We start from the raw sequence: 115,343 nt of genomic DNA, 5'->3' as shown, positions 1-115,343 counted from the left end.
CCGAATATGAGAACCTACAGAGGTATAATAAGGTCCAACTGAAGCGTTTGAGTAATTTTCATTGGTAAGATTCGTTAAAACAACCTCAACATTTTCTAAGGTTTTTATTACCGATTTCATGATTATATTCATGATCACTAATTTAGATAAATTATACTGATTATCCGTAATGTGACATAATTGTTATCGTCAACCTGAACTTGTTTCAGGTTCTCATCACAATATATTAATTATCAGCTTTATGAGATTCCGAAATAAATTCGGAATGACGTAAATACAATGTTTAGGTTACAAAACGGATATACAAATAAATTATTATTTGAACAAACAAAACCTTGTTCCTCTCTTTAACTTTCAAGACTTCTTAATTTTTGACTAAATCCAACTCCTCCAACACCAAGCGCAATTCGAAATAAGAAAACTTATCTTCCAATTGTTGTTTTAAATCCGATAGATTTTCAAAAGTTTTCTTTGGAATGATTTTCTTGAGCTCATTATAGTTTTCTTCGGAAATAATATCAAATAATTGCACCTCTCCTGTTGGTAAAAAAGTAGCTAAATGCCCAAGAATGGTGTTTTCATTTAGTTCTCTAAGATCTGCAATTTCTTTAATTGATTTACCTGATTTATAAAGCTGAAGCGATTCCTTTTTAGTGTCTCCTTTTTTCCTTTTTGGTGCTTCTTTAAAAATTTCAACATCATGTGCTGTTTCAATATCGTTTTCTTCGCAATACTCGTTGATAATTTTTAAAATAGCCGTTCCGTATTTCTCAACACGTGTTTTTCCCATACCATTCACTTGAAGTAATTCCGCTTTATTTGTAGGGAGTGTTTCACACATTTCGTAAAGTGCTTTTTGGGTAAATACCTGAAAGTGAACTAAGCCTTTATCTTCGGCTATTTCATTCCTAAGCACACGCAGCAATTCAAACAACTCCACGTGACTGGTTCCATCAACAACAGTCTTTCTAGATTTTTTGGGCTTTTCTTTTCCTTGGAACACAGCTTTAGCTCGTAATTCTAAGAAGTTTTGCGTATTAAATCCACTTTGTAAATTATTAAAATACAACTGCTTCACAGCAAGTAATTCTTCAAAAGCATCTAAATTTTTAGTAATATCACTTCCAACCGCTTGATTATCGGTAGTAAATCCAAAAGTTTTTAATGGTGTAGTAATAACAGTTTCTGTTTCTGCTTTAAAATAGGTAATCGCCTTTTTAAAGCGTTCTTGAATGACAGCACTAGATTCTGGTAACCCTTCCTCTTCCGCTATTTGCCTAAGCTGAATATTAAAACCATTGGCTACTTTTAAAAAGTTCGCAATTTTATCTTTTATTGGACGAAAGGTATCTTCTAACTTACCTTCTATAATGGTTCTATTTTTATAATAAATATCTAAAATTCGATTTACAGGATATAAAAACGCATAGAAATCAAAAATTTCATGAATTAAATCGAGTTGAAACCTTTTTTTAGAGGCTTCTAACACCAAATCATCGGGAGCATTTTGTTCGGCGTTTTCATTAAAAGTAATCACGTTACTATCGCTAATAATTTGATTAGAATGAATTTTGCTTTTTAAAACTAAGCCCTCCAAAGATTTACAACGACTTAATGCCACATAGGTTTGTCCGTGTGCAAAAGCACCTTGAGCATCAATAATGGCCTTTTCAAAGGTTAAACCCTGACTTTTATGAATGGTTATCGACCAAGCTAAACGCAACGGCATCTGGGTATATGACCCTATTTTTTCTTCGGAAATGGCTTTGGTTTCTTTATCTACGGTATAATTGATGTTTTCCCAAATTTCGGGTTTCACCTCAATATTAAAATCGTCATCAGGACAATGTACTACGACTTCATCCTTTTCTAAAAAAATCACTTTTCCAATTTTCCCATTAAAATAACGCTTTGCAGGATCGCTATCATTCTTAACAAACATCACTTGTGCCCCAACTTTCAAATCTAAAGATTCATTGTTAGGATAAGCGTACTCTGGAAACTTCCCTTCTACATCTGCTCTATAGGTAAATGTTTTTGTAGTTAATTTATCGAGTTCTGCTTTATTGGTAGCTTCAGCTTTGTTATTATGTGTGGTGAGTGAAATATACCCCGCATCTGGCTTAGGCGTGAAATCGGCAATAAATCGTTTGTTTAATTCATTAGCCGATGCTTCAGTCAAGGCATTGTTCCTAATTTCATTCAATATCTGAATAAACTTAGGGTTCTCTTGACGATAAATGTGTTTTAATTCAACAGAAATCGCATCGCATTGCTGGTAGGCGTGACTGCTAAAAAAGAAAGCATTTCTGTAATGTGCTTTTAGTAACGACCACTCTTGCTCTTTTACAACTGGCGATAATTGTTGTAAATCTCCAATCATTAAAACTTGAACGCCTCCAAAAACCTTTTCTCTATTTCTAAAGCGGCGTAGTGTTTTATCAATTCCGTCTAGTAAATCGGCTCGAACCATACTAATTTCATCAATAACCAATAAGTCCATAGACTTAATAATATTGATTTTCGTTTTACTAAACTTTCTATTAAAACCCTGGGAGGCATTTAAATCGGTGTCTGGTAAAATAGGCCCGAAAGGCATTTGAAAAAAAGAATGAATGGTAACCCCTTTTGCATTTATAGCTGCAACTCCTGTTGGCGCTACCACCACCATACGCTTTAAACTATCCTTTTTTAAACGATGTAAAAATGTGGTTTTTCCGGTTCCTGCTTTTCCTGTTAAAAATATAGATCGGTTTGTATTATTAACAAACGACCAAGCTAATTCCAACTCCTTATTTATTGCCATTAAGTGTTTTAAAAAAATTTAGATTTTGAAGATAATAAAATATCAGGTTTAAAATAAATCAATTAAGTCATAATAATTTATTAATTTCAATCTACGAATAACCCCAAAACACTTTATATCAAAGCTATGCCTATGTAAATTTTAATACTATTGAAATTAGTAATCCCTAAAACTAAAATCTCTTACTACATCGCAGTATGTGTTATGCTGTGTGCTGTTGATGGTTTATGTCAAAAAAAGGTTGATCAAAATTCACTTCAAAAGCAATTTGCGTTCAAGGCACTCACCATTGAAGACGGTTTATCTCAAAATTGTGTTATAAGTATCACTCAAGATAGTATCGGTTATCTATGGATGGCTACTCAAGACGGGTTAAACAAATATGACGGCAGAAAGTTTACGCACTATAAAAAGCAGTTTGAAAACATCACAAGATCTACATTTAGCAAATTAGGTGAGATTTATATAGACAAGCAAAATAGACTTTGGATTATAACACATGGCGGACAGTTAGAGCTTTATAACCAAGATACAGATACCTTTACTCCTATTAAATTAGCATATAAAATCTGCTCCATTTATCAAGACCAAAAGCTCAATATATACCTTGGTACGTATAACCAGGGTTTACTAAAGTTAGACTTACATACAAAACAAGCCTCTCAAATACCTGAAACACAAATTCAAAAACAGACTGTTTACAATTTTTTGGAAACAGAATCAAGTTTATATATGGCCACTTCAGGAGGTGTTTTTAGCTATTCAAACAATTCGGAGTTAATAAAAGTAGCCATAAACAATAGTAGCACACCGCATTACAGTACCTTAGAAGAGTCTAAAGATGGTACTATCTGGCTAGGTTCCTATGGTGATGGATTGTTTTATAAAACACCAAATTCAAATGAATTTCAACAATTTCAGCATAGTAAGCTACCTATTGACATAAATATTGAAGACCTACTAGTTGACAATAAAAACCTTTTATGGTTAGCTACTTATGGTGATGGCGTCTTTCTAATTAATAAAGAAGAGCAAGAGGTTAAAAATTTTAAGGCAAATAAGAGTAATCCATTTGCCATTCAGTATAACGACATATTATGTTTGTTTGAGGACAATACAGGGGTTGTTTGGTGTGGTTCAGATGGCACTGGGGCCAATTATTATGATGAACATCTTATCAAGTTTAACATTTTAACTAATAATCAAGTACCTCAAAATACAAGTGTTGACATGGTAAGGTCCCTTTGTACGGATTCTAAAAATAACATTTGGATAGGAACATATGGCAGAGGACTTACACGTTTCAACTTGAAACAGAAAACATACCAAACTTTTACCACCAAGAACTCATCACTTTCAACTAGCAGGATTATTAGCCTCAATTATTTTGACGGTGAACTTTGGGTTGGCCATCAAGTAAAAGGTCTTAACACGCTAAGCTCCTCAGGGAAATTTATCGACTACCCCGCTCTATCAAACCTTACGATTTGGAATATTATAGCAGAAACCCGCGATAAACGCTGGCTTAGCACAGAACAACATGGCCTTTTACTGTTTGATACGAATAAAGGTATCATTAAAACATTTAATCAAAGTAATTCCAGTTTACCTACAAATAACATACGCGCCTTAACGAAGCAAAATGATAGTATCCTGTGGTTAGGTGCAGATAACGCCGGAGTTTATAGATTAAACGTTAAAACAAATCACACTGAAAAGATTGAAAAACTTGATTACAAAATAAAGTCATTATTAATTCAAGATGATATACTTTGGGTAGGTACTAATGGTGCTGGTCTTATAAAATATAACACGGTAAGTAATGACACTATTATTTATACTCAAAGCGATGGTTTACCTAATCAAGTTATTTATGGTGTTTTACCAGATGCCAACCAAAATTTATGGTTAAGTACAAATAATGGTATTAGTAAATTTTCTCCTTCAAAAAACAGCAATGCATTTGAAAATTTCAGTACCGATGATGGGTTACAAGGTACGGAGTTTAATACTGGCGCTTATTGTAAAGCTGAAGATGGCACCTTGTTTTTTGGAGGTTTAGAAGGTATTAATTGGTTTAAGCCAGATCAAATTACTTACAATTCAGTAAAGCCCAAAACCATTATTTCTTCATTTGAAGTCTTTTCTGAAAACCGAGAAATGATAGAAAATGATCAATTAAAACATAATGAAAATACAATTACATTTGCTTTTTCAAGCCTTCATTTCTCACTACCAGAAAAAAGCGCTTTTAAATATAAGCTAGATAATCACGATGAAGATTGGATTAATTCGAAGCATAACAACTTAGCGCACTACACCAACTTACCCCCTAATACATACACTTTTCAAGTTATTTCTAGCAATTATGATGGTGTTTGGAATGACGAACCTGCTCGATATACTTTTGAAATAAAAAAGCCTTGGTATTTAGATAGCTTCGCTATACTCTTATATAATTTATTATTTATTCTACTTTGCTACATTGTTTACTATTACGCCAAGCTACGTTGGCATATGAGAATGCAATTGAGTCTTGAAAACGCCGAGACCAATCGTTTGAAAAAATTGGATGAATATAAAACACAACTCTACACCAATATATCTCATGAAATACGCACGCCCTTAACCTTAATTTTAGGTCCAGTAGATAACCAACTTAGCAAAGAAAACTTGTCTAGCAAGGATAAAAAAGAACTCACTTTAGTTAAACAAAATGCCAATAGGCTATTAAACCTTGTAGACCAAATGCTTAACCTTTCCGTGATTGATTCTAGTCAAATGAAACTTAAGGTCTCAGAAGGTAACTTAAGCCTTTTGCTAAAACAGATTATGAATGCTTTTCAGTACAGTGCAAATAAGAAGGATTTAAATATAAGCGCTAAAATTGAAAATTTAAACAACGTATGGTTTGACCGTGATATTATCGAAAAAATATGTGCTAACTTATTCTCTAATGCTATTAAATACACCACAGGTAAAAACGACATTATTTTTGAAGCTCATAGACAAGAAGATTTTTTGGTATTATCTATTATAAATACAAGTACTCATGTTGAAGGAAAAGATTTAAGCAAGCTTTTTCAACGATTTTATCAAGACAATGAAATGTCCGATGGTGTTGGTGTAGGTTTAGCATTAGTACGCGATCTTGTGGCCTTATCAAAAGGTACAATTGTCGCTAATAATCTAGGGAATAGTCATATTCAATTTACAGTTTCACTTCCAATTACAAAAAATGCTTTTAATCAAGATGAAATTATAAATTGTACGATTTCAGAAAAACCAAAAGCTTTAATGCTTCAAAATGAAAATAGCCCCAAACCATTAAAAGATAAACCACAATTACTTATTGTTGAAGATGAAGAAGATATTCTTGCTTTCATAGAATCTATATTTAATGATAATTATCAAATTTCTCAAGCTTGTAACGGTGAAGAAGGTCTTAAGAAAGCGCTCCAAATTATTCCAGATGTGGTTATCAGTGATGTCATGATGCCCATAAGCAATGGAATAAAGCTATGTGACTCCATTAAAACCAATAGTATAACGAGTCATATCCCTGTGATTTTACTAACAGCTAAAGCGGGAGATCACAATGAAATTGAAGGTTTAAAAACTGGAGCTGATGCTTATGTTACAAAACCTTTCAATTCTGATAAGCTCAAAATCATTGTTGAAAATTTAATTAAAAACAGAAAAAAAATCCATGAACAATTTAATAACACACTAAACCTTAACCCTAAGTTGGCCATTACTTCAACAGAGGCTGTTTTTTTAAAACGACTCCAATCGATTATTGATGCACATATTACAGATCCTAAATTTAATAGCGAACTTTTTGCTGAATACATGATTATGAGCCGCACGCAACTTCATAGAAAACTGAAAGCCATATCAAATTGTACAACAAGTGAATTTATCCGTTTACAGCGTTTAAAATTGGCCAAAGAATTACTTGTAAAATCTGATGCCACTGTTGCAGAAATTGGTTACCAAGTAGGTTTTAATACCCCTTCTTACTTTATAAAATGCTTCAAAGCGCTTTATAAGTGTACTCCAACCGAATTTACCTCCAAATAAAAACACATGAATAATTTCTTCCTTTTGTAACATATCTTCTATCGATTGGAACATATCTAGCATCCCTTAATTTGAATTCCTTATAATTTTACAATTAAGAAATTCGTAAATGACTATGGATAACAAAGCCAACGAAGCTGAAAAGGAGGTCGTGATATTCATGAGCATTGACCATTTAAAAAAAGGTAACTATGAACTCAAAATCTTATTAAATAATGAAGTGGTGAAATCGGTTAAAATAACCAAATAGTATACAGTACATTTGTCTTATCCCTAAATAGATTTAATTGAAAACATCAAAATATTAAACACTCCCAATACATGCTATTATCTAGATTGAAGCCCAAGTTTATCATAAGTACATACTTTTTCAGTATCATGCTCATAACCATTTGATTCTTGTCTCTCGCACTAAAAGATTTCAAAACCTACAGTAAGTTATGTCACGCAACAAAAAATCCAGCATAAAGCTGGATTTTTTTATAGAATAATAATAAGATTATTTGTATATCCGTTTTGTAATCTAAATATTGCATTTACGTCATTCCGAATTTATTTAGGAATCTAACAAAGCTGATAATTAATATATTGTGATGAGAACCTGAAACAAGTTCAGGTTGACGATAACAATTATGTCACATTAAGGATAATCAGTAAGATTATATTTTTAGCTATTTACCACCAATCTAAAACCTTCACCGTGGATATTAAGTATTTCTACTTTTTCATCTAATTTTAAATACTTACGTAGCTTAGCAATGTATACATCCATACTACGTGAAGTAAAATAATTATCGTCGCGCCAGATTTTAGTTAAGGCCAACTCACGAGGCATTAAATCATTTTCATGTAAGGCTAATAAACGTAATAATTCGTTTTCTTTAGGTGATAATTTTACTGGATCACCGCCTTTAAACTTTAAAAAACGTAGTTTCGAATTTAGATCAAAATCACCAATTTTAAACTCAAATTGCTTACTATCCGAAATCGTCTCAGTTGCCTTACGTTGAATAATGGCCTTAATTTTCATTAGCAACACTTCACTATCAAAAGGTTTGTTAAGATAATCGTCTGCTCCTACTTTATAACCTTTTAAAACGTCTTCTTTCATCGTTTTAGCGGTTAAGAAAATAATAGGCACATCGGTGTTCTTTTCTCTTATCTCTTTGGCCAATGTAAAGCCATCCTTATAAGGCATCATAACATCCAGAATACATAGATCAAAATCATCTTTTTTGAATTTTTCGAAACCTTCCATACCGTTTTTGGCATGAGTAACTTCGTAATCATTCATCATTAAATAATCTTTAAGAACGGTTCCAAAATTTGGATCGTCTTCAACTAATAGTATTCTCTTTTTTTGCTCTTCCATGATATTACGATATTAACGGAAGCTTTATGGTAAATGTGCTCCCTTTGTCTTTTTCACTTTCTACTGATACATGACCTTGATGGTCTTCTACAATTCTTTTAACATAAGCCAAACCTAAACCATGGCCTTTTACGTTATGAATATTTCCGGTGTGTTCTCTATAAAATTTTTCAAACACTTTTTTTGCGGCTGTTTTACTCATTCCGCTACCGTGATCTTTTACTTTTAATAATACATTAGTGCCTACATTTTCTGTATACACTTCTATTTTTGGTGCTTCTGGAGAATACTTAATCGCATTGTCCAGCATATTAACTATGACGTTTGTAAAATGTGTTTCATTGGCTAAAACCGATGTTTTTTCAGCATTTAAAAACGTTTTTATATAACCTTGTCTATCTTCAACAATTAACTCTACGTGCGTAATCGCATCTTCAACTAGCTCGTGTAAATCAACTCTATCTTTATTTATATTAAGTTCATTTTTTTCTAATTTAGAAATCCTTAATACATTTTCAACTTGAGCATGCATGCGCTTGTTTTCTTCCTTTATCATAGAAAGATATCTAACTACCTTTTCTTGATCATCAATAACCTTTGGATTCTTTATCGCATCTAACGCTAAATTTATAGTCGCAATTGGGGTTTTAAACTCATGCGTCATATTATTGATGAAATCGGTTTTAATTTCTGAAATTTTACGTTGTTTTACCAATTGATAAAGCGCTAAACCTGAAGCTAGAATAATAATTAGCGTAAACATGATGGATAATAGAATCATCCCAATAACGCCTGATAAAATAAATTTTCTATCATCAGGAAAATTTACAAGTAATCTATATAGACTACGATTATTTTCATCATAAAAAATAGGCACGCCAAAAGTAGAATCTTTGTGATATTCAAAATTATCACTATGTACTTTTGTTGCTAGATCGTTACCGTAAATTGCAAATTCAAAATCAATTCCTATACCATATTTTTGAAGTTTTTCGGATAAGAGCGCTTTAATCTCCTCTTCTGAAACCCGCTTATGAACTGGTTTTCTTTTTAAAACCTCCTTAAAGTTCTTCTCAAAACTTAATTTTTGAGCTTCATCTATAGTACCACTCCTTATAATTTTTGAAATCGGACTCTTTAAATCTCGGTCTGCCGATTCCATATTACTATAAATTTCGGTACTTGAATTTCCAATAATATTGGTAATATCTAGGCTGTCTAAGCCAATATCAAAGAGCGATGAAGACAGTTTAAAATCTTCTTGCAATACATTACTTTTATAAATAAGTGTTTCTTTTGTGCTGTTGTTTTTCCTGTAAATTAACAGTTGAGAGACAGCATCTGCATCCACTTTCTTTTCTTTATCTAAACTTAAATATTCTGTAAAATACTTTTCAAATTCGTTTTCTTCTATCGTGTTTGAAACGTTATTTAAAACGGTAACCACATTAGACTTAAAACGATTCCTTTCATTATTCACAGAATCATTAATATAATAAGCTTGAATCGAAATTATACCTATTAAGGACAAGCTCATTAGTATAATTAGTAAGATAAAAATCCGTTTACTCATTGCCCAAAATTAACATTTTAACATTAAAAATCTTATCATTTAACCTTACATTAACAAAAATGTTAAAATTTAAGATTTCTTAAAATTTCTTCATGAATATTTAGGACTTGTCTTTTAGTTTCCTCTAAAACAGTGTTAAAAACCACAAAATCTGAAAGTGTCACTTTCTTTGCATCAGTCCATTGATTATTCATAATGGCTTCAATTTTTTCTTTCGTAGTTCCATCACGTTTTAATACCCGTTCCATTCTTATGCTTTTAGGAGCAGTTACACTAATCACATAATCACAAGCCTTATCTCCACCGTTTTCAAATAAAATCGCCACTTCTTTTATCACATAGGCTGAACGTTGTTCTAAGACCCATGCCTCAAAATGTTCGGCAACCCTAGGATGTACAATAGCGTTCATTTTCTGTAAATACGATTTATCATTGAAAATAATATTTGCAATGAATGGTTTATTTAAACCCTCCTTAAGATACGCATTTTCTCCAAACAACTCAATTAATTCTTGTTTTACAACAGAAGATGCATTCATAAGTTTTTTAGCCTCAACATCAGCAATGTAGACAGGGATGCCCACTTCATTAAACATTTTAGCAACTGTCGTTTTGCCGCTACCTATACCTCCTGTAAGTCCAACTATGGTCATTTTGAAATAATAAATTCTACACGTTGCTGATTAATTTTAGAATACTTGGCAAGCTCTGGTGCCTTTACCAATTCTGGAATTAAAAAAGTCTGATCTTCACTAGTATCGCTAAAATCGCAAATCACTTCAAAGTCCTTTTTTGAGATCTGTTCAAAATCAGATAAACTCACATAGTATGAAACACTAACTTCTTTTGGAAAAAATTTAATAACACTCTTTTTAGGCGCATTTATAATACGCACAGGAATTTTTAGGGTACCCTCAGTGAATTTTTCTACCGTAGCTTTTAATCGAACGGTTGTAGTTGAAAAATCTAAATCTGATTTATTTTCAGGAAGCTTTAATAGTAACGGCTCATCCAAGTTTGCTCTAACCCCATTAATTTGTTTTGCTTCAGTTTCCAAGAACTTAATTTTCGACACTAATATATCGGCTCCAACCACCACCACAGAGTCTGGTTCTACTACTAAATCTGTAGAAGCATTATAACCCAGACTATAATTAACATCAGCTTTTATTCTAACCGGTACTTTTTTCACCAAATTCACACCATACCTAAAGGTTATCCTTTCAGGAGCTAAATTTAAAAGCTCAACCTCTTTATCAAACTGCGTGTTTTTTAAGAAAGCCTTGGTTTTATTATAAACAAAAACATCCTTTTCCTTATGCACATCGTTTGTAAAATCTACTGTTACTTTAGGATCTGTAAAGTAATATTTTAACCATCTAAAACCATGAGTTTTTAAAGTGATGTCCATATTTACAGAATCATCTAAAATCACATATTCTTGCGGAATATTAACCTTTTGTATTTTAAACGGAATAGTATCTGTATAGCTTTTAGAAAGCTTTGATATAATTAAAATAACAAACGCCGACAGCAGAAACACAAGAAATACGTTGATTCTTTTGTTTTTAATAGAACTTAGTATTTTGGATCTTAACTTGTTAAGCATATTATTTGAAAAATAGTTTTGGGAAATACGATTCTGGGTTTTTACCTAATACGGAAACTACCCAAGTAGATTTAATAAAACCATAACCGTAACCGAAAAATTGAATTAAAATAGCTGGTATAGCCAATAAAGCAACGATTAAACTTTTTGAGTTTACAAGTGCTAATGTAAACGCCATAACAAAGTACAACATATACGATACAATGAAGAATTTTATATTAAAAAACCATAATCCTATAGCAAGCACTAAACCTAAACTAAAAACTAAAGGAAACCAATACGTTAGTTTTTTTGTTGAGGGATGCCACACGTTCAGAATCGGTCGTACAAGTCCGAATTTATTCACTTGCACATAAAAATTTTTCCATGAAATCCTACGCTTGTGATACACGAAAGCTTCAGATATAAGTTTCGTTTGATATCCTAAATTCCATAAACGAATGGACAAATCTGGATCTTCACCTGGATGAATCTTACCAAAACCTTTGGAAGCCTCAAACGCTGCCTTTGAAAGCCCCATATTGAAACTTCGGGGTTGAAATTTATCAACACTTCCTTTTTTTCCTCTTATTCCTCCTGTGGTTATGAAAGAAGTCATAGCGAAATTTATCGCTTTTTGAAGATTTGAAAAGGACTCATGAGCTGCATCTGGCCCACCAAAACAATCCACATATTCCGTTTTCAAGCTTTTTTCAACTTCAATTAAATAGTGTTTAGGTAAAATACAATCTGAATCTAGGATAATAAAGTAATTCCCTTCCGCCTTTTGCATACCATAATTTCTAGAATCTCCAGGTCCAGAATTTTGCTTAAAATAGTAAGCAATATTCAGCTTGTTTTGAAAGGTTTTCACAACGGCCTCTGAAGATAATGTTGAGCCGTCTTCGACAATAACAACTTCAAAAGGCATATTTCCTTCTAAAGCTTCAAAACTCTCTAAAAGTTCTTGAATCTCATCTGGACGATTATATACCGGAATGATAAATGAATATTGCACAGTCATTTTACAAAAATAAAGAAAGCAGCGTCAATTATATATTATAATAGATTAAGTTATTTCAAATTAAAAAAGCTGCACAATCAGAGTAAGTTTTAAAAACAAAAAAGCCACCAATAAAGGTGGCTTTCATTAAAAAGTATATTTTTTATTTCGTTTCATTCTCTACAAAAGCGCTCATAACAGCTGTACTAACACCCATGTTACTGAATCCTCCATCATTATAAAGGTTTTGCAAAGTCACACGTTTTGTTAAATCACTGAACAGAGACACGGTATAGTTTGCACAATCTAAAGCTGTTGCATTTCCTAGTGGCGACATTTTATCAGCATAAGAAATAAAACCATCAAAACCTTTAACACCGCTACCAGCAGTTGTTGGAGTTGGCGATTGAGAAATTGTATTTACTCTAACGTTTTTTTCTTTTCCGAAGAAATAACCAAAACTACGCGCGATACTTTCTAGATAAGCTTTATTATCAGCCATATCGTTATAATCTGGAAAAACACGTTGTGCAGCCATATAGCTTAAAGCAACGATACTACCCCACTCATTCATAGCATCAGACTTATAAAGTGTCTGCATAACTTTATGGAATGACATAGCTGAAACATCTGTTCCTTTTTGAGTGAAATCGTAATTTTGATTGGTATAATGATTTCCTTTTCTAACATTTATAGACATTCCGATAGAATGTAACACAAAATCAATTTTACCACCTAAAATTTCCATAGACTTATCTACAAGATTTTGTAGGTCTTCAAGAGATGTAGCATCTGCAGGAATAATTTGAGAACCAGTTTTTTCAGCTAATTCATTAATTTGCCCCATTCGCATAGCAACAGGCGCATTGGTTAATACAAACTCACCACCTTCTTCATGAACGCGTTCTGCAGTTTTCCAAGCAATTGAATTTGAGTCTAATGCTCCAAAAATGATCCCTTTCTTTCCTTTTAATAAGTTGTACATATATCTCGTTTCTTGTTTTTATAAAATTATTTTGGCGACAAAGATAGTAATTAATTGAGTAATTCTTTAGCATGTGCAATAGCTGATGACGACATTTCTTTACCGCCTAACATTTGCGCTATTTCTACAATACGCTCGTCATGGTTTAACTTGATCAAATTCGTTTGTGTTTGGTTATCCACATCCTCTTTATATACCTTGAAATGTGAATGGCCTTTTGCTGCAATTTGAGGTAAATGTGTAATAGAAAACACTTGCATCGTTTTACTCATTTCTAGCATGATATCCCCCATTTTATTCGAAATCTCACCAGAAACTCCAGTATCGATCTCATCAAACATCATGGTTGGCAATTGAATGTACTTCGCTAAAACTGATTTAATAGCCAGCATAATTCTTGACAATTCCCCGCCTGAGGCTGCTTTTTTTAATTCATTAAAACTACCGCCTTTGTTTGCTGAAAACAAAAAGTCCAGTTTATCCTTACCGTTTGCAAAAAATTCTTTGCTAAAATTAGCCTCTATTTTAAATTGAGCATTAGGCATCCCTAAGCTCGTTAAAATAATTTCTAATTGCGATTTTAACTCAGGAATGACATCAGTTCGTTTAACATGAATACTTTTAGCTATTTTATTTAGAACAGCTTCTTGGGTAGCTATTTCTTTTTCTTTTTTCTGAATGGTTTCATCTAAATTCTCTGTTACTGAAACCTTTTCGTCGAGTTGATCTCTAATTTCAATTAATTCTGAAACGGTTGTTGACACATGTTTTTGCATCAAACTATGAAGGGTTTTCAATTTAGCATCAACGACTTCCAGTCTATTTGGATCGGCTTCCAAACCTTCTTGAAAGTCGTTTACTTCACCAAATAAATCATCCATTTCAATTAAACTGCTATTCGCGCGTTCAAATAAAGTATTGTATTTTGAAGAATAACCTGCTAATTTTTGAAATACATTTTTTAAAGCTGTTAGCGATGAAATCACCCCTATTTGCTCATCTTCTAATAATTGATAAGCTTCAGCTAGATTTTCCTTTACCCCTTCTATATTGTTTAAAGTTTCGTATTCTTCCTCTAAAGTTCCTAACTCGCCTTCAACCAATTTAGCTTCAACCAATTCATTTAATAAAAATGAATTATAATCATGTTCTTTAATGGCTTCAGCTTTAAAAACTAATAATTCATCTAATTGCTTTTGAAGTTTTTTATAAGCCTTCAACTCTAACCTATACCCTTGTAAATCCTCGTCATTATTAGCTAAGGCATCAATAACCTGAAACTGAAAATCGTTACTCGTTAGTTGCATGGTTTGGTGCTGCGAATGAATATCGATTAAACGTTCTCCTAAAACTTGCAAACTCGCTAAGTTTACAGGCGAATCATTAACAAAGGCCCTAGATTTTCCGGAAGGTAAAATTTCTCTTCGGATAATTGTATTGGCATCATAATCGAAATCTTCAGCCTCAAAAAGGGCTTTTAATTTGTAATTAGACACATCGAAAACGGCTTCAATAATACATTTTTCTGAAGCATCTTTTAGACTGCTCAAATCGGCACGTTTTCCTAAAATAAGAGATAAACCACCTAACAAAATAGATTTTCCCGCTCCAGTTTCACCGGTTATGATTGAGAATCCGTTGTTAAAATCGACTTGCATCGCGTCGATTAAAGCGTAATTTTTTATTGAAAGAGATGTAAGCAAGGCTATTAGTAGTATTAAAAATCAAAAAATAAATATAGTGAAATGGACGTGATAAAACCGAAGAATTAAAACTTAATACTTTGCCATTTACTGGTGTACATTGGGGCAACTTTTTGGAGCGTTTCTTTTACTTCAGAAATATTAACGTTTGGTCCCTCAGTAAAGATATCTTCAATTTCATCCGATTTCGCATCAAAAAACACACGTAATAAAAATGAATTTGGACGACGGTTATTCATCGCTTTAAATTCTAGTAAACTTGCAGCGATAGCTTCCTTGCCTGCTTTTACATTCGTGTGCATTTCATCCAATCCTTTTCTGTGATAATCGTACAAAACAGATCGAAATTCCTTAAAGGTTGGCGATAAAATATTATCAATTAAAGCAAACCTACTTTGTAGACCATCTTCTAATTTCCAGCCCTTATAATTACCTTGTTGCGAGTAATTAGTAATCACTTGTGCTTGTTTATAAAATTCTTGTCCGCCATTTTCTGAAAACGTATCCGCATCCAAAGCTAAAACCATATAAACATGGAATGCCAAAACTGAAATTAAATTGGATTCAAACTGCGTAGGATTGTAAATGATATTTTGAAATTCTAAATAATTAAAATTAAAATCTTTATCATTAAAGTTATAAACTGGCGTGCTGTATGAAGATCCGTAAATTGGTCGTGACGATTGTACTTGAATGGTGCCTTGAAACGACTCACCGCTATAATTGCTCAGGTTAATTACCATACTACAATTAATACGCTCTTGAGGTTTGTAGATTTTACTAGTCCACTTTGTATTATTTATAAACTCTGTAATTTGTTTTTCCAGGGTTTTAAAAATAGGAAAGTTTTCATTGCCTGTTTGCTGTGCGTTAACCACAACGTTGCAGTTTAGTTCTTGTGAAAAACCTTGAAATCCTAAAAAAAGTAATACTAAAATGAGTAGGTTACGCATTAAATATGTGATATTATTTTATTTAATAAGTCTGAAGCAACTTCTGCTTTTGATTTCAATTCAAATGCAGTAATTTTATTTTCATCATCAATAAAAGTTACTTTATTCGTATCGCCTTTAAATCCAGCACCTTTATCGTTTAACGAATTTAAAACAATTAAATTTAAATTCTTTCTTTTTAATTTTCCTTTTGCATTTTCAAGCTCATCTTGAGTTTCTAAAGCAAAACCAACTAAATACTGTTGTTTTTTAATAGATCCTATAGATGCTAAAATATCTTTAGTTTTCTCCAGCTCTAATGTTAACGACGTACTGTTCTTTTTTATTTTCTCAACAGCGACTTCTTTTGGCTTATAATCGGCCACTGCAGCAGAAAGGATGGCCACATCTGCCGATTGAAAATGATCATGAACAGCGTTGTACATGTCTTGGCCACTTACTACTGGGATAACTTTTATTAAACTATGAGAAACTGTTTGAGAGGTTGGTCCCGTAACTAAAATGACTTCTGCACCTAAATTAGCGGCTTCTTTAGCAATTTCAAAGCCCATTTTCCCGCTTGAATGGTTTCCTATAAAACGTACAGGATCGATAGCTTCGTAGGTTGGGCCGGCGGTAATTAGTATTTTTTTTCCGCGTAAGGGTAATTTGCCTAAAATATCATTTTCAATAAAACTGATAATATCTTCTGGCTCTGCCATGCGACCTTCTCCAACTAAACCACTGGCTAACTCACCGCTAGTGGCAGGAATCATAATATTATTAAAGTCGTTTAATTTCTCAAAGGATTGTGCTGTAGTTGGGTGTTTATACATATCCAAATCCATGGCAGGCGCATAATAAACAGGGCATTTAGCCGACAAATAGGTTGCTAATAATAAATTATCGCAAACCCCATTGGCCATTTTTGAAAGTGTATTAGCTGTAGCAGGAGCCACTACTAAGAAGTCAGCCCAAAGTCCTAAATCCACATGACTATTCCAAACAGCAGTATCTTCATCTTCATTTGTAAAAGATGAATAGACAGGATTTTTAGAAAGTGTAGATAATGTTAAAGGTGTTACAAACTCTTTAGAAGCAGGGGTCATAACCACCTTCACGTTTGCACCAGATTTTACAAACAACCTTACAAGTGAGGCTGTTTTATAAGCGGCAATACCACCCGTAATGCCTAACAGTATGTTTTTGCCGCTTAATATACTCATATAAAGAAATTATTCCTGAGAATCTTCCTCAGTATTTCTAAAATAAATTTTATCAGTTAACCATTCTTGAACAGCTAACGCATGAGGTTTAGGTAACTTTTCGTAAAATTTAGACACCTCAATTTGCTCTTTGTTTTCAAAGATTTCTTCAAGACTATCATTGTAAGTAGCAAATTCTTCTAACTTATCAATAAGTTCCTTTTTAATCTCTGTATTAATTTGCTCTGCACGTCTTGCGATAATAGAAATTGACTCATAGATGTTCTCTGTTGGCTCATCTATTTGATTTCTATCGTAAGTAATTGTATTAACCGGAGCGTTGGTTTTTTTTAAATCCATTTGTAATTGTATTTAACTTTGTGAGCTGTAATTTTCTAATTCTTCTTTTAATTCTTCTGCCATATCTTCAACATCTTCCTGATATTTAGAATCGGCATAATCTTTCTTGAACTCAATATAATATTCTTCCGCAGTTTCTAAACGCGTCTTTTTCTTTCTTTCGATACTATTGATAGCCAATTTATAAGCTGAATCGAACTTGTAAAAATAGGCATCTTCTAGAAACGTAGATCCTGGATTTTCAAATATAAAATTATCAAACGACTTCATAGCCGCTTCAAAATCTGAAATTGTATTGTACTGCTTAGCTATTTCAAAAGCTTTCTTTTCTAATTTAATAGATAATTCCTTTGTTAGTGCGTTAGCCTCTGAAACATACTCAGATTCTGGAAACAAGTTGATAAACTCCTGAAGCTTTTCAATCGCTTCGGTAGTTTGACTTTGATCTTTACTATACACTGGTGATAGTAAATAATAACTTTTTGCACTTAAAAAAGAAGCTTCCTCTAATTTTTCACTTTTAGGATAACTTGATGCAAACTTTTCTAATTGATAACCTGCAACATAATAATCCTTTATATAATAATATGACTTTGCATACAGATACATTAATTTTTCGGCTTGAGGTTTCCCCCTATAATTCGGTACTATTTGAGCAAAAAGCGTGTTAGCTTTATTATACTCGCCCTCATTATATAACGTTTCTCCCATTTTGAATTTTTCGGAAATATCTTCCGCCTTCAAAGTCTTGTGATATTCGCTACAACTTGTTAAAACTGTGAATACTACTAATAAATAAAAAAGCTTGTTCATAAATTTTTAAACAGAATGCAAAATTAAGTGATTAATATGGATTTTAAAAATATAATTTCAAAGCTAAAGTAATTGCTTAACCTCACCAAATTCAAGGTTTAAGTTATATTTAACACTACTAATAGTTATTTACAAATGCTGCAATCTTCGTTTTTAAAGCATCTGATGCTGGAACAAGTGGCAACCTAACGCTATCTCTACATAAATCTAAAGCTTCAAAAACACCTTTTATACCCGCTGGATTATTCTCTTCAAAGATAAGACCAATAACATCAATCAATTTAAAATGAAGTTTAAAAGCTTCTTTAGACTCCCCTTTTAACCCTAAACGAATCATTTCAGAAAACTCCTTTGGAAAACCTTGTCCGATTACAGAAATAACTCCTGCTCCTCCTGCTAAAACAACGCCTAAAGCTAAATCGTCATCTCCAGAAATAATTAAAAAGTCTTCCGGTTTGTTTTTGATTAAGTCATAGTATTGAGACATGCTATTTCCAGCCTCCTTAACACCAACAACATTTTTAAAATCGTTTGCTAACCTTATCGTTGTTTCTGCTTCGATGTTTTTTGAAGTTCTTCCTGGTACATTGTATAAAATAATATCGATAGGACAAGCTTCTGAAATCGCTTTGAAATGCTGATAAATCCCTTCTTGAGTAGGTTTACTATAATAAGGTGTTACAGATAAAATCGCATCTATAGCGCTTAAATCTGTATTTTTTATTTCTTCTATAACGACAGCAGTATTGTTTCCACCAATACCTAAAACCAATGGTAAACGACCATTATTAGCTTTTGATATCGTTGCTATAACGTCCTTTTTTTCGTCCTTTGTTAAAGTTGCACTTTCGGCGGTTGTTCCACAAATTACGAGATAATCTGTACCGTTATCAATATTATAATTAACGATTTTGGTTAACGCATCATGATCTATACTTAAATCGGCATTAAACGGGGTAACCAATGCCACTCCAGTTCCTAGAAACTTACTATTCATTCTTTACTTAATTTTATTTAATATCCTTAGGTATTTAAAAACTTCGGTTTTAAATACACTAAATTCTTTTAACTTGGTTTTAATTATTAAATCGTTTAACCGTTCATCTGTTTGCAAAACTCCTATTTTAAATTTTGCCTTAGAGCGCACTGTTAAAAATTTCAACTCTAATAGATCTTCGGTGTAATAACTCATTAATACATCAAACTGAGTGTCTAAAAAAGTTTGTAATTCTATATTCTTTATATCGCCGTTTCTTTTAAAATCTTCTAGATAATAACAATTAACAAACGACTGAGATTCATCTTTTTTATTGGCTGAAAAACCAATAATTTTTAAATTATTAGACTGAATATCAATTTCATTTGCTAATTTTTCAAACAACGTCACATCATCAAATTCATCTACATTTATAAGAACTCCTAACGTTTTTGCGACCATGTTATCAGACTGAACTACTCTTTCTGATAACAATTTATTAATGCGCTTTTTTATAGATTTTTCCTTAAAAACCTTTAAAATCATTTATCTTTATAATTTGCGCAAAGGTAGCAAAAGTACGTTCAATATTTAAGATTTTAGAATGAGGTTTACACATTTAATTTATTTGTTATATTTTTTCATTTTTCTAAATTGTAAAAACAGTAAAGTTGAACTTTCAAAAATTGAAGCAAGCCAGATTCAAGTTACTGATTCTCTAAATATTGACGCTTCTCTCGAGGCTTTTATTGCACCATACCGTAATCATATCCAAAAGGATTTAGACAGCGTGATATCGTACGCTACAGACACTTATTCTAAAACAGACGGCGAATTAAACACTGCAATTGGCAATTTAATGGCCGATATTGCCTATAAGCAAGCCAACCCCGTCTTTTTAAAAAGAACAGGTAAGAATATCGATATGGTACTACTAAATTATGGTGGCATTCGTTCCATTTTACCTAAAGGAAATATTACCAAAGGTACCGCATTTAAAATGATGCCTTTTGAAAACAGTATTGTTATAGCTGCAATTAAAGGTAACCAAGTAAATGATTTGGTTAATTATTTGATTAAAGCAAAAAAATCCCACCCCATTTCTAAACTAAAGATCGTTATTGATAAAAATAATGTATTAACAGAAGCCAAAATAAAAGACCAAAACATCATTGCCGATAAAACATACTATGTGGCTACCAACGATTATTTATACCAAGGCGGAGATGGTATGACGTTTTTTAAACCCAATGACAGTCTTTACACTTTAGATTATAAAATAAGAAATACACTTATCGATTATTTCATGAAAACCGACACGATAAACCCAATTCGAGACGACCGATTCATTCAAACAAAATAAACCATGAAACGCAGAGATTTTATACAACAAGCATCAGTAGGAACCGCTTTAATTTCATTAGGCGGTTTGGGTTTACAATCGTTTTCTACAATAAACAACTCTAAAAAAATCACCATTTTACATACTAACGATGTACACAGCCACATTGACGCTTTTTCACCGGACGACCCGAGAAATCCAAACCAAGGTGGTGTAGCTAGACGTGCGACATTAATTGAGTCGATTAGAAAAGAAAACCCGAATACCTTACTCTTAGATGCTGGTGATATTTTTCAAGGTACACCATACTTTAATTATTATGGTGGTGAATTGGAATTTAAACTGATGAGTAAGTTAAAATACGACGCTGCCACCATTGGAAATCACGATTATGATAATGGCATCGAAGGGCTTTATGCTCAATTACCTCATGCCGAATTTGACTTTATTTCCTCAAATTACGATTTTTCGAACACCATAATGGACACGCATACCAAACCCTATAAAATTTTCAAAAAAGATGGTATTTCCATAGGTGTATTTGGCTTAGGCATAGAATTAAACGGTTTAGTAACACCTGCTAATTTTAAGGAAACAAAATACTTGGACCCTATCGAAGTTTCACAAGACATGACCAGACTATTAAAAGAAGAAAAGGGTTGTGATCTTATTATATGTTTATCACATTTAGGATACGATTACGGGGATCACAGCAGTAAAGTTTCAGATATAAAATTAGCGAAAGCTACAGAAAACATAGATTTAATTATTGGAGGACATACCCACACCTTTTTATCTAAGCCTACAATAGTTAAAAATAAAGCAGACAAAAACACGCTTGTAAATCAAGTGGGATGCTATGGTATTAATGTTGGACGCATTGATTTTTATTTTGACACTAACAAAAACAAGTCGGCAAATGGCGTTTCAATTACAGTATAATTGAACGTCTAAATAGATTGATATTTAGTTATTATCTAATTTCACTCGCGTTTCTTTCCCCTCTTCATTTAAATATTGTACTTGCATGTAAAAACAGAAAAAGGCAGCTAAAGCAAATGATTTCGAGATTATACCAAGAAAATCTTTTTCTACAACATATGTATTAGCTAACCAAATCACTTCTGAAAACACAATTAATACCGATCCAAGAAATAAGTACATAGCCTTATTATTTTCTTTATGAATATAATTTAACAATCCAATAGACAATAGCGTTACCATGATCACATTATATAATATTTCTATATAATATTTATATGTAAAACCAATAAATGGATGCACAATCGATTGAAGCACATAAACAAGATATATATTCAGCACTAACAAAACGATAAGATGAACCTTAAAACGTTTTAATAGATAGCTAAAGTCAGTTGATTTAAAAATTTCTAATAACAGAAAAGTATAGGCAATAATATACATGATATTACCCAATAAATAATACAATTCATAATTAAAATAACCGACAAATAAATCGAGTAAATCTGATAATGCGAATAACAATATAAAACCTGTAAAGTAAAAGGTCTTTTTTTTCTCAAAAGCAAAATAACCTAAAGCAACCAAAGGTACAAGAAGCACTTCAGTAAGAGTCATTAACATATTATCCTCCCCTTCAATTTGAAAATACACAAACAAAAAGTAGACAATACAAATTAGAACCGCTAACAACCTTGTCTTCCACATACAGAATAGTAATATTGTTAAAAACAAATATAACTTATTCAATATGGAAAACCCGTAAAAACAACTAATTAACTGATAATATTTTATGCAAAATTAACTTTACGTAAGAATTCGTCTTCACTCATTAACAAAACACCTAATTTTTCTGCCTTATCCTTTTTACTTGGCCCCATGTTTGATCCAGCCACGATATAACTCGTTTTAGAGGAAATTGAGCTACTTACCTTTCCGCCGTTATCTTCAATAAGTTTTTTTAACTCGTTTCTCGAAACTTTTTCAAACACACCTGTAACTACAATAACATCGCCTTTTAGTAGTTCTGTCTGACCTTCCAATTGAGCTTCAGACATTTGTAATTGCACTCCAAAAGACTTCAATCGATTTATCGTTTCTATATTTTCTTCGGAAGCAAAAAACAAACTCACACTTTTAGCTATTTTTATTCCTATTTCATCTACTGCAACCAAATCTTCCTGAGAAGCACCGATAATAGCATCAATATTCTTATAATGTTTTGCTAATTTTTTAGCTACGGTTTCACCCACATAACGAATGCCTAATGCAAACAAAACGCGCTCAAAAGGAATGTTTTTAGACTGTTCAATACCCTGCACCAAATTATCAGCACTCTTTTCTGCCATACGCTCTAGCGGAATAACTTGCTCTTTAGTTAATTCATATAAATCTGAATAATTCGAAATTAACCCTTCATTGACTAAAAGCGCAACGGTTTCTCCTCCTAAACCATCAATATCCATGGCTTTTCTGGAAATAAAATGTTGAATACGCCCTATAACCTGAGGCTTACATCCGTTGTAATTCGGACAATAATGTTGCGCCTCCCCTTCCTGACGCACCAATTCGGTGTTACACTCCGGACAATGCGTAATATATGTAGTAGGTTCTGAATCTAATGGTCGTTTGGTTAAATCAACACCTAATATTTTAGGAATAATCTCCCCGCCTTTTTCAACATAAACTTCATCGCCAACTCTAATATCTAATTTTTCAATTTGATCGGCATTATGCAAAGAAGCTCTTTTAACGGTTGTTCCTGCTAACTCCACAGGCTCTAAATTCGCCACTGGCGTTATCGCACCAGTTCTACCTACTTGATAAGTAATACTATTTAATTTTGTAGAAACTTGTTCCGCTTTAAACTTGTAGGCCATCGCCCATCGTGGTGCTTTGGCAGTATACCCTAACTCTTCTTGATGTTGTAAATTATTAACCTTAACAACCACGCCATCGGTTTCGTAAGGCAATGCATGGCGATGCTCATCCCAGTAATTTACAAACTCCAAAACTTCATCTATAGAATGCGCCAATTTAGCAGCATCGGGCACTTTAAACCCCCACGCTCTAGCCTTTTCTAAACTTTCAATTTGAGATTTTATATTAAGTTTTGTTCCTGTGATGTTATAGAGTAAACATTCTAACGGACGCTTTGCAACTTCAGCACTATCTTGAAGTTTTAAACTTCCTGACGCCGTATTTCTAGGGTTTCTATAAGGCTCTTCCCCTATTTCAACGCGCTCTTCATTCATTTTAATAAAACCTTCAAAAGGCAATACAATTTCGCCACGAATATCAAATTTAGGCGGAAAATCACCTTTTAGTTTTAATGGAACCGATTTAATGGTTTTCACGTTAGCCGTAACATCATCACCTTGAAATCCGTCGCCACGAGTTACCGCTCTTACTAACATACCATCTTCATAAGTTAAACTTATTGAAGCGCCATCGTATTTTAATTCACAGGTGTATTGAATATCACCATCTACCATCTTTTTTACACGTGTTTCCCAGTCTTGTAAATCTTCTTTAGAATATGAATTATCCAAGGAATACATTCGGTGCTCATGAACAATGGTATCAAAATTCTTGGTCACAGCACCGCCCACACGTTGTGTTGGAGAATTGGGATCAAAAAATTCTGGATGTTTTAATTCTAATTCTTGAAGTGTTTTGAGTTTTAAATCAAAATCGTAATCTGAAATTTCTTTTTGATCTAATACGTAATAACTATAGTTATATGCGTTTAATTCGTCACGCAACTTTTGCAATTCTTGTTCCACTGTATTCATTAATTCTTTACACCTTTTATCATTCTATCCTTTCTAAAAATATCTTGTTTCAACTCAATATTAGAAAACTCATATTTTTGTAATAATCGAATCATTTCATTACCTAAAAACTCATTGATTTCAAATAGTAATTTACCCTGATCTACTAAATTTTCAACCGAAAACACGGTGATCGCTTTGTAAAACTGAAGCGCATTGTCATCTTTCACAAATAACGCCAAATGCGGTTCATTTTCAAGCACATTGGGTTTCATGAGTATTTGTTCCTGCTCTCTCACATAAGGCGGATTAGAAACAATAATATCAAATTTTATATCGTGAACGGTTTTTGAAGTTAGGATATCCGCTTCAATAAAGGTCACATTTACAGCGTTTAATTCAGCATTTGTTTTAGCAACTTCTAAAGCGGCTTTACTCACATCTAAAGCATAAACAGAAGCGTTTTTTAAGTATTTCGCTAAGGATATCGCTATACAGCCGCTACCTGTGCCAATATCGAGAATATTAATTTTATCGTTTTCATTATTGTGTTTCAAAATCCATTCTACTAACTCTTCAGTTTCTGGTCTTGGAATTAAAACATTTTTATTCACCTTAAAAGGCAAACCATAAAATTCGGTTTCACCAATAATATATTGAATGGGTTTATATTTTTTAAGCTGCTTTAATGCTTTGTGAATAGCCTCATCATCTTCAATCGACATCTCAGTTTCCATAGCCAGGTCAATACGAGACACCTTATAAAAAGCATCAATTAAGGTATAAAAGAAACTATTGACTTCTTCGGTTGCGTATAAGGCATCCAGTTCTTGATGAAACTTCTTTTGTATATCTTTTAGTCGCATAATTCTTTTATCATCCAGATACCACAAGCATGGTGTCCAGTGTTTCCTAAAGCTGAATCTAAATGCTTAAACCCGTTATCTTCGTAAATACGAATGGCAGCTTTTAATTGCGGTGCCGATTCTAAATAACATTTTTTATAACCGAAATCTCGGGCTTTCCTAATACAGTTTTGTATTAATATACGCCCTAAACCTTTCCCTCTAACTTTTGGTGAAAAATACATTTTCTGAATTTCGCATATTTCGGTTTCGTGATTTTTTAATGGTTTTATTCCACAGCCACCTAATACTTTTCCATCAAGTTCTACGACAAAATAAACCTCCTTTTCATGCTGATAAGCCTCAAACATATTTTGTGTTTCAGGATCTGTATAAACTGTTCCTTCTAAAGGAATTTCAAACTCATAAAAACAAGAACGAATAACTTGCTCAATTTGAGCGTTATCCTGAGCTTCAATTTCTCGAATAACTATAGTATCTTTACTCACTTTAATACGGGATTTTGAATTAGTGAAGATACGCCAAATCGCAAAAAATTGAAATGAAAAAGCTTATAATCTTATCAACAATATTTCTAACCTTACTCAGCTGCGCTGTTAGAGAGCAACCAGAATTTCTTGGGGTTGAAAACATCAAAATTTCAGAACGCACATCACAATACATCACTTTAAACGCTGATGCGCTATTTAAAAACCCCAATGATATTGGCGGAAAACTTATTACCAAAGGCTTAGATATCTATGTTAACGATAATAATGTGGCTACAGTTAATGCTGCAACCTTTAAAGTGCCTGCTAAAAAAGAATTTGCGATTCCTTTAACTTCTACAATCCCTGTAGACAGTTTGCTTAGCGATAGAAACTTAACCAGTTTATTAGGGAGTTTTCTAAACAAAAGCATAAAAGTGCAATATAAAGGCGATATAAAATATAAAGTTTTTGGATTTTCAAAAACATATAATATTGATAAAACTGAAAACATCAAAATTAAATTATAGCATTGAATACGCACGAGATCTACATAAAACGCTGCATTGAAATTGCTAAAAACGGCTTAGGAAGTACTAGACCCAATCCTATGGTAGGCGCAGTAATTGTACACAATAACAAAATTATTGGTGAAGGATTCACAAGCACGTACGGCGGAAATCACGCTGAAGTAAACGCCATAAATTCAGTAGCTAACAAAGCACTTTTAAAAGAGTCTACTATTTATGTGACTTTAGAACCCTGTTCACATTATGGAAAAACACCACCTTGCAGCGATTTAATTATTAAAAACAAAATCCCGAATGTGGTTATTGGCTGTATTGACGATAACGAACAAGTTGCAGGCAAGGGCATTGCTAAATTAAAAGCTTCGGGGTGTCAAGTAATTGTTGGAATTCTAGAAGATGCTTGCAAAAAACACCACAAACGTTTTTTTACTTTTCATAATAAAAAACGTCCGTATATCATTTTAAAATGGGCTGAAACTGAAAACGGTTATTTATCACCCGAACAAAAGGACGAACAAAAACCCGTTTGGATAACATCCCCATACTCTAGGCAATTAGTACACCAATGGCGCACCGAAGAACAAGCTATTTTAATCGGAACCAACACCGCGTTAGATGACAACCCGAGTTTAACGGTGAGAGATTGGACAGGTAATAATCCAACGCGAATTGTTATAGATCGCCAAGAAAAATTACCAAAAACGCTTTCTGTTTTTAATAATCAAGCCGAAACCATCACCATTACCAACAAAACCGTTGACTTCTCTAAACCTTTAGCAAAACAAATTTGTGATTTGCTTTTTGAAAACCAAATAAACTCTGTGATTATTGAAGGCGGCGCAAAAACATTACAAACCTTTATTGATGAAAACCTCTGGGATGAAGCTAGAGTTTTCAAAGGAGCCATCAGTTTCAGAAACGGCACTAAGGCACCAAAATTTACGGGATCATTAACTTCCGCAGAAAAAATAATGACCGACACACTTAAAATTTACACCAATGATTAAAACCATTATATTCGATTTTGGCAACGTATTTATCAATTTAGATATTCCAGGAGCACAAAAACACGCCTTTGAAACTCTTGAAATCGATTCCTTTTCAGAAGAAATTCAAGCATTCAATAGTTTCTATGAACAAGGACTTATTTCCACAGATGAATTTTTAGATTTTTATGCTGAAAATTTTCCGAAACTTTCAAGAGAAGAACTTAAGGATGTATGGAATTACATGCTGAAACATTTTCCGCCAAAGCGTTTAGAGTTTATAAAAACGCTCAAAGCTTCCGGTAAATACAAACTCATCCTATTGAGTAATACTAACGAACTTCACATTGACCATATCAAGGAACAGGTTAACTTTTTTGATGAATTTAAAAACTGTTTTGATAAATTTTATCTTTCACATGAAATCAATTTAGCCAAACCAAATTATGACATATTCGAATATGTTTTAGAAGAAAATAATCTTAAAGCTGAAGAATGTCTTTTTATAGACGACAATAAGGATAATATTATAAGTGCGGATGCATTAAATTTTAAAACCTGGCATATAAACCCAGAAACCGAAGACGTTTGCACACTTTTTGAAACAAAAAGCAACCTATTTTAAAGCTATTTTTTGATAGAAAAAGACACATACAAAACCATTACCAAGTCCCCTGAACCCACATTATTCAAGGAAAAAAACAGTAAGTTTTTCGGATACGCTTTCCCTGTAAAAACTGAAGACGATGTAAAAGACTGTTTAACTGAGGTTAAAAAAGAGCACCATTCGGCAAGACATTGGTGTTACGCTTACCAAATGGGCACAGAAACCATTTCTTATCGTGCCAATGATGATGGCGAACCGAGTAATTCTGCAGGAATGCCCATTTACGGACAAATACAATCTTTTGATGTTACCAACATTCTTATTGTTGTAGTTCGTTATTTTGGAGGTGTGAAATTGGGGGTTGGCGGATTAATAAGCGCGTACAGAACTTCTGCGCAACTCACCCTTGAAGCTTCGAAAATCATTAAAAAAACCATTAATATAGATTACCGCATCACTTTCGATTACAAAAACATGAATACGGTGATGCGTATTATCAAGGAGAAAAAATTAAATATTATCAATCAGAAATTAGAACTGGATTGCCAAATAACCATCTCGATAAGAAAAAAGGAAGCCGATGCTATTTTTGATATTTTCAACAATCTCTACGAAATAGAAATCAAAGAAATTTAAGACATAGCATCAATAGCGTCTAAAATATATTTTGGGGGTCTCGTCGGTTTATTCGTTTTCTTATCGATAAAAACTAAAATCGTACTTGCTGTAGTTAAAATTTCACCTTTTTCATTGGTAATTTCATAGTCAAATTCAATCTTAACAGAAGGTGTTTTTTTTAGTTGAGTTTTAACATTAATTACATCATCATAACCCGCTGATTTTTTATAGTTTAGAGACATCGAAACTACAGGAAGCATCACCCCTTCCTCCTCCATTTTTTTATAAGACACTCCAATCTTACGAAGCCACTCAATACGCCCCATTTCAAGGTATAACGCGTAATTTCCGTGATAAACCACCCCCATTTGGTCGGTCTCACCATATCGTACTCTTATTTGTATTTCATCGAATTTCATAAACATAATTGGATATTTTTTTGTAGCTTCGGCTAGAGGTTAAACATGAGGAAAAAAATCTAAATATTCAATAGCATTTCATTTTTTTTTTAAGATTTTTGTTCACATATTTGCTGCACTATTAAAGAGGGCACGAAGAGTTCGTTCTTCGCTTATTTCTAACTAACAATAAAACCTATAATTAACAACAATGAGTGTAACTGCGCAATCGGTATGGAATAACTGTCTTGAATTTATAAAGGATAACATCCAACCGCAAGCATACAAAACATGGTTTGAACCTATTGTCGCAGTTAAGTTAACAGGCACTGCATTAAGTATTCAAGTACCAAGTAAATTTTTCTACGAATGGCTTGAAGAACATTATGTAAAAATCCTTAAAGTTTCACTCACAAAGGAGTTAGGAGAAACAGCCAAATTGGTTTACATTATTAGAATGGAAAACACCTATGGCAATAAGCAACCTTTTACAGAAAAAATTCCGAGTTCAAACCGTTCTGCTGTAAAATCGCAAAATGTTGATATTCCACTTAACAATAAAAGTCCAGAATTACGCAATCCATTTGTGATTCCAGGTATTAGAAATGTTAAGATTGAATCACAACTTAACCCGAATTACAGTTTCGAAAACTTCCTAGAAGGAGATTCTAATCGACTGGCTCGTAGTGCAGGGTTAGCTGTCGCTGCTAAACCAGGAGGAACCTCTTTCAATCCCCTATTAATTTTTGGAGGTGTTGGTTTAGGAAAAACACACTTAGCACATGCTATTGGTGTAGATATTAAAGATAAATACCCAGAAAAAACCGTTTTATATATTTCAGCTGAAAAATTCACACAACAATATATAGACGCTGTAAAGAAGAACAACAGAAATGATTTTATTCACTTTTATCAAATCATTGATGTTTTAATTATTGACGACGTGCAATTCCTTTCAGGAAAAACAGGAACTCAAGATGTGTTCTTCCATATATTTAACCATTTACATCAAAACGGTAAACAGGTTATTTTAACAAGTGATAAAGCACCTGTTGATATGCAAGACATTGAACAACGTTTATTGTCGCGTTTCAAATGGGGATTATCAGCCGAATTACAAAATCCAGACTTTGAAACTCGTGTTTCTATCCTAAAAAACAAACTTTATCGTGACGGTGTTGAAATGCCTGAAGATATCATTGATTACGTTGCTAAAAACATCAAATCTAATGTTCGTGAGTTAGAAGGTGCTATTATTTCATTAATTGCCCAATCCTCTTTCAACAAGAAAGAAATCACTATAGATTTAGCTCGTGTTATTGTAGAGAAGTTTGTGAAAAATACCAAACGCGAAGTTTCTATAGATTATATCCAAAAAGTGGTGTCAGATTATTTCCAAATGGATATAGACACTTTACAATCTAAAACTAGAAAACGTCATATCGTTCAAGCTAGACAATTAGCCATGTTTTTCGCTAAGAAATACACCAAAGCTTCTCTAGCCAGTATTGGATCACAAATAGGAAAAAGAGATCACGCTACGGTTTTACACGCTTGTAAAACGGTTGACAATCTATCTTCAACAGATAAACAGTTTAAAAAATATGTTGAAGACATTACTAAAAAACTTTCTGTATAAAACTTTTTCGTCATGACTCATATATTGATGGTTTGCTTGGGAAACATTTGCCGTTCTCCCCTAGCTGAAGGTATCATGAAATCTAAATTGCCTTCTGAAGGTTTTAATGTAGATTCTGCAGGAACTGCTAGTTATCACATTGGATCAGCTCCCGATAGACGCTCTATTGCAGTGGCAAAAAAACACGGTTTAAATATTTCGAATCTTAAAGGCAGACAATTTGTTGTTTCAGATTTTGATCGGTTTGATTACATTTATGTGATGGATGCTTCGAACTACCAAAACGTATTAGACTTAGCAAGAACTGATGCGGATCGTAGCAAAGTAAAATTTATACTTAATGAAGTATATCCGAATGAAAACTTTGATGTTCCAGATCCTTATTATGGTGGAGACGATGGTTTTCAAAATGTTTATAATATGCTAGATGAAGCTTGCACAAAAATCGCAAACGATTTAATTTCTTAACCAGATAACTCCTTGAAATAATGACAATAGCTAGCGGTAAACTCTATTTAATCCCAACAACTTTAGGTGAAAACGACCCTATGGAAGTACTCCCGATAACGGTGAAAAAAATTATAGAGCAAACCGATACGTTTATTGTTGAAAATGAAAAAACCGCAAGACGTTTTATTAAAAGAATTTGTCCCGAGAAATCACAGCCTTCATTAAAACTCTTCCTCCTTAATAAACATACAGATATAGCAGATTTGCCAAGTTTTCTGGAACCTTGTGCTACAGGTATTAACGTTGGTTTACTTTCGGAAGCCGGTTGTCCTGGCGTTGCCGATCCTGGTGCCGATGTGGTTAAAATAGCTCATGATAAAAACATCAAGGTGATTCCACTAGTTGGACCATCTTCTATATTAATGGCTATGATGAGTTCTGGAATGAACGGACAAAGTTTTGCTTTTAACGGCTATCTTCCTATCGATAAAGGCGCACGTAAAAACGAAATTAAACGTTTAGAACGTCTATCTTTTGAGCACAACCAATCACAGTTATTTATTGAAACACCTTACCGTAACAACAAAATGATTGAAGATTTAGCTGCCATTCTAGAGAACAACACGCATGTATGTGTCGCTTGTGACATTACACTACCTACAGAATTTATAAAAACACAAACTGCAAATGAGTGGAAAAAAAATAAGGTAGACCTTCATAAAAGACCCACCATATTTATAATTCATAAAAACTAAGCGCTTTTTAGATCGCTTTTGCTTTTTTATCCGGTTTAATAAAAGAGGTATCGTAACCTGAAAAACGTTTCATGTAATAACCAACAGTTGTACCGTAGCCATCTGAAAAGTTATCAATACCATAACTTCTTAAATATTTTTTCACACTTCCAGGACCTGCTAAATGCGCAGCGGCTAAAATACCAGACTCCGTAACCACGATACCATTTACACGTTTTCCAACAAAGTTCTTGATATCACGTCTTAAAATCCACTTGTTACGTGCTGTATTCGCAATAAAAGCATTTTCCTGTAATCTCGGACTGTTTAAAAATTGATCAGGATTATGAACTCCTAATAATTTTAATGTCCCTTTACCAAATTGATACTTACCTAAATAACCGTAAGTATTCACTACTGAATATTTTCCTCGGGATTCCTTAAATGCCAAAGCTTCTTTGAAACCAACAAAAGATTTCCCTAAATAAGGTGTGAAAATTTCCTCATTGTACTTTTCAGGTGCTGTACTTTCATCTATAACCTCCAAACTAACGGTATAATCTAAATCTAACCCCTCAGTCGAATATTTACTAGAATCAAAACTTTCGTTTGTTCGAAACGAAAAATACAATAGTGTTGATATTGTAAGTGCGAGAATTCCAAAACTTGCAATATTTTTTACCATAATTTTAAATTTTTTCGGTGTGTTTTTAATATAAAATCACCCTTGAAATTTGAGCCTGCAAAATTAAGCTTTTTATTAATAACTTCAAAATTAATCGTTTAACTGTTTCCTTTTATTGAACAATAGACGAAATACACTCATTTTCATTAGGGTTTCACTGTTAAAACTTGCTAAATTCATGCATTAAATTCAAACTAAAATTATGACTTAACGCTATACTCAACTCGTTTATTATGTCGAAAAACTCATTTATTTAAACTATAACCTTCTATTAAACAGAAATTTACAGAAACCATTTTATGGCTAACAAATAAACTTGACCCTATTAAGTCTTAGGAGATTATCTTTTTAATAACCTACTAAGTACTTCCTGTTCAAAAATCAACACATACTAACAAATGCTATACCAATAGCATGATTTCATACGCCCTTCAGTGCTTTATCGCGTTCAAAAAGATCTTCTAAACGCATTTTAAAGCATATTAGGCTTCAAATATTAATTAAATTTACGACGATACCCTTATAATTCTTACGACATATCATGTCGTTACAAGACCACTTATTAAACGGTATCAACTTATCAATCCGTATTTAAAAGTCTTATACGTAAAACTGGATTAAATAGATGTATTAACCCTTGAAAAAAAATAATTGTATAATTCCGGCTATTTTCTGATGCCTTGGGAAGATAAATAACGCCAATATTCAGTAGCATATCTATTATGTTGCGCTAGCGTTTTTGAAAATTTATGAAACCCCAAACGTTGTGCATCAGCTACAAAAAATAAGTAATCATGATCTTCGTAGTTTAAAACAGCATCTATAGCCGTAATATCAGGCATGGCAATTAACCCTGGAGGTAAACCTCGGTGTATGTAAGTATTGTATGGAGAATCAATATCTTTATGCACATTTAACACACGCTTAATTACGGTATCTTTATACTCAGGTAGCTGATATGCAGCGTATTTTAGCGTTGGATCTGCCTGCAAAGGCATCCCTATTTTAAGCCTATTTATATAAACTCCAGCTACTCTTGGAAGTTCTGGTGCCTGCTTTGACTCTTCATGAACAATAGATGCTAAAGCAATGACTTGATTCACGGTTAACTTCATAGACTCAGCCTTTTTAATCCTTGTAGGATTCCAAAATGCTTTAAATTCCTTTAGCATGCGATCTCTAAAACCTTCAGCTGAAGTATTCCAAAAGAACTCATAACTATTAGGAACGTACATTCCTAAGGCTGTAGCCGAAGTAAATGAGTTTGTATCTAAAAATGTAGGATCTGTCATTACTTTTAATAAAGACAAGCTATCGGCCTCGATTTGTTCTGAAACCCGTCCTGCTAATTTTTCTAGACTTTCTTGGTTGTTAAAAGATAAGCGTATAGGCAAATTTTTACTTCTAATAGAATTAATAATATCGTTATTATTCATGCCCTTTCTAATCTCATAACGTCCAGCTTTGATATTACTAACATATTTCTTTTGCTTTGCTAAGGCATCAAAACACTCAATGTCAACTAATAAAGGTTCTAATTGAGAACGCACATCTTGATAAGTAGCATCCGAAGGAATAAAAATAAAAGCCGAAGCATTATTAAAGGCCGTATTTGGTTTCAACATCGCTTTGTAAACAAAATTTGCAAAAAAAACGGCGGCAACAAGTCCTAAACCAACAATGACAAGAAGTATTTTTTTTATGTACATTTAATTATTAATAAGTTGAAATAAATATTCGTTTCTAAATGAGCCACCAACAAAAGTCCAATCTTTTTTAATTCCGATTTTTTCAAAACCATGATTGGAAAACAATTTGATACTAGCTTCGTTTTCTTCTGAAATATTACAATATAATTGATGTAAATCTAAATGTGTAAAACAATAATCAATTAGTAATTCTAGTGCTATGTTACCATAACCCTTTAATCTATCACTAGGTGTTTTGATTAAAATGCCAACACCAGCACGTTTATTTTTAAAATCGAAATCAAACAAATCAATCAGTCCTATAGCTTCATCGCTATAATTTGAAATAACAAGTCGCAATTGCTTGACCTCGTAAATATCTTTATGTGCGTTTTCTAAATACTGTTTAATAAGAAACTTAGAATAAGGTGTTTGCGTACAGCTAATTTCCCAAATAGATTCGTCATTTTCCACTTGATGGATAAAATCTAAATCTTCAGGTTCTAAAGCCCTTAAATAAATGGTATCACCTTTTAAAGTAATCATATCTTACCTTCAAAAACATAAGTAGCAGGCCCAATTAACCAAACATCATTATAAGCTCCGTTTTCTACATTAAAACGTACTTGAAGCTTACCTCCTTCTACATTTAAAGTAACTTTATTACTTTGAGTTTCTCCAGTGGCATGCATGGCAATAGCGACTGCTGTAACACCAGTTCCGCAAGATAAGGTTTCATCTTCAACACCACGCTCGTAAGTTCTTACTCTAAAAAGATCATCAGACACTTTTTGAACAAAATTTACATTCGTTCCAGCCTCATTATAAGGTGCGCCATAACGAATTCCAGCCCCCTTTGTTTTTATATCAAAATCTTGAATCTTTTCTTCAAACTGTACATGATGTGGCGATCCTGTATTTAAAAAAACATGATTATCATGCTTTTCAACAACATCAACATCAAGCATCTGTAAGTTTACAATACCATTTTCAATAGTGGCATGATGCAAGCCATCAATAGCTTCAAACACTGCTTTATTAGTAATCACACCTAATTGCTGAGCAAAGGCCACTAAACAGCGTCCGCCATTTCCACACATCGAACTTTCGTTCCCATCAGCGTTGTAATACACCATTTTAAAGTCATAATCGGGATGATTTTCTAATAAAATAAGCCCGTCTGCCCCTATGCCAAAACGTCTGTCACATAAAAAAGCAACTTGTTTGGTATTATTTTTGTCGAATGTTTGCTGACGATTATCAATCATCACAAAATCGTTTCCTGTTCCTTGGTATTTATAAAAAGTCTGTTGCATAATAGGGCGCAAAGATATGATTTTATACTGTTTTTTTGATTGTTAAATCGCAGTTAAAGTTGAATTCACGATTCAATAAATAATTAATTTTAATCATTATTAGAAAGATTCGCTTTCTGAAAAAGAATAAAAAACACTGAAAAACAGAGGGTTTACCTCTACAAATAAATTTAAAATAATACTTAAACGAAATTATGAAGAAGATTTTATCAATGGTACTCGTTTCAGCTTTAGGTGGTATTTTTACCTTAAGCGCTTACAAAGTTTTTATTGAAGATAACCATCCAGATTTAGTGACAACCACCGAATCACAACCCGCATTACTACCAACTACAAACGTAAATAACACCTACAAGCCATACGAAACTCCAGATTTTTCGCTTGCCGCGGAAAACACAGTGAACGCTGTAGTTCACGTTAAAAATGTGACTTTAAGTTCTGGACAAATGACTTTTCAGGATTTTTTCTACGGAAGAAGTCCTCAACGTGCCCAAGTAGGTACCGGTTCTGGAGTTATTATTAATGCTGATGGTTATATTATTACCAACAACCACGTGATTAAAAACGCGCAGGAACTTTCGGTAACCATGAATAATAACAAAACTTATACTGCTGAATTAATAGGAGCTGATTCTAAAAATGACATCGCACTATTAAAAATTGATGCAGTTGAAGCATTACCTTTCGTGACTTTCGCCGATTCAGACAATGTCAAAATTGGTGAATGGGTTTTAGCTGTTGGTAACCCTTTCAACTTGACCTCTACAGTTACAGCGGGTATTATTAGTGCCAAGTCTAGAGATTTATCTGGAACAAGTTCTCAATCCTTTATTCAAACAGATGCTGCGGTAAATCCAGGAAATTCTGGTGGTGCACTCGTTAACACTAACGGTGAACTGGTTGGCATTAATACCGCCATTTCATCTCAAACAGGATCTTATATCGGTTATTCCTTTGCTGTTCCTAGTAATATTGCTAGAAAGGTGATTGAAGATATTTTAGAATACGGAAATGTTCAAAATGGTATTTTAGGCATTCAAGGTGGTGCCTTAAATAGTGCTGTCGCTGAAAAAATTGGCGTTAACGAAACAGAAGGCGTTTATATTGATAGCGTTGTTGAAGGTTCTGGAGCTGATAAAGCTGGACTTAAAGAAGGTGATATTATTAAGGAAATTGACAATATAAAGGTTTCTAAATTCTCAGACCTTACAGGTCATTTAAGTGCTAAACGTCCTGATGATGTTGTAAACTTAAAACTTTTAAGAGATGGCTCAACCGAAATGGTAGCAGTAACATTGGCGAAAAATGACACTTTCAACATGCCATTAGTTGGGCGCATTAAAAACGCAACGCGATCAGAATTAAAACCATTTAACTTGAAAAATGGCGTTAAAATTATTCAGTTAAATGGTGAATATGCACAATACTGGAAAAACAATGGTATTTCCGAAGGCAGCATTATCACGACAATAAATGACACAAAAGTGACTACTGTAGACGATGTGCAAAACATCTTAAAACAACGATCTCCGCATGAGTCACTTCGTTTGGAACTCATTAACACAAATGGTGAGCGTGAACGTTTCAATTTCAGATAATCGTTATATATAAACCAACTAATAACCCTTCAAAATAATCTAAATTTTGAAGGGTTATTTTTTTGTTATACCTTTTTAGGAAAACATTTGGAATTGCTGTTTACATTAAAACCAACTAAACACAACCATTTTACATATGACTTCTAATAAAAATTACGAAAAGGAATTAGCTTTTCAAGCAGACCGCAGAAAAGCAACTGTTGAATTTATTAAAATAGTAAGTGATCTTTGGTACGACAAATCAATTGAATTGGTTCTTTTTAGAAATCAGTTAATTGATAGAAATGTGAGTCAGATTTTAAGTCTACATGAATACGCTGGGAAGTTTGTTCAAAAACCGATTTCTATTTTTAATACCGTTGAAATCGCAAAAGCTATTGAAGCTCTCGATATTCCTCCAGCAAAATTAGATATTGGTAAACTCACTTACGAATTTCACTTCGAAGGTTCTAATTCTAGCGATGCCAAGGCTTTTATTTCAGATAAATTGAAAGATGCTCATAAAAACGGAAACATTGCACCTAAAGATGTTGTATTGTATGGGTTTGGCCGAATTGGTAGGTTGGTTGCTCGGGAACTCATGCTACGTACAGGAAAAGGCAGTCAGCTACGATTAAGAGCCATTGTTACTCGTGGTACTATAGACGCTAAAATTTTAGAAAAACGAGCGGCCTTATTACGAAATGATTCTGTTCATGGTGATTTTCCTGGAACCGTTTCCATTGATATAGAAAATGAAGCACTCATTATAAATGGTACAACCGTACATATTATATCTGCAAATAATCCAGAAGATATCGATTATACCACATACGATATAAAAAATGCTTTAGTTATAGACAACACAGGGGCGTTTAGAGATAAAAATAGCCTAAGTAACCACTTAAAAGCTAAAGGTGTACATAAGGTATTACTAACAGCGCCAGGAAAAGAAGTACCAAATATAGTGCATGGTGTAAACCACAAAGCATATAACCCAGACAACCTTGACATTTTTTCAGCAGCATCTTGCACAACAAACGCTATTACCCCTATTCTAAAAGCGATTGAAGATTCGTATATCGTTAAGAGCGGTCATTTAGAAACGATCCACGCCTATACAAACGATCAAAATCTAGTAGATAATTTTCATAAAAAGTACCGTCGTGGCCGTGCGGCTGCTTTAAATATGGTGATTACCGAAACAGGCGCAGGAAGTGCAGTTGCTAAAGCTTTACCTAGCTTAGAAGGAAAATTAACATCGAATGCTATTCGTGTTCCGGTGCCAAACGGATCGTTAGCTATTTTAAACTTAGAAGTTGAAACCCATACTACAGTAGATGACGTAAATAGTACTTTAAAAAGATATGCATTGGAAGGGGATTTAGTCGAGCAAATAAAATATGAACTTAGTGACGAATTAGTTTCTAGTGATATTGTAGGTTGTTCTGCACCTGCGATTTTCGACAGTAAAGCGACTATTGTAAGAAAAGATGGAAAAAACATTATTCTCTATATTTGGTACGATAATGAATATGGATATAGTCATCAAGTTGTAAGGCTAGCAAAATATATTGCTAAAGTTCGACGTTATACATATTATTAAAAAAATATAATCTAAATCGTGTTTTAACTCGTATTTAAAACGGCCTCACATGTTGAGGCTTTTTAAGTATTCACTATTTATAGTAAACATTATTTTATACATTGCAAAAATTAGAAAAATCACAAAACATCATGCCAAAAATGAAACGCATCAAATCATCACTTTTAATAGTATTTACCTGCCTTTTATCATTCCAAACATTTTCTCAAACAGAAACTGACGATGATGGTTTATCTTTAAACAGTGGTACTATTGACAGCCAATTTGAGTTTGTAATTCAAAAATCAAATAAATATCAAGATTATAAAGTTGTTAAAAAAACTTGGTTATACACTTTAAAAGCACACACTTTAGATTCGTTAAACGCGGTTAGAAAAGATTTAGTGGCTACTCAAAATGTAGTGAGTACCCAAGAAGGAGAAATTTCAAGTTTAAAAGAAAAATTAAACAGCACACAAACTGACTTAGATCAAACAAATATTGAAAAAGATAATATGTCTTTGTTTGGATTACAACTGGGGAAAGCAAATTACAACATACTTATGTGGTCTATTATTGGTGCGCTTTTAGCATTTTTACTTTTCTTCATTTATAAATTCAATAATAGTAACGCAGTTACTAAGGAAGCCAATAAAAATTTAGCTGATATTGAAGAAGAATTTGAAGAGCACCGCCGTTCGGCTTTAGAACGTGAGCAGAAAGTACGTCGCCAGCTTCAAGATGAATTAAACAAACATAAATAATCGCTATAAAACGCTATAGCAATTAAATAAAAAAAGCTAAAACCTGAGTGACGCCATTCAAGTTTTAGCTTTTTTATTTTTTAATATTTATTTAATTGAATTAAAATTTTACTAAAACTTAAAAACTTGTAGAACAACATTTAAAACTTCTGTATATTTGCCCACTAAATTAAGCGCACGTGGCGGAATTGGTAGACGCGCTGGCTTGAGGGGCCAGTATCCGTTTTAGGATGTGGAAGTTCGAATCTTCTCGTGCGCACTTTAATTTAAACAACAAAATCAGTTATTCTAAAGGTCTACTGCCAACAATTCATCTATAGTTTTCCTTACCTCCTTACTATCCCAATTCGCAGCACCTGTTTTATCTATAATCACATGGCCCGATTTATCAATTAAAAAAGTTCTAGGAATACTGGTGACATTAAAAATTTTAGGGTGAGCCGTTCTTGGTACAAAGGTTTCAAAAGTATATCCTTTTTCTTCTAAAAAAGTATTGGTTAGCGAATGATCTTCATCAGAGATAAATACAAATTCAACCTTGTCCTTATAATCTTCGTAAAGGGCTTGCATGCTTGGCATTTCGGCAATACAAGGCGGACACCAAGTACCCCAAAAGTTAATTAAAATAACCTTGCCTTTACTAGCCTCCAGGTTAATAAGTTCTCCAGATTTAGTTTTTAATAACCAATTGTAATCTGTTAAAACATGTTGATTTTCTTTTGCTGTTGTTGACGGACTAAAAAGCGCTAAACCTTTGTTTATCCAAATCTGAATGGGCTGACGTGTTTGAGGTATAATTAGTAAAATTATAACCACAACGAAGAACATATTTTTTAAACTCAAATTTGATTTCATTCCTTTTAATATAAACTTAAGAAGTTAAAACAACAACTTAAAGTAGTGATTGTGTATAAAAAAACCTCCCAAATAGGAGGTTTTTTATCAATTATATAAATAATCGTATTATTCTTCTTCAGCGGTTTTAGCTTCTTCAGCATTAACCAAATCATCTAATAGGTTATGTTTTTGAAGTAAGTTATACCATTGTATGACTTTCTTAATATCACTTGCGTACACACGATCTTCATCGTAGTCAGGCAAAATTCCGAAGAAATATTCCTCTAACTTATCTTTACTATCTTTAGCTTTTACTGAAGTTTGTTCTCCGTTTTCTTTAACTTTTATATTTTCAAAAACCTGTGCTAATGGCACTTCTTCCGTCAAAGTATAAATAGCAATTTCACTTAATACACTAACATTATTCTGTACACTTACAGAAATACGTTTGTTATCGATTAAAGACTCCGCAACAAAACCACCACGTGTTTGTGTTACTAATTTATACAATCCTGGTTTTCCCGAAATTGATATAACTTTTTCTAAACTCATATATTACTTTTTAATAGTGGCAAATATCAAATGTTTATTGATGCTTTGCAACAAAAATTATCGTTTCTTTTTTTGATCAGGAAAACGCATTCTATAATCTACATTTATCTTCCCTTTAGAGATATTTGTAAGCTTTCCTTTTATTAACTTTTTCTTTAAACTAGATAGTTTGTCTGTGAATAACACACCATCTATATGGTCGTATTCATGTTGAATGACACGAGCTATCAAACCATCAAAAGCTTCTTTTTGAGGTTCAAAATTCTCATCTAGATACTCCATAACAATGTTTGGTTTTCTAAAAACATCTTCCCTAACATCTGGAATACTTAAACACCCTTCATTAAAAGCCCATTCATCGCCAGTTTCTTCAATAATTTTAGCATTAATAAACACACGCCTAAAGCCGTTTAAAGCTTCTTGATCTGCTTCAGATAAATCTTCATCTTCTGAAAAAGGCGTTGTATCAATTATAAATAAACGAATAGGTAAACCTACTTGAGGTGCCGCTAAACCAACACCGTAAGCATTGTACATGGTTTCAAACATGTTAACTAATAAATCATCGAATTTCGGATAATCTTTAGTGATATCGGTTGCTATCTTTTTTAAAACAGGGTCGCCAAAGGCTACAATGGGTAAAATCATACTGTGTTTTTATTAAGGTTTGCAAAAATACAACTCTTATTAAAAATGTTTCGCATATAACAGAAATTATTCAAAAAGAATTCTCTAAATAAGGACCTAAATATCCTTAAATTTTATTGAAATTATTTAGAATGCAGATAATCTTGTAGAATAATAGTGGCGCTAATTTCATCAATTAAAGCTTTATTTTTCCTTTGTTTCTTTTTTAAACCGCTATCTATCATGGTTTGGAAAGCCATTTTGGAAGTAAAACGCTCGTCAACACGCTTTATAGGGATCTTGGGAAATGCCTTTTCTAGTTTGGCAATAAAGGGTATAATATAGGCCTCACTTTCTGAAGCTGTGTTATCCATTTGTTTCGGCTCACCTACTAAAAACAGTTCTACATCCTCTTTTTGGGTATAGTCTTTAAGAAATGACAACAATTCCTTTGTACTTACTGTTGTTAACCCCGAGGCAATAATTTGTAACACATCGGTCACTGCAATACCTGTTCTTTTTGTTCCAAAATCTAATGCTAGAATACGCCCCATAATTTTCTTTTTGCAAAAATAAGATATAAAAAGAAAGGCTACTCTATTGAGCAGCCTTTTCTTCAGTTTATAATATTATATTTTTAATCTAATGTATTTATGCTAATGCTTCTAAATTCATTTTAGGAAATACAAGACTAATGTTACTAATCTTCTTTTGACGTTTATAATAAAGTTTAATATCACTTTCTAAACGTGCTAAGCTCATTTTAATATCTAATTCATCTAACATGACTATTTTATTTTCTGTAAGCTCATTCACCATGATTAAGGTATTTGCTCTTTCAGAATAATTTTCTGTGGTTTCTCCTTTTAAAGGAGCATCGGTGTCTTGGGCATTAACTACGGAACCAAAAAATAAAAATATTAAAATGAAGTAAAAATTAATTTTCATCTGTTTCTAATTAAATGATTAGTTAGTATTAAGCTACTTATTAGCCCTAAATGTAAAAAATAAGTAAATAACTGTATTACGAGAGCTAGAAAGTTTGCTATTATTCAATTTAAAAATCGACAAAATGCAACTTATATCGATTAATGAAGTAAATATACTAAATTTTTCTTAAAAACATAATTTTATACCACTGAAGCGCCAAATAGCCTCAATAAATATATAATTCAAAAAAAACATGTTCTCAGCAATGGGATAGTTATTAATTTGCTAAAATCCTTCCTTATTTTTAAATGATAGCTAGTATATTTGCTCAAAATAATTATAGCAATGACAGAATTACAACAAATCATAGAAAACGCTTGGAATGACAGAGCGCTTTTAAGTGACGAGAAAACAATCGCGGCAATAAGAAAAGTTGTCGATCTATTAGACGCAGGAGAATTACGAGTAGCAGAACCTGTAGAAGGCGGATGGCAAGTTAACGAATGGGTTAAAAAAGGTGTTGTTTTATATTTCCCTATTCAAAAAATGGAAACTATTGAATGTGGTCCATTAGAATTTCATGATAAAATTCCATTAAAAACAGGTTATGCTGAAAAAGGTATTCGTGTGGTACCACACGCTGTTGCCAGACATGGTGCTTACATTTCTGCTGGAACTATTTTAATGCCTAGTTATGTAAACATTGGTGCTTATGTTGATGAAGGTACTATGGTTGATACTTGGGCGACTGTTGGAAGTTGTGCTCAAATAGGTAAAAATGTGCATTTATCTGGAGGTGTTGGTATTGGTGGTGTTTTAGAGCCTTTACAAGCAGCACCTGTAATCATTGAAGATAATGCATTTATAGGAAGTAGATGTATCGTTGTTGAAGGTGTTCGCGTTGAAACTGAAGCTGTTTTAGGCGCTGGAGTAACTTTAACAATGAGTACTAAAATTATTGATGTAACCGGTGACGAACCTGTTGAATATAAAGGTGTAGTACCTGCACGTTCTGTGGTAATCCCAGGAAGTTATGCAAAAGAATTCCCTTCTGGAACTTACAATGTACCTTGTGCTTTAATTATTGGAAAACGTAAAGAAAGTACAAACAAAAAAACATCGCTTAACGATGCCCTTCGTGAGCATAGTGTAGCGGTTTAATAACTCTAAGAGTTTGAAAATACTTGTTATACAACAAAAAATGATTGGTGATGTGCTTACAAGCAGTATTCTGTTTGAAGCACTTCGCCATAAATATCCAGAAGCTCAGTTACACTACCTAATTAATGAGCACACCTATCCTGTTGTTGAAAACAACCCTTTTATAGATAAGATTGTATTTTTAACTCCAGAAATTGAAAAGCACAAATTCAAGTTTTATAGATTTTTAAAATCTATAAAAAAAGAAAGATATGATACTGTTATAGATGTTTACTCAAAATTTTCAAGCAACTTAATAAGTGCATTTTCCAGGGCAAAACTTAAAATTTCACAACACAAACAGTATTCTTCTTTTATATACACAGATACGTTTCATAATAAAAACACCTCTAATACAAATGCAGGTCTAGCTGTTGAAAACAGATTGCAACTATTAGAGCCTATTTCAAAGGAACTTTCAAAAACAATAATTAAACCTAAAATCTATATTACCCCATCTGAAATTGAAGCTTCAAAATTGCACCTTATAAATAATGACATCCATTTAGAAAAACCACTATTTATGATTAGTGTCTTAGGAAGCGGAGTTAATAAAACTTACCCGATGGCGCAAATGGCTAGAATTATTGATGCTATCGTTTTAAAAACCAAAGGTCAGATTTTATTTAATTACATTCCAAACCAAACTGAAGAAGCAAAAGCAATTTATAATTTTTGCGAAGCGGAAACGCAAAAGCATATTTTTTTCGATGTTTTTGGAAAAAGTTTGCGTGAATTTTTAGCCATCACCAAACACTGTACTGCTCTAATTGGTAATGAAGGTGGCGCTGTAAACATGGCGAAAGCTTTAAACATTCCTACCTTTACGATATTTTCTCCGTGGATAAAAAAGGAAGCATGGAGCATGTTTGAAGATGGAAATAATAACATTTCCATTCATTTAAAAGATGTAAAACCTGAATTATACACAGGGACTTCAATAAAAAATATGAAATCGGAGGCATTAGCCCTTTACGAAGCCTTTACTCCTAATTTTATAATTCCGAAATTAAATAAATTTTTAGAACAATTTTAACTGTTCTTTTTAATTCCGAAATCGGTCCAAGCTTTTTTCTCTTTTTTAGTTGTTGCTCTAATAGCTAAATTTTTATCAATGGACTCTTGATTTTTATAACCTCTGGGATGATCTAAATGCAAACAAATCGCACTATACCTTATTTGTTTAGATTTTATACCGTAATAAAACAAACGCTCTCCTAATTCTCTGTCTTGACCACCGTATTGCATACGCTCATCAAAACCATTTACTGCGATGATATCTTTCTTCCAACCCGAAGCATTGTGGCCGTTCCAACTCGCATTAGTAGGTGTTAACGTATTTAGCAATTTACTTCGGAAACCGGTAGCTGTTAGTTTATTATTTTTAAAAGACACTTTGAGACCTTGTGCTTTCAGCCACTTTACCTTAAAACATTCCTGAGAGAAAATAATTTCTTTTGTAATAGCTTTTGAAATATCCATTGGAAGCATAAAATAACCTCCTGACAAGAAATAACCTTCTTCACGAAAATCCATGTGTACTTGAACAAAATCTTTTCTCGCCATACAATCGCCATCACTCATTAAAATGTAATCTGTTGTACATGCTAATATCGCCTTATTTAAAATTCTCGATTTCTGAAACCCTTCATCTTCATGCCAAACATGAATAATAGGAAAACTTACTTCAGTTTTCATCTTCTCAATTAAGTCAAAAGTAGGCTGTTTCGAACCATCATCTGCGATTACAATTTCAAAATCTTGATACGTTTGCGTTTCATAACTCCAAAGTACATTTTCTAACCAAGCTACAGAATTGTACGTACTTATAATAATTGATATCTTAGGTTTACTCATAGATTATTGTTTTACACCAAGCCTGCAAGACATTTTTCTAATTGCTCTTGATTCTTTTAATGATACATCTGTATTATAACATTATTTTTTCGGACAAGACAACCAGACTTTAAAATTTATTTTGAATTGTAAAAGTATTTAAAATACCTTAATTCTACCCTTGGAATAGGACATTTATTGAAATTAAGTATAATTAATGCTAAGGTAAAATACAGTCATTTACTTTTAAACTCTTTAAGTGTTCACCGCTGTTTTAACCTCAAAAAATATTATTTTTACAGTTTTACTCCTTTTTAACAATATGATAAAATTTTCAGCGCTACTTATTACTTATAACGAAGTAAATCACATTGAAGACGTTTTAAAAAATATAGATTTTGCAGATGAAATCATTGTTGTTGATTCTTTTAGTGATGACGGTACTTTTGAGAAACTTTTAACTTTCGAAAATGTTAAAACGATACAGAGAGATTTTAAAAATTTCGCAGATCAAAGAAATTTTGCACTTCAACAGGCTATGAATGATTGGGTTCTATTTATTGATGCCGATGAGCGCCTAACCGAATCATTAAAAACTGAAATTATAGAAACCATAAATAATCCTCAAGGTTTTGTGGCATTTATGGTAAAACGTCTTTATTTTTTTAAGAAAAAACGCATTCGCTTTAGTGGTTTCCAAACCGATACTACTTACCGTCTTTTCAAGAAAAATAAAGTAAAATATATAGAAGACAAAATAGTGCATGAAATGCCAGATATAGACGGAAAAAGCAAACTATTAAAACAGAATATGCTTCATTACTGTTTTAATAGTGCTCCGCATTACAAATCTAAAATGGAACACTATGCAAACTTAAAAGCTATTGAACTCTTTAATAAAGGTAAAAAGCCAAATTTTTACCATTTTCATATAAGACCTGCTATTAAATTTATTACCAATTACTTTTTTAGATTGGGTATTTTAGATGGTATAGAAGGCTTCCAAATTTGTTATTTAAGTGCTTATGGAGTTTATTACCGCTACCAAAAACTTAAAAAATTAACTACTTGATTTCCAGAATTTAAACTTCTTTTTTAAACGTCGTTTTCGGTGGTACTTGTCTTGAAAATCTTCAGTTTCCTTCCACATGAGTTGAAAAACTTTATCATAAGCTTCGCCCGAACATTTAGCGTATTCATCACTCATAATTTCAACCATAGATTTGTGTATGGTTAATCGTGAAAAGTTCTTAATTCGAGTTTCAAAATCTAAAGTTTTAAATTCCATACGGTTTAAATCAACCAAATAAAATTTATAATCACCACCATTCAGCTGAATTAAAGTATTCCCCGGAGAATGATCTAAAAAATGAATTCCCTTTTCATGTAGGTTAAAAGTAAACCTTGTAAAAGCCCTTAAAATAGCTTCGTAGTTAGGAATGTTAAAATCGGTAGTAAGCTCACGATAAGTTAAATCGTAATCTAAATGGGCACTGATATAATAACTCTTTTTAAACAAAAAAGGCGTTTCAAACTCATAATAAGCAATAGGGTTTGGCGTACCAATGCCAAGTGCTTTTAACCTTGATGCATATTCATAAGAGCGTTGAGCTTTACTTTTTCTAAAAAATTTATATGCAATTTGATTTACCAAATTTGGAACTCTAAAGGATTTTACATTTATGGTTTGATCTTCTAATTTGAAAAGTTTTAGCGAGTTCCGATCTTGATTTCCGAAATCTTCACCTAAATCATCAAAATTCAGAATATATTTATCCAATAATTGGGTGTGATTTTTAAATGCCTCTTTTATTTGTTGTTTTTTATTCAAAGAATATTAATTATGAATTTAAAATTTTCTTGTTTTTAGTCTAAAAACACCACACAATCTAGTAATTTTGTGGCAACTGCAAATATAGGAAAACAGTCTAAAAAATCACGTGAAAATAAATGTTAGACGCCTGATTATTAAGAAATATTTCCTGATTTTGCTTGTAAACTCACCTAAGGTATGTATCAAATAGCTGTTATTTTAATAAATTATAACTCTTCTAGTTTCACCATTAACGCTGTAAAATCTCTTATAAAAAACACTTCAAAAGCATTAAATTGGCAACTAATAATTGTTGACAATGCTTCAACGTATGAAGATTACACGAAATTAAAGGAAGGACTTCCCGAAATGGAACACCTTACACTTTTTAGAAGTCGTTTAAATACTGGATTCGGAGGAGGAAACATGCTTGGAATTCATTTTGTAAATGCCAAATATTACGCTTTTATAAATAATGACACCTTATTAAAAAACGATTGTTTATCAGACATATTAACTTTTATGGAAAACCACCCAAAAGTTGCCCTTTGTGCTCCTCAAGGCTATGATGAACATGACAACGTATTAAAATCATTCGATCACTTTTTAACGTTGAAACGAGAGTTGTTTGGTAGAAAAATATTAGAAAAAACAAACCCTAAAAAATATCCAAAAAGAAATAAAAAATACGAAAAGCCAATTAAGGTAGACTGCATTCCTGGCTCCTTTATGTTTGTTGACGCTAAAGTTTTTGATTCTGTTGGCGGTTTTGACACAAATATCTTTTTATATTATGAAGAAACAGATCTTGCATACAGAATAGGCAAATTGAAAGATCGATCCGATTGTTATTTAGTTCCAAGTGCTCAATACATTCATTTTAAAGGAAAAAGCACATCTCCAAATATTAAAGTAAAAAAAGAGCTAAAACTATCATTATTATATGTTTTAAAAAAGAACTCTGGCTATTTTCATTATCTAATACTTAAAACAACTATGGTTATAAAATATTTGATAAAATCAATTGTAAAACCAAAACAATTTACTTTTGTAAACCTACTGCTTTTTCAAGGAGCTTCATTGAGCAAATCTTTAAAACATTCACAAAAAATATTAGAAAAATAGATGGTTATTCTACATGTATCTGGAGTATCAAATTGGGGTGGTGGCGAAAACCACATTGAAAACTTGTATTACGAATTAGAGAAATCAGAATTAGAGGTAACACAGTATGTTTTTTGTGTGAAAAATGGCGATTTCCATAAACGATTAACAAAAGGAAACTATAATTGTATTCCCGCTACATTAGGTTTAAAAATAGATCCAAGGTTTATATTTAAACTTATTAGAGTCTGCCGATCAAAAAAAGTTGATGCCATACATATTCATGATCCTACAGCTTTAACATTATCGGTTATTGCCGATCGTATTAGTGGAAATTTACCACCGTTTATTTTTAGTAAAAAAACATCTTTTGAAATAAAAAACAGAAAATCAACACGGTTTAAATACAACTATAAAAAGATTGAAAAATATATCTGTGTATCAAAAGCTGTTGCAGATGTTACTGCAAAAGCTATAGAAAATACAGATAAAATAATCACCATTTACAACGGTATTCGGTTTAGTAATAAAACAACTCATACCGATTTTAAACTTAGAGAAAAATTCAATATCCCTGCCAATAAAATTATTGTTGGTAATATTGGAAATCATATCCGAGCCAAAAACTTGTTGACTTTTTTAAATGTTATTAATGATATTGTAAATGTTAAAAAACTAGACCATTTTCATTTCATTCAAATAGGTAGTTTTACAAAAAAAACCGAAGTATATACCGATAAAGTTAAAGAGCTTAACTTAGAAGACCACATTACTTTTACTGATTTTATAGATAATGCTTCTAATTATATCCCACAATTTGATATTTTTATGCTAACCTCTCAATCAGAAGGTTTGCCACAAGTTATAAACGAGGCTTTTTATTTTAAAACCCCAGTAATTTCTACTAACCCAGGTGGAATTCCAGAAATTATTGAAAATGGAGTTAACGGTTTCTTATCCGAGGTTAACGATTACCAAACGTTATCAGACAACTTGGTGATTTTAAACTCTGATAAGGCATTACAAACCCGTTTTATTGAAAAATCTTACCATCAAATAACTAATGGTTTTTCTTCTGAAATTATGGCTAGAAAAACTTTCGATGTTTATAAAGCCATTACGCAAAAACCAACAACAAAATAAATATAAATTCTTCATGCAGTCAGAAATAAATAAAGCTATAGAAGTTTTAAAACAAGGCGGTGTCATACTCTACCCTACCGATACCGTTTGGGGTATTGGTTGCGATGCTTCAAATCCAGAAGCCGTTAAAAAAGTCTATGATTTAAAAGAACGTGTAGACAGTAAAGCTTTAATTTGTTTGGTTACCGACGATCGAATGCTAAAAAGATACGTAAAAGAAATTCCTTTTGCCGCTTTAAACATTCTTGAAGTTACCGATAAACCAACCACAATAATTTATGATGAAGCTCAAAATTTAGCCGAAAATTTAATTGCTGAAGACGGCACCATTGCCATTAGAATTCCTGATGATGAATTTTGTTATCAACTTTCAAGGAAACTAAACGGCGCACTTGTCTCTACATCGGCAAATATTAGCGGCCAACCCACCCCGAAATCTTATAAAGAAATAGCGCCTGCCATTTTAAAAGGTGTAGACTATGTTGTAAATTTGCACCACGAAAAAATCTGTGCTAAACCCTCATCAATTATCAAGTTGAGTAACAGTGGTATTGTGAAGATTATTCGCGAATAAAATATCAGGTTATAAACTAGTCCGTTTAGCCAATTTTAACTCAATTTCTTTGGAATACAAACGTATCATAGATTCAAAGAAAAAATAATTTGCGAATTTGCGGTAAATATGAATTACAAAGAAGCATTACAACATCCCGTTTTTAAAATTATTTCTCAATCGGCGAAGGAGCTCCAATTAGATGCTTATGTGATTGGTGGTTTTGTACGTGATTTTATTTTAAAACGAGGTACAGCAAAAGATATAGATGTTGTGGCCATTGGCGATGGCATAAAATTAGCCAAACAGGTTGCTAAAAACTTGCACAACAAACCTAAAGTTCAGGTTTTTAAAACTTATGGTACAGCCATGCTACGCCATGATGATATTGAAATTGAATTTGTTGGCGCAAGAAAAGAATCATACACTGAGGATAGTAGAAACCCCGCTGTTGAAAACGGTTCTTTAGCCGATGACCAAAACCGCCGAGATTTCACCATTAACGCCTTAGCGCTGAATTTAAGCGAGGCTCATTTTGGAGATTTATTAGATCCGTTTAACGGCATTCAAGATTTAGATGATAAAATCATACGCACGCCTTTAGATCCAGACGTAACCTATAGCGATGATCCGCTTCGTATGCTACGCGCTATCCGATTTGCAACACAATTACATTTCACTATTGAAAAACAATCATTAGATGCCATTTCAAGAAATAGTGAGCGCATCAAAATTATTACGAACGAGCGCATTATTACAGAAATCAATAAAATCCTAGAAACTGAAAAACCTTCAATAGGGTTTTTACTTTTAGAACAAACAGGACTACTAAAATATATTCTTCCTGAAATAACTGCCTTAAAAGGTATTGATGAAGTTGAAGGACAACGCCATAAAGATAATTTCTATCACACTCTAGAAGTCGTTGATAATATCGCCGAGAACACCGATAATCTTTGGTTACGTTGGGCCGCTTTATTACATGATATTGGAAAAGCACCAACGAAAAAATTCAGTAAAAAAGTAGGTTGGACTTTTCACGCTCATGAGTTTGAAGGCTCTAAAATGGTATACCATTTATTCAAACGTTTAAAAATGCCTTTGAATGACAAAATGAAGTTTGTTCAAAAAATGGTATTTATGAGTTCTCGTCCAATCGTTTTGGCTCAAGACATCGTTACCGATTCTGCCGTGCGCCGCTTGGTTTTCGATGCTGGTGACTATGTAGAAGATTTAATGACACTTTGTGAAGCGGATATTACGACTAAGAACCCTAAGAAGTTCAACAAATACCATAATAACTTTAAAATTGTTCGCGAGAAAATTGATGAAGTTGAAGCACGTGATCATGTTCGTAATTTTCAACCACCAATTTCAGGTGAAGAAATTATTGCCACGTTTAACCTAAAACCATCAAGGGAAATAGGTATCATTAAAGAAGCGATCAAAGAAGCTATTTTAGAAGGCGAAATTCCTAACGAATATGAAGCGGCTTATCAATTAATGTTAGAAAAAGGTAAGAAATTAGGTTTAACACCTGCTGAAAGTTAGGTTTTTATAGAAAAATGATTATTCGTGATTTGACTTAAACCTAAAAATATATTGTTTTGTCATTCCGAGGAACAAGGAATCTCATGGGTTCTTAAAAGATGCTACACTTCGTTCTGAATGACAAAAAATCATATTACATGATTACCAATAATCAAAAAAATAAAAGTTCAATTATAAGATTCCTCTCTAAGGAATAACAACGATGAAAAAAGACAATAAAAACGTTATTAACTGGCTATTAACAGGCTGTTTCCTGATCTTCATAATGGTAGTCATAGGTGGTATTACGCGATTAACGGACTCAGGTTTATCCATTTCAAATTACAGATTAATTACAGGAACCATTCCGCCAATTGGCGATCAAGAGTGGCAAGAAGCCTTCGACTTATACAAACAGCACCCCGAATTTCATGCCTATAATAATCATTTCGATATTGAAGATTTTAAAAGCATTTACTTTTGGGAATGGCTACACCGCGTAATTGGGCGTTCTATTGGTTTGGTATTTATTATCCCTTTTATTTATTTTTTAATCAGAAAGCAACTTTCAAAAAGTACTATAAAAAAATGTATCGTACTTCTAGGCCTTGGTGCGTTTCAAGGCTTCTTAGGCTGGTATATGGTGAAAAGTGGCCTGGTAGACATGCCAGATGTTAGTCATTATAGATTAGCGGCACATCTGGTTACAGCTTTTCTAACGTTCGCTGCCACATTATGGGTGGCCTTAGATTTAAAATACCCGGACAGAAAACCTGCCAATAAACCCATGAGAAACTTGGTTATTTGGGGCTATATTATTTTAATCATTCAAATTATTTATGGCGCCTTTATTGCTGGACTGAAAGCCGGACTACTACACAACCATTGGCCTTTAATGAACGAAAGTAAATTTATGCATCATACGGTTTATGTTTTAGAACCGTTTTACAAAAACTTCATTGAAAACCCTAGCGGTATTCAGTTTGTACACCGAATCCTAGCTTACATCGTTGTTATCTTCATCTTTATGATTTGGAAGAAATCTAAAAACTTCAGTTTAACACCCCTTCAAAAGCAAGGTGTAAACTCCTTAGTCTTTTTGGTTTTACTACAGTTTACTTTAGGCGTTTTAACGCTTATTTATCAAGTTCCGCTGTGGTTAGGTGTTGCGCATCAAGTAGGTGCATTTTTCTTATTGACGAGTATGACATTTACATTACATCGTTTTACCAAATAGTTTAAATAACATACCTTTGTACCTTAAATTTTTTCACTGATGATTTACAGATTTAGAGTCATATTAGACAATGATACCAAAGATGAGGACGTTTTTCGCGATTTAGAAATTCGTGATACCGATACGCTTGAAGACTTACACAACATCATTACCCAATCCTTTGGGTTTGATGGCACTGAAATGGCATCATTTTATGTAAGTAACGACATCTGGGAACAAGGTGAGGAAATCTCTTTATTTGATTTAAGCGAGGAAGCTACAGCACGTTTAATGCATGAAACGTCATTGGATGGTTTGCTTGACGAAGACCAAACGAAATTAATTTATGTTTACGACTTTTTAAGTATGTGGACTTTCTTTGTGGAATTGGCTGAAATTGTTGAGGAAATAGATGGTCATGATTATCCAAACCTGATGTTTGTTCAAGGTCAAGTACCAGAATCGGCTCCCGAAAAATCTTTTGAAGCTGAAGCGCTTGATGATTTTGATGAATTTGAAGACGACTTCGATCCAGAGGATTACGATCAATTAGACTTTGATGAAAACTGGAATTAGTACTTCTTCCTTTTAAAAAGATCTATACTCACATTCTCGTAATTACGTGTTAAAAACTCTAAGGAAAATCTTAGAATTTCCCCCATGTTGCTACTTTTCTTAAAGTTTACATCATGGGTGTAATTGAATATAGTTGTTTTTAGTAACTGAATATTATCTTCCGTAGAAATTTCGTCGTTTTCCATACTATCGAGTAACATTTCAACACGAACATGCGAACTTTTTAATCGTTTTACTAAAATAGAGCGCTCTTCGGTTTTGTACTGGTCTATGGATAATTTTTGAATAATATTCGATACTAATTGAACCATTTCATAGTTTTCCTTAAAAAACTGAGGTCTGTAGATATTTAACTTACCTTCATAAGATTGCTGATCGAAATCTATCGCTCTAATTTTATAAACCACCTTATCAAAGTCATGTGTAGGCACAATAACGTAGTTATAAGAACGCATATCTCCCAATAGACGAATCATACAACGTTCATTAAACTTCACAAACTCTTTGGCGATTTGAGCTTTTTCAGATTTTGTGCAATTGGGCAACATGTTTTTAATAAACTCATCGCCTGGAATTCCTGCAATATGCTCTTCGATTAAGGTGTTTTCATAAACAAGAAAATTCAAATTATAAGGAGAAAGCATGTGTTCCAATTCCAAACCATATACACGAGAAGCATCAGCCGTTTTAATATAAAAATAGGTTGAATTATCATTGAGAACATTTCTAATTTTAATTCTGAAAGGCTTCGAATTCCCAAAAGTGCAATAATCAATAGCATCCACACTTAAAAAAGGCAAGATGTTTTCATTTCCATCCGAATGAAAAATAGTATAAACCTTTTTTAAAGATGAATCAATTTCCTCTCGCTCAAATTCATTGTAGTAAACACGAATCCACAGCGTATCATTATCATCCTTATCATACACCACGATAGAGCCTTGAAATCTCAGCAAATCATCATAAAAAATAGGAATTTCTACATTTCTGTTGTATCTCGATAAATACTGGTGTAGTTTCTCGGTTATAGGGTACGAAGGTTTTCTTTTGGAAATTTTTAAATCTTGCATAGCTAGTAATCTTGTTCAAATTTAACGCTTTTAAAGCTATAAATTGTAACAAAATGCTACCTTACTCGTCGTATTCAAAGTATCAAAAGACATTTTGAAAGTTAACCTAAAAAACTAAACCTTTTGGAAACCATTCTTAAAATTGAAAACATCACCAAAAATTATGGCAGCTTAACGGCTGTTAAAAACCTATCCTTTACCATAGAAAAAGGTCATGTTTACGGCATTTTAGGTCCGAATGGCAGCGGTAAATCAACCACTTTAGGCATTGTACTAAATGTTGTAAATAAAACACAAGGTCAGTTTAGTTGGTTTAACGGGACGGTTAACACGCATGAAGCTTTAAAAAAGGTTGGTGCTATCATTGAACGCCCCAACTTTTACCCGTATATGACGGCCATGCAAAACCTAAAATTGGTTTGTAAAATAAAAGGTGTTGATATTAGTAAAATTGATGAAAAACTTGAAATAGTTGGCCTTTTAGACCGAAAAGACAGCAAGTTTAGTGCTTTTTCTTTAGGTATGAAGCAACGCTTAGCCATTGCTTCTGCCCTACTCAACGACCCTGAAATTCTAATATTAGATGAACCAACCAATGGTTTAGATCCGCAAGGCATCCATCAAATTAGAGAAATCATCAAACAGATTGCTGCTAATGGCACAACCATTCTATTGGCTTCACATTTATTAGATGAAGTTGAAAAAGTATGTACCCACGTTGTTGTTTTAAGAAAAGGGGTAAAACTTTATGCAGGTCGTGTGGATGCGATGACTTCCAGTCATGGTTTTGTTGAAGTGAAATCAAATAACGAATTGCAACTAGTAAAACTACTAGAAAACCATCCTTCTTTTGGAGATATCAAAATTCAAAATAATATGGTTACCGCTTTTTTAAAAGAACCCATGAAATCTGAGGACTTGAATACATTCATGTTTGAAAACCAGGTTGTTTTAACACATCTCGTGCAACGCAAAGAAAGCTTAGAAGAACAATTTTTACAATTAACAGACCATCAATAATAGCCAAAACATCACATTAAATGCTCAGACTTTTAAACTTAGAATTACAGAAGCTTCTCCTTAATAGAACCAGTAGAGTTTTAATTTTCGTATCATTCATTTTACCGTTTTTTGTTATCCTATTATCTTCACTAAAGATTAATGTATTTGGATTTTTCACCTTAGAGCTGGGGGAATTAGGCGTATTTAACTTTCCACTAATTTGGCACTTAACTACTTTTTTTGCGTCACAATTCAAATTCTTTTTCGCTATTGTTGTGGTGAGCATGATCGGTAATGAATATAGCAACAAAACCATTAAACAAAACCTAATTGATGGCTTAAGTAAAAAAGAATTCATCCTTTCTAAATTTTATACAATTGTATTCTTTTCGTTAATTTCAACGGTACTTATCTTTTTTATCACTCTAAGTATAGGCTTATATTATTCAAGCTATACGGAAACTTCAATTATATTGAGTAATACCGAGTTTCTAATTGCCTACTTTGTAAAACTTGTTGGTTTTTTTAGTTTGTGCTTGTTTTTTGGCATGCTTGTAAAACGTTCTGCCTTCGCACTGGCTTTCTTGTTTATTCTATTTATTGGAGAATGGATTTTATACGGCATTATGGCTTGGAAGTTTGATAGTAAAATTGCCGAACGCATTCAAAACTGCTTCCCTCTAAAATCGATGTATAAATTGATTGATGAGCCTATACAACGTATAACCATGTCTAAATTTCCTGATAAAACAAGTTTAGCTTACGACTATGCTGTACATCCTTATGAAATTCTAATCGTTTTATGCTGGACGGCACTATTCGTGTTTTTGTCTTATAAACTGCTAAAAAGTCGCGATTTATAATATCTTTGAAAGTGTACGCCTTACTTAGATGAAAAGACACCTACTTTTATTAATTTTCTTAATTTCTATCAATGTTTTTGCCCAAAACCAGGCTGCAAATTGGTATTTTGGAAATAAAAGTGGGGTTCGTTTTGACTCAAACACAAATACTGTTTCAGCAGTACAAGATGGTAAACTGAGTACGATTGAAGGCTGTACATCAATTTCTGATGATTCTGGAAACTTATTATTTTACACCGATGGGATTACGATTTGGAACAAAAACCACGAAATCATGTCTAACGGTTATGGATTATACGGTGATCCATCCAGTACCCAATCGGCTATTATAGTGCCTAAGCCAAAAAATGACAAAATCTATTATGTTTTTACGGTTGATGATTATGGCATTGATTATGGCGTTCGTTACGGTTGTAACTATTCTATAGTTGATTTATCTTTAAATAGTGGTCTTGGAGAAGTAACCACTAAGAATGTCAACTTACTTCGAGATTCTGCCGAAAAAATAACTGCGGTATTAAAAGACTGTGTAAGCAAATCGTTTTGGGTACTTACCTATGCTTCACAAGATGGTAATCTAGAAGTTTTCGATACATTTCATGCTTTTGAAGTTACTAATCTCGGTGTGAATTCAAAATCCATTAAATCAACTTTCTCAAAGAAAACACTAGATCGAAGAGGCTATTTAAAATTATCACCAGATGGATTAAAAGTGGCATGTGCAAATTCATATGATGGGCTCGATATCTATGATTTTGATGTAGCAACGGGAAAAGTATCAAATCAAAACACTCTTATAAGTGCTGGGAGTAGTTCGCCGTATGGCGTTGAGTTTTCACCAGATAGCAAACTCCTTTATACCCAAACATCTAATATTCTTTTAAATGATGCAAATATTAACGATCCAAGTATTCATTACTCAAAATTAATTCAATACAACCTTTATGCAACTCAAATTCAAGCTTCAGCTATTATCCTTGATGACCGACAAATGTATAGAGGCGCCTTACAACTTGGCCCCAACGGAAAAATTTATCGTGCTTTAAGTACTGCCTATTATCAAGGCATCCCTTATTTAGGTGCTATAAATGAACCTAATAAAATAGGTTTAAACTGTGACTATGAACATCATGCTATTAGTCTTTCTCCATCATCCTCTACCCAAGGGTTACCTCCTTTTATTGCTTCTTTTTTTAACAAACAGATTGATATTATCAAAAACGGAGAACAGAGTACAACTTTAAATCTTTGTGAAAGCGACCAGTATACGTTAGTTGCAGACCTCCTACCAGGAGCTACATACTCTTGGTCAAAAAACAGTGTACTTCTAACAGAAAGTAGTAATCAACTTTTAGTTCATGAACCTGGACACTATGAAGTGATTATAGACCCTAATAACGGAGATTGCCTTAATGAAGGTGAAGCTTATGTTAGCTATAACCAAAACCCAACGGCTCTTAATCATACTATATTTCAATGTGAAGAAGATGTCGTTTTAGATGGAAAAACAATTTTTAACCTCAACCAAGCTTTTTTGAATTTAACTGGGAATGAAACCGATAGAACCGTTGAATTTTACAGCGACCCTAGTAGAACCAAAAAAATAAATGGTGACGCTTTTGCTAATACCGTTAACCCACAAACCATTTACACAAAAATCATTGATAATAAAACATCTTGCTTTTCTGTTTCAGAACTAAATCTTGAAGTCAGCACTACAGACATCAATGATATCACTCTGAAAACCTGTGATGATGACGGTTTAGAAGATGGCTTCTATAATTTTAACTTAACGGAAGCCAACCAAGATATACTCAATGGAATTTCTGTAAACCTAGATATTAATTATTATGAAACCTATGAGGATGCCCTTGTAGAACAAAATCCTCTAGCGGATTTTTACACGAATACTTCGGCATTTTCTCAAGCTATTTTCGCTCGTGCTGAAAGTGGGAATAACTGCTATGGCATTAGCAATGTGCAACTTTTGGTTAGAAAAGCAATTGAAGTGACTCTTGATAATGAAACATATTATTGTCTAAACAACTACCCTGCATCTGTAAGCATTCATGCAGGTGTGATAAATGACTCAGCTAACAACTACACATATAACTGGAATACGGGAGCAACTACAGAAAGTATTCAAGTCAATACCATAGGAGATTATACCGTGACCATAACCGATACTTACGGCTGTTTTAAAATTAAAACTATAACTCTAGTTCCTTCAAACATAGCAACCATTACTTCTATTGACGTCAAAGATGCTTCAGAAAACAATAGCATCACGGTTTCGGTTTCGGGTGAAGGCAACTATCAATATCAATTAATTGATTCTAATAACCAAATTGTGTTTGATTTCCAAGAAAGTTCTACTTTTGAAGATGTTTCTCCTGGACACTATAGCGTTTCAGTAAAAGATGTTAAAAATAATTGTGGGATCACAAGCGAAAACGTTTCGGTGATAGGTTTTCCTAAATTCTTCACACCTAACCATGATGGTATTAATGATACTTGGCAAGTTTACGGACTGTACGGAGCTCATAAAAGCGATACTAAAATTCTAATTTTTGATCGTTATGGAAAGCTTCTTAAAGAACTTCATCCAGAAGAAGAAGGTTGGGATGGCACTTTTAGAGGCGAAAAATTATCTAGCGGTGATTACTGGTTCTCTATTAAATTAGCTGATGGACGAATCTATAAAAACCACTTCACTTTAAAGAATTAGAGCGTCAAAACCAAATTAAATTGTATTTCAACTAATGTTTTTTAATTAACATTAAATAAAATTTACTTTCCCTGCAAAATCAAACCTAACAGGTTTTGATAAAGCCAACAAAATCAACTGAAATACTTGCCATAATGAGATTTTATTACCTCATCATATTTACTTTTTTATGCTGTAACACTATGTTTTCACAGCGTATTACTGTAGATGACACTGTAGACTTAACTACACTAATTGAAGATAACTTTGTAGACGGTTGTGTAAACATTAGCAATATTAACTCACCGGTAAATGGTAATGGCAGTGGCTTCCCAAGTTATGCATATTTTGCAAGAGGCAGTTCTAATTTTCCTTTTTCTCATGGTATTATGCTTTCTACGGGACGTGCAAAATCTGGAGGTAATTCAACCATTACACCCGAACTTAGTGAAGGCTCTACAGTCTGGGGCACAGATCCCGATTTAGAAGCTGCGCTAGGAACCAACAACGCTCATTTAAATGCTACAGCCATTGAGTTTGACTTTGTTTCCATTTCAAACCAATTTAAATTTAATTACCTTTTAGCTTCAGAAGAATATTTCGACACCTTCCCATGTTTCTATTCCGATGGCTTTGTTTTCCTTATCAAAGAGGCAGATACTAACACGCCTTATGAAAATATCGCATTATTACCAGGAAGCACCACCGCTGTAAATACCCAAACCATTCGTCCGAAAATCACAGAAAATTGTCTGGCACAAAACGAACAATATTTTAAAGGCTATAATGTTGGTGACACCAATTACAATGGAAGAACCACTGTATTAACAGCCTCTGGAACCATTAAACCAAATGTAAAATATCGTATCAAATTAATTATCGCCGACCAGTCTAATGGTGGGTTCGATTCAGCAGTTTTTATCGAAGGGGATAGTTTTAGAGTATTAGATTTGGGTCCAGATATTTCTACTTGTGAAACCTCTGCGACCTTGAATGCTAATATTCAAAACCCAGCTGCTAAATATGAATGGTACTTAAATAATAACCGTATTCCAGGAGCCTCCAGCGCCACTTACAATGCCACTCAAAATGGCACATATCGGGTGTATGTATCGGTACCTGTAAATGGCTCTATTTGTACAGAACAAGATGAAATAGATATTATTCTGAATTCAGAAGAACCCATGAACTCGCTTTCAGATTACATGTTGTGTGAAGTTCCTGGAGGCAATGGCAAGAGAGAATTTGACCTTAGCACAAAAGATTCTCAAGTAGCTTCACAAAGTCCTTTTACCAATTATGATTTTAGTTACCATTTATCAGATACTGATGCTAGAAATAACAGAAACCCCATTACCAGCCCAATCACAAATTCAAGCCCATCACAACCTATTTATGTAAGAGTTTTTGATTTAGATGGCAACTGTTATGCCTATTCAAGTTTTAATATTGTTGTAAATCCCATTCCTAATATAAATCCACCAACTACTTTAGAAGTTTGTGATCGTGATGATAGCCCTGACGGCTATTCTGTAATTAATTTAGAATTAAAAAACCATGAAATCACAGGGCAGAACCCTAATTTATTTGTTTCCTACCACTATAATTACGCTCAAGCCGAGGCGGGAAATACCAGCATACCTATCCCTTATATAAATTCCAGCACTCCAAATGAAACTGTGTATGTTCGAGTTCGAGATATTAACACAAATTGTGTCGCTATAACAACTTTAGACATACATGTTGAAATTAGTCCAATTGTAAACTTAGATCCTCAATATATTGATGCTTGCGATACAGATTTAGATGGTCATGCTTCTTTTAATTTAACCGAAGTACTGCCAAATATTCTAAATGGATTGTCTGGAGTGACTACCTCATTCCATTCTAACTATGCAGATGCCGATAGCGGCACTAACCCAGTTTTGGACGAAACAAATTATGAATTTACCAACGGTTTAGATGAACCTGGTTTTACAACCATGTATTTAAGGGTTGAGGATAATACTACAGGCTGCGCTTCTATAGTACCTTTTGAAATTCATACTAATTTGTTATTAACAGCAACAGACACGGGTGATTTTGCTATCTGCGATCAAAATGACGACAATACAGATACCGCTGAATTTAACCTCCTTTCTGTAGAAAACTTTATTGCTAACGATTTACCCTACCCCATCACAGTAGAATTTTTCGAAACCGAAGAAGACAGAACCAACGGAAATAATATAGACAAAAACAATTTTTTCGAAGCTACTAGTCCGCATACACTATATATAAGCATTTCAGACGGCGCCTGTACTCAAGACACTGAGATTAACCTTAGAGTAAATCCTATTTTACTATTTACTAGTCCACCAATAGCCTATTGCGACGACGACGACGATGGGATTGCTACTATAAACTTACAATCTTTAGATGAAACCATTACGGGTGGTAATCCAGACTTTACGGTAAGCTACTTTAGAGATGAAGTAGATGCCGAAAACAACGACTCATTTAAACGATTACCACAATATATTGCTAACACAACACCTATTACCACATTATATGCACGTATTGCCAGTCAAGGCGCTAGTGGCTGTTCCACTGTAAATGAAATAGAAATTGAAGTCGTAACCGCTCCTTCAACCACCCAACCTACAGATATAGTTATTTGTGATAACGATCAAGACGGTTATACTGTCATTAATTTAAATAGTAAAATTTCTCAAATTATTTCGAGCACCTCTGGTGTTGATATTGATTTCTTTACCTCTTTAAATGATGCCAACAATAAAACCAATGAAATCCCCGAAATAGAGCGTAATGCTTATAATACCAATACGCAAACCATTTATGTACGAGTGGAAGATATTCTAAGTTCAACAGGCTGTTTTGCTATTGAATCTTTTGAAGCTATAGTGAATACTCTACCTATATTTCCTGCAATTAGTAATTATCAAATTTGCGAGTCTTCTGGCTCGAAGGTAACCGACTTTTACCTTCATGAAAAAGATTCTGAAATATTAAACGGACAATCAGGTAAAGATGTTATATATTTTAAGGATAGTGCAATGAGTCAGCGTATTGATAAACATACAGCCTTCCAAAACACTTCTAGTCCACAGACCATTTATGTACGAGTTGAAAATATTTCCGATCCTAGTTGTTACGGGACTTCTTCCTTTGATTTACTCGTTTCTCCAAACCCTATTTACGATCCTATTGTAAATTATTTAGTTTGTGCCGATGCTGCCGAAGACGGACATCATGAAATTAATTTAGACGAAAAAGCTCAGGAAATAAAACAAGGGTCCAATGAACCTTTAAATATATCCTTTCATAAAACGGTAGCAGATGCAGATAACAATATAAATCCACTCCCGGCCTTATATACAAACACCTCTCCTTTTAATGAAACCATTTTTGTTCGTATTGAAAGTGAAGATTCCCTTTGTCACCTAGTAGAACCTTTACATATAACTATTTTTGCAAGACCTGATCTTTCCGAAGCTTTACCTTTAGAAACTTGTGATGAGGATTATGACGGTATTAGCAACTTCGATTTAACTACAGCAGATTTCGAAATTTTTACACGTATTCCAAGTCACCTTATTTCCATCAACTATTTCAGCAATTTCGATGACATAAATCCTAATGATGGTTACGATAACTCAAATGAAATATCAAACCCGACTAACTATGCTTCAAACACTAACACTGTATACATCAAAGTTACCAATACATTTATAGGTTGCTTCTCTGTTATTCCCTTAGAGTTGGTTGTACACCTTCCTCCGGTAATAAACCGAATTGGAAACTATCCTATTTGCGATAACGACACAGATACTTTTGAATTATCAAGTATAAATCACTTATTAGTAAAGGTTCCTTCCGAAGTAAACATTTCTTTCCATAGTTCGCAAAGTGATGCCGATAATAATAGTTCTCCAATTAATAATAGTTTCAACTATTCGGCAAATACGCATACAATCTATGTTCGTGCAGCCTACAAAGTTACAGGATGTCAGGTAACTTCTAGCTTTAATTTAATAATCAACCCTAACCCTATAGCAAATACACCTCCAAATCTAATGAGCTGTGACGATGATTTTGATGGGCATTTAATCTTTGATCTTTCGGCAAATACGCTTCCTGTTATAGGGGCACAAGATCCTACTCAAGTTACGGTAAGTTATTATACAACTCTAACAGATGCTGAAACTAAAACAAATTCACTAACTACCAATCATTTAGCTTATGATGGTCAATCCATTTTTGCTAGAATAGAAAACAATACCACGGGCTGTTATAGTACTACCCAATTTACTACAATTATCTACCCTTTACCAGTAATTCCTATAGATGATATAGTAACCCTTTGTCGCGAATCCTATCCGCTCTATATTGATGCCTTTACAGGAGACCCTGCAGACACTTATATATGGTCTACATCGGTTAATGCTTCTGCAAATAACGCAACACTTTCAGAAATTGCTGTAACACCAAGTCAATTAGGTGTTTATTCGGTAACTGTTACCACACCAAATAACTGTAGTTTTACCAAGACATTCACCGTTATAGAATCTGAGCAAGCCGAAATTACCTTTACATCTTCTATAGATTTTTCTGACCCTAATAGTATTTCTGTGGATATTAACCTTAATCGTATTGGGGATTATGTATACATTCTAGATGGAGGATCACCACAAAAATCAAGTACCTTCGAAAATGTTAGTTTTGGAAATCATACGGTGACTGTCCGTGATTTAAATGGTTGTATGGATGAAACTCAAGACGTTTTTGTATTTGATATTCCTAAATTTTTCACACCTAACAATGATAGTTATTATGACACTTGGCACATCATTGGTGCCGACCAATTACCAGGTAGTTTAGTTCATATCTATAACCGACAAGGTAAACTATTAAAAGCACTACACCATACATCTCCTGGTTGGGACGGTATGTTTAATGGTGAAAAAATGCCAACAGATGACTATTGGTTTGTGGCAAACATAATACAGAACGGAAACGACATGGTAATAAAAGGACATTTCACTTTAAAACGATAGCACGCAAATTTTGTTTAATTTTGCAAAATGCAGTTTAAAGTTGAATCAGAATTTAGTCCTACAGGAGATCAGCCACAAGCCATAAAACAGCTTGTTAATGGTATCAATACGAATGAACAATTTCAAACCTTACTAGGGGTAACTGGTTCAGGAAAAACCTTTACCGTTGCTAATGTTATTGAAGAAGTACAGCGACCTACGCTGGTTTTAGCCCATAACAAAACACTAGCAGCACAACTCTATTCTGAGTTTAAACAGTTTTTTCCAAATAACGCCGTTGAATATTTCGTTTCTTATTACGATTACTACCAACCTGAGGCTTACATTCCTGTTTCTGGGGTTTACATTGAAAAAGATTTATCTATAAACGAGGAAATAGAGAAAATGCGATTAAGTACGACCTCCTCTCTCCTATCCGGGAGACGTGACGTGCTTGTAGTGGCCTCAGTGTCTTGCTTGTACGGTATTGGAAATCCTGTGGAGTTTCAGAAAAACGTGATTTCGTTAGAACGCGATCAAGTCATTTCAAGAACGCAACTATTGCATCAACTCGTTCAAAGTTTATATTCCAGAACCGAAGCCGATTTTAAACATGGTAATTTTAGAATTAAAGGCGATACGGTAGATATTTTCCCCAGTTATGCTGATGATGCTTTTAGAATTCACTTTTTTGGTGATGAAATTGAAGACATCGAATCCTTCGATATTCAAACGAATAAAGTGGTTGAAAAATACGACCGACTTACCATATATCCTGCAAACATGTTCGTAACCTCGCAAGATGTTTTGCAAGGCGCTATAAAAAGCATTCAAGATGATTTGGTTGAGCAGCATGATTATTTTAAAGAAATTGGCAAACATTTAGAAGCAAAACGCCTTAAAGAACGTACCGAATTTGATCTCGAAATGATTCGTGAATTGGGCTATTGTTCTGGTATTGAAAACTATTCGCGTTATCTAGATGGCAGACAACCAGGCACACGTCCCTTCTGTTTACTTGATTATTTTCCAGATGATTTTTTAATGGTAATTGATGAAAGTCACGTAACGGTTTCCCAAGTGCATGCCATGTATGGCGGTGATAAAAGTAGAAAAGAAAATTTAGTAGAATATGGTTTCAGATTACCTGCTGCCATGGATAATCGTCCGTTAAAGTTTGAAGAATTTGAAGCTTTACAAAATCAGGTGATTTATGTAAGTGCTACCCCAGCAGATTATGAATTAGAAAAATCGGATGGTGTATATGTTGAACAAGTTATTCGACCTACAGGTTTATTGGATCCTATTATTGAAGTAAGACCAAGTTTAAATCAGATTGATGATTTAATTGAAGAAATTCAGCAACGTGTTGAAAAAGACGAACGCACTTTAGTGACGACACTAACAAAACGTATGGCTGAAGAATTGACTAAATACCTTGATCGTATTCAAATTCGTTGCCGTTACATCCATAGTGATGTAGACACTTTAGAACGTGTAGAAATCATGCAAGACCTGCGTAAAGGACTTTTTGATGTACTTGTTGGTGTAAACTTATTACGTGAAGGTTTGGATCTCCCAGAAGTTTCTTTGGTGGCCATTATCGATGCCGATAAAGAAGGTTTTTTACGTTCTGCAAGGTCTTTAACCCAAACAGTAGGTCGTGCTGCGAGAAACTTAAATGGAAAAGCCATTATGTATGCTGATAAAGTAACGAAAAGCATGCAAAAAACCATTGATGAGACCAATTACCGACGTCAGAAACAAATAGCCTATAACACAAAACACAATTTAAAGCCACGTGCTTTAAATAAAAGCTTAGATAATGTCCTTTCTAAAAATTCGGTAAGTACCTATAGTTATGAGTTGGAAGCTGCACGAGCTGCCGAACCAGAAAGCGAATACCTAAGTAAACCAGAACTAGAAAAGAAAATCCGTGAAAAAAGAAAACTCATGGAAGCTGCAGCAAAAGCTTTAGATTTTTTAGTTGCCGCAAAATTACGTGATGAAATTAAAAGCTATCAAGATAAATTAGAAAAGCTAAAAGTTTAAACTTTTAGCTTTTGTTCGGTCTAAACTTTAGACCAATTTATATAGAAAGGAGAGAGAGCGCTAATTATAATGTGTTTTAAAAATATCAATTAATACATCTGGCGGAACAATTTTATTCGGGAAGCTTTCCATGAGGTATAGTACTTTGGTAATCGACTCATGACTTAATCCCATCCTTAATCCGAAATTATATAACTTGATGGCACCTTTCGAGTTATTGGTATCACCAAATTTCTGTTCAATATTCAATAATAAAACTAATCTATGAAACTGAACAATACGTTCACTATGAGATTTTAAATGCGTATAATCTATTGGATTATCGAGCAAATAATCAAAATCATGGCGAGATACTTCTAATTGTTTGGCGACACCTAACAGGAAATTATATTCAATTCTTTTTATGTCTTTATCATACTTTGCAAAAGCAATCATTTCAGACAAAAGGCTTAACTTTTCGAGCTTATTAATCATATTTAGAGGGAGTTAAAGCGTTACTTCATAAATTTAAGCAGAAATATTCAGTATTAATCGTAGATTTAGTGCCACTCGTCGAAAAACTATAAGTATTTAATCGTTAAAATTATTTAGTTTATCAATGCATGCCTTTAGTACATCCCATATAATTGCATTTAATCTTCTGAAAACATCATTAGAACAGGCGTTAACAACTATATAAAACACTAACAAACAGCAATATAAACGCTAAAAAAATTACTATTCATAAAAATCAATAATTAAAGTATCTTTACACAGTGGCTAAAATGCTAAAATTTCATTTTTCACACCTAAATCGATGAAATACATCGAAAAACAGCAAAAATTTCACAAAACATGACAAATAACGATGTTCTTAAAAAATTACGTGTCGCTCTAAAACTTAGAGATGATGAAATTGTAAAAATTTTAGAGTTAGTAGATTTTAGAATTTCTAAAAGTGAACTGGGCGCATTTTTCAGAAAGGAAGACCACCCTAAATATATGGAGTGTGGTGACCAAATTCTGCGTAATTTTTTAAATGGTCTGGTCATTCACATGCGAGGTCCTATGCCTAAAAAGGGAGAAAAACCGAAATCCAAAAAACCAGGCATTTCAAAATAAAAACAAGGCAACTAAATATAAGTTGCTTTTTTTTTGCGTTAATTTTTAAAGAATAATATTAATTTAACACACCAATTCCACATAACAAAATCAATATTAAACACTTAGTTATTTAACCCAATTTATAGTATTCTATTTAGTTAATACTGCAATAACCTAAGCGTAACTCAGAATTTTAACAATTCCTTTTTTCAAACGATAAATTTGTACTTCATTTTTTTACAACTTAAAACTTGTAAAATTAATGGCACCCCAAACAAATATATCATGAAAAAAAACTACCTACTATTTTGCTTATGTATTTTATACATAGGCTTAACACCTGTCTACGGACAAATAGATGCTTCTAAATGGATGCATGGCTGGACCAATTTTCAGCCAAACTTAGAACGCTATATGGAAGCCGATACTAAGATCCCATCCCTAATTTCAGAAGATTTAGTGCTTTCAAACAATAAAATTTATCTTTTATCTGGAAATGTATATGTTGTAGCAAATGCAAAATTAACTATAGAACCAGGAACCATAATTCGCTGTGACCATACAAACCCTGCTAGTTTAATTGTTTCAAGAGGCGCTAAATTAATTGCAGAAGGTACCAATTTTCAGCCTATAGTTTTCACGTCAAATAAACCTACAAAATCACGTCAAACTGGCGATTGGGGAGGTATTGTAATCCTAGGAAATGGAAAATTAAATACGGTATCGGGAGTCGCTAACGTAGAAGGAAACTTTTCACCTCAATATTCTCTATATGGAGGAGACACTCCTGAAGAGGAAACAGCCATTTTAAAATATGTACGTATTGAATACCCGGGGCGAAAAATTAATGAATCTAAAGAATTAAATGGCTTAACACTTTGTGGTATTGGCTCTAAAACTATTTTAGAAAATATTATGGTGAGCTATTCTGCCGATGATTCTTTCGAGTGGTTTGGTGGTCAAGGCGACTTTAGTAATTTAATATCTTATAAATCGAAGGATGATGATTTTGATATCACCGATGGTTTTAAAGGAAGCTTAACACATATTCTATCGGTAAGACATCCATACATTTCAGATGTAAGTGGTTCTTACGCTATCGAAATTGATGGTTATTCATCCAGTGGTTATCAACCTATTGATACCCATTTATCATTTGTAAAGGTAAAAAACGCTACACTTATAAATTTAGCAAATCAGGAAAGCACACCGTTTATTAAAGCGGCCATTTCAGCAAAAAAGAAAGCTCAAATTTCTGTAGAATATTCATCAATTTCAGGTTTTGCACATGTAGTTAAGCTGGATAAATCTTATACCAATTCTAGTGAAATTGTAAACAGTATAAGTTTTGTCAATAACTTTTTCAATGTGAGCGATCAAGGTTTAAATAGTCGAAAAAACACCATTTATCACCCGAACGGTTTCTTTTCAAGCAACATATTCACAAAAGATTTTAAGAATCCTGAAGACTTATATATGGCGCCTTTAGACGATGTAAGTCCTTCGTTTACTTTAAAATCTTCAGAAATGAAAAACAATCTTGGCGAGAATATCTCTCTAAATCATTAAATACATCCCAATCAAAATGAATAAATTAATCCTACTTATTATTATCATTACCCTTGTTAGCAACGTGACATTTAGCCAATCAGGACAACCATTTTTCACAAAATCAGATCGCATCAATAAGTTTCACACTATAGACGATTTGGAAGATTTAGGAAAAGGCGATTTAGTAAGCTTATATGCAGACCGATTTGCTGAAATAACCAAAATAATGCCTTTCATGGCGATTACGACCAAATCTGATCAAAAATTACAAGATGTTGGTATTCGCGAAAATTCTGAAAACATAAAATTACTTAGCAAGTATAAAGAAGATGAGCGTGAGCGTATTAGAGCAAGTAATAATCTTATTGCTGACTTTGTAGCTTATGCTGATAGTGAAAACATAATATGGTCTATTCTTTATATGGAAGATATTATTAAAAAGCTTCGCCTTGGATTTAAAGGGAACTTTTAATGGCTGGTAAAAGCTCTTTCTTTTGAAATAAAACTCTTAATCTGAATCTATTTCAAAAGCTGATTATACTTAGAAATAATTACTATAAGAAGCTGCCAAGTTCAGCATAATAACTTGAATTAAGTCAGCTTCATTTTATTAAACACCTTCTAAAAACAAAAATCTCCGAAAGTATAACTTCCGGAGATTTTTTATATAATAAATTTAAAGACTATTTAAAACTGTCTTCAAATAATTTACTTTCCTAGTACCTCTTGTACTTTATCAGCAGCTTCTTGGAATTCAGTGGCACTTAATACATCTAAACCAGAATTATCAATTAACTCTTTAGCGACATCAGCATTGGTTCCTTGTAAACGTACAATAATAGGCACTTCAATGTTGCCCATGTTTTTGTAAGCATCAATAACACCTTGCGCTACACGATCACAACGTACAATTCCACCAAAAATATTAATTAATATGGCTTTTACAGCAGGATCTTTTAAGATGATTTTAAAAGCAGCTTCAACACGAGCAGCATCTGCAGTTCCACCAACATCTAAGAAGTTAGCTGGCTCACCACCTGCTTGCTTAATTAAATCCATTGTTGCCATTGCTAAACCAGCTCCGTTAACCATACAACCAACGTTTCCGTCAAGGTCAACATAGTTTAAACCAAGCTCTCCAGCTTCAACTTCAATAGCACTTTCTTCACGTACATCACGTAAATCAACATAGTTTTTATGTCTGTATAAAGCATTATCGTCAATCGTTACTTTAGCATCAACAGCCATGATTTTATCATCACTCGTTTTTAATACTGGATTGATTTCAAATAAAGAAGAGTCAGATTTTACGTAAGCCGTATATAAATTAGTAACAAATTTTGTCATTTCCTTAAATGCAAGACCAGATAAACCTAAGTTAAATGCAATACGTCTCGCTTGGAAAGGCACTAAACCAACAATAGGATCAACTTCTTCAGTAAAAATTAAATGAGGTGTTTCTTCTGCAACGGTTTCAATATCCATTCCACCTTCGGTAGAATACATAATCATATTACGACCTGTAGCTCTATTTAATAATACAGATACATAAAATTCGCTTGTTTCACTTTCACCTGGATAGTAAACATCTTCGGCAACTAAAACTTGGTGTACGCGCTTACCTTCTGCTGAAGTTTGAGGCGTTACTAAGTCCATACCAATAATTTGACCTGCAATCTCTTCAACTTCTTGAAGATTTTTTGCAAGCTTTACTCCGCCACCTTTACCACGACCACCTGCGTGAACTTGTGCCTTAATAACGTGCCAGCTCGTTCCTGTTTCACTAGTTAACTGCTTTGCAGCAGCTACTGCTTCTTGAGCATTCTGTGCAACAATACCTCTTTGGATACGAACTCCAAAACTACTCAATATCTCTTTACCTTGATATTCGTGTAAATTCATAATTTGCTAATTGTTTAAGAAAAAAGCAAATATATATTATAGGCTTTACTTACCCTAATATTTAATACCGAAAACTATAATAAGTTTTTATCTCAAAGTTAATTATTTAACACTTTGTTTATTTTGTATAATTTTTTATTTATTCCTTTTTTATATTACCTAAAGAAATATCTTTGCCAAAAATTATAAATTATGTTAGATAGTCAATTGCTTAAAATTGCACAGGATTTTGGAAGTCCTGTTTATGTATATGATGCTGAAAAAATTGAATTTCAGTACCACAGATTAACCAATGCATTTAAGAATGTTAAGAAGTTAAAACTTAACTATGCTGTTAAAGCACTATCTAACATCTCTATTTTAAAGCTTTTTAAATCTTTAGGATCAGGGATTGATACGGTTTCAATTCAGGAAGTTCAGCTTGGACTGGCTGCTGGGTTCTCACCAGATCAAATCATTTTTACACCAAACGGCGTGTCTTTATCTGAAATAGAAGAAGCCGCAAAACTTGGGGTTAAAATCAATATTGACAACCTCTCTATTTTAGAACAATTTGGAACTAAACACCCTAACGTACCGGTTTGTATTCGTATTAACCCACATGTTATGGCTGGTGGAAATGCGAATATTTCTGTAGGGCATATTGATTCTAAATTCGGAATTTCAATTCATCAAATACCACACATTTTACGTATTGTTGAAAATACTAAAATGCACATTAATGGTATTCATATGCATACAGGAAGTGATATTTTAGATATTGAAGTATTCCTATATGCAAGTGAAATTTTGTTTGAAACAGCAAAACAGTTTAAAGACTTAGATTTTATTGATTTCGGATCAGGGTTTAAAGTACCTTATAAAGCTGGTGATATTGAAACCAATATTGAGGAATTAGGGGAAAAACTATCGGCTAGATTTAACGATTTCTGTAAAGATTACGGAAAAGATTTAACCTTAGCTTTTGAACCAGGAAAATTTTTAGTGAGCGAATCGGGTAGTTTTTTAACGCACGTCAATGCTGTTAAACAAACAACTTCAACTGTTTTTGCTCAAGTTGATTCTGGATTTAACCATTTAATCAGACCGATGCTATACGGATCACATCACGATATCGTAAACATCTCTAATCCTAACGGACGTGAACGTTTCTACACAGTGGTAGGTTATATTTGTGAAACGGATACTTTTGGAAACAACCGTCGAATCAATGAGATTAACGAAGGGGATGTTTTATGTTTTAAAAATGCAGGAGCTTACTGTTTTTCAATGGCAAGTAACTACAACTCTAGATTTAAGCCAGCTGAAGTGTTATGGTATAACAATGAAGCACGTGTAATTAGAGAGCGTGAAACTTTTGAGGACATTATTAAGAATCAAGTTGAAATCGATTTTTCTCCAAAAAAGAAAGCTGCAGCAGCTAAATAATAACTGCTCCAATCATATAAAAAAAATCCTCTTCATTATTTTTTGTGAAGAGGATTTTTTTATTATAATTCTATTTGATGACAAGTTTCCCACATAATCATGGTACTTTTGAGCTAAATCAAACATTTCTTAATGAATTTCACAAACCCTTTAGTATATGGTGTTCCTTTCTTTTTAGCACTCATATTATTAGAATACTCATATAGTAAACATCATAAAGCACAGCGAAGCCAAAAACTATACAATTGGAAAGATTTAGCCGCTAGCCTTTCCATGGGAATTGGCTCTGCAGTAATTGCTGCGCTTACCAAAACCATTGCAGCTATAGTTATTTTTAATTTTGTTTATGAAATTTTCAATCCTTTAGTTGATGGTGTACGCACCAATATTATGGGATACGAATCGTTTGGATACGCTTGGTATATTTGGCTTATTTGTCAATTATTAGACGACTTTAGTTACTATTGGTTTCACCGCCAAAACCACAATGTTCGATTTTTGTGGGCTGCGCATATTGTACACCATTCTTCAGATAAATTTAATTTAGGAACAGCTGTAAGAAACGGTTGGTTTACTCTTTTATATAAATCTTTCTTTTACATGTGGATTCCAGCTATCGGATTTCCTCCTGAAATGCTAATAGTATGTTTAGGTATTGAATCGCTCTGGCAATTTCAATTACACTCTGTATATGTTCCTAAAATGGGAATTATTGAAAAAATATTTAACACACATACTATGCACCAAGTTCACCACGCTCAAAACTTTGAATATATGGATAAAAACCATGGTGGATTTTTAAATATTTTTGATAGAATATTCGGAACATTTAAAGAATTAGACGAAACTATCGACATTAAATATGGTGTCACTAGCCCTCCTAACTCATACAATCCATTTATAATTTTAACGCATGAGTATAAAGATATTTGGAATGATATGAAAAAATCTAAAAACTGGTATCATAAATTCATGTACATCTTTGCCCCTCCAGGTTGGAGTCATGATGGTAGTACGCTAACCATAAAACAACAAAGAAAACTATTAAAAGTAAATAACTACTCATTATTCAATTCCTTTTTGTATTCTTCTAAATGAACTTTAACCGCTTCATCTAATTCGGGTTCTTGAATATCATCAAACTGCTTAAGCGTATCATAAATAATTTTTGCTACCAAATAACGTGCTGAAGGTTTATCATCGGCAGGAATGGCGTACCACGGTGCGTGAGGTTTAGATGTTTTGTTTATAGCTTCCTCATAACAAACCTGATATTTATCCCAAAGTTTACGTTCTTTTAAATCACCCGGAGAGAATTTCCAGTTCTTCTCCTTCTTATTTAAACGGCGTAATAACCTATCCTTCTGTTCTTTTTTAGAAAGATTCAAGAAAAATTTGAAAATGAGTGTTCCATTTTGAGCCACATGCTTCTCAAAATTATTGATTTGTTCAAAACGTCGGTCCCAAAAAGCTGCATCAACATCGTTTACACTATGAATATTAGGAAGGTTTTCTCCCAGAACATACTCAGGATGCACACGGGTTACCAACACATTTTCATAGTGTGTTCTATTAAAAACACCAAATTTTCCACGAGCAGGAAGCGCTATATAGTGACGCCAAATAAAATCGTGTTTCAACTCTAATTCCGTCGGTACCTTAAAACTATGAACCACCACTCCTCTTGAATTAAAACCTTTAAAAACTTCACGTATTAAGCTGTCTTTTCCAGCCGTATCCATGCCTTGTAAACAGACTAAAACAGCATATTTTCCATGAGCATAAAGGGTATCTTGTAACTTACCTAACTTCTTTCTTACCTTTTTCAATTCCTTTTCGGCATCATCAATAACTACTTTAGTCTGGGAGTTTTTTAAAGTGATATTAGAAGTCACTTTATAGTGGTCTATATTCATATTTTATGCGGTTTTAATATTATATTCTTCACTAAATTAGGTTAAATATAGTAAATCTAAAATTTGAATAATAGACAATACTCCTTTAATATATTTTATATATATTAGGCGTACCTATTTATGTTAACCCAAATACTATGAAAAATTATTACCTACTATTTTTTCTAACGGCCTCTTTGGTTGTTAGTTCCCAATCAGACTGCGATAACGCCCATGCATATATGGGAAATGCTTACGCACACGTTAAAGATTCTTATGAATCAAATAACGTGAGTCACTTAAAACATTACGCAAACAGATCTGTAGAATCTTTTAAATTAGCTAAAGAATCTCTTGCTTCTTGTAACTGTGATAAAGCAGTTGAATTGGCTAATAAAAGCATTGAAGCTTTAGAGAAAGTTGAATCTGCCGAGACTTTTGAAGACGGACGCTTTTTCGTGAAACGCGGACGTGAATTCAGTAAAGAAGGCCTTGTTGAAATCGACAAGTGTGCTTACAACCAATTTCAACCAGCAGCCGTAGCAAGTGTTGCTGTTGCAGGGACTACAAGTAATTCTACACCATCTGACTTAACAGATTTACAACAAGAACAGCTTAAATTAAAGCAACAACAAGAAGCTTTAAGGTTAAAATCTCAACAAATCAAAGCCCAATTGGCACAACAAGAGGCTCAAGAATTAGCCCTTAGAAAGCAACAAATGATTCAAGCGTACAAGAATCAGATTTTAGAAAATATGAAATCTTATAATGAAACTTTAAAAGTATACGGAAGCAATTCTTATGTGAAGTTTCAAGAAACCATTATTGACATGGAAACAAAAAGTATTTCTGAAATTAAATCACACTATTTGAACGAAATTAAAATGCTTACTAAAAATTATTTAGAAGCTTTGAATCAATGTGAAGCGAGTTAATTTTACTAGCTTCTGAAGCATAAAAAAGCTGTCTCAAAAAGTGACTTTTCGTCAACCTGAACTTGATTCAGGTTCTCATAAAGATACGTTATCAGTATGATGAGATTCTGAATCAAGTTCAGAATGACGTGAGTAACACACTTGAGACAGCTTTATTTTTCTAGACCTTAATCAACTTTACTTCGAAGCAAACAATTTCACATCTTGCTCACTCACTTCTTGACCACCAAGAATGATTAAACGCTCTATAACGTTACGGAGCTCACGAATATTCCCAGTCCAATCATATTCTTGAAGTTGCTTAATAGCTTTATCTGAAAACTTCTTTTTAGTTGAACCGTTTTCTGAAGCAATCTTTTCTGAAAAATGATTCACTAATAAAGGAATATCTTCTCTCCTTTCGTTTAAGGACGGCACCTCAATTAAAATAACAGCTAATCGGTGATACAAATCCTCACGAAAACGACCTGCTTCAATCTCCTTTTTTAAATTTTTATTAGTTGCTGCAATCACACGTACATCCACTTTAATATCACGATCACTACCCACACGCTGAATGCGACTTTCCTGCAAGGCACGAAGCACTTTGGCTTGGGCTGACAAGCTCATATCTCCAATTTCATCTAGAAAAATTGAACCGCCATTCGCAGCTTCAAATTTTCCAGCACGGTCTTTATTGGCACTTGTAAAAGCACCTTTAACATGACCGAATAACTCACTTTCGATTAATTCCGATGGAATCGCTGCACAATTCACTTCTATTAAAGCACCTTTAGAACGGGTACTTTTTTCATGTAACCAATGCGCAACTAGCTCTTTTCCTGTTCCGTTAGATCCTGTAATTAACACGCGAGCTTCGGTTGGAGCGACTTTATCTATTATGTCTTTAATATTAGAAATGGCCTGACTTTCACCAATCATATCATACTTTTTACTCACCTTCTTTTTAAGGATTTTGTTAGCCACAACCAACTCCTTTTTTTCTAAAGCATTTCTAACCGTATTCAATAAACGGTTTAAATCGGGTGGCTTCGATATATAGTCAAAAGCCCCCATGCGCATCGTATTCACGGCAGTATCTAAATCGCCATGACCCGAAATCATAACCATAGGAATTTCTGGTTTTATCTTTTTTGTAGCTTCTAATACTTCAACACCATCCATTTTAGGCATCTTAATATCACAAAGCACTAAGTCGTAATCATCATTTTTAATTTTCTCAATGCCTTCTAAACCATCAACTGCTTCTTCAACTTGGTAGCTGTCATTTTCTTCGGAAAGAATTTTAACCAACACCCGTCTAATCGCTGCTTCATCTTCAATAACTAATATTTTCGACATACTTTAATTTTTAAATCTGTAATTACATTTTCGTAATTACTGAGGTTTCTGAATAATATGAATATCCCTTTGCGGAAAAGGTATACTCACTTTATGCTCTCTAAATAATCTGTCAATTTCAAAACGAATTTCACTTTTCGGAAGCTGCCCTTTAAAACTATCATTAATCGTAAACACCAATTTAAAATCTAAGGAACTCGCTCCAAAATCCATAAATAGCACGATCGGTTCGGGTTCGCTAAGCACAGATTCGTTTGTACTAGCGGCCTGAATTAACAAGCGTTTCACCAATTGCACATCACTTCCATAGGCTACTCCAATAGACACAGACTCCCGAGTGACTGTACCATTTTGGGTCCAATTAAAAAGCATATTTTCTAGATACAAATGGTTAGGGATCACTAAGACCTTATTATCAATGGTCACGGCACGCGTAGTTCGTAATTTAATTTCTTCTATGCGACCTATTTTACCTTCTATTTCAATAATATCACCAACATGAACGGTTTGGTCAACAAGAATAAAAATTCCGGAAATGATATCTTGAAATAAGGTTTGTAAAGCTAAACCAATACCAATTAATAAGGCAGCTGAAGCCGCAAAAATACCTGTAACATTAATTCCGATGGAATCGAAAACCACCAATATAACAATCAGATAAATAAGCCATCGTGCAAATGAAAACACGGTTGTAAATTTCCGCTTATCATCTAGTGGCATTTTTTTAGTGACCATGTTTTTAATGGTCTGCAAAACAAATGTTGTGGCAATTAAAACAATGGCTACTAATAATACATACTTTACTTTTAAAACGATTTCATGAGTATCACCTTCAGTAACATATGAGAAATCAATAATTTTAAATTCTAAAAACTGGATGATTTTTTCCCAAACACCACTTTCTGTAATGGTGTCGCTAACGGCATCTACACTTTTTTCTATTTTATCTGCTGTATCTTGCATACTCTTAGTACTTAATCCATTTCATTAACTCTCTATAGGTTGGTTTTTTACCATACATTAAAATACCCACGCGGTAAATTTTTGAAGCAAACCAAACGGTAGCTATAAACGTAGCAATTAAAATCGCTAAAGACAAAATTTGCTGCCAAATAGGGACACCAAACGGAATACGCATAAGCATCACTACCGGAGAAGTTAATGGAATAAAAGAAAATACTGTTGAAACCGTGCCATGGGGGTCTTCAATAACGGTAAAAAACCCAATATAAACCGCTAAAATTAAAGGCATGATAATAGGCATCATAAATTGTTGCGTATCGGTTTCATTATCTACGGCAGCACCAATAGCAGCATACAGTGAACTGTAAAATAAATAACCGCCTATAAAGAACAAAATAAAAGCAATAATTAAATTAGTTAATGGCAAGTGGAAAAAAGCATTGGCAATATTTTGAACCTGCGCACTTACTTCTGGATTCTCCATAGCTTGTTCCATAACCTGCTGTTGTGGTGTTTGCATTTCTGCCATGTCAATTCCTAAAACTATTGAAGTTACCGTCATTAATATTCCTCCAAAAATTAACCAAATAATTACTTGGGTTATACCAGCAAGAGAAGTTCCTATAATTTTACCTAGCATGAGCTGCATAGGTTTTACAGATGAAATAATAACTTCTATAATTCTGCTCGTTTTCTCTTCGATAACACTACGCATAATCATATTACCATAGATAATGATGAACATGAAAAGTAAATAGCCTGCAGCTCCACCAAAAATTAATTTGATGACACTATCTACTTTTGAAGTTTTTTCACCTTCAAAACTTTCCTGTGCAATCGTAATCTTTACTTTAGAATTATTAATCATTTCAACATCAACACCATTTTCCTGAAGTTTTATATTTGTGAGACGCTGTTCAACTTGATTTTCTATATCCGAAATTAAACTCAAGGATGGTGCTTCCTCGGAATAAAAAGTAATATGCTGCGCATCAATAGCTTCATTCTCTAATTTATGAATGTGCAACAATCCGGTGCCTTCAGTTTCTACAACAAGGGCTTGGGCCTCCTCTAGCGATAATCCGTGTAGAATATTATAAGTTGTGTGTTCTGTTTTTTTAAACACATTTTTGACTAATCCTGATTCGTCTAAAATGGAAATAACACGAACTTTATCATTGTTAAGTTGTGTGAGATAAGCCACGAACGCGATAAGCACCATAAATATTATGGGACTCAAAAAAGTCATGATAATAAAGGATTTATTTCGAACTTTCGTTAAGTATTCGCGTTTTATAATAAGCGGTAAGTGGTTCATTAGAATTAGTTATTCTTTACGGTTTGAATGAATATATCATTTACACTAGGAATGAGTTCTACAAAATGAGACACCTCACCTTTTGAAGTTAAATAGTTAAGTAAGTCGTTTGGTTTAACCGCCTCATCTAATTTAATATTCACTTTTAATTCGTCATCAAGGGTTTTAAAATTGGCTTCAGACACATTAAACTTGTCATTTAATTCTAGTCTTAAACTGGCATTGTTTGAAGTTCTAATACCAACTTCAAAGGTGTTTATTTTATATTGCCTTTTAATATCAACTAATTTTCCGTCTAAAATTTTATTAGATTTATTGATTAAGGCGATATCATCACAAAGTTCTTCTACAGACTCCATACGATGTGTTGAGAAAATCACAGTTGCGCCTTCATTTCGCAATCGTAAAATTTCATCTTTAATTAAATTAGCATTAATAGGATCAAATCCTGAAAATGGTTCATCGAAAATCAACAGCTTAGGTTCATGTAAAACGGTAACCACAAACTGAATTTTTTGCGCCATTCCTTTAGAGAGTTCCTGTATTTTTTTGTTCCACCAGTCACCAATCTCTAAACGATCGAACCAATATTTTAAACGTTTTTTGGCTTCAGATTTACTTAAACCTTTTAGCTGCGCGAGGTACAAAGCCTGCTCACCCACTTTCATCGATTTGTACAAACCGCGCTCTTCGGGTAAATAGCCAATATCGCTAATATGTTTTTGGTTGAGTAACTCACCTCCTAAATGCACCGTACCAGAGTCGGGCATGGTAATTTGATTTACAATACGAATTAAGGTTGTTTTTCCTGCGCCGTTTGGCCCTAAAAGTCCAAAAATACTACCTTCGGGAACTGAAACAGAAACATCATTTAAGGCTTTAAAGTCACCGAATTTCTTGGAAACCTTATTAACCTCTAATAAATTACTCATAGATATTCTTTTAACGGTAAATATATTAAATGTATGAAACCTATCTCGTGCTTTTTAGGATTTATAAGTCAATAATTCTAAGTGCTATTTAAATATGCATTGGTGCGCTTGATGAAACTCCGTATTTCACTATAAAACTAATACTGAAAAGCACCATGTTTAAGCTAATTAAGAGGCCACTATAAGGCTATTTTTATCGCCTTTCAACTAAGCAAAATAGCCTAAAAACAAAACCCACCCTTAAAAAAATTAAGGATGGGAAAAAAATTGCTATGAAAAAGAAAAATTATCACTAAACTTAATTAGTGATTTTCAAATATACTTTTTTTTTTAATACTTCCTAGTAATGAGCAGTATATCTTATAGTTATTGACAAAAAAAATCCGCTATAAAAGCGGATTTCTTAATTCTGAATCGTTTTTGTTACGAAAACATATCTTTTACTTTCTCAAAGAAAGATTTATCTGAACTCTCTGGTTTCGGATCAAAATGCTCATCATCTTGCATCGCTTCAAAGAAATCTTTTTGTTGTTTATTCAGTGTTTTAGGTGTCCACACATTAACGTGTACTAGTAAATCACCTTTCCCGTAACCGTTGATACTTGGAATTCCTTTTCCGCGTAAGCGTAAAATTTTACCCGATTGTACACCAGCTTCAACTTTGATGCGTACTTTTCCGGTAACGGTATCAATTTCTTTAGAAGTTCCTAAAACAGCATCAGGGAAACTTACGTATAAATCATAATGTAAATTATCACCTTCACGTTGTAATTTATCGTGTTGTTCTTCTTCAATAACAACAATTAAATCACCTGAAATACCATTTCCTGGTGCTTCGTTTCCTTTTCCAGAAACTTTAAGCTGCATACCATCAACAACACCTGCAGGGATTTTAATAGAAACCGTTTCTTCAGATACTTTTAAACCTTGAGCATCTGCATCACTAGGTTTTTTATCGATAGTTTGACCAGCTCCACCACAAACATTACATGGTGCAGAGGTTTGCATACGCCCTAAAATAGTATTTGCAATACGAGTTACTTGTCCGCTACCCTGACAGGTTGAACACGTTTTATAGGTAGTACCTGGCGCTTGAACTTTACGTTTTACTTTAACTTTTTTCTCAACGCCATTAGCAATTTCTTCTAAAGTTAATTTAACACGAATACGTAGGTTGCTACCTTTAACACGACGTTGGCCACCGCCGCCTCCGAAGCCACCTCCGAAACCGCCGCCTCCAAAAATATCACCAAACTGGCTGAATATGTCATCCATATTCATGCCACCGCCGTAGCCACCGCCACCACCGCCATTCTCGAAGGCTTGGTGACCGTATTGGTCGTAACGTGCTTTTTTGTTTTCGTCGCTTAGAATTTCATATGCTTCAGCCGCCTCTTTAAATTTAGCTTCTGCGTCCTTATCATCTGGGTTTTTATCTGGGTGAAATTCAATCGCTTTTTTTCTGTAAGCTTTCTTGATTTCAGCAGCACTTGCCCCTTTACTAATTCCTAATATTTCGTAAAAATCTCTTTTTGCCATATTCTATTTTATTGCCCAATAACTACTTTTGGAAAACGGATTACTTTTTCTCCTAAAACATATCCTTTTTCAACTATATCAATAATTTTTCCTTTTAAATCGTCTGTTGGTGCAGGTATTTGTGTAATTGCTTCATGGTTATCTGCGTTAAAAACTTCTCCTTTTTCAACAACCATAGCTTTTAAGCCTTTTTGTTCTAAAGTGTTTACCAATTTTTGATAAATTAACAAGACACCTTTGCGTAACTCTTCAGCTTCTTTATCGTCTTCAATATGACTTAAAGCACGCTCGAAATCGTCTAAAACAGGTAATAAGGTTTTCATAACCCCTTCACTTGCTGTCGAAAACAACTCAATACGCTCTTTAGATGTTCTGCGTTTGTAATTTTCAAATTCAGCAAATAGACGCAAAAACTTCTCTTTCTCTTGCTTTAATTCTGCTTCAAGTTTTTCTTCTGCAGTTTCTTCTATTACTGCTTCTTCAGAAACTTGCTCTTCAACTTCAACAGTTTCGTTTTGAACACTGTCTACTTGTTCACTTTCTATATCGTTATTCTTATCTTTTTTACTCATCGTAAATTCACGTTTTGAAATACTCAATTTAAGTTGGCAAAAGTACTGCCATTATTATAAAAATGTCATAATGTCATTAAAATTATTTTAATTTTTTTTCCACTCACGATTCACTATTTTTGAGACTTAAATCCAAAACATTTTAAAATGAAAAAATCATTATTCACATTAGTATTATGTATTGCTACTTCAGCTGTTTTTACATCTTGTAAGGACAAGGTAAAAGAAGCTGAAATAACAGAAGCTGAAGCTCCTGCAGTAGTAGACGAAGCTGAAAACAGTGAAACTTATAATGTAGTTACAGAAGAATCTAGCATCGAGTGGAAAGGCACTAAACCAACAGGTGAGCACTTTGGAACTATTGCTATTCAAGAAGGTACTGTAGAGCGCAGCAGCATCGGGAGAGTTGTTAGTGGTTCGGTTACTATCGATATGAATTCTATTGTAGTTAAAGATATTCCTGCTGAAGACGAAGGAAATGCAAAACTTTTAGGGCATTTAAAAAACGAAGACTTTTTTGATGTTGAAAAAAATCCAACTTCAACTTTTGAAATTACTGAATTATTAGAATCTGAAGCTAGAAACGTACTTTCAGGTAACTTAACCATTAAAGGAATCACTCATAATATTAGCATTCCTGTTACTGTTGATTATGCAGATAACGCTGTCACTCTTACAAGTGAAGCTTTTATTATTGACAGAACAAAATGGGATATTAAATATGGTTCAAAGTCAATTTTTGATGATTTAGGTGATAAATTTATCAATGATGATATCGAACTTAAAATTGTAGTTAAAGCTGTGAAAGCTTAATTAAGAAACACTTTATTTTCAAGAGGCTGTCTGAAAGGCTGAAATTTTCGTCAACCTGAACTTGATTCAGGTTCTCATCCTAATGAGTTATCAAGGTGATGGGATTCTGAAACAAGTTCAGAATGACGAGGTTACTACTTTTTAGACAGTCTTTTTCTATTTTACAACAAATCCGCCAAGGCAGGTTCTAAATGATGAAACTTGAAGAAAAAGCCCTTATCTTCTATTTTTTTAGAGCTTACACGCTGACTCTCATATAAAAGTGTGTGCATTTTTCCTAAAGCTAAATTCATTACAAACTTAGGGATGTTAGGCAAAAAGAGTGGTATTTCTAAGACTTTGGCTATTGTTTTAACCAACTCATTATTCGTTACTGGGTTTGGTGAAACTGCATTGTAAACACCTTCCAATTGAAACTTCAAAACATAATAAAACAATTGCGTTAAATCGTATTGGTGTATCCAAGATTGCCATTGTTTCCCTGTACCAAAAGCTGCTCCTACACCATAATCAATTGGTTTTACCATTTTTTGTAAAACACCTCCTTTGCTAGACAAAACTAAACCAATTCTAATCTTAGCAACTGTTATTCCCAAAGACTTAAAATCATCAACCTCATGTTCCCAAGCACAAACAACTTTACTTAAAAAGGATGTTTGGGACACTTTAAATTTTTCGTCGTAATAATTAGTAATAGAGTCTGGATATACACCAATGGCACTCGCTGAAATTACCTGTTTGATATTATGAGTTTCCCCTTTTAAATTATTAACTAATAATTTCGTGCTCTCGGTACGACTTCTTAAAATTTCCTTTTTATAGCAAGGTGTCCAGCGTTTAGCTATAGTTGAAGCTGCTAAATGAATTATAGCATCTACATCTTTAAAACAGTTCGTATCTATCTCTTTAGTTTTCGGATTCCAATAAAACCCATGATAATTTTCTTCTAATGAGATTGCAGATTTACGCGTGGTTAGGTAACTCACTTGCACACCTTGTTTATGACAAAGTTTTACAATATCCTGACCTATCATTCCAGTAGCTCCAGTAATTAGTACGCGCATCGCTTTTTTTTTACAAAGTTACTAAATGGTGATACGGGCTACTTGGTATTTATATTAGGTTTAACAGTATTGCGTAGAATTTCTTTATGCTTTGTTAATATTCATTACTAAAAGCTTATGGCTTCGTAGCCCTTAGCATTTCTCGTTTTCCAGGAGGCCCTGGCAATCTTTCAACGATAAAACCAACGGCTTGCATGGCTCGTCTTACACTACCCTTTGCCGCGTAGGTAACTAAAACACCATTTGGTTTTAAAGCCTTATACATGATAGCAAAGATATCTTCTGTCCATAATTCAGGCTGAACTCTTGCCCCAAAAGCATCAAAATATATGAGGTTATGTTTATTTACATCATCAATTTCATCAAAAAACTTTTGCTGTTTGGTTAGAGTGAAATCGTTTTTTATATCATGAGAAGCTTCCCAAGATACCTTATGAATGGCATCGAACAAATTATTTTTTTCTTCGGAATTTAATTCTGAAACATAATTTAGCTTGCTAACTTCTTCAGCTGAAACAGGATAGGCCTCTACCCCATAATAATGTATCGGAAGCTTTAATTTTTCAGATTCAATTAACGTGATAAAAGCATTCAAACCTGTACCAAAACCAATTTCTAAAATAGACAGATTCTGGCTTATTTCTGAACATAAATGAGATTCAAAAACATGCTGTAAACCATGCTTTATAAAAACATGATAAGCTTCTTGTATGGCACCATGTTTAGAATGGTATTGCTCATCCCAATCTGGGATATGAATGGTTGAAGAACCATCGGAAGTAATGATAATTTCTCGTTTCAAATTAAGAATCTATAGTGAAAAGTCGTTTTTTAATCAATTCGCCTCAAAAAAAATAAAAGAAGCCGCGATTTGTTGTAAATATAGCATTTTTTAAAGACGAATTTGTTTAAATTTGTCCGTATAAAAATACGAGACTATGAGTGCTATAATCAACGACATCGAGATTATAAAATCGGAAACTACAAAAATAAATGATGTAGATTTTGACAATTTAAAATTCGGACATGTTTTTTCTGATCACATGCTAGAATGTAACTTTAAAGACGGTAAATGGCAAGCGCCTAAAGTGGTTCCTTATCAAGGAATTACTTTAGATCCTTCTGCTAAAATTTTCCATTACGGACAATCGGTCTTTGAAGGTATGAAAGCTTACAAGGATGCCGATGATAAAGTCTGGTTATTTCGCCCATTAGATAATTTCAAACGTATTAATATTTCATCTAAACGTTTGGCTATTCCTGAACTTCCTGAAAATTATTTCATGGATGGTTTAAAAGCCTTATTAGAAATTGATAAAGATTGGATTCCTACTAACGAAGGTAGTTCATTATATATAAGACCATTTGTTTTTGCTTCTGGAAACGGTTTCCATGCGTCGCCAGCCGATGAATATAAATTCATTATTTGTACAGCGCCTTCTGGATCTTACTTTGCAGGCGATGTAAAAGTTTTAATTGAAGAAAAATATTCGCGTTCTGCCAATGGTGGTGTAGGTTTTGCTAAAGCTGGTGGTAATTATGCCGGACAGTTTTACCCAACGCAATTAGCAGTTGAAAAAGGTTACCAACAAGTGATTTGGACTGATGACAACACACATGAATACATTGAAGAAGCTGGAGCAATGAATATTTTTGTTCGTATTAATGATACTTTAATTACGGGACCAACAAGTGATAGAATTCTTGATGGCATTACACGTAAAAGTATTATTGAATTAGCTAAATCTGAAAACATTCCTGTTGAAGTTAGAAAGCTTACAGTTGCTGAAGTTGTTGAAGCTGCAAAAAACGGATCGTTAAAAGAAATGTTTGGAGCTGGGACCGCCGCGGTTATTTCTCCTATTTCTGGGTTTGGATATAAAGAAGAAGACTATGACATTCCTAAAATTGATGATACTTATGCGAGTTTCTTAAAAAAACGCATCACCGATATTCAAACGAATAAAGCCGAAGATCCTTTTGGATGGCGTTATGAAGTTAAATAAAAAAAGCAATCGTCTAAAGAGAAATTTTTAGACGATTTTCTTTTTAGTTCAATATTCGCTTTTGAAGCTGCTAATGATTTTCATTAAAAAACTGTAAAATCTAGTTTTTTAAGCTAAAAAAAAGAGGTTGTCTTTTCAGACAACCTCTTTCTCTATTATTTATTTTAACCGACGTATATCTCGTATTAAAATTTAAATTTTATAATCAATTAAGACTATTTCTTATCTCCAAAATAAGATGGACCTTCACCTGTTAAGAAATCCTCTCTTACAGGGCTAAATGTATCAATTAATTGTCCTTCTTCTAAGCAAACTGCGCTGTGTAATAAATTAGGTTCGATATATACACCATCTCCAGCTTCTACTATACTCTTTTCTCCGTCAATTTCAAATTCAAATTTACCTGAAACAACATAAGTAGCTTGTGTATGAAAATGTTGATGTGGCGCACCCAATGCCCCTTTTTCAAATTTAACGCTCACCATCATGATTTGGTTATCGTATCCTAAGAATTTTCTTGATACTCCGCCGCCAAGCTCTTCCCATTCCATGTCTTTCGTGATAACGTACTTTTGACTAAATCTTTCCATTTTTTTAAATTTTGTATTATACTATTTATGTAATTAATTAGAGAAGCATGAATTAGAAATTTTCTAACTTTCATACTTCATTAATTCGTTATTCTTTTTTAAGACAACTAACCCCTTTATTATTTATGGTTAAATGGCTTAACTTAATAATGGTAGTCTTAATGGTATCGTACTTTTAAATTTAAATTTTTTTAGGTTAATAAGATTGTTGTTTAGTATTAAAAATGTTATCGTTCCTTAAACTCTTTTTTAGTATTTTTTGGTAGTAAAATACTATCTTAAGGTTACTTACAAATGTATAAAATGTTATCAAATTCAGAAGCTTTCGAACCATACTTAACTGAATTGATACTTACATATTTATTTCTCACAAATTTACGAAAAAATAATTCATTTTATGGTCAATTCAGACATGAAGACTGATTGGTTTGATTAGTTTTTATTATTTAATTAATCACAAGAGTTTGCGATAAATTCAACTTAATTTTATATTGACAAAAAATATATGATATTATTTCATCTATGAAATCCATGCTATTATTATCCCGATAACTCCAATGATTACTGAAATTATTGTTTCTCTTTTTTGCCAACGAAAAGATTTTTTAGCTAATTTATCGTTACTATTTATTTCTACTTTATTGTTTTTGCCTAAATTAATTGACCCATTTTTATTTGAAATATTACCTACCTTAATATTATCTCCCATATCAAAAACATTAAATTCATTTTTTATATTTGTAATTTTGTCCGTTGTTTTTTGGTTTTTTTGGAAAATATTTTTTGTAGGAATTGAATACCTTATATTTTTTCCATTATTATTTTCTAGGTTTTGTATTAATTCATAAAAATTACTTACTTCGATTGTGTTACTCTCAAAAACACCAAATTCATTTACTTCTTTGTCCTTGAAAAAATCAAAAAGCTCTTTCATTATTTCGTCCAAGTTGGAAAACACAAAAGAAAGGCAAAGAAAATCACTATTAGTTTCCGTTCTAAAATTCAAATATTTTTGCTTGTATCGAAAAACTTGATTCAGGTCTGTTTCTGAAAAACTTCTTTTAAAATCTGCTATTTCCGAAATGTTATTATTCCATATACTTGAATAAGCATTGTCACCTGACCAAATTTTTAATTCTTTTAACTTACTTGTTATTGGATTATAGATGTTTTCGGTGATAGGTATGAATTTCTTCATTATTAATTTCTGAAGGGAATCATATAACTGTTTGTCTTTGTAGTTCCCGCTTGGCTTTAATGCATTTCTATGTTTGCCAAGTTCTTCAAGTTCATTACATAGTGGAATATATTTTTCAATGTAATCCTTTTTGTTTTCATCTATAAAATTAATAAATTCAAACAATGCTTGTATTTTTTGTGGTATCATTTTCTGGTTTGGGTGTAATGAGTTATTGCCAAAATTGGCAATTACAAGCATAAATTAATACTAACTCCAGTTTCTACTTATCTAAAATAGATTTTATATTCGGTTTAAAGTAATTTGGCCCTTTTAATACTTTACCATCTTCACGATAAATTGGTGTGCCGTCAGCACCTAATTTACTCATATTACTACGTTGAATTTCTTCAAAGACCTCCTCTATTTTATGCTGCATACCATGCTCAATAATGGTTCCGCATAAGATATAAAGCATATCTCCTAAAGCATCGGCTACCTCAACCAAATCATTATTATTAGCTGCCTCTAGATATTCTTCATTTTCCTCTTTCATTAAATTGAACCTTAACGTGTTTTTTCCAATGCCCAAATCTGCTTTTGGAGCTTCTAAATGTCCTATTTTAAATGCCGTGTGAAATGCTTTAACAGCTTCAATTTTATTTTTCATATGATGAATTTGAGTTTGAGTTTGAGGAAAATTAGAAATTGGTATCTAATTCCTTAAATTTGCATAAAAATATTATATGTTCAGTAAAGGCCAAATCATTTTCGGAGTTTTATTTTTTATCGTATTTGCTATAATTATTGCTTATACGTACAGGAAAGATTTTAAACTTCATAAGCGTTTCTATTCGGGAAGCTATTGGATGCTAATCGCTTTTATTGGTTTTATTGCTCTTATTTCGGCTATTAAATTCTTTTTTAAATAGCCGTAATACCTGTAGTTTACCTATAATTTAATTAAAATTTAACTTTTTTATAAAAAAAATGATATTTTAGACGCAACCATTTTAGCAATCCCTCATCTCTTAATAAAACCAACATAAATTTACCAAGGATGACTGTTTTATCAATTTTAAGTGCGCTTATTATAGTTAATATCATTTTATTAATATTTAGTGTAAATAAAAAGACAGAACCTTAATTAAGATTCTGCCTTTTTAATTTAATCTAGTTTTTTTTTACTTCACTAATTTACTTCTGGCAAAAAACTATAATTTTTACTGTAATTCAACATTTGACCTTCAAAGGTTTCTGGCTGTGTTACATTAATTTTAGTAATTTCACCTTGATCATTTTTCTCGGCAACTAAAACAGGATTTACAAATCCGCTATAAGGTGCTGAAGAAAATTGTTTATTACGTTCTAAAACTTCAGCATGTATGGCTTGATCAACTTTTACGCCGTACCCTTCAACCAAAGCTTCACAAGCAGTAAAGTCACCTTCAGATTTAATACGTTGTGTTTCTCTTAATAATTGTCCGAATAAATCATGTAATTTATCGTAATCATTAATATTGAAATAGGTTTTTCCATCTCTTGTAATTTTCTCAATCACATTATCGGGCTTACCTTTTTCAAAAACCCAAGCAGAAACCCATTGTCTGTTTCTCATATGTGCTTCTTCTACATCGTCACCTAAATTCAACCTGATTAATTGCGTCATCAATCCATTTCTAATGTAACCATCATAAGCGGCTTTTCCAACCGATTTCCAATCGTCAACTAAACCTAATTCTTGAATTTTAGAATCATATAAATAATAGAGTCCAACTAAATCTGCACGACCTTCTTCTAAGGTAGAGGCATAATTCTTCAAGGTTTCCTTTGTTTCACCAACACCTGGATTTAATTGCCCAGAAGCATGACCAATCACTTCATGTAAAGCCGTATGTAATTTATCAGCTAATTGTCCGTATTTCTCTTCTAACTCAAGTTCCTCTTGATCGTTAACAAACTCCTTTAAACGCTCGGAACCACCTGCATTATTATAAGCATTTGTAATATTTCCTAAAGAAACCGATTTACTACCAACAGCAGCACGAATCCAGTTAGCATTAGGTAAATTCACACCAATTGGCGTACTAGGCGAAGCATCACCAGCTTCACCAGCCACGCTAACGACCTTATAAGATACACCTACTACATTTTTCTTTTTATGAGCTTCCATTAAAGTTGAATTATCTTCAAACCATTGTGCGTTATCCGATAATACCTTCATCTTTTGAGACATATCAAAATCATTAATTTGAATGATACTTTCGTAAGAACCTCTATAACCTAACGGATCATTATAAACTTCAATAAAACTATTTATATAATCGATATTTCCTTCGGTGGCACCTGTCCAAGCCACATTATAATCATCCCAAGTTTGTAAATCTCCAGTTTTATAATATTCAATTAGTAAAGCTAAAGCATCACCTTGCGCTTTGTTTTCAGCCACACCTTTAGCTAATTCTAACCATTTAATAATCTCATCGATAGCCTGTCCGTAAAGTCCGCCTGATTTGTAAACACGCTCTTTTAAAACACCATTTTCTTTAACCAATTGTGAATTTAAACCATAAGACAATGGTTTTTCAGGATTAGGAGAAGCTTTTGCTTTGTAGAAACGCTCTACATCGGCATTAGTAACATGAGGCCCGTAGAAGTTAACGGCAGACATTGCCACATTATCAACACCCTTTGCTTGATTTACTTTTTTAGCATCGGCATCGTTAAACAACACATTGAAAGCGTCACCTTCCAAAGTGGTTTCCGTTTCAGATAATAAGGTTTTTAAATATTCAGGTGAGAATGCTGGTTTTAATTTATCGTTTGAATAATGGTGATGAATACCATTACTAAACCATACGCGCTTTAAATATTCATCGAAAGCCTTCCAATCATTAGATGTTTTATCTCCTTCATAGTTTTTATAAACATTTTCGAGGGCGTTTCTAATTTTAAGATTATAACGGTAATTCTGGTCCCACATAATATCTCGACCAGATAAACCTGCCTGCGTTAAATAATATACAAGTTTTTGTTCTTTAAGCGTTAGTTTTTCCCAACCTGGAATTTGATAACGAAGCACTTTTACATCACCAAACTGTTCCACATTATAATCGAAAGCATCGGCCACTTTTTCGGCTTTCTCAGGTTGAACTGCTTCAGATTTTTCATTGCCACAAGCCCATAACATGGTGCTTAACAGCGCTAAATTTAAAATTGTTTTTAGTCGCATTTTATTAGAATATAATTATAAATTAAAATCATTTTCACAAAAATAACTATAATTTAAAATACGTAAACAATTTTTACCTATAAAAACAACACAACCTTAAGCGATTTGTAAGAATTTCTTAAGTAAAAAATTAAAATGAGTATCTTTGATATAGAAAACCGCTAAAAAACAGCCAAATGAAAGTCTTTAAGTTTATTTTATTCTTTTTACTCATTGTATTCATCGGAACAGCCATATATATTGCGGTTCAACCTAATGAATTTAGTTTCAATAGAAGTCGCGTGATAAAAGCTCCAGCTTCTATAATTTACAATGAAGTAAACGATTATAAAAACTGGCCTAGTTTTTCGCCGTGGATTGAGCAAGAACCTGATGCCACATTAACTTATGAAGACAAAACTACTGGTGTAGACGCAGGTTATGCATGGAAGGGAGATGTTTTAGGAGAAGGAAAAATGACAACACTTGCTGTTCAAAGCAATAAATCGATTTCACAATCTATTGAGTTTATAGAACCTTTTCAGTCTAAATCGAACATCGGTTGGACTTTCGAGCCTATTGAAGGCGGTACTAAAGTAACATGGGCCATGCATGGAAAACAAGATTTCATGACTAAAATGTACACGACTTTTGCTGGATCTATTGAAGAAAACACAGCGTCAGATTTCGACAGGGGTTTGTTTAAGTTAGACAGCATTGTAACTACAAGCATGAAAGAATATAGTGTCGTAGTAAACGGACTTACAGAACACGGTGGTGGGTATTATATTTACAACACGGCGTCTTGTAAAATATCCGATATATCACAAAAATTAGATATAATGATGCCTAAAATTTCTAATTATGCTTCAGATAATAACATTAAAATGGCTGGGGCGCCTTTTGTTAACTATTTAAAATGGGATACTGAAAACAATGCAGCGATTTTCTCTTGCTCTATTCCAACTACTGAAAAAGTAATTTCTACAGATGTTGATATTTTAACTGGACAACTTGAAGCGTTTAAAGCGATAAAAACAACACTAAAAGGAGATTACGATAATTTAAAAGAAGCCTGGGAAACAGCTATGAAATACATACCTGAAAACGGTTATGAATTTAGCGAAAACGGCCCCATGCTTGAAGCCTACCTTACAAACCCAAGCACGACACCAAATCCTGCCGATTGGGTGACCGAAATTTATATTGCTGTAAAATAAATTATGAAGAATTTATTACTTGTTTTTATAGGTGGTGGTTTCGGAAGTGTTTTAAGGTATCTTATTGGGAAGCAATTCAACAGCATAGAAACAGGTATTCCTTATGGTACATTTCTAGCAAACATATTGGGGAGTTTCTTTATAGGTATCATTTTAGGACTAGCAGCTAAGCACAGTGCCATCACCCAGAATCACACACTCCTTTTAGCTACTGGTTTTTGTGGAGGCTTTACGACATTTTCAACTTTTGCTTACGAAAATCATCTATTTTTAAAATCTGGAGACTTTTTTAGCTTTGCTATTTACACTTGTGTCACTTTTAGTGTTGGCTTTTTACTCGTATTTCTAGGAATGTTTTTGGCTAAAAGTTTTTAATTTTTCTTAAAAGATTTTACCCCTGCTTCTATTCGGGTTTTTAAATAGTTTTCTCTAGGTACAATCGGACAAGAAAATGCTTCGTTGTAAGCGCAATAAGGGTTATAGGCTTTATTGAAATCTATAATCATATGATCTCCACTTGGAATCTTTGCGTCTATATAACGTCCGCCACCATAGGTTTCTAAACCGTTAGTTTCATCTAAAAAAGGTAAAAACAAATAATCTTCTAAACCTTCTTGAGTCATTGTTTCTTTACCTTGATATATATTTAGATTATACGTATTTCCTTTTAAATCAAACGACAAAATACCGTAAATACGTTCTTCTGAAACGCGATCTGTAGTGGTTTTCATTTTGAACCATTCAGTATTTGGCGTGCGCTCTAATTTGGCAGTAACAACATAAGTAGAATCTTGCTTAAAAAAATTTAAGCCCTCGAAATTCTTTAAATCTTTCGCCTTTAATGGTGATTTTGAAGCATCTTTAAAATCGGCATTTTGTTGCCTTTGATACGCAGTATCTCCTTTTATAGTACGTTTTTTTTGTTCACAACCCAAAAAGGTTACTATGGCTATAATTAAGACTAACCTCATTTTCATAATTTTTTTATTCCCTAAAAATACAATTTCCAAATGTTTTGGATAGCTTTGATTATTCAAAACATTGCAAAAAGAAAAATATACATTTTGAAAGAAGAACATTTTGATATCATCATTATTGGAGCTGGCCCTATAGGAATTGCTTGCGCTCTAGAATGCAAAAAAAGAAATTGGAACTATTTGGTTGTTGAAAAAGGCGCCTTAACAAATTCGCTTTTTAACTATCCTAAAAACATGACCTTCTTTTCAACTTCCGAAAAACTTGAAATTAACGCCATTCCTTTTATAAGTAACAACCCGAAACCTAATAGAGATGAAGCTTTAGAATATTATCGTCGTGTCACCACTTCTAATCAATTAAATATACGGCTGTTTGAAACGGTAGATCGTATAGAAAAAGCTAATGAAAACTTTACGATTAAAACAGATAAAGCCACATACCATTCAAAAAAAACGATCGTTTGTACAGGTTTTTATGACATCCCAAAACTCCTGAATGTTCCTGGTGAGCATTTAGAAAAAGTAACCCATTATTATAAAGAAGCACACAACTATGCTTTACAAAATGTTATGGTTGTAGGCGCAAGTAATTCGGCCGTTGATGCTGCATTAGAGGTATGGCGTAAAGGCGGACATGTTACCATGGTAATAAGAGGTAAAGAAATTGGTGATCGCGTGAAATATTGGGTACGTCCAGACATTATAAACCGTATTAAAGAAGGCAGTATCACTGCGTATTTTAATACTGAAATAACCGAAATAAAGCAAAATGAAGTTATTATAAAACACGACAACGAAGACGTAGCTATTCCTAATGATTTTGTAATAGCCTTAACAGGTTATTTACCAAATTTTGAATTGTTGAAAAATAGCGGTATCACCCTCTCTTCTGATGGTAAAAACATTCCGCAATATAACCCTAAAACTATGGAATCGAACGTAAAAGGATTCTATTTAGCTGGTGTAGTATGCGGTGGAAAGGAAACCCACAAATGGTTTATTGAAAATTCAAGAATTCACGCCAAACTTATTGCCGAACATATTGAAAAATCTAAATTCTAATTTACATGAATTTAAACCAAGTCACTATACCATCATTAAATGTTGAAAAATCTGTTGCCTTTTATAAAACTTTAGGCTTAAACCTTATCGTATTTACACATTCAAAATATGCAAGATTTGCTTGCCCAGACGGCGAATCCACATTTTCAATTCACGAGGTTGAAGAATTACCACAAGGACCAGGAGTTACGGTTTATTTTGAAGAAGAGTTTCTAGACAAGTGTGTAGAAAAACTTCAAGAGAAAGGTATTACATTTAATCAGTTACCAAAAGATATGCCTTGGTTATGGCGAGAAGCGCATTTAAATGATCCTGATGGTAATTGTATTATTTTATATTATGCTGGAAAAAACAGAAAAGATCCGCCATGGAAACTCAAATAAACAAGCACTCTATTTAATTGGAATTACTTCCTTTTGTTTTACCACTCGAGATAAAACAATTTGCGTTTTCGATTCACCATATGTAATAAGTTGATCTATAAATGTTTCTAAATGCTTTTGATTTTTTAAAACCACTTCCATCACAATATTCTCATCACCTGTAATACGATAACAATTAATCACCTCATCGTAGGTTTTCACCTTCTCTAAAAATGGCCTTAATTTCCCCATAAAAGCTCTTAATGTGATAATCGCTTTAAGTTGATAACCAATTTCAAAAGGTGAAACTATGGTTTTATAACCTTCAATAATTCCTAAATCTTCCATTTTTTTTATACGTTCGGAAACCGCTGGCGAACTGATGCCTACTTGTCTTCCAATTTCAGCATTTGACAGTCGTGCATTTTGCTGTAAACATTTCAAAATTTGGCGATTAAGCGTATCAACGATCATTTAAAGGAATTTTAACTAAATTAAATTAAATATTAAAGCAAATATACAAAATCACTTTAATAATTAAAGACGATTCTCCTTGCTTGTGAGTAATTTTGAATAAATGCTTAGAAAAATTATTTATGTCGTCTAATACCCCACTAAATCTATCGGAATTACCGATTTATCAGAAAGCTTTGGAGATTTTAACCCTCTCTCAAAGTATTTCAACTTACCTAAACAGCGACTTATCATCTCTAAATCAAGATGGTAGTGAGAATCATCATATTTATTTTTCAGGAGATATTATTCAACAATCTAATTCTTTAGCGCCAGAAATTCTTAATGCCGAAATGCAAAGACACTCTGAAAGCAAATACAAACACATTGAATCTTTAAGAAAACTGACTAATAAGCTTTACAAAAACTCATACCGTTTAGAACGTTCTAACAGTAATGGAAAAGATTTTTTACCTATTCTGCGTAGCGAATTAAAAAAGTTTAAAAAGCTTCAGAACCATTGGATGTTAACTTTGTAGTTGCAGCCATAATTTGAAAATATATTTCATAAAAAATCCTCTAGAGTTTAGATTCTAGAGGATTTTTATTTACTTTTTTTGAATATTAATGTATTACATATTTCGTCTATACTGTCCGCCCACCTTAAACAATGCATTGGTAATTTCACCTAACGAACACACTTTACAAACATCCATTAAAGCTTCAAATATGTTTTCATTATTAACTGCTTTTTGTTGCAAATCCTTCAGTAAGCTCTCTGTATCATTAGCTTGGTGCAGGTTTTCTAAGGTTTTAATTTGGAGTTGTTTTTCTTCTTCTGTGGCGCGAATTACTTCCGCAGGTAAAACCGTTGGAGACCCTTTACTACTTAAAAACGTATTCACACCGATTATTGGGAATTCCCCGTTGTGTTTTAAGGTTTCATAATACAAACTTTCTTCTTGTATTTTACTACGTTGGTACATGGTTTCCATAGCTCCTAAAACACCACCACGCTCGTTTATTCTGTCAAATTCAACTAACACGGCTTCTTCAACTAAATCGGTTAATTCTTCAATAATAAAAGAACCTTGAATTGGGTTTTCATTTTTAGCCAAACCTAATTCTTTATTAATGATAAGCTGAATGGCCATAGCACGACGTACAGACTCCTCCGTTGGTGTGGTAATCGCTTCATCGTAAGCATTGGTGTGTAATGAATTGCAATTATCGTAGATCGCATACAAGGCCTGAAGCGTCGTACGAATGTCATTAAAATCAATTTCTTGAGCATGTAAACTACGTCCGGAGGTTTGAATGTGGTATTTAAGCATTTGCGCTCTGGCGTTTGCTCCATATTTATGTTTCATGGCTTTAGCCCAAATTTTACGTGCTACCCTACCTATAACTGCATATTCAGGATCGACCCCATTCGAGAAAAAGAATGATAAATTAGGTCCGAATTTATTAATATCCATGCCACGGCTTAAATAATACTCCACGTAAGTGAAACCGTTAGATAAAGTGAGCGCTAATTGTGTAATAGGATTGGCACCAGCTTCAGCAATATGATATCCAGATATGGACACCGAATAAAAGTTTCGAACATTATTTTCAATAAAATACTCCTGAACATCGCCCATGAGGCGCAAAGCAAATTCAGTTGAAAAAATACAAGTGTTCTGAGCTTGATCTTCTTTTAAAATATCCGCTTGTACCGTCCCTCTAACCTGAGCTATGGTTTTAACTTTAATATCTTGATAGACCTCATTTGGTAATACTTGATCCCCTGTAACGCCTAAAAGCATTAAGCCTAAACCGTTATTGCCTTCAGGAAGGTGTCCGTTATATTTCGGACGCTTTTCTTCTTGATATAACTTAGAAATTTTGGCTTCTACCTCTTTTTCTAAACCATTTTCTTTAATGTATATTTCACATTGCTGATCGATAGCTGCATTCATAAAATACCCTAATAACATTGGCGCAGGACCATTTATAGTCATACTCACTGAAGTCATTTCATGAGCTAAATTAAAACCAGAATATAGTTTTTTAGCATCGTCTAGACAGCAAATAGATACACCCGCATTTCCAATTTTACCATAAATATCAGGTCTACTATCAGGATCATTTCCATAAAGCGTCACACTATCAAAAGCCGTAGATAAACGCTTAGCAGGCATGCCCTGACTCACATAGTGAAAACGTTTGTTGGTACGCTCCGGACTCCCCTCACCCGCAAACATACGAGCTGGATCTTCCCCTTTTCTCTTAAAAGGATACAATCCCGAAGTAAATGGAAATTCGCCTGGCACATTTTCTTGTAAACACCATCTTAAAACATCACCCCAAGCTTGGTATTTAGGAAAAGCTACTTTAGGAATCTGTGTGTGCGATAAAGATTCGGTGTGGGTTTCAATCTTAATTTCCCGATCACGAACCTTAAAGCTGTAAATCGGGTTTTTATAGGTATTCACTTTCTCGTCCCAACCAATTAGAATTTCCCAATTGTAAGGATCAAGGTTCATTTTTACACGTTCGAATTCAGCAATAAGCAGATTTACAAAATCCTTGTTTTCTGCGTTAGAAAATTCTAAAATCGCATCATCATTTAATCTTAGTTTGCCGATAAAGGATAATTCATCCTCCTTTTTGGAAACATTAATAACAGTACATATCGTTTTGAAAATACCATATAATTTTTGAGCAACATCCACCTGTTCATTAACCGTTTTATCATAAGCTCTATTATTTTCTGAAATCTCAGATAAATAGCGCGTTCTAGCTGGAGGAATCACGAATATCTTTTCACTTTCTTCATTTGAAACCACCGCTTTAGAATCTAAAACAACCTCCGTTTTTTCAACGAGTTTATTAATAATTGCCTTGTAAAGCGTGTTCATTCCCGGATCGTTAAACTGAGATGCGATAGTTCCAAACACCGGTAATTCATCTTGCGGAACATCCCAAAGCAGGTTATTACGCATATATTGCTTTTTCACATCACGCAAAGCATCCAAAGCGCCACGCTTATCAAATTTATTAATGGCTACTAAATCGGCAAAATCAAGCATGTCAATTTTTTCGAGTTGCGTTGCTGCTCCAAATTCTGGAGTCATGACATAAAGAGACACATCAGAATGTTCTATAATCTCAGTATCTGATTGTCCGATTCCAGAAGTTTCTAAAATAATTAAATCGTACTCGGCAGCTTTTAAAACTTCAACCGCTTCATTCACATGTTTTGAAAGCGCGAGATTAGATTGACGCGTGGCCAAACTTCGCATGTAAACACGGTTGTTATTTATGGCATTCATTCGAATTCGATCTCCCAAAAGTGCCCCTCCAGTTTTTCGCTTTGAAGGGTCTACAGAAATAATTCCTATCGTTTTATCTGGAAAATCCAATAAAAAGCGTCTAACCAGTTCGTCTACCAAACTCGATTTCCCAGCACCACCGGTTCCAGTAATTCCAAGAACAGGACTAGATGCCCCTCCCGACCTCCCCGAAGGGGAGGAAATTTTACGCTGATTATTAAATATTTTATCAAAATCTGCATGATTATTTTCTGCTAATGAAATTAACCTAGCAATCGTATTAACTTCTTTATTTAGTAAGTTTTCTTTAACTTTTTCTGATCCAAGTTCAATTAACCAGGAGCCATCTTGATTACACACCTTTCCGATATGCTGTTTCTCCCCTTTGGGGAGATTAAGTGGGGCATCAGATTTTTGAACCAAATCGTTAATCATACCCTGGAGCCCCATCTCACGACCATCATCAGGCGAATAAATACGTGTAATGCCATAATCCATTAACGCTTTAATCTCCGAAGGCAGAATAACACCGCCTCCGCCGCCAAAGATTTTAATATGTTCAGCGCCTCTTTCTTTTAAAAGGTCGAACATATATTTAAAATATTCGTTGTGTCCTCCTTGATAAGAAGTTAAACAAATCGCATTCACATCTTCTTGAATTGCGGTATTTACTACCTCTTCCACACTCCTATCGTGGCCCAAGTGAATCACCTCAACTCCAGTGGCCTGAATAATACGACGCATCACATTTATGGAAGCATCATGCCCATCGAAAAGGGATGCTGCGGTTACGATTCTAATTTTATGTTTTGGCTTATAAATTGCTTGCTGATTCATTCGTAAAGATTCTCTAATTTAAGTGTGGCAATTTACGAAATAATCAAAAAAATCAACTATTTACTTGATATTATCTAAAACTAGATTCTGAGTTTAGTCTTTTATAATTTTAAGCTAATTTTGAGCGTATTAAAGATTAAAATTCAAAATGACTAAAATAACCATTCTCATACATTGTAAGGATAAGCCTAATATTATCGCATCTATTACGAACTTTATCGCGAACAAAGGCGGAAACATAGTTTACATCGATCAATATGTGGATCGTGAACAGGATATCTTTTTTATGCGCTTGGAAAGTGAGTTTGAAGCAGAAGCATTTGTTACAACCGAATTCAAAGCCTGTTTTAAATCTGAATTAGCCGAAACTTTCAACATGAAGTGGCGCATATATTCTTCTGAAAAAAAGCCAAAAATGGCCTTGTTCATTTCTAAGTACGATCACTGTTTATATGATTTATTAGGACGTTACAATTCTGGAGAACTTAATTTAGAAATTCCTTTCATTATAAGTAACCATAGAGATTTAGAGCATATTGCAAAAAATTTCAATATTCCTTTTTATCATATCCCAGTAACCAAAGACACCAAAAAAGAAGCCGAAAACAGACAACTGGAATTGTTAGAAGCCCATAAGGTTGACTTTATCGTTTTAGCGCGTTACATGCAAATCATTTCCGATGGCATGATAAGCAAGTATCCTAATAAAATAATAAATATTCACCATTCGTTTTTACCAGCCTTTGTTGGTGCAAAACCTTATCATTCAGCTTACAAACGTGGTGTTAAAATTATTGGAGCTACCAGTCATTATGTCACAGAAGAGTTAGATGCTGGCCCAATAATTGAACAAGATGTCACCCGCGTTACGCACACGCATGCCATTTCCGATTTAATCGCAAAAGGTCGTGACTTAGAAAAAGTGGTTTTAGCAAACGCTGTAAAGCTTCATGCTAATCGAAAAGTTATGGTCTACAATAATAAGACAGTCATTTTTACATAAAACTAGAAAAAAGTCGTACCCTCGCCCTATAATCAACATTAAAACACTCCTATGATACGTAAATTATTTGCCATTACCCTATTCCTAAATATGACAGCTTGCGCGGAATTGCAACACGTCGCGAACCAAATTCCACAAACACAAACAGGGTCTGATGGCGGACTAGGTTCTATTGGAAATGCCGATATCGCAGCAGGTTTAAGACAAGCTTTAGACTTAGGCATAGAAAAACAAGTGACTAAACTGACACAAACTGATGGTTTTTATGGTAATAATATGGTTAAAATCCTTTTACCTTCGGAATTACAAAAAGTAGATGACGGACTTAGAAAAATAGGACTAGGTAGTTTAGCAGATGAAGGTATAAAAGCACTAAACCGAGCTGCTGAAGATGCCGTAAAAGAAGCCACACCTATTTTTGTTGATGCTGTAAAAGGCATCACATTCAATGATGCCAAAGGCATTTTAACAGGAAACGATAACGCCGCGACACAGTATTTAACATCAAAAACGGAAACTTCGCTTTACAATAAGTTTAATCCTGTTATAAAAAGCTCATTTGATAAAGTTGGCGCTGATAAAATTTGGTCTAATTTAATTAACAAATACAACAGCATACCTTTTACTGATGATGTAAACCCTGATTTAACTGACTATGTGACTGGTGAAGCGCTTAAAGGCGTTTACACGATGATAGAAGTTGAAGAGAAAGAAATAAGAACGCAGTATAGCTCAAGAACGACTGACTTACTAAAGAAAGTATTTGCTTTACAAGATTAAGATTTCACACCATTATTTATTAAAACCGAATGACTTTTCATTCGGTTTTTTTATGCTTTAAAAATATTATTTAAAATTTGACTAAAATTTTTACAACAAATTAAAATTTTAAACAAAAAAAATGTATATTTAAGTACTTGTAAATCAAGTGACAACAATGAATCGATTTGACGCCATAAAACTTCACCAAGATAAACTCTACAGAGATTATAAAACTCTTGTGGAACAAGCGTATAATTTCCGACAAACAGATTCAGCATTAAGCGATATATCAGAATATCGCGCCATAAAACTGCTAAACAAATTAAATAGATTAAAGTATCTATATAGGGAACAGCAGCAATCAATTATCTAATATTTTTTTACCATTTATTTAACTACTTTATAGTATAACAGGTATTAAATTTGCCTTTATATTAACTTATAAATAATAATTTAACATTATGAATACTACTTATATAAAAAAACAACAAAATAGATTAATAAAAAAATATAAACTACTTATGGAACAAGCCTATAATCTTAGTCAAATAGATGCTTCTTTAAGTGATATTTTAGAATTTAAAGCCATTAAACTGCTTAATGAAGCAAACAATTTGAATTATTTAAGTACAAATCAATTAAGATACTGTAGAATATAATTTTATTTTATCGTTTTTTTAACCTTAAAAAAACATCTAAATAAGTGATTTTCACGTATTTTGTATAAACAAAAAAAACAAAAAGTTATGAACCCTCACTTTTGTCGCGTAGGAAAAATTAAGCCTAATTTCAATAAATTAATCAGCTTAAAACAATTAGAGAATAGAATTGCAAACTTTGTAGAAGATGCTACTAAAGTTGAGTATTCTGAAGATTTAAACGGAGCGTTTTAAAATACTGAAACGCTAACATGAGTCTTGAACCATACCAAGAGAACATTTCGCCATCTACAAGTAGTACTGTAGCTTCGGTGAAAATTTCTTGTGCCTCCTTTTTATGAGTTTCTTTAAAAGGAAAAGGTTCAGAAGATAACAAAATTAAATCTGCATTTGCAATTTCTCCAGAGCTAGAAAAGTCTATTTCTGGATATCTACTTTTGTGTCTAAACACATTCTCAAATTTATTAACTTCTAGCAAATAATTTATAAACGTATTATTTGCTGCGACCATCCACGGGTTTTTCCAGATAAAATAAGCCACAGACATGGTGGGCTCCTCCTTTATAAACTTCTGAAAACTTTCAAATTCACTAGAAATCTTTTCAATGATCCTTGATGCTTTTTCTGAACATTCAAAGACGACTCCGTATTGCTGAATAAGCTCCAAACTATCTTCTAAAGTAAAAATATCAGATACGTGTACCTTAGAAATTAATGCACAGGCTTCAACAATTTCTTTTGTGTTTTCTTCCTTATTGCAAAGTATAATATCGGGCTGAAGCGCTTTTATTTTATCAAAATGCACTTGTTTGGTACCTCCAACAACAGCAACTTCCTTTCGAATAGTATTTGGATGAATACAAAATTTAGTCACTCCAACTAGATAATCTTTCAACCCTAAATCACACAGTAATTCTGTCTGACTTGGAACCAGCGACACAATGCGTTTGGGTGTCTTTTCAATATGAAGGATTCTTTGAAGTTGATCTGCTATTTGCATCACCTCATTTATAATGATGCGGCGTCTAGGATAACAGCCATTTCTTTTTGAAGTTCTTCAGACTTGTGAGCGGCAGCTTGAGCAAAATCAGCATCTTTAGACGCGTAAATAATACCACGTGAAGAATTGATTAGCAAGCCAACAGAATCATTCATTCCATATTTACATACATCTTGTAAGTTTCCGCCTTGAGCGCCAACACCAGGTACCAATAAAAAACTATTTGGAATGATATTTCTAATATCAGCTAAATATTCAGCTTTAGTAGCTCCAACAACATACATTAAGTTTTCAGAATTGGTCCATGTTTTAGAAGTCTCTAAAACATGTTTGTACACTTCTTTGTCTTCAATGGTTTTTGTTTGAAAATCGAAAGCCCCTTGATTAGAAGTTAACGCTAGAAGAATAGTGTGCTTGTTTTCAAAAGCTAAAAAAGGTTCTACTGAATCTTTTCCCATATAAGGCGCTACTGTTACGGAATCGAATGCTAAATCTTCAAAGAACGCTTTCGCATACATCGTACTAGTATTTCCTATATCACCGCGTTTGGCATCAGCAATTGTGAAAATTTCAGGATGGTTTTCATTTAAATAATTGATCGTCTTTTCTAAGGCTTTCCACCCCTTTAAACCATAAGCTTCGTAAAAAGCGGTGTTTGGCTTATAGGCAACGCATAAGTGGTGTGTGGCATCTATAATTGCTTTATTAAATGCAAAAATAGGATCTTCTTCCTTTAAAAGATGTTCTGGTATTTTATTTAAATCAACATCCAATCCGATACATAGAAAGGATTTTTTTTTCTTGATTTCTTCTACTAACTGATTTGTTGTCATTGATAATCCTCCTTAATCCTCCAAAGGAGGAAACTGTTATGCGCTTACTTTAATTGTATGGTTATATTTGATCACTATTAGCTTTTAACTTTTCAGTGTTTTCAGCCAATTGCAATTCATCAATAATTTTTTGGATATCACCATTCACAATATTTGATAAATCGTAAAGTGTTAATCCAATTCTATGATCGGTTACACGCCCTTGCGAATAGTTATATGTTCTAATCTTCGCACTTCGATCTCCACTAGTTACCATGGTACCACGTAATGCAGCATCTTCCTCCATCTTTTTGGCCAACTCTAAGTCGTATAAACGCGAACGTAATACCTTAAAGGCTTTCTCCTTATTCTTATGCTGAGATTTCTGATCTTGACATTGTGCTACCAATCCTGTTGGGATATGTGTTAAACGCACTGCGGAGTACGTTGTATTTACAGACTGACCTCCTGGCCCTGATGAACAGAAAAAATCAATACGCACATCTTTAGGGTTAATTTCTACATCAAATTCTTCAGCCTCTGGAAATACCATCACTGTAGCTGCACTGGTATGTACACGTCCTTGAGTTTCTGTTTGTGGCACACGTTGTACACGGTGTACACCTGCTTCAAACTTTAACGTTCCGTAAACATCATCACCAGTAACTTCAAATTGAATTTCCTTAAAGCCACCATTGGTACCTTCACTAAAATCTACTGTATCCACTTTCCAACCTCTACCTTCACAGTACTTGGTATACATTCTAAATAAATCACCAGCAAAAATACTCGCTTCATCACCACCGGTTCCAGCGCGTAATTCAACTACAGCATTTTTAGAATCTTCAGGATCTTTAGGAATCAACAATACTTTTATCTCTTCTTCTAATCGTGCAAGCCCTTCTTTAGCTTCTTCATATTGCATTTTGGCCATTTCAACCATTTCAGCATCACTTCCATCAGCAATAATTTCTTCAGCTTCAGCTAAATTATTAGTGCACTCTAAGTATTCTTCACGCTTATCCATAAGGATACGTAAATCTTTATATTCTCTATTCAGCTCTACATAACGCTTTTGATCGGAGATAATATCTGGTTGAATGATTAAATCACTCACCTCATCAAAACGTTGTTTTACAATTTGTAATTTCTCTAACATCTGCCTTTTTTAATTGGAAGTCAAAAATACGATAATTTATGAATTCTAAGTATGGCTAGTTGTGATATCTATTGTTTTATGTATTAAAAATTATTTTTAATACACAACTCAATATACTAAACTTAATTTCTGAAAATATGACAAGTTTTTTTACTGATTGCTAATAATTTATCAAATTTAATTCAGTTTCACTTAACTTAAGAAAAAAGTAGCTTTTATAACACTTTATAAACAAGGCTTACCCTTCCTGATTGTAGAAAAAAATTTATTTTCGCCATTAATTTAAATGACAAAAATTATAAATATGAAAAAATTTTATGCCCTAGCTTTAATTTCATCTATTCTATTCAACACGTCTTGTAGTAGTAGTGATGATGATTCGAGTAATGAACCTACAACGCCTTTATCTGTTGAAGAAGGAAAAGAACAACTAGAAGAAAACAGTATAGAATTGTTAAACAAGGTTGAAGCCTTTAAAAATGATGATGCCTTAAATGAAATCGTTGAATTAGCAGAATACTTAAATTCATCGAACACCTCGAAATCAAGTGGCTTCAAAAAAGTAGCTATTAATTCAATTATAAACTCAGCAATTAAGGATGGGGATGACATTGTAAGTTTTAACGCTAAACAATCTATTTCTTTAGTTAGCGAAACTCCTATAGCCGACGATTATGAAAATGAAAAAGGTACTTACGAATGGAATGCAAGTATAGAAGATTTTGAAAAAACAGGAGAAAGTGACGACATTATTTATATCATTAACTATAATGGAAAACAAGCTGTTTTTAGTGTTACAGATTTCAAAACAACGTTGGCTGGAGATGAAAACGACGAGCTTCCTACTTTAGCTAAAGCTAATTTAAAAATTGATGACGCTACAATGTTCACTCAAGAATATAAAGCGAGTTTACAAAACAATTCATTGGTACCATCTTCAATTAACAACACAACTACTTTAGGAGAATTCGTTTTTGAAACTTCATTTTCTAATGAGAGTAACAATAAGGTTATCCAATCATTGAGCTTTAAAATAGGTAGCGATGTTATTATGGAATACAACTACACTGTAAATGGAAACTTTAATAATATTGAAGATGCTGAAAATGCTGAAGACGTTGTAGATAATGCTAAGTTTTCTTTTAAATTTTTAAATGCTGAATTAAGTGTATCTGCTAAAGACGATGGTTTAAATTCTGATGATGACTTAACTGTTGATGAACAAATCGAATTATTAAACAACAACATCGATGCAGAAATTAGCGTGAACAACCGCAAAGTAGCAGACATGGAGTTTTATAAAGATTTTGATACATATTTGGATTGGGTATATAACAACGATACACAAGACTATGAGGAAGTTGAAATAACTGAGGAAGTTGTTTTTGCAAGACTTCTATTTGACGATGGTACTACAACTGATTTCGACGTATATGTAGATGGTTCTTTTACAAGTCTTGAAGATAAATTTGAAAGTGTTTTTGAAGCTTTTGAAAAACTTTTTGAAAATGTAGACTAGTATCTACTCAAAAAATAAAATTTTTTAAAATTTAAGACTGTCTTCTCAAGGCAGTCTTTTTTTTTACATAACCTCCAAATTAAAAGTAACAGCATTTTCGCCAGACCAGTAACCAAAAGCATTATTACTAATATTACTTTTTGCATTTGAAGAAAAGGAAGAGCTCCCCAAAATAGTAGTTTGATCTCCTTTTACAGATTTCCAAAACTCATATTGTTCTTTCGTAATAGCTACTATTTTTAAATCAACCTTAGTGCCTACTTCTAAAAACTCTTCTTTTCCATCGCCTTCTGTATCTTTAAAATGACGAATAATTACTGAGAAAGTATTTGAATCGATAATTTCTGTATTTATTATAAACGGATTGGCGTTACTAAAGGATTTTTTAGCCTCATTCTTTATGAAGAATTTGAAATATAAATTTTCAATATTGCTATTTTGCATAGTTAACTTTACATCTCTAAAATCTGGAAAAACTTCACCTTCATACTGAGCTTCAATAAATTCTACATCTACAACATGAGGTGCTTGTGGAACATCTGTTTTAGAAGTAAATTCCTTATTTCTAACATTTATAGACAGATTATAAGATTTATTTAAATCACCTTTTATTACATTACTTCGGTAATAAAAAAAAGGAAAATATGACTCATCTTTTTTCAACGTTAAAATCTCTGAAACCTCACCGTTAGACAATACAACTTTTGCTTTAGTTTCAATAGACTTAATTACTTCTAAGGAATCAATTACCCCCTTAAAGGGTATACTATTAAGTAAATATACTCTAGCAAACTCACCTTCTTCAATAACACTCTCTACAGTTAATTTATCTTGATAAGAATCTTCTTCTAAATTAGAGGTACATGCTAGACTAAAAAACAAAACAGGTAAAAAAAAATATTTTTTCATACACAAAATTTAAAAAGAGAAAAGCCAATTTATTGTTGGTAAAAAAGGAAAAAGACTTTCTGTATCTTCTTCTATTTGTAAAAAAGAACTCCCTGAATTACTATCAATATCGTAAGTTATTTGAAATGGATTTTTTCGATTATACACATTATACAATGTAAGATTTAATTTAGACTTCCATTTCCCTTTTTGTTTGAATGAATAAGTACACGACAAGTCTAGCCTGTTATAACTTGGATATCGATATCCGTTTTTAGCACCATAATTAAGTATCACCTCTTCGTTTATAATTCTAACATCTAAAGGTTTTGTGTAATTTTGGCCACTAGTATATATAAATAACATACCTAACTCTATGCGGTCGTTTAATTGATAATTTAGTAAAGAACTAAAGTTTATCGGCCTATCAAAAATAGCAGGAAAATAAGCCCCATCATTTATCTCATCAAATTTAGCAATGGTTTTAGATAATGTTAAAGCGTTTTGCAGTGTTATTTTATTGATCTTATTACTCATACTAAATTCTATTCCCCAGGATTTTAAATTTCCAATTAAAACATCTGAGTATATATTATTTGAAAATAAATTATTTACCGATCCATTCTCAAACTCGGTATAATTATTAATATCCTTAAAATAAACAGCACTATTAAACTGCATGCCATTTACTTCATAAACATAACCTAAGCTTAATTGATTTGATACTTGTGGTTTAACATCTTTAGTACTTACCAAATAAAAATCTGCTGGAAAACTAAAAGAACTTACAGAAGCTTGATGAACAAATTGAGTTATTCTTTGATAATTAAACTTTAAAGCTTGACTACTCCTTAATTTATACCTTAAACTCACTCGAGGTTCTACACCTAAGAAAATTTCATTATCAATTAATGCGTTAGATTTTGTAATATAAGACGTTAATCTTAAACCCAGTTTAGTTTTTAATTTATCTGAAATAGGATATTCTATATCTCCGAATAAACTAATATCATCATAAATATAGGTTTCTTCATTTTCAATTTCTAATGGCGAATCATCTACAAATGCATTAACTTTTTTAGGTAGAATTGTATTTCTATTATAATTCAGCCCAGCCTTATAAATACTTTGATTCTTGTTCCATAAAAAATGATGTTTTAATCCTAAAATATTGAAGGTACTTTTCACATCGTAATCATAAGGGAACTCCTTATCTCCTACAGAGAATTTATAATAACTATTAGAAAATGTTGTTTGAGAATTTAATATATCAGAAAATTGATAACTAAAAGTTGTACCCAACAAAAAATTTCCCCAATTAATTTTCCTATCCCGCCCTTGGGTAACATCCGTAAAATTATCACTAGTATTATACAATACAGTCTCTAAACTACTTTTTTCTGAGAGAAGCCCTGTATGTTTAACTAGAAGATCGTATAAATAATATTTTTTTCCTTTTTTTAAAATTGAACTTTCTTCTGAAAAAAAAGGCGTCAAAGCTTCTAAATAAGAACGTCTACCAGACAATAATAAACTATTAGTCTCATTCAATTTTATGTTCCCAGTAAGTTTAGACGAAATAAGACCTATACTACCTTGAAAATTTGTTGAATCTGTTTTTTTTAATGTTTTTATATCAATAATAGAAGATAGCCTACCTCCATAGGCGGCATCGAAACCTGCTTTAGAGAACTCTAAAGACTGAACAACATCTGAATTGATCACTGAAAAAAGACCGCCAAGGTGTGCCGTACTATGCAAGTACATATCATCAATAAGTGTTAAGTTCATACTAGCATTACCACCTCTAACTAAAAAGCCTGACTGCCCTTCACTAGCTTGCTGTACTCCTGGGGTAAATTGAATTAGCTTAATAACGTCCTTTTCTCCTAAAATAAAAGGCATTTTTTCAATATCCTTTTTAGAGAAATATATTTGATCTGGCACTACTTTTTTCAACTGGCTGCTTGAAAAACTTCTTAGAACTACTGTTTTTAGCTCGTTAATTTTTGGCTCTAGATAGATAATATCTTCAATACTATCTATATTAATAATCAAAGTCTCAAATCCTATCTTAGAAAGTTTAACAGAGCCTTTTGAATTTAAATTATTTAAAATGAAAACACCATTTTCATCAGTATATGCTCCTTCAGCACTATTTAATACATGTATAGAAACATCTATTACAGGCAATCCGGTTTTAATATCTATTACCTTTGATGAAATATTCTCTTGAGCAGCTATATAATTGCTTAGAAACAAAATAAAGCAAAAACACAAGCACTTAACTTTTATCATATTTTTTTTATGTAGACTATTCAATAAAAGCGTACTGTTGTTAAATGCAAATTTAACAAGAATGCTAAGAACTATTAAAACTTATAGCAATAAAAACTCTCAATAAACTACTGTAGTTTATTGAGAGTTTCCTTGTTAATTCTATTAGAATTTTTAGCGTGAATTATTTTTATCCACACTTAGAAGAACCACAATCCTTACAAGTTAAACAGCCTTCTTGATAAATTAAGTTTTCAGACTTACAGTTATCACATTCTTGACCTTTTGCTTTCGTTCCGTCTTCCACATAACGTTTTAATGCACGCACCACACCGTTTTTCCATGTGTTGATAGATTCACTATCTAATTGCAGACTATTAATTAAATCTACAATCTTATCTATTGACATACCGTGACGTAATGTACTTGAAATTAGTTTTGCATAATTCCAGAATTCTGGATTAAATTTATGTGACAACCCTTCAATCGTGGTTTTATAACCTCTGGTGTTTTTATATTGAAAATCGTAACGTCTTACACCGTCTTCACCACGATTTTTAATAATAACACCTTTGTTTACCCAACGTGGAATTAAAATACCATCCTCATCATCAGCAAGACCTGTGAATACCTCGTAAGGCTTTCCGTCTATGATACCTATAAAGGCAATCCATTTTTCTTTACTATTCTGAAAACGAACCACATCGGCTTCTAGAGATTGCGGACGCTTAGTTGGAAAGGCCGATGTCTTACCCTCTGTCTCTTCTGTTTTCTTTTCGTCGTTTGAAATTAAAACCCCAGAACGCGATCCATCTCTATAAACGGTGACTCCTTTACAGCCAACTTCCCATGCTTTTAGGTATAAATCTCCAACTAAATCTTCTGAAACATCATTAGGAAGATTAATTGTCACACTAATAGAGTGATCTACCCATTTTTGAATAGCCCCTTGCATGCTAACTTTACTTAACCAATCGACATCATTTGAAGTCGCGCCATAATAAGGCGATTTTTTAATAAGTTCGTTAATTTCATCTTGAGAATAATTCACAGAAGTATCTATCCCGTTTACTTCCATCCATTGTTTAAAACGATGGTGAAAAACAACATATTCTTCCCATGAATCACCTACCTCATCAACAAAATCTACACGAACTTCCTTGTCATTTGGATTTACTTTTCTTCTTCGTTTATAGACCGGCATAAACACAGGCTCGATTCCAGAAGTGGTTTGTGTCATTAAACTGGTTGTTCCTGTAGGCGCAATTGTTAATAACGCAATATTACGTCTGCCGTATTCAAGCATTTCATAATACAACTTATCATCCGCTTCTTTTAAACGTTGAATAAAAGGATTATTCTTTTCACGTTCGGCATCAAAAATACCAAAAGCACCACGTTCTTTAGCTAAATACACAGAAGCACGGTAAGCTTCAATAGCAATGGTTTTGTGTACTTCTAAAGAAAATGCGTTTCCTGCTTCACTTCCGTATTTAATACCTAGAGCAGCTAGCATATCACCTTCAGCAGTAATACCTACTCCAGTTCTACGGCCTTCTTCCGCTTTGCGCTGAATATTTAACCATAAGTTTTTCTCCGTTCTTTTTACCTCATCTTGCTCTGGATCTTCATCAATCTTTCTAATAATATTATCGATTTTTAAAAGTTCTAAATCAATAATATCATCCATGATACGCTGTGCAGCAGCAACATGTTTTTTGAACAATTCGAAGTTGAATTTAGCTTTATCCGTAAATGGATTGTCAACATAAGAAAATAAGTTGATTGCTAATAAACGACATGAATCATAAGGACATAATGGAATCTCACCACAAGGATTAGTTGAAACCGTTTTATAACCTAAATCTGCATAACAATCTGGAACCGACTCATTAATAATAGTATCCCAAAATAAGATTCCAGGTTCAGCGGATTTCCAAGCATTGTGTACTATTTTTTTCCATAAAGCATTCGCATCAATAGACTTTGAAACTTTAGGGTTTGAACTAAAAATTGGATATTTCTGCGTGTATTCTTTTCCAGCTTTTACGGCCTTCATAAACTCATCATCAATTCTTACAGAAACATTCGCTCCCGTTACTTTACCTTGCTCTAATTTAGCATTGATAAAATCTTCTGAATCTGGATGATTAATAGAAACTGAAAGCATTAACGCCCCACGTCTTCCATCTTGAGCAACCTCTCTGGTTGAATTTGAATAACGCTCCATAAAAGGTACAATTCCAGTTGATGTTAATGCTGAATTTTTTACAGCAGACCCTTTCGGGCGTATGTGTGATAAATCGTGACCTACACCTCCACGACGCTTCATAAGCTGCACTTGCTCTTGGTCAATTTTCATGATGCCGCCATAAGAATCAGATTCACCATCATTTCCAATTACAAAACAGTTAGACAACGACGCAATTTGAAAGGGATTACCAATTCCCGCCATTGGACTACCTTGTGGTACGATATATTTAAAATCCTTTATTAAATCAAAAACCTCACTTTCCGATAGCGGATTTGGGTATTTAGACTCTACACTTGCTATTTCTCTAGCGATACGTTTGTGCATATCGTTAGGTGTTAATTCGAAAATATTTCCGTCTGAATCTTTAAGGGCATATTTATTTAGCCATACTCTAGCAGCTAAATCATCATTTTTGAAGTACTTAAGAGCTGCTTGAAAGGCCTCGTCTTGAGAGTAAGTTTTAGTTGGTGTTTTTGTGAGTTTTTCGTTCATGGATAAATTGAGATTTTTAAGCCGGATTAATTAATTTGCTATGCTTGAAATAAAGCACAAATGTACAACTAAAAAAACAATAATTAATAAAAAGTTTACACTTAAAAACACCTAAACAGCTATAAATCAATGTTTTAAATATTTATCAACATCAAAAAGTTAACAATTTAATAAAAATAATTTTGCGAAGTATAATAATTGATTTTGAAAAAACAAACCTCCCGACACTAGTAGAAAAAGTGGTTTTCACGGTACTAAATTGACTATCAAGTACAAGCTAAAATTCTAGATTAAAAATCCATTAATTTACTAAATTCAAGTTGATATTTAAAAATAAAATTCTATAAAAAAAACATGAATATAAACAGCCTAGATCTATGAAAAGATAAGCGTAAATTAAAAATCGAAGGCAACTCCCACTCCTAAAAACTGTTTCCATTGTACTTTAGCCCCAGCTTCATCAAACTCACCTTCAACATCGGTTGGTTCTAAAGTTTTAATATCATCATCATAACGAAGGTGTGTACCAAAATTAGCACGAACAAAACTGTTCACTTTAAAATCGAAATCTAAACGCCAATCAACATCAATATTTCCGAATTTGTTTATATAATCAGAGTATAAACTGAGTTGATTAACCACATTTATATTCTTAACCAACTTCCTTTTATAAGTATTTGTTAATAAGACACCAACTTCTCGGCGAATTTGCTCTCCAGGAGTAATAATATTACCCTGTCCATCGAACACCGCTGGCGTTACCCCAAATGCTCCTGAATTTGCCAAAGTTTCATCAAAAACAAAAGTAGCCTTTAATGTAAGTGGCGAAAAGTATAATGAAAAATTCTTATTATTTTTTCCGTATTCCATTCCTCCCCCAAAAAACAAATAACCTGGAGCCATAAATTTCGAAATGGCTTTATCTGTATTAGGGTAGTTATATCCGTTTGATAATTGCGTTCGAAAGTTTAAACGGGCCATATAAAACCAATCTGAGTTTTCATTTGGTTTAAAACCTAAATTTGAATTTAACTCGAATAAGTCGTCAGTTTTTCTAGCTTCTCGTTCTTCTTGCATATTCAAACCATAGCGAAGATGCGCATCATTGTTCCAAACATAATAATTATCGGAATAGTTAAGCATGGTTTTTACATCAAAGAGCCCCGTGATCGAATTTGTCCCCCCTTCATTCCAGTTGACAAAAACAGCTTCATTAATATCTAAAGCTACCTTATTTTTCTGCACCCATTCTGGTCCTTTGTAATCATCTTTCTCTTCCTCAATGTACAACCAATCAGGTTGCGCGTTTAAAACATTAAATCCAAATAAAGCAATTAGTAAGACAAAAATTCTCATGGAGTGCTAAAATTAAATTACACAAGTTCGGTTAGCTACAACAATCATTCCATAACTAAAAGAAACAAAATTAACTAATAAGTAAACTCACCAAACTCTGATTTTATTGTAAGCTTTTTTTCTTCGGAAGCTTCTACTTTACCAATAACCTTAGCATCAACGTTAAAGGATTTTGAAATAGCAATAATATCTTCTGCAACTTCAGGCGTTACATATAATTCCATACGATGGCCACAATTAAAGACTTGATACATTTCTTTCCAATCTGTTTTTGATTGCTCTTGTATTAATTTGAACAATGGTGGAATTGGAAACATATTATCTTTTACAATATGAAATTGATCTACAAAATGAAGAATTTTGGTTTGAGCGCCTCCAGAACAGTGTACCATACCGTGAATATTTTCACTAGTATACTGAGAAAGGATTTTTTTAATAATTGGCGCATAAGTACGCGTTGGAGACAATACCAATTTCCCCGCATCGATGGGAGAATCGTCAACTGAATCTGTTAATTTTACACCTCCTGAATACACTAAATCTTCTGGTACTGATGCATCAAAACTTTCTGGATATTTTTCAGCTAAATATTTATGAAACACATCGTGACGCGCAGAGGTCAATCCGTTACTACCCATACCACCGTTATATTCCTTCTCGTATGTCGCTTGACCAAAACTTTCTAAACCAACAATAACATCGCCAGCTTTTATATTAGCATTATCAATAACATCACTACGCTTCATACGTGCAGTAACCGTTGAATCTACAATAATCGTTCTTACCAAATCACCAACATCGGCAGTTTCACCACCAGTTGAATGTATAGTCACTCCAAAAGATTTTAAATCTTCAAGAAGTTCTTCAGTACCATTAATAATTGCTGAAAGCACTTCACCTGGAATTAAATTTTTATTTCTACCTATTGTTGAGGATAACATAATATTATCGGTAGCCCCAATACACAACAAATCATCGATATTCATGATTAATGCATCTTGAGCAATACCTTTCCATACAGATACGTCTCCAGTTTCTTTCCAATACATATAGGCCAAAGACGACTTAGTTCCTGCACCATCGGCATGCATAACTAGACAATAATCATCGTCGTTTGTTAAATAATCTGGAACTATTTTACAAAATGCTTTTGGAAATAAACCTTTGTCTATGTTCTTAATAGCATTGTGTACATCTTCTTTTGACGCAGAAACACCACGTTGCGCGTATCGTTTTGAAACCTCTTGACTCATAATATTAAATTGTGTTGCAAATTTACTTCTTTGAATTAAAAAATCCCGCTTTTTTGAAGCAGGATTTTATAAGTTTTATACACTATCTGGTAAATAATAGCTCTCTGTATTTTGTTAAGGGCCAAATTTCGTCGTCAACAAGAAGTTCGAGCTTATCACAATGGTAACGAATATCGTCAAATAAAGGCATCACTTTATGGCTATAAGCTGCTGCTCTTTCATCCATATTAGTGAGTTTATTAGCACTTCTTCGTTCATCAATCATTTTTGTAACGTTCGAATTTATGCCTTCAATATGATTTGAAATTTCCTCTATTAATTTGATTTGTTCTTTCGAAACACTTAAATATTTCTTTTCAAAAATATCTTTTAGACCTCTCACGTTTTCAATCAATACATTCTGATATTTTACAGCGGTTGGAACAATATGATTTCTCGCTATATCAGCTAAAACACGACTTTCAATTTGAATATGCATGATGTATGATTCAATTTCAATCTCGTAGCGTGCTTTGGTTTCAATAGCACTCATCACATTCATTTCCTCAAATAACGCAATACTTTCTTTAGAAATTCGCGCTTTTAAAGCTTCTGGTGTTGTTTTACTATTGCTTAAACCTCGTTTTTTTGCTTCTACCTCCCATGCTTCACCATAACTATTCCCTTCAAATAAAATATCTTTAGTCGACTTAATGTACTCTCTTAATACGTTAAAAACCGCTTCATCTTTCTTTAAATCCTTCTTATCTATTAAAGCATCAACTTCCTTTTTAAAATCTTTTAATTGTTTAGCGACTATGGTATTTAAAACAGTCATAGGATTTCCACAATTAGCCATAGATCCCACGGCTCTAAACTCAAATTTATTACCTGTAAAGGCAAAAGGAGAGGTTCTATTTCTATCAGTGTTATCCAACAATACATCTGGAATCTTACCAACAACATTAAGCTTCAATTCAGTTTTTTCTTGTGGTGACAATTTTCCCTTCGTAACGCCTTCAAGCTCCTCTAGAACCTTTTTTAATTGCTCTCCAATAAATACTGAAATAATTGCCGGAGGCGCTTCATTCGCCCCTAGCCTATGGTCGTTACTCGCGGAGGCTATTACCGCTCTTAATAAGGCTTCATGTTTATGAACCGCCTTTATGGTATTTATAAAAAATGTCAAGAACTGCAAACTACTCATTGGTGTTTTTCCGGGCGCTAACAAATTAACACCAGTGTCTGTTGAAAGCGACCAGTTGTTATGTTTTCCAGAACCATTTACACCTGCAAACGGTTTTTCATGCAGTAACACTTTAAAATTAT

At 33.2% G+C, this 115,343-nt stretch carries 105 protein-coding genes and 1 tRNA gene (2 of these 106 cut by a window edge); 47 read left to right on the top strand and 59 right to left on the bottom strand.

Annotated elements, in window-relative coordinates:
- Positions 1 to 132 carry the 5' portion of a hypothetical protein gene (locus Q4566_RS02795; protein WP_303418026.1) on the bottom strand. The gene continues 369 nt to the left of window position 1, outside the view, so 132 of the gene's 501 nt are visible here — the first part of the coding sequence; the start codon lies at positions 130 to 132; the stop codon falls past the left edge of the window.
- A 232-nt stretch (positions 133 to 364) separates the two neighbouring features.
- Complete coding sequence (locus tag Q4566_RS02790) at positions 365 to 2,806, bottom strand: helix-turn-helix domain-containing protein (RefSeq protein WP_303418024.1); 2,442 nt, start codon at positions 2,804 to 2,806, stop codon at positions 365 to 367.
- A gap of 150 nt (positions 2,807 to 2,956) precedes the next feature.
- On the opposite strand from Q4566_RS02790, the gene Q4566_RS02785 reads away from it, so the two are divergent.
- Together Q4566_RS02785 and Q4566_RS02780 are read left to right on the top strand one after the other, a co-directional pair.
- Positions 2,957 to 6,889 (top strand): hybrid sensor histidine kinase/response regulator transcription factor, encoded by a 3,933-nt coding sequence (locus Q4566_RS02785; RefSeq protein ID WP_303418022.1) that lies wholly within the window; start codon positions 2,957 to 2,959, stop codon positions 6,887 to 6,889.
- Between the two features lie 115 nt (positions 6,890 to 7,004).
- Positions 7,005 to 7,139: a hypothetical protein gene (locus Q4566_RS02780; protein ID WP_303418021.1), complete on the top strand. Its 135-nt coding sequence runs from the start codon at positions 7,005 to 7,007 to the stop codon at positions 7,137 to 7,139.
- Between the two features lie 417 nt (positions 7,140 to 7,556).
- Here Q4566_RS02780 and Q4566_RS02775 read toward each other — a convergent pair whose 3' ends face one another.
- The 13 genes from Q4566_RS02775 to Q4566_RS02715 all read right to left on the bottom strand — a co-directional run bounded on the left by Q4566_RS02775 (position 7,557) and on the right by Q4566_RS02715 (position 19,945).
- Positions 7,557 to 8,261 (bottom strand): response regulator transcription factor, encoded by a 705-nt coding sequence (locus Q4566_RS02775; RefSeq protein WP_303418018.1) that lies wholly within the window; start codon positions 8,259 to 8,261, stop codon positions 7,557 to 7,559.
- 4 nt (positions 8,262 to 8,265) lie between these two features.
- Entirely contained in the window at positions 8,266 to 9,834 is a 1,569-nt protein-coding gene (locus Q4566_RS02770) for a sensor histidine kinase KdpD (protein ID WP_303418015.1), read from the bottom strand.
- Positions 9,835 to 9,896: 62 nt separating this feature from the next.
- On the bottom strand, positions 9,897 to 10,487 hold the full coding sequence (gene coaE / locus Q4566_RS02765; RefSeq protein ID WP_303418013.1) for a dephospho-CoA kinase: 591 nt from the start codon (positions 10,485 to 10,487) through the stop codon (positions 9,897 to 9,899).
- Positions 10,484 to 11,443, bottom strand: coding sequence for a YbbR-like domain-containing protein (locus Q4566_RS02760; protein WP_303418011.1), 960 nt, complete (start codon positions 11,441 to 11,443; stop codon positions 10,484 to 10,486). The genes coaE and Q4566_RS02760 overlap by 4 nt, the downstream gene beginning before the upstream one ends.
- A gap of 1 nt (position 11,444) precedes the next feature.
- The gene (locus Q4566_RS02755) at positions 11,445 to 12,446 is read right to left on the bottom strand and encodes a glycosyltransferase family 2 protein (protein ID WP_303418009.1); all 1,002 of its coding nucleotides are present in this window, start codon (positions 12,444 to 12,446) and stop codon (positions 11,445 to 11,447) included.
- Positions 12,447 to 12,588: 142 nt separating this feature from the next.
- Positions 12,589 to 13,410 (bottom strand): enoyl-ACP reductase, encoded by an 822-nt coding sequence (locus Q4566_RS02750; RefSeq protein WP_303418007.1) that lies wholly within the window; start codon positions 13,408 to 13,410, stop codon positions 12,589 to 12,591.
- A 50-nt stretch (positions 13,411 to 13,460) separates the two neighbouring features.
- Positions 13,461 to 15,113, bottom strand: a complete 1,653-nt coding sequence (gene recN, locus Q4566_RS02745) for a DNA repair protein RecN (protein WP_303418005.1) — start codon at positions 15,111 to 15,113, stop codon at positions 13,461 to 13,463.
- Positions 15,114 to 15,178: 65 nt separating this feature from the next.
- Entirely contained in the window at positions 15,179 to 16,066 is an 888-nt protein-coding gene (locus tag Q4566_RS02740; protein ID WP_303418003.1) for a DUF4835 family protein, read from the bottom strand.
- Positions 16,066 to 17,271 carry a bifunctional phosphopantothenoylcysteine decarboxylase/phosphopantothenate--cysteine ligase CoaBC gene (gene coaBC, locus Q4566_RS02735; protein ID WP_303418001.1) on the bottom strand — a complete coding sequence of 402 codons (1,206 nt, stop codon included), beginning with the start codon at positions 17,269 to 17,271 and terminating at the stop codon, positions 16,066 to 16,068. The genes Q4566_RS02740 and coaBC overlap by 1 nt, the downstream gene beginning before the upstream one ends.
- Positions 17,272 to 17,280: 9 nt before the next feature.
- On the bottom strand, positions 17,281 to 17,610 hold the full coding sequence (locus tag Q4566_RS02730; protein WP_150940403.1) for a DNA-directed RNA polymerase subunit omega: 330 nt from the start codon (positions 17,608 to 17,610) through the stop codon (positions 17,281 to 17,283).
- 12 nt (positions 17,611 to 17,622) lie between these two features.
- Positions 17,623 to 18,423 carry an outer membrane protein assembly factor BamD gene (locus Q4566_RS02725; protein ID WP_303417996.1) on the bottom strand — a complete coding sequence of 267 codons (801 nt, stop codon included), beginning with the start codon at positions 18,421 to 18,423 and terminating at the stop codon, positions 17,623 to 17,625.
- Positions 18,424 to 18,541: 118 nt separating this feature from the next.
- A complete protein-coding gene (gene dapA / locus Q4566_RS02720) occupies positions 18,542 to 19,420 on the bottom strand; it encodes a 4-hydroxy-tetrahydrodipicolinate synthase (protein WP_303417994.1) in 879 nt (292 codons plus the stop codon).
- Positions 19,421 to 19,423: 3 nt separating this feature from the next.
- Complete coding sequence (locus tag Q4566_RS02715) at positions 19,424 to 19,945, bottom strand: DUF6913 domain-containing protein (protein WP_303417992.1); 522 nt, start codon at positions 19,943 to 19,945, stop codon at positions 19,424 to 19,426.
- Between the two features lie 58 nt (positions 19,946 to 20,003).
- On the opposite strand from Q4566_RS02715, the gene Q4566_RS02710 reads away from it, so the two are divergent.
- Positions 20,004 to 20,762, top strand: a complete 759-nt coding sequence (locus Q4566_RS02710) for a 5'-nucleotidase C-terminal domain-containing protein (RefSeq protein ID WP_303417990.1) — start codon at positions 20,004 to 20,006, stop codon at positions 20,760 to 20,762.
- 3 nt (positions 20,763 to 20,765) lie between these two features.
- Positions 20,766 to 21,683 carry a bifunctional UDP-sugar hydrolase/5'-nucleotidase gene (locus Q4566_RS02705; RefSeq protein WP_303417988.1) on the top strand — a complete coding sequence of 306 codons (918 nt, stop codon included), beginning with the start codon at positions 20,766 to 20,768 and terminating at the stop codon, positions 21,681 to 21,683.
- A 24-nt stretch (positions 21,684 to 21,707) separates the two neighbouring features.
- Here the strand turns inward: Q4566_RS02705 and Q4566_RS02700 are convergent, their stop codons facing one another.
- From Q4566_RS02700 to Q4566_RS02685, 4 genes are all read right to left on the bottom strand, one after another.
- Positions 21,708 to 22,376, bottom strand: coding sequence for a hypothetical protein (locus tag Q4566_RS02700; RefSeq protein ID WP_303417986.1), 669 nt, complete (start codon positions 22,374 to 22,376; stop codon positions 21,708 to 21,710).
- 137 nt (positions 22,377 to 22,513) lie between these two features.
- Positions 22,514 to 24,517, bottom strand: coding sequence for an NAD-dependent DNA ligase LigA (gene ligA / locus Q4566_RS02695; RefSeq protein WP_303417984.1), 2,004 nt, complete (start codon positions 24,515 to 24,517; stop codon positions 22,514 to 22,516).
- Positions 24,517 to 25,362 carry a peptide chain release factor N(5)-glutamine methyltransferase gene (gene prmC, locus Q4566_RS02690; protein ID WP_303417982.1) on the bottom strand — a complete coding sequence of 282 codons (846 nt, stop codon included), beginning with the start codon at positions 25,360 to 25,362 and terminating at the stop codon, positions 24,517 to 24,519. The genes ligA and prmC overlap by 1 nt, the downstream gene beginning before the upstream one ends.
- Positions 25,353 to 25,850 carry a GNAT family N-acetyltransferase gene (locus tag Q4566_RS02685; protein WP_303417980.1) on the bottom strand — a complete coding sequence of 166 codons (498 nt, stop codon included), beginning with the start codon at positions 25,848 to 25,850 and terminating at the stop codon, positions 25,353 to 25,355. Before Q4566_RS02685 ends, prmC begins: the two co-directional genes overlap by 10 nt.
- 53 nt (positions 25,851 to 25,903) lie before the next feature.
- Between Q4566_RS02685 and Q4566_RS02680 the strand changes: the two genes are divergently transcribed.
- The 4 genes from Q4566_RS02680 to Q4566_RS02665 are packed head-to-tail and all read left to right on the top strand — an operon-like array spanning position 25,904 to position 28,588.
- A complete protein-coding gene (locus Q4566_RS02680) occupies positions 25,904 to 26,359 on the top strand; it encodes an LEA type 2 family protein (protein WP_303417978.1) in 456 nt (151 codons plus the stop codon).
- 2 nt (positions 26,360 to 26,361) lie between these two features.
- The gene (gene ribD, locus Q4566_RS02675) at positions 26,362 to 27,366 is read left to right on the top strand and encodes a bifunctional diaminohydroxyphosphoribosylaminopyrimidine deaminase/5-amino-6-(5-phosphoribosylamino)uracil reductase RibD (RefSeq protein ID WP_303417975.1); all 1,005 of its coding nucleotides are present in this window, start codon (positions 26,362 to 26,364) and stop codon (positions 27,364 to 27,366) included.
- A complete protein-coding gene (locus Q4566_RS02670) occupies positions 27,359 to 27,970 on the top strand; it encodes an HAD family phosphatase (RefSeq protein WP_303417973.1) in 612 nt (203 codons plus the stop codon). The genes ribD and Q4566_RS02670 overlap by 8 nt, the downstream gene beginning before the upstream one ends.
- A gap of 9 nt (positions 27,971 to 27,979) precedes the next feature.
- Complete coding sequence (locus Q4566_RS02665; RefSeq protein ID WP_303417970.1) at positions 27,980 to 28,588, top strand: YigZ family protein; 609 nt, start codon at positions 27,980 to 27,982, stop codon at positions 28,586 to 28,588.
- On the opposite strand, the gene Q4566_RS02660 is transcribed toward Q4566_RS02665, so the two are convergent.
- Entirely contained in the window at positions 28,585 to 28,989 is a 405-nt protein-coding gene (locus Q4566_RS02660) for a thioesterase family protein (RefSeq protein WP_303418127.1), read from the bottom strand. The genes Q4566_RS02665 and Q4566_RS02660 overlap by 4 nt on opposite strands.
- A 190-nt stretch (positions 28,990 to 29,179) precedes the next feature.
- Between Q4566_RS02660 and dnaA the strand changes: the two genes are divergently transcribed.
- From dnaA to Q4566_RS02645, 3 genes are read left to right on the top strand one after another with little or no spacing between them, the layout of a single operon-like run.
- Positions 29,180 to 30,607, top strand: a complete 1,428-nt coding sequence (gene dnaA / locus Q4566_RS02655) for a chromosomal replication initiator protein DnaA (protein ID WP_303417968.1) — start codon at positions 29,180 to 29,182, stop codon at positions 30,605 to 30,607.
- Between the two features lie 12 nt (positions 30,608 to 30,619).
- Complete coding sequence (locus tag Q4566_RS02650) at positions 30,620 to 31,075, top strand: low molecular weight protein-tyrosine-phosphatase (protein WP_303417966.1); 456 nt, start codon at positions 30,620 to 30,622, stop codon at positions 31,073 to 31,075.
- Positions 31,076 to 31,095: 20 nt separating this feature from the next.
- Positions 31,096 to 31,812, top strand: a complete 717-nt coding sequence (locus tag Q4566_RS02645; protein WP_303417964.1) for an SAM-dependent methyltransferase — start codon at positions 31,096 to 31,098, stop codon at positions 31,810 to 31,812.
- Between the two features lie 7 nt (positions 31,813 to 31,819).
- Here Q4566_RS02645 and Q4566_RS02640 read toward each other — a convergent pair whose 3' ends face one another.
- The 4 genes from Q4566_RS02640 to dapF form a co-directional block, all read right to left on the bottom strand.
- Positions 31,820 to 32,476, bottom strand: a complete 657-nt coding sequence (locus Q4566_RS02640; protein WP_303417961.1) for a peptidoglycan-binding protein LysM — start codon at positions 32,474 to 32,476, stop codon at positions 31,820 to 31,822.
- A gap of 665 nt (positions 32,477 to 33,141) precedes the next feature.
- Positions 33,142 to 34,185 carry an endolytic transglycosylase MltG gene (gene mltG, locus Q4566_RS02635; RefSeq protein ID WP_303417959.1) on the bottom strand — a complete coding sequence of 348 codons (1,044 nt, stop codon included), beginning with the start codon at positions 34,183 to 34,185 and terminating at the stop codon, positions 33,142 to 33,144.
- The gene (locus tag Q4566_RS02630) at positions 34,186 to 34,710 is read right to left on the bottom strand and encodes a GNAT family N-acetyltransferase (RefSeq protein ID WP_303417957.1); all 525 of its coding nucleotides are present in this window, start codon (positions 34,708 to 34,710) and stop codon (positions 34,186 to 34,188) included.
- On the bottom strand, positions 34,707 to 35,480 hold the full coding sequence (dapF, locus tag Q4566_RS02625) for a diaminopimelate epimerase (protein WP_303417954.1): 774 nt from the start codon (positions 35,478 to 35,480) through the stop codon (positions 34,707 to 34,709). Before dapF ends, Q4566_RS02630 begins: the two co-directional genes overlap by 4 nt.
- 194 nt (positions 35,481 to 35,674) lie before the next feature.
- On the opposite strand from dapF, the gene Q4566_RS02620 reads away from it, so the two are divergent.
- From Q4566_RS02620 to Q4566_RS02605, 4 genes are all read left to right on the top strand, one after another.
- Positions 35,675 to 37,078: a trypsin-like peptidase domain-containing protein gene (locus tag Q4566_RS02620; protein ID WP_303417952.1), complete on the top strand. Its 1,404-nt coding sequence runs from the start codon at positions 35,675 to 35,677 to the stop codon at positions 37,076 to 37,078.
- Between the two features lie 136 nt (positions 37,079 to 37,214).
- A complete protein-coding gene (locus tag Q4566_RS02615; RefSeq protein WP_303417950.1) occupies positions 37,215 to 38,663 on the top strand; it encodes a glyceraldehyde-3-phosphate dehydrogenase in 1,449 nt (482 codons plus the stop codon).
- A gap of 140 nt (positions 38,664 to 38,803) precedes the next feature.
- Positions 38,804 to 39,406, top strand: coding sequence for a tRNA (guanine-N1)-methyltransferase (locus Q4566_RS02610; RefSeq protein WP_303417948.1), 603 nt, complete (start codon positions 38,804 to 38,806; stop codon positions 39,404 to 39,406).
- A 173-nt stretch (positions 39,407 to 39,579) separates the two neighbouring features.
- Positions 39,580 to 39,665, top strand: a tRNA-Leu gene (locus Q4566_RS02605).
- Positions 39,666 to 39,694: 29 nt separating this feature from the next.
- Here Q4566_RS02605 and Q4566_RS02600 read toward each other — a convergent pair.
- From Q4566_RS02600 to Q4566_RS02580, 5 genes are all read right to left on the bottom strand, one after another.
- Positions 39,695 to 40,261, bottom strand: coding sequence for a TlpA disulfide reductase family protein (locus Q4566_RS02600; RefSeq protein ID WP_303417946.1), 567 nt, complete (start codon positions 40,259 to 40,261; stop codon positions 39,695 to 39,697).
- 108 nt (positions 40,262 to 40,369) lie between these two features.
- On the bottom strand, positions 40,370 to 40,795 hold the full coding sequence (locus tag Q4566_RS02595) for a DUF5606 domain-containing protein (RefSeq protein ID WP_303417944.1): 426 nt from the start codon (positions 40,793 to 40,795) through the stop codon (positions 40,370 to 40,372).
- A gap of 57 nt (positions 40,796 to 40,852) precedes the next feature.
- Positions 40,853 to 41,443, bottom strand: a complete 591-nt coding sequence (def, locus tag Q4566_RS02590; protein WP_303417943.1) for a peptide deformylase — start codon at positions 41,441 to 41,443, stop codon at positions 40,853 to 40,855.
- A gap of 122 nt (positions 41,444 to 41,565) precedes the next feature.
- Positions 41,566 to 41,976, bottom strand: coding sequence for a Holliday junction resolvase RuvX (gene ruvX, locus Q4566_RS02585; protein WP_303417941.1), 411 nt, complete (start codon positions 41,974 to 41,976; stop codon positions 41,566 to 41,568).
- 97 nt (positions 41,977 to 42,073) lie between these two features.
- Complete coding sequence (locus tag Q4566_RS02580) at positions 42,074 to 42,370, bottom strand: hypothetical protein (RefSeq protein ID WP_303417939.1); 297 nt, start codon at positions 42,368 to 42,370, stop codon at positions 42,074 to 42,076.
- Positions 42,371 to 42,697: 327 nt separating this feature from the next.
- Between Q4566_RS02580 and Q4566_RS02575 the strand changes: the two genes are divergently transcribed.
- Together Q4566_RS02575 and Q4566_RS02570 are read left to right on the top strand one after the other, a co-directional pair.
- Positions 42,698 to 43,513: a 2,3,4,5-tetrahydropyridine-2,6-dicarboxylate N-succinyltransferase gene (locus tag Q4566_RS02575; protein WP_303417937.1), complete on the top strand. Its 816-nt coding sequence runs from the start codon at positions 42,698 to 42,700 to the stop codon at positions 43,511 to 43,513.
- Positions 43,514 to 43,526: 13 nt separating this feature from the next.
- A complete protein-coding gene (locus Q4566_RS02570; RefSeq protein ID WP_303417935.1) occupies positions 43,527 to 44,588 on the top strand; it encodes a glycosyltransferase family 9 protein in 1,062 nt (353 codons plus the stop codon).
- Here the strand turns inward: Q4566_RS02570 and Q4566_RS02565 are convergent.
- Positions 44,585 to 45,409 (bottom strand): glycosyltransferase family 2 protein, encoded by an 825-nt coding sequence (locus Q4566_RS02565; protein ID WP_303417933.1) that lies wholly within the window; start codon positions 45,407 to 45,409, stop codon positions 44,585 to 44,587. The genes Q4566_RS02570 and Q4566_RS02565 overlap by 4 nt on opposite strands.
- A 301-nt stretch (positions 45,410 to 45,710) precedes the next feature.
- Between Q4566_RS02565 and Q4566_RS02560 the strand changes: the two genes are divergently transcribed.
- Complete coding sequence (locus Q4566_RS02560; RefSeq protein ID WP_303417931.1) at positions 45,711 to 46,460, top strand: glycosyltransferase family 2 protein; 750 nt, start codon at positions 45,711 to 45,713, stop codon at positions 46,458 to 46,460.
- On the opposite strand, the gene Q4566_RS02555 is transcribed toward Q4566_RS02560, so the two are convergent.
- The gene (locus Q4566_RS02555) at positions 46,449 to 47,219 is read right to left on the bottom strand and encodes a lipopolysaccharide kinase InaA family protein (RefSeq protein WP_303417929.1); all 771 of its coding nucleotides are present in this window, start codon (positions 47,217 to 47,219) and stop codon (positions 46,449 to 46,451) included. The genes Q4566_RS02560 and Q4566_RS02555 overlap by 12 nt on opposite strands.
- A 180-nt stretch (positions 47,220 to 47,399) precedes the next feature.
- On the opposite strand from Q4566_RS02555, the gene Q4566_RS02550 reads away from it, so the two are divergent.
- The 6 genes from Q4566_RS02550 to Q4566_RS02525 all read left to right on the top strand — a co-directional run bounded on the left by Q4566_RS02550 (position 47,400) and on the right by Q4566_RS02525 (position 53,323).
- Entirely contained in the window at positions 47,400 to 48,326 is a 927-nt protein-coding gene (locus Q4566_RS02550) for a glycosyltransferase family 2 protein (RefSeq protein ID WP_303417927.1), read from the top strand.
- Positions 48,327 to 49,448 carry a glycosyltransferase family 4 protein gene (locus Q4566_RS02545; protein ID WP_303417925.1) on the top strand — a complete coding sequence of 374 codons (1,122 nt, stop codon included), beginning with the start codon at positions 48,327 to 48,329 and terminating at the stop codon, positions 49,446 to 49,448.
- 13 nt (positions 49,449 to 49,461) lie between these two features.
- Positions 49,462 to 50,022, top strand: coding sequence for an L-threonylcarbamoyladenylate synthase (locus Q4566_RS02540; RefSeq protein WP_303417923.1), 561 nt, complete (start codon positions 49,462 to 49,464; stop codon positions 50,020 to 50,022).
- A 108-nt stretch (positions 50,023 to 50,130) separates the two neighbouring features.
- Positions 50,131 to 51,552, top strand: a complete 1,422-nt coding sequence (locus Q4566_RS02535; RefSeq protein WP_303417921.1) for a CCA tRNA nucleotidyltransferase — start codon at positions 50,131 to 50,133, stop codon at positions 51,550 to 51,552.
- A gap of 202 nt (positions 51,553 to 51,754) precedes the next feature.
- Positions 51,755 to 52,768, top strand: coding sequence for a COX15/CtaA family protein (locus tag Q4566_RS02530; protein ID WP_303417919.1), 1,014 nt, complete (start codon positions 51,755 to 51,757; stop codon positions 52,766 to 52,768).
- 39 nt (positions 52,769 to 52,807) lie between these two features.
- Entirely contained in the window at positions 52,808 to 53,323 is a 516-nt protein-coding gene (locus Q4566_RS02525) for an IS1096 element passenger TnpR family protein (RefSeq protein ID WP_303417917.1), read from the top strand.
- Here the strand turns inward: Q4566_RS02525 and Q4566_RS02520 are convergent.
- Positions 53,320 to 54,393 carry a hypothetical protein gene (locus Q4566_RS02520; protein WP_303417915.1) on the bottom strand — a complete coding sequence of 358 codons (1,074 nt, stop codon included), beginning with the start codon at positions 54,391 to 54,393 and terminating at the stop codon, positions 53,320 to 53,322. The two genes, Q4566_RS02525 and Q4566_RS02520, sit on opposite strands and share 4 nt — an antisense overlap.
- Before the next feature lie 123 nt (positions 54,394 to 54,516).
- On the opposite strand from Q4566_RS02520, the gene Q4566_RS02515 reads away from it, so the two are divergent.
- The 5 genes from Q4566_RS02515 to uvrB all read left to right on the top strand — a co-directional run bounded on the left by Q4566_RS02515 (position 54,517) and on the right by uvrB (position 66,053).
- On the top strand, positions 54,517 to 55,413 hold the full coding sequence (locus Q4566_RS02515) for an ABC transporter ATP-binding protein (protein WP_303417914.1): 897 nt from the start codon (positions 54,517 to 54,519) through the stop codon (positions 55,411 to 55,413).
- A 20-nt stretch (positions 55,414 to 55,433) separates the two neighbouring features.
- Positions 55,434 to 56,258 carry an ABC transporter permease gene (locus tag Q4566_RS02510; RefSeq protein ID WP_303417913.1) on the top strand — a complete coding sequence of 275 codons (825 nt, stop codon included), beginning with the start codon at positions 55,434 to 55,436 and terminating at the stop codon, positions 56,256 to 56,258.
- A gap of 28 nt (positions 56,259 to 56,286) precedes the next feature.
- Complete coding sequence (locus Q4566_RS02505) at positions 56,287 to 58,986, top strand: T9SS type B sorting domain-containing protein (protein WP_303417911.1); 2,700 nt, start codon at positions 56,287 to 56,289, stop codon at positions 58,984 to 58,986.
- A 134-nt stretch (positions 58,987 to 59,120) separates the two neighbouring features.
- Positions 59,121 to 64,022, top strand: coding sequence for a T9SS type B sorting domain-containing protein (locus Q4566_RS02500; RefSeq protein ID WP_303417909.1), 4,902 nt, complete (start codon positions 59,121 to 59,123; stop codon positions 64,020 to 64,022).
- A gap of 27 nt (positions 64,023 to 64,049) precedes the next feature.
- Complete coding sequence (uvrB, locus tag Q4566_RS02495; protein ID WP_303417907.1) at positions 64,050 to 66,053, top strand: excinuclease ABC subunit UvrB; 2,004 nt, start codon at positions 64,050 to 64,052, stop codon at positions 66,051 to 66,053.
- A 60-nt stretch (positions 66,054 to 66,113) separates the two neighbouring features.
- Here uvrB and Q4566_RS02490 read toward each other — a convergent pair whose 3' ends face one another.
- Positions 66,114 to 66,527 carry a TerB family tellurite resistance protein gene (locus Q4566_RS02490; RefSeq protein ID WP_303417906.1) on the bottom strand — a complete coding sequence of 138 codons (414 nt, stop codon included), beginning with the start codon at positions 66,525 to 66,527 and terminating at the stop codon, positions 66,114 to 66,116.
- A 360-nt stretch (positions 66,528 to 66,887) separates the two neighbouring features.
- Between Q4566_RS02490 and Q4566_RS02485 the strand changes: the two genes are divergently transcribed.
- The 3 genes from Q4566_RS02485 (at position 66,888) to Q4566_RS02475 (ending at position 69,159) form a co-directional block, all read left to right on the top strand.
- Positions 66,888 to 67,154 (top strand): DUF1456 family protein, encoded by a 267-nt coding sequence (locus Q4566_RS02485; protein WP_303417904.1) that lies wholly within the window; start codon positions 66,888 to 66,890, stop codon positions 67,152 to 67,154.
- Positions 67,155 to 67,421: 267 nt separating this feature from the next.
- Entirely contained in the window at positions 67,422 to 68,705 is a 1,284-nt protein-coding gene (locus Q4566_RS02480) for a hypothetical protein (RefSeq protein ID WP_303417902.1), read from the top strand.
- Between the two features lie 16 nt (positions 68,706 to 68,721).
- Positions 68,722 to 69,159 (top strand): hypothetical protein, encoded by a 438-nt coding sequence (locus Q4566_RS02475; RefSeq protein ID WP_303417900.1) that lies wholly within the window; start codon positions 68,722 to 68,724, stop codon positions 69,157 to 69,159.
- A gap of 236 nt (positions 69,160 to 69,395) precedes the next feature.
- On the opposite strand, the gene sucC is transcribed toward Q4566_RS02475, so the two are convergent.
- Positions 69,396 to 70,589, bottom strand: a complete 1,194-nt coding sequence (gene sucC / locus Q4566_RS02470) for an ADP-forming succinate--CoA ligase subunit beta (protein WP_303417898.1) — start codon at positions 70,587 to 70,589, stop codon at positions 69,396 to 69,398.
- Between the two features lie 192 nt (positions 70,590 to 70,781).
- On the opposite strand from sucC, the gene lysA reads away from it, so the two are divergent.
- Together lysA and Q4566_RS02460 are read left to right on the top strand one after the other, a co-directional pair.
- Complete coding sequence (gene lysA / locus Q4566_RS02465; protein ID WP_303417896.1) at positions 70,782 to 72,017, top strand: diaminopimelate decarboxylase; 1,236 nt, start codon at positions 70,782 to 70,784, stop codon at positions 72,015 to 72,017.
- Between the two features lie 132 nt (positions 72,018 to 72,149).
- Positions 72,150 to 73,115, top strand: coding sequence for a sterol desaturase family protein (locus Q4566_RS02460; RefSeq protein ID WP_303417894.1), 966 nt, complete (start codon positions 72,150 to 72,152; stop codon positions 73,113 to 73,115).
- On the opposite strand, the gene Q4566_RS02455 is transcribed toward Q4566_RS02460, so the two are convergent.
- Positions 73,076 to 73,933 carry a PPK2 family polyphosphate kinase gene (locus Q4566_RS02455; RefSeq protein WP_303417892.1) on the bottom strand — a complete coding sequence of 286 codons (858 nt, stop codon included), beginning with the start codon at positions 73,931 to 73,933 and terminating at the stop codon, positions 73,076 to 73,078. The two genes, Q4566_RS02460 and Q4566_RS02455, sit on opposite strands and share 40 nt — an antisense overlap.
- A 137-nt stretch (positions 73,934 to 74,070) precedes the next feature.
- On the opposite strand from Q4566_RS02455, the gene Q4566_RS02450 reads away from it, so the two are divergent.
- Complete coding sequence (locus Q4566_RS02450; protein WP_303417890.1) at positions 74,071 to 74,847, top strand: hypothetical protein; 777 nt, start codon at positions 74,071 to 74,073, stop codon at positions 74,845 to 74,847.
- A gap of 177 nt (positions 74,848 to 75,024) precedes the next feature.
- Here the strand turns inward: Q4566_RS02450 and Q4566_RS02445 are convergent, their stop codons facing one another.
- From Q4566_RS02445 to Q4566_RS02420, 6 genes are all read right to left on the bottom strand, one after another.
- Positions 75,025 to 76,188, bottom strand: a complete 1,164-nt coding sequence (locus Q4566_RS02445) for a sigma-54 dependent transcriptional regulator (protein WP_303417888.1) — start codon at positions 76,186 to 76,188, stop codon at positions 75,025 to 75,027.
- 36 nt (positions 76,189 to 76,224) lie between these two features.
- A complete protein-coding gene (locus Q4566_RS02440; RefSeq protein WP_303417886.1) occupies positions 76,225 to 77,151 on the bottom strand; it encodes a mechanosensitive ion channel family protein in 927 nt (308 codons plus the stop codon).
- Positions 77,152 to 77,155: 4 nt separating this feature from the next.
- Positions 77,156 to 78,469: an ABC transporter permease gene (locus Q4566_RS02435; protein ID WP_303417884.1), complete on the bottom strand. Its 1,314-nt coding sequence runs from the start codon at positions 78,467 to 78,469 to the stop codon at positions 77,156 to 77,158.
- Positions 78,470 to 78,474: 5 nt separating this feature from the next.
- Positions 78,475 to 79,401: an ABC transporter ATP-binding protein gene (locus tag Q4566_RS02430; RefSeq protein WP_303417882.1), complete on the bottom strand. Its 927-nt coding sequence runs from the start codon at positions 79,399 to 79,401 to the stop codon at positions 78,475 to 78,477.
- A gap of 423 nt (positions 79,402 to 79,824) precedes the next feature.
- Complete coding sequence (gene dnaJ, locus Q4566_RS02425) at positions 79,825 to 80,940, bottom strand: molecular chaperone DnaJ (RefSeq protein ID WP_303417879.1); 1,116 nt, start codon at positions 80,938 to 80,940, stop codon at positions 79,825 to 79,827.
- An 8-nt stretch (positions 80,941 to 80,948) separates the two neighbouring features.
- Positions 80,949 to 81,512, bottom strand: a complete 564-nt coding sequence (locus Q4566_RS02420) for a nucleotide exchange factor GrpE (RefSeq protein ID WP_303417877.1) — start codon at positions 81,510 to 81,512, stop codon at positions 80,949 to 80,951.
- A 147-nt stretch (positions 81,513 to 81,659) separates the two neighbouring features.
- Between Q4566_RS02420 and Q4566_RS02415 the strand changes: the two genes are divergently transcribed.
- A complete protein-coding gene (locus Q4566_RS02415; RefSeq protein WP_303417875.1) occupies positions 81,660 to 82,325 on the top strand; it encodes a YceI family protein in 666 nt (221 codons plus the stop codon).
- Positions 82,326 to 82,486: 161 nt separating this feature from the next.
- Here the strand turns inward: Q4566_RS02415 and Q4566_RS02410 are convergent, their stop codons facing one another.
- Positions 82,487 to 83,389, bottom strand: a complete 903-nt coding sequence (locus Q4566_RS02410; RefSeq protein WP_303417873.1) for a TIGR01777 family oxidoreductase — start codon at positions 83,387 to 83,389, stop codon at positions 82,487 to 82,489.
- A gap of 115 nt (positions 83,390 to 83,504) precedes the next feature.
- Complete coding sequence (mnmD, locus tag Q4566_RS02405) at positions 83,505 to 84,191, bottom strand: tRNA (5-methylaminomethyl-2-thiouridine)(34)-methyltransferase MnmD (RefSeq protein ID WP_303417871.1); 687 nt, start codon at positions 84,189 to 84,191, stop codon at positions 83,505 to 83,507.
- A 136-nt stretch (positions 84,192 to 84,327) separates the two neighbouring features.
- On the opposite strand from mnmD, the gene Q4566_RS02400 reads away from it, so the two are divergent.
- Entirely contained in the window at positions 84,328 to 85,395 is a 1,068-nt protein-coding gene (locus Q4566_RS02400) for a branched-chain amino acid aminotransferase (RefSeq protein ID WP_303417869.1), read from the top strand.
- A 215-nt stretch (positions 85,396 to 85,610) separates the two neighbouring features.
- On the opposite strand, the gene Q4566_RS02395 is transcribed toward Q4566_RS02400, so the two are convergent.
- The 4 genes from Q4566_RS02395 to Q4566_RS02375 form a co-directional block, all read right to left on the bottom strand.
- A complete protein-coding gene (locus tag Q4566_RS02395) occupies positions 85,611 to 85,985 on the bottom strand; it encodes a cupin domain-containing protein (RefSeq protein WP_303417867.1) in 375 nt (124 codons plus the stop codon).
- Between the two features lie 520 nt (positions 85,986 to 86,505).
- Positions 86,506 to 87,372: a hypothetical protein gene (locus Q4566_RS02390; protein ID WP_303417865.1), complete on the bottom strand. Its 867-nt coding sequence runs from the start codon at positions 87,370 to 87,372 to the stop codon at positions 86,506 to 86,508.
- 73 nt (positions 87,373 to 87,445) lie between these two features.
- A complete protein-coding gene (locus Q4566_RS02385) occupies positions 87,446 to 87,832 on the bottom strand; it encodes a nucleoside triphosphate pyrophosphohydrolase family protein (protein ID WP_303417863.1) in 387 nt (128 codons plus the stop codon).
- A gap of 522 nt (positions 87,833 to 88,354) precedes the next feature.
- Complete coding sequence (locus Q4566_RS02375) at positions 88,355 to 90,394, bottom strand: dipeptidyl-peptidase 3 family protein (protein ID WP_303417860.1); 2,040 nt, start codon at positions 90,392 to 90,394, stop codon at positions 88,355 to 88,357.
- A gap of 176 nt (positions 90,395 to 90,570) precedes the next feature.
- On the opposite strand from Q4566_RS02375, the gene Q4566_RS02370 reads away from it, so the two are divergent.
- Both Q4566_RS02370 and crcB read left to right on the top strand, forming a co-directional pair.
- Positions 90,571 to 91,593, top strand: coding sequence for a GyrI-like domain-containing protein (locus tag Q4566_RS02370; RefSeq protein ID WP_303417858.1), 1,023 nt, complete (start codon positions 90,571 to 90,573; stop codon positions 91,591 to 91,593).
- 3 nt (positions 91,594 to 91,596) lie between these two features.
- The gene (crcB, locus tag Q4566_RS02365; protein ID WP_303417856.1) at positions 91,597 to 91,968 is read left to right on the top strand and encodes a fluoride efflux transporter CrcB; all 372 of its coding nucleotides are present in this window, start codon (positions 91,597 to 91,599) and stop codon (positions 91,966 to 91,968) included.
- Here crcB and Q4566_RS02360 read toward each other — a convergent pair.
- Positions 91,965 to 92,564, bottom strand: coding sequence for a DUF1684 domain-containing protein (locus tag Q4566_RS02360; protein WP_368506587.1), 600 nt, complete (start codon positions 92,562 to 92,564; stop codon positions 91,965 to 91,967). The two genes, crcB and Q4566_RS02360, sit on opposite strands and share 4 nt — an antisense overlap.
- Positions 92,565 to 92,654: 90 nt before the next feature.
- Between Q4566_RS02360 and Q4566_RS02355 the strand changes: the two genes are divergently transcribed.
- Positions 92,655 to 93,632: a YpdA family putative bacillithiol disulfide reductase gene (locus Q4566_RS02355; RefSeq protein ID WP_303418125.1), complete on the top strand. Its 978-nt coding sequence runs from the start codon at positions 92,655 to 92,657 to the stop codon at positions 93,630 to 93,632.
- Positions 93,633 to 93,637: 5 nt separating this feature from the next.
- Positions 93,638 to 94,015 (top strand): VOC family protein, encoded by a 378-nt coding sequence (locus Q4566_RS02350; RefSeq protein ID WP_303417852.1) that lies wholly within the window; start codon positions 93,638 to 93,640, stop codon positions 94,013 to 94,015.
- Between the two features lie 9 nt (positions 94,016 to 94,024).
- Here Q4566_RS02350 and Q4566_RS02345 read toward each other — a convergent pair whose 3' ends face one another.
- A complete protein-coding gene (locus Q4566_RS02345) occupies positions 94,025 to 94,468 on the bottom strand; it encodes an Lrp/AsnC family transcriptional regulator (protein ID WP_303417850.1) in 444 nt (147 codons plus the stop codon).
- Between the two features lie 122 nt (positions 94,469 to 94,590).
- On the opposite strand from Q4566_RS02345, the gene Q4566_RS02340 reads away from it, so the two are divergent.
- Positions 94,591 to 94,986, top strand: coding sequence for a hypothetical protein (locus Q4566_RS02340; RefSeq protein ID WP_303417848.1), 396 nt, complete (start codon positions 94,591 to 94,593; stop codon positions 94,984 to 94,986).
- A gap of 93 nt (positions 94,987 to 95,079) precedes the next feature.
- Here Q4566_RS02340 and Q4566_RS02335 read toward each other — a convergent pair whose 3' ends face one another.
- Positions 95,080 to 98,601 (bottom strand): methylmalonyl-CoA mutase family protein, encoded by a 3,522-nt coding sequence (locus tag Q4566_RS02335; RefSeq protein ID WP_303417846.1) that lies wholly within the window; start codon positions 98,599 to 98,601, stop codon positions 95,080 to 95,082.
- Between the two features lie 148 nt (positions 98,602 to 98,749).
- On the opposite strand from Q4566_RS02335, the gene purU reads away from it, so the two are divergent.
- The 4 genes from purU (at position 98,750) to Q4566_RS02315 (ending at position 101,025) form a co-directional block, all read left to right on the top strand.
- Entirely contained in the window at positions 98,750 to 99,604 is an 855-nt protein-coding gene (purU, locus tag Q4566_RS02330; RefSeq protein ID WP_303417844.1) for a formyltetrahydrofolate deformylase, read from the top strand.
- A 51-nt stretch (positions 99,605 to 99,655) separates the two neighbouring features.
- Complete coding sequence (locus Q4566_RS02325; protein WP_303417842.1) at positions 99,656 to 100,384, top strand: DUF4197 domain-containing protein; 729 nt, start codon at positions 99,656 to 99,658, stop codon at positions 100,382 to 100,384.
- A gap of 157 nt (positions 100,385 to 100,541) precedes the next feature.
- Positions 100,542 to 100,739 (top strand): Lacal_2735 family protein, encoded by a 198-nt coding sequence (locus Q4566_RS02320; RefSeq protein ID WP_303417840.1) that lies wholly within the window; start codon positions 100,542 to 100,544, stop codon positions 100,737 to 100,739.
- Between the two features lie 88 nt (positions 100,740 to 100,827).
- Complete coding sequence (locus Q4566_RS02315) at positions 100,828 to 101,025, top strand: Lacal_2735 family protein (protein WP_303417838.1); 198 nt, start codon at positions 100,828 to 100,830, stop codon at positions 101,023 to 101,025.
- 193 nt (positions 101,026 to 101,218) lie between these two features.
- Here the strand turns inward: Q4566_RS02315 and Q4566_RS02310 are convergent, their stop codons facing one another.
- From Q4566_RS02310 to prfA, 3 genes are all read right to left on the bottom strand, one after another.
- Positions 101,219 to 102,025, bottom strand: a complete 807-nt coding sequence (locus tag Q4566_RS02310; RefSeq protein WP_303417836.1) for an ABC transporter substrate-binding protein — start codon at positions 102,023 to 102,025, stop codon at positions 101,219 to 101,221.
- Between the two features lie 8 nt (positions 102,026 to 102,033).
- Complete coding sequence (gene pyrF / locus Q4566_RS02305) at positions 102,034 to 102,858, bottom strand: orotidine-5'-phosphate decarboxylase (RefSeq protein ID WP_303417834.1); 825 nt, start codon at positions 102,856 to 102,858, stop codon at positions 102,034 to 102,036.
- Positions 102,859 to 102,919: 61 nt separating this feature from the next.
- Positions 102,920 to 103,996, bottom strand: a complete 1,077-nt coding sequence (prfA, locus tag Q4566_RS02300) for a peptide chain release factor 1 (RefSeq protein WP_303417832.1) — start codon at positions 103,994 to 103,996, stop codon at positions 102,920 to 102,922.
- Between the two features lie 304 nt (positions 103,997 to 104,300).
- Between prfA and Q4566_RS02295 the strand changes: the two genes are divergently transcribed.
- A complete protein-coding gene (locus Q4566_RS02295) occupies positions 104,301 to 105,515 on the top strand; it encodes a hypothetical protein (protein WP_303417830.1) in 1,215 nt (404 codons plus the stop codon).
- 63 nt (positions 105,516 to 105,578) lie between these two features.
- On the opposite strand, the gene Q4566_RS02290 is transcribed toward Q4566_RS02295, so the two are convergent.
- From Q4566_RS02290 to Q4566_RS02265, 6 genes are all read right to left on the bottom strand, one after another.
- Positions 105,579 to 106,424: a DUF4249 family protein gene (locus Q4566_RS02290; protein ID WP_303417828.1), complete on the bottom strand. Its 846-nt coding sequence runs from the start codon at positions 106,422 to 106,424 to the stop codon at positions 105,579 to 105,581.
- 9 nt (positions 106,425 to 106,433) lie between these two features.
- Complete coding sequence (locus Q4566_RS02285; protein ID WP_303417826.1) at positions 106,434 to 108,701, bottom strand: TonB-dependent receptor domain-containing protein; 2,268 nt, start codon at positions 108,699 to 108,701, stop codon at positions 106,434 to 106,436.
- Positions 108,702 to 108,870: 169 nt separating this feature from the next.
- Positions 108,871 to 111,426, bottom strand: coding sequence for an adenosylcobalamin-dependent ribonucleoside-diphosphate reductase (locus Q4566_RS02280; RefSeq protein WP_303417825.1), 2,556 nt, complete (start codon positions 111,424 to 111,426; stop codon positions 108,871 to 108,873).
- 396 nt (positions 111,427 to 111,822) lie between these two features.
- On the bottom strand, positions 111,823 to 112,782 hold the full coding sequence (locus Q4566_RS02275) for a DUF3078 domain-containing protein (protein ID WP_303417823.1): 960 nt from the start codon (positions 112,780 to 112,782) through the stop codon (positions 111,823 to 111,825).
- A 74-nt stretch (positions 112,783 to 112,856) separates the two neighbouring features.
- Complete coding sequence (locus tag Q4566_RS02270) at positions 112,857 to 114,035, bottom strand: AIR synthase related protein (protein WP_303417822.1); 1,179 nt, start codon at positions 114,033 to 114,035, stop codon at positions 112,857 to 112,859.
- Between the two features lie 82 nt (positions 114,036 to 114,117).
- Positions 114,118 to 115,343, bottom strand: the 3' portion of a protein-coding gene (locus Q4566_RS02265) for a glutamine synthetase III (protein ID WP_303417820.1). Its footprint extends 961 nt past the window's final position; only the last 1,226 of its 2,187 coding nucleotides appear in the window; its start codon lies off the right edge, out of view — the gene reads right to left on this strand; it ends in the stop codon at positions 114,118 to 114,120.

This window comes from Tamlana sp. 2_MG-2023 (genome assembly GCF_030548465.1).
Lineage (GTDB): Bacteria > Bacteroidota > Bacteroidia > Flavobacteriales > Flavobacteriaceae > Pseudotamlana.
Note: the sequence above shows the minus strand (reverse complement) of the source record. Positions and strands in the feature narration are given on the sequence as shown.

What these genes read in the sequence shown, in the direction of transcription:
- Q4566_RS02450 (WP_303417890.1), top strand. Translation starts at nt 74,071, where the DNA reads ATGAAAAATTATTACCTACTATTTTTTCTAACGGCCTCTTTGGTTGTT.
- Q4566_RS02730 (WP_150940403.1), bottom strand. Translation starts at nt 17,610, where the DNA reads ATGGATTTAAAAAAAACCAACGCTCCGGTTAATACAATTACTTACGAT.
- Q4566_RS02310 (WP_303417836.1), bottom strand. Translation starts at nt 102,025, where the DNA reads ATGCAAATAGCAGATCAACTTCAAAGAATCCTTCATATTGAAAAGACA.
- Q4566_RS02320 (WP_303417840.1), top strand. Translation starts at nt 100,542, where the DNA reads ATGAATCGATTTGACGCCATAAAACTTCACCAAGATAAACTCTACAGA.
- dnaJ (WP_303417879.1), bottom strand. Translation starts at nt 80,940, where the DNA reads ATGGCAAAAAGAGATTTTTACGAAATATTAGGAATTAGTAAAGGGGCA.
- Q4566_RS02440 (WP_303417886.1), bottom strand. Translation starts at nt 77,151, where the DNA reads ATGCAAGATACAGCAGATAAAATAGAAAAAAGTGTAGATGCCGTTAGC.
- Q4566_RS02705 (WP_303417988.1), top strand. Translation starts at nt 20,766, where the DNA reads ATGAAACGCAGAGATTTTATACAACAAGCATCAGTAGGAACCGCTTTA.
- Q4566_RS02535 (WP_303417921.1), top strand. Translation starts at nt 50,131, where the DNA reads ATGAATTACAAAGAAGCATTACAACATCCCGTTTTTAAAATTATTTCT.
- crcB (WP_303417856.1), top strand. Translation starts at nt 91,597, where the DNA reads ATGAAGAATTTATTACTTGTTTTTATAGGTGGTGGTTTCGGAAGTGTT.
- Q4566_RS02290 (WP_303417828.1), bottom strand. Translation starts at nt 106,424, where the DNA reads ATGAAAAAATATTTTTTTTTACCTGTTTTGTTTTTTAGTCTAGCATGT.
- Q4566_RS02725 (WP_303417996.1), bottom strand. Translation starts at nt 18,423, where the DNA reads ATGAACAAGCTTTTTTATTTATTAGTAGTATTCACAGTTTTAACAAGT.
- Q4566_RS02455 (WP_303417892.1), bottom strand. Translation starts at nt 73,933, where the DNA reads ATGAATATAGACCACTATAAAGTGACTTCTAATATCACTTTAAAAAAC.
- dnaA (WP_303417968.1), top strand. Translation starts at nt 29,180, where the DNA reads ATGAGTGTAACTGCGCAATCGGTATGGAATAACTGTCTTGAATTTATA.
- Q4566_RS02775 (WP_303418018.1), bottom strand. Translation starts at nt 8,261, where the DNA reads ATGGAAGAGCAAAAAAAGAGAATACTATTAGTTGAAGACGATCCAAAT.
- Q4566_RS02345 (WP_303417850.1), bottom strand. Translation starts at nt 94,468, where the DNA reads ATGATCGTTGATACGCTTAATCGCCAAATTTTGAAATGTTTACAGCAA.
- Q4566_RS02780 (WP_303418021.1), top strand. Translation starts at nt 7,005, where the DNA reads ATGGATAACAAAGCCAACGAAGCTGAAAAGGAGGTCGTGATATTCATG.
- Q4566_RS02755 (WP_303418009.1), bottom strand. Translation starts at nt 12,446, where the DNA reads ATGACTGTGCAATATTCATTTATCATTCCGGTATATAATCGTCCAGAT.
- Q4566_RS02710 (WP_303417990.1), top strand. Translation starts at nt 20,004, where the DNA reads ATGAGGTTTACACATTTAATTTATTTGTTATATTTTTTCATTTTTCTA.
- Q4566_RS02270 (WP_303417822.1), bottom strand. Translation starts at nt 114,035, where the DNA reads ATGAGTCAAGAGGTTTCAAAACGATACGCGCAACGTGGTGTTTCTGCG.
- Q4566_RS02510 (WP_303417913.1), top strand. Translation starts at nt 55,434, where the DNA reads ATGCTCAGACTTTTAAACTTAGAATTACAGAAGCTTCTCCTTAATAGA.
- Q4566_RS02615 (WP_303417950.1), top strand. Translation starts at nt 37,215, where the DNA reads ATGACTTCTAATAAAAATTACGAAAAGGAATTAGCTTTTCAAGCAGAC.
- Q4566_RS02415 (WP_303417875.1), top strand. Translation starts at nt 81,660, where the DNA reads ATGAAAAAATCATTATTCACATTAGTATTATGTATTGCTACTTCAGCT.
- Q4566_RS02435 (WP_303417884.1), bottom strand. Translation starts at nt 78,469, where the DNA reads ATGAACCACTTACCGCTTATTATAAAACGCGAATACTTAACGAAAGTT.
- Q4566_RS02620 (WP_303417952.1), top strand. Translation starts at nt 35,675, where the DNA reads ATGAAGAAGATTTTATCAATGGTACTCGTTTCAGCTTTAGGTGGTATT.
- Q4566_RS02420 (WP_303417877.1), bottom strand. Translation starts at nt 81,512, where the DNA reads ATGAGTAAAAAAGATAAGAATAACGATATAGAAAGTGAACAAGTAGAC.
- Q4566_RS02335 (WP_303417846.1), bottom strand. Translation starts at nt 98,601, where the DNA reads ATGAATCAGCAAGCAATTTATAAGCCAAAACATAAAATTAGAATCGTA.
- prmC (WP_303417982.1), bottom strand. Translation starts at nt 25,362, where the DNA reads ATGCGACTAAAAGATATACAAAAGAAGTTTCATCAAGAACTGGATGCC.
- coaE (WP_303418013.1), bottom strand. Translation starts at nt 10,487, where the DNA reads ATGACCATAGTTGGACTTACAGGAGGTATAGGTAGCGGCAAAACGACA.
- uvrB (WP_303417907.1), top strand. Translation starts at nt 64,050, where the DNA reads ATGCAGTTTAAAGTTGAATCAGAATTTAGTCCTACAGGAGATCAGCCA.
- Q4566_RS02770 (WP_303418015.1), bottom strand. Translation starts at nt 9,834, where the DNA reads ATGAGTAAACGGATTTTTATCTTACTAATTATACTAATGAGCTTGTCC.
- ligA (WP_303417984.1), bottom strand. Translation starts at nt 24,517, where the DNA reads ATGAATACAGTGGAACAAGAATTGCAAAAGTTGCGTGACGAATTAAAC.
- Q4566_RS02600 (WP_303417946.1), bottom strand. Translation starts at nt 40,261, where the DNA reads ATGAAATCAAATTTGAGTTTAAAAAATATGTTCTTCGTTGTGGTTATA.
- Q4566_RS02760 (WP_303418011.1), bottom strand. Translation starts at nt 11,443, where the DNA reads ATGCTTAACAAGTTAAGATCCAAAATACTAAGTTCTATTAAAAACAAA.
- Q4566_RS02595 (WP_303417944.1), bottom strand. Translation starts at nt 40,795, where the DNA reads ATGAGTTTAGAAAAAGTTATATCAATTTCGGGAAAACCAGGATTGTAT.
- sucC (WP_303417898.1), bottom strand. Translation starts at nt 70,589, where the DNA reads ATGAATTTACACGAATATCAAGGTAAAGAGATATTGAGTAGTTTTGGA.
- Q4566_RS02485 (WP_303417904.1), top strand. Translation starts at nt 66,888, where the DNA reads ATGACAAATAACGATGTTCTTAAAAAATTACGTGTCGCTCTAAAACTT.
- pyrF (WP_303417834.1), bottom strand. Translation starts at nt 102,858, where the DNA reads ATGACAACAAATCAGTTAGTAGAAGAAATCAAGAAAAAAAAATCCTTT.
- Q4566_RS02395 (WP_303417867.1), bottom strand. Translation starts at nt 85,985, where the DNA reads ATGGAAAGATTTAGTCAAAAGTACGTTATCACGAAAGACATGGAATGG.
- Q4566_RS02285 (WP_303417826.1), bottom strand. Translation starts at nt 108,701, where the DNA reads ATGATAAAAGTTAAGTGCTTGTGTTTTTGCTTTATTTTGTTTCTAAGC.
- Q4566_RS02520 (WP_303417915.1), bottom strand. Translation starts at nt 54,393, where the DNA reads ATGCAAGATTTAAAAATTTCCAAAAGAAAACCTTCGTACCCTATAACC.
- Q4566_RS02650 (WP_303417966.1), top strand. Translation starts at nt 30,620, where the DNA reads ATGACTCATATATTGATGGTTTGCTTGGGAAACATTTGCCGTTCTCCC.
- Q4566_RS02275 (WP_303417823.1), bottom strand. Translation starts at nt 112,782, where the DNA reads ATGAGAATTTTTGTCTTACTAATTGCTTTATTTGGATTTAATGTTTTA.
- coaBC (WP_303418001.1), bottom strand. Translation starts at nt 17,271, where the DNA reads ATGAGTATATTAAGCGGCAAAAACATACTGTTAGGCATTACGGGTGGT.
- Q4566_RS02360 (WP_368506587.1), bottom strand. Translation starts at nt 92,564, where the DNA reads ATGAGGTTAGTCTTAATTATAGCCATAGTAACCTTTTTGGGTTGTGAA.
- Q4566_RS02385 (WP_303417863.1), bottom strand. Translation starts at nt 87,832, where the DNA reads ATGAAAAATAAAATTGAAGCTGTTAAAGCATTTCACACGGCATTTAAA.
- Q4566_RS02390 (WP_303417865.1), bottom strand. Translation starts at nt 87,372, where the DNA reads ATGATACCACAAAAAATACAAGCATTGTTTGAATTTATTAATTTTATA.
- Q4566_RS02790 (WP_303418024.1), bottom strand. Translation starts at nt 2,806, where the DNA reads ATGGCAATAAATAAGGAGTTGGAATTAGCTTGGTCGTTTGTTAATAAT.
- mltG (WP_303417959.1), bottom strand. Translation starts at nt 34,185, where the DNA reads ATGTACATAAAAAAAATACTTCTTGTCATTGTTGGTTTAGGACTTGTT.
- def (WP_303417943.1), bottom strand. Translation starts at nt 41,443, where the DNA reads ATGATTTTACCCATTGTAGCCTTTGGCGACCCTGTTTTAAAAAAGATA.
- Q4566_RS02325 (WP_303417842.1), top strand. Translation starts at nt 99,656, where the DNA reads ATGATACGTAAATTATTTGCCATTACCCTATTCCTAAATATGACAGCT.
- dapA (WP_303417994.1), bottom strand. Translation starts at nt 19,420, where the DNA reads ATGAATAGTAAGTTTCTAGGAACTGGAGTGGCATTGGTTACCCCGTTT.
- Q4566_RS02315 (WP_303417838.1), top strand. Translation starts at nt 100,828, where the DNA reads ATGAATACTACTTATATAAAAAAACAACAAAATAGATTAATAAAAAAA.
- Q4566_RS02480 (WP_303417902.1), top strand. Translation starts at nt 67,422, where the DNA reads ATGAAAAAAAACTACCTACTATTTTGCTTATGTATTTTATACATAGGC.
- Q4566_RS02545 (WP_303417925.1), top strand. Translation starts at nt 48,327, where the DNA reads ATGGTTATTCTACATGTATCTGGAGTATCAAATTGGGGTGGTGGCGAA.
- Q4566_RS02660 (WP_303418127.1), bottom strand. Translation starts at nt 28,989, where the DNA reads ATGAAATTCGATGAAATACAAATAAGAGTACGATATGGTGAGACCGAC.
- Q4566_RS02410 (WP_303417873.1), bottom strand. Translation starts at nt 83,389, where the DNA reads ATGCGCGTACTAATTACTGGAGCTACTGGAATGATAGGTCAGGATATT.
- Q4566_RS02560 (WP_303417931.1), top strand. Translation starts at nt 45,711, where the DNA reads ATGATAAAATTTTCAGCGCTACTTATTACTTATAACGAAGTAAATCAC.
- Q4566_RS02750 (WP_303418007.1), bottom strand. Translation starts at nt 13,410, where the DNA reads ATGTACAACTTATTAAAAGGAAAGAAAGGGATCATTTTTGGAGCATTA.
- Q4566_RS02280 (WP_303417825.1), bottom strand. Translation starts at nt 111,426, where the DNA reads ATGAACGAAAAACTCACAAAAACACCAACTAAAACTTACTCTCAAGAC.
- Q4566_RS02500 (WP_303417909.1), top strand. Translation starts at nt 59,121, where the DNA reads ATGAGATTTTATTACCTCATCATATTTACTTTTTTATGCTGTAACACT.
- Q4566_RS02400 (WP_303417869.1), top strand. Translation starts at nt 84,328, where the DNA reads ATGAGTGCTATAATCAACGACATCGAGATTATAAAATCGGAAACTACA.
- Q4566_RS02575 (WP_303417937.1), top strand. Translation starts at nt 42,698, where the DNA reads ATGACAGAATTACAACAAATCATAGAAAACGCTTGGAATGACAGAGCG.
- Q4566_RS02740 (WP_303418003.1), bottom strand. Translation starts at nt 16,066, where the DNA reads ATGCGTAACCTACTCATTTTAGTATTACTTTTTTTAGGATTTCAAGGT.
- Q4566_RS02645 (WP_303417964.1), top strand. Translation starts at nt 31,096, where the DNA reads ATGACAATAGCTAGCGGTAAACTCTATTTAATCCCAACAACTTTAGGT.
- lysA (WP_303417896.1), top strand. Translation starts at nt 70,782, where the DNA reads ATGTTAGATAGTCAATTGCTTAAAATTGCACAGGATTTTGGAAGTCCT.
- Q4566_RS02375 (WP_303417860.1), bottom strand. Translation starts at nt 90,394, where the DNA reads ATGCGACTAAAAACAATTTTAAATTTAGCGCTGTTAAGCACCATGTTA.
- ruvX (WP_303417941.1), bottom strand. Translation starts at nt 41,976, where the DNA reads ATGGGGCGTATTCTAGCATTAGATTTTGGAACAAAAAGAACAGGTATT.
- Q4566_RS02460 (WP_303417894.1), top strand. Translation starts at nt 72,150, where the DNA reads ATGAATTTCACAAACCCTTTAGTATATGGTGTTCCTTTCTTTTTAGCA.
- Q4566_RS02350 (WP_303417852.1), top strand. Translation starts at nt 93,638, where the DNA reads ATGAATTTAAACCAAGTCACTATACCATCATTAAATGTTGAAAAATCT.
- Q4566_RS02630 (WP_303417957.1), bottom strand. Translation starts at nt 34,710, where the DNA reads ATGATTACTTTAAAAGGTGATACCATTTATTTAAGGGCTTTAGAACCT.
- Q4566_RS02490 (WP_303417906.1), bottom strand. Translation starts at nt 66,527, where the DNA reads ATGATTAATAAGCTCGAAAAGTTAAGCCTTTTGTCTGAAATGATTGCT.
- Q4566_RS02340 (WP_303417848.1), top strand. Translation starts at nt 94,591, where the DNA reads ATGTCGTCTAATACCCCACTAAATCTATCGGAATTACCGATTTATCAG.
- Q4566_RS02295 (WP_303417830.1), top strand. Translation starts at nt 104,301, where the DNA reads ATGAAAAAATTTTATGCCCTAGCTTTAATTTCATCTATTCTATTCAAC.
- Q4566_RS02580 (WP_303417939.1), bottom strand. Translation starts at nt 42,370, where the DNA reads ATGAAAATTAATTTTTACTTCATTTTAATATTTTTATTTTTTGGTTCC.
- Q4566_RS02540 (WP_303417923.1), top strand. Translation starts at nt 49,462, where the DNA reads ATGCAGTCAGAAATAAATAAAGCTATAGAAGTTTTAAAACAAGGCGGT.
- Q4566_RS02680 (WP_303417978.1), top strand. Translation starts at nt 25,904, where the DNA reads ATGAAAAAGCTTATAATCTTATCAACAATATTTCTAACCTTACTCAGC.
- Q4566_RS02715 (WP_303417992.1), bottom strand. Translation starts at nt 19,945, where the DNA reads ATGATTTTAAAGGTTTTTAAGGAAAAATCTATAAAAAAGCGCATTAAT.
- dapF (WP_303417954.1), bottom strand. Translation starts at nt 35,480, where the DNA reads ATGCAACAGACTTTTTATAAATACCAAGGAACAGGAAACGATTTTGTG.
- prfA (WP_303417832.1), bottom strand. Translation starts at nt 103,996, where the DNA reads ATGTTAGAGAAATTACAAATTGTAAAACAACGTTTTGATGAGGTGAGT.
- Q4566_RS02530 (WP_303417919.1), top strand. Translation starts at nt 51,755, where the DNA reads ATGAAAAAAGACAATAAAAACGTTATTAACTGGCTATTAACAGGCTGT.
- Q4566_RS02565 (WP_303417933.1), bottom strand. Translation starts at nt 45,409, where the DNA reads ATGAGTAAACCTAAGATATCAATTATTATAAGTACGTACAATTCTGTA.
- Q4566_RS02445 (WP_303417888.1), bottom strand. Translation starts at nt 76,188, where the DNA reads ATGTCGAAAATATTAGTTATTGAAGATGAAGCAGCGATTAGACGGGTG.
- purU (WP_303417844.1), top strand. Translation starts at nt 98,750, where the DNA reads ATGACTAAAATAACCATTCTCATACATTGTAAGGATAAGCCTAATATT.
- Q4566_RS02640 (WP_303417961.1), bottom strand. Translation starts at nt 32,476, where the DNA reads ATGGTAAAAAATATTGCAAGTTTTGGAATTCTCGCACTTACAATATCA.
- Q4566_RS02505 (WP_303417911.1), top strand. Translation starts at nt 56,287, where the DNA reads ATGAAAAGACACCTACTTTTATTAATTTTCTTAATTTCTATCAATGTT.
- Q4566_RS02475 (WP_303417900.1), top strand. Translation starts at nt 68,722, where the DNA reads ATGAATAAATTAATCCTACTTATTATTATCATTACCCTTGTTAGCAAC.
- Q4566_RS02550 (WP_303417927.1), top strand. Translation starts at nt 47,400, where the DNA reads ATGTATCAAATAGCTGTTATTTTAATAAATTATAACTCTTCTAGTTTC.
- Q4566_RS02430 (WP_303417882.1), bottom strand. Translation starts at nt 79,401, where the DNA reads ATGAGTAATTTATTAGAGGTTAATAAGGTTTCCAAGAAATTCGGTGAC.
- Q4566_RS02610 (WP_303417948.1), top strand. Translation starts at nt 38,804, where the DNA reads ATGAAACGCATCAAATCATCACTTTTAATAGTATTTACCTGCCTTTTA.
- Q4566_RS02670 (WP_303417973.1), top strand. Translation starts at nt 27,359, where the DNA reads ATGATTAAAACCATTATATTCGATTTTGGCAACGTATTTATCAATTTA.
- Q4566_RS02370 (WP_303417858.1), top strand. Translation starts at nt 90,571, where the DNA reads ATGAAAGTCTTTAAGTTTATTTTATTCTTTTTACTCATTGTATTCATC.
- Q4566_RS02525 (WP_303417917.1), top strand. Translation starts at nt 52,808, where the DNA reads ATGATTTACAGATTTAGAGTCATATTAGACAATGATACCAAAGATGAG.